This window comes from Acinetobacter marinus (genome assembly GCF_900096915.1).
GTDB classification, from domain to species: Bacteria; Pseudomonadota; Gammaproteobacteria; order Pseudomonadales; family Moraxellaceae; genus Acinetobacter; species Acinetobacter marinus.
Window position 1 is genome coordinate 346,029 of record NZ_FMYK01000002.1, and the last position, 115,343, is coordinate 461,371.

General features: G+C 44.2%; 100 protein-coding genes, 4 tRNA genes, 3 pseudogenes and 1 riboswitch (2 of these 108 cut by a window edge). Of the genes and pseudogenes, 58 read left to right on the forward strand and 49 right to left on the reverse strand.

What is annotated here, in order from left to right:
* The 5 genes and pseudogenes from BLQ60_RS05050 to BLQ60_RS05065 all read right to left on the reverse strand — a co-directional run.
* Window positions 1-173, reverse strand: partial view of a fructose-specific PTS transporter subunit EIIC gene (locus BLQ60_RS05050; RefSeq protein ID WP_092616889.1) — the start only. 1,564 nt of this gene lie to the left of the window's left edge; only the first 173 of its 1,737 coding nucleotides appear in the window; its start codon is at window positions 171-173; its stop codon lies beyond the left edge, outside the window.
* Window positions 174-177: 4 nt separating this feature from the next.
* Window positions 178-1,110 carry a 1-phosphofructokinase gene (gene pfkB, locus BLQ60_RS05055; protein WP_092616891.1) on the reverse strand — a complete coding sequence of 311 codons (933 nt, stop codon included), beginning with the start codon at window positions 1,108-1,110 and terminating at the stop codon, window positions 178-180.
* 4 nt (window positions 1,111-1,114) lie between these two features.
* Window positions 1,115-2,767, reverse strand: a pseudogene (gene ptsP, locus BLQ60_RS14255) (phosphoenolpyruvate--protein phosphotransferase); the annotation flags it as partial.
* A gap of 78 nt (window positions 2,768-2,845) precedes the next feature.
* Window positions 2,846-3,973, reverse strand: a pseudogene (fruB, locus tag BLQ60_RS14260) (fused PTS fructose transporter subunit IIA/HPr protein); the annotation flags it as partial.
* A gap of 176 nt (window positions 3,974-4,149) precedes the next feature.
* Window positions 4,150-5,574, reverse strand: a complete 1,425-nt coding sequence (locus tag BLQ60_RS05065; protein WP_092616893.1) for a glycosyltransferase family 2 protein — start codon at window positions 5,572-5,574, stop codon at window positions 4,150-4,152.
* A gap of 261 nt (window positions 5,575-5,835) precedes the next feature.
* On the opposite strand from BLQ60_RS05065, the gene BLQ60_RS05070 reads away from it, so the two are divergent.
* Window positions 5,836-6,732, forward strand: coding sequence for a formate/nitrite transporter family protein (locus tag BLQ60_RS05070; protein WP_092616895.1), 897 nt, complete (start codon window positions 5,836-5,838; stop codon window positions 6,730-6,732).
* A gap of 79 nt (window positions 6,733-6,811) precedes the next feature.
* On the opposite strand, the gene BLQ60_RS05075 is transcribed toward BLQ60_RS05070, so the two are convergent.
* The 3 genes from BLQ60_RS05075 to BLQ60_RS05085 form a co-directional block, all read right to left on the reverse strand.
* The gene (locus BLQ60_RS05075; RefSeq protein WP_092616898.1) at window positions 6,812-8,077 is read right to left on the reverse strand and encodes a glutaminase; all 1,266 of its coding nucleotides are present in this window, start codon (window positions 8,075-8,077) and stop codon (window positions 6,812-6,814) included.
* Window positions 8,078-8,136: 59 nt separating this feature from the next.
* The gene (locus BLQ60_RS05080; RefSeq protein WP_092616901.1) at window positions 8,137-9,597 is read right to left on the reverse strand and encodes a protein adenylyltransferase SelO; all 1,461 of its coding nucleotides are present in this window, start codon (window positions 9,595-9,597) and stop codon (window positions 8,137-8,139) included.
* A gap of 179 nt (window positions 9,598-9,776) precedes the next feature.
* Window positions 9,777-10,946, reverse strand: coding sequence for an acyl-CoA desaturase (locus BLQ60_RS05085; protein ID WP_092616904.1), 1,170 nt, complete (start codon window positions 10,944-10,946; stop codon window positions 9,777-9,779).
* A 292-nt stretch (window positions 10,947-11,238) separates the two neighbouring features.
* Here BLQ60_RS05085 and BLQ60_RS05090 point away from each other — a divergent pair, with 292 nt between their 5' ends.
* Window positions 11,239-11,766 (forward strand): META domain-containing protein, encoded by a 528-nt coding sequence (locus BLQ60_RS05090; RefSeq protein ID WP_092616907.1) that lies wholly within the window; start codon window positions 11,239-11,241, stop codon window positions 11,764-11,766.
* 27 nt (window positions 11,767-11,793) lie between these two features.
* Here the strand turns inward: BLQ60_RS05090 and BLQ60_RS05095 are convergent, their stop codons facing one another.
* The 3 genes from BLQ60_RS05095 to BLQ60_RS05105 all read right to left on the reverse strand — a co-directional run bounded on the left by BLQ60_RS05095 (window position 11,794) and on the right by BLQ60_RS05105 (window position 15,456).
* Window positions 11,794-12,507 carry a glycerophosphodiester phosphodiesterase gene (locus BLQ60_RS05095; RefSeq protein WP_092616910.1) on the reverse strand — a complete coding sequence of 238 codons (714 nt, stop codon included), beginning with the start codon at window positions 12,505-12,507 and terminating at the stop codon, window positions 11,794-11,796.
* Window positions 12,508-12,865: 358 nt separating this feature from the next.
* A complete protein-coding gene (locus tag BLQ60_RS05100; protein ID WP_092616913.1) occupies window positions 12,866-13,453 on the reverse strand; it encodes a cob(I)yrinic acid a,c-diamide adenosyltransferase in 588 nt (195 codons plus the stop codon).
* A 167-nt stretch (window positions 13,454-13,620) separates the two neighbouring features.
* Entirely contained in the window at window positions 13,621-15,456 is a 1,836-nt protein-coding gene (locus BLQ60_RS05105) for a TonB-dependent receptor plug domain-containing protein (RefSeq protein WP_092616916.1), read from the reverse strand.
* Between the two features lie 35 nt (window positions 15,457-15,491).
* Window positions 15,492-15,759, reverse strand: a riboswitch (cobalamin riboswitch).
* 141 nt (window positions 15,760-15,900) lie between these two features.
* Here BLQ60_RS05105 and BLQ60_RS05110 point away from each other — a divergent pair.
* From BLQ60_RS05110 to BLQ60_RS05120, 3 genes are all read left to right on the forward strand, one after another.
* Window positions 15,901-16,566 carry a phosphoribosylanthranilate isomerase gene (locus BLQ60_RS05110; protein ID WP_092616919.1) on the forward strand — a complete coding sequence of 222 codons (666 nt, stop codon included), beginning with the start codon at window positions 15,901-15,903 and terminating at the stop codon, window positions 16,564-16,566.
* Window positions 16,538-17,779: a tryptophan synthase subunit beta gene (gene trpB / locus BLQ60_RS05115; protein ID WP_092616922.1), complete on the forward strand. Its 1,242-nt coding sequence runs from the start codon at window positions 16,538-16,540 to the stop codon at window positions 17,777-17,779. Before BLQ60_RS05110 ends, trpB begins: the two co-directional genes overlap by 29 nt.
* A 160-nt stretch (window positions 17,780-17,939) precedes the next feature.
* Entirely contained in the window at window positions 17,940-18,920 is a 981-nt protein-coding gene (locus BLQ60_RS05120) for a DUF2804 domain-containing protein (RefSeq protein ID WP_092616925.1), read from the forward strand.
* A 114-nt stretch (window positions 18,921-19,034) separates the two neighbouring features.
* On the opposite strand, the gene BLQ60_RS05125 is transcribed toward BLQ60_RS05120, so the two are convergent.
* Window positions 19,035-19,913 (reverse strand): metal-dependent hydrolase, encoded by an 879-nt coding sequence (locus BLQ60_RS05125; protein WP_092616928.1) that lies wholly within the window; start codon window positions 19,911-19,913, stop codon window positions 19,035-19,037.
* A 119-nt stretch (window positions 19,914-20,032) separates the two neighbouring features.
* Here BLQ60_RS05125 and BLQ60_RS05130 point away from each other — a divergent pair, with 119 nt between their 5' ends.
* Together BLQ60_RS05130 and BLQ60_RS05135 are read left to right on the forward strand one after the other, a co-directional pair.
* Window positions 20,033-21,058: an AraC family transcriptional regulator gene (locus BLQ60_RS05130; RefSeq protein ID WP_092616930.1), complete on the forward strand. Its 1,026-nt coding sequence runs from the start codon at window positions 20,033-20,035 to the stop codon at window positions 21,056-21,058.
* Window positions 21,059-21,193: 135 nt separating this feature from the next.
* Window positions 21,194-21,628 (forward strand): PaaI family thioesterase, encoded by a 435-nt coding sequence (locus BLQ60_RS05135; RefSeq protein ID WP_092616933.1) that lies wholly within the window; start codon window positions 21,194-21,196, stop codon window positions 21,626-21,628.
* A gap of 204 nt (window positions 21,629-21,832) precedes the next feature.
* On the opposite strand, the gene BLQ60_RS05140 is transcribed toward BLQ60_RS05135, so the two are convergent.
* On the reverse strand, window positions 21,833-23,182 hold the full coding sequence (locus BLQ60_RS05140) for a Na+/H+ antiporter NhaC family protein (protein ID WP_092616936.1): 1,350 nt from the start codon (window positions 23,180-23,182) through the stop codon (window positions 21,833-21,835).
* 355 nt (window positions 23,183-23,537) lie between these two features.
* Here BLQ60_RS05140 and trpA point away from each other — a divergent pair, with 355 nt between their 5' ends.
* The 4 genes from trpA (at window position 23,538) to BLQ60_RS05160 (ending at window position 27,716) form a co-directional block, all read left to right on the forward strand.
* Entirely contained in the window at window positions 23,538-24,338 is an 801-nt protein-coding gene (gene trpA / locus BLQ60_RS05145) for a tryptophan synthase subunit alpha (protein WP_092616938.1), read from the forward strand.
* 102 nt (window positions 24,339-24,440) lie between these two features.
* Window positions 24,441-25,361: an acetyl-CoA carboxylase, carboxyltransferase subunit beta gene (gene accD / locus BLQ60_RS05150; RefSeq protein WP_092616941.1), complete on the forward strand. Its 921-nt coding sequence runs from the start codon at window positions 24,441-24,443 to the stop codon at window positions 25,359-25,361.
* Window positions 25,358-26,692: a bifunctional tetrahydrofolate synthase/dihydrofolate synthase gene (folC, locus tag BLQ60_RS05155; protein ID WP_092616944.1), complete on the forward strand. Its 1,335-nt coding sequence runs from the start codon at window positions 25,358-25,360 to the stop codon at window positions 26,690-26,692. Before accD ends, folC begins: the two co-directional genes overlap by 4 nt.
* A complete protein-coding gene (locus BLQ60_RS05160; protein ID WP_092616946.1) occupies window positions 26,679-27,716 on the forward strand; it encodes an SPOR domain-containing protein in 1,038 nt (345 codons plus the stop codon). The genes folC and BLQ60_RS05160 overlap by 14 nt, the downstream gene beginning before the upstream one ends.
* Window positions 27,717-27,790: 74 nt before the next feature.
* Here the strand turns inward: BLQ60_RS05160 and BLQ60_RS05165 are convergent, their stop codons facing one another.
* Window positions 27,791-28,681: a DUF6882 domain-containing protein gene (locus tag BLQ60_RS05165; RefSeq protein WP_092616949.1), complete on the reverse strand. Its 891-nt coding sequence runs from the start codon at window positions 28,679-28,681 to the stop codon at window positions 27,791-27,793.
* A 172-nt stretch (window positions 28,682-28,853) separates the two neighbouring features.
* Here BLQ60_RS05165 and metG point away from each other — a divergent pair, with 172 nt between their 5' ends.
* Both metG and BLQ60_RS05175 read left to right on the forward strand, forming a co-directional pair.
* Window positions 28,854-30,926 (forward strand): methionine--tRNA ligase, encoded by a 2,073-nt coding sequence (gene metG, locus BLQ60_RS05170; RefSeq protein ID WP_092616952.1) that lies wholly within the window; start codon window positions 28,854-28,856, stop codon window positions 30,924-30,926.
* A gap of 84 nt (window positions 30,927-31,010) precedes the next feature.
* Window positions 31,011-31,466 carry a hypothetical protein gene (locus tag BLQ60_RS05175; RefSeq protein ID WP_092616955.1) on the forward strand — a complete coding sequence of 152 codons (456 nt, stop codon included), beginning with the start codon at window positions 31,011-31,013 and terminating at the stop codon, window positions 31,464-31,466.
* A gap of 87 nt (window positions 31,467-31,553) precedes the next feature.
* On the opposite strand, the gene BLQ60_RS05180 is transcribed toward BLQ60_RS05175, so the two are convergent.
* Window positions 31,554-32,318, reverse strand: coding sequence for a DUF4850 domain-containing protein (locus tag BLQ60_RS05180; protein ID WP_092616958.1), 765 nt, complete (start codon window positions 32,316-32,318; stop codon window positions 31,554-31,556).
* Between the two features lie 304 nt (window positions 32,319-32,622).
* On the opposite strand from BLQ60_RS05180, the gene BLQ60_RS05185 reads away from it, so the two are divergent.
* On the forward strand, window positions 32,623-33,084 hold the full coding sequence (locus BLQ60_RS05185) for a hypothetical protein (RefSeq protein WP_092617429.1): 462 nt from the start codon (window positions 32,623-32,625) through the stop codon (window positions 33,082-33,084).
* 515 nt (window positions 33,085-33,599) lie between these two features.
* Here the strand turns inward: BLQ60_RS05185 and BLQ60_RS05195 are convergent.
* From BLQ60_RS05195 to gatC, 6 genes are all read right to left on the reverse strand, one after another.
* On the reverse strand, window positions 33,600-34,226 hold the full coding sequence (locus BLQ60_RS05195) for a hypothetical protein (protein WP_143005185.1): 627 nt from the start codon (window positions 34,224-34,226) through the stop codon (window positions 33,600-33,602).
* Between the two features lie 3 nt (window positions 34,227-34,229).
* Window positions 34,230-34,694: a hypothetical protein gene (locus BLQ60_RS05200; RefSeq protein WP_092616967.1), complete on the reverse strand. Its 465-nt coding sequence runs from the start codon at window positions 34,692-34,694 to the stop codon at window positions 34,230-34,232.
* Window positions 34,695-34,823: 129 nt separating this feature from the next.
* Window positions 34,824-35,000, reverse strand: a complete 177-nt coding sequence (locus BLQ60_RS14030; RefSeq protein ID WP_171259052.1) for a hypothetical protein — start codon at window positions 34,998-35,000, stop codon at window positions 34,824-34,826.
* 335 nt (window positions 35,001-35,335) lie between these two features.
* Complete coding sequence (gene gatB / locus BLQ60_RS05205) at window positions 35,336-36,811, reverse strand: Asp-tRNA(Asn)/Glu-tRNA(Gln) amidotransferase subunit GatB (protein ID WP_092616969.1); 1,476 nt, start codon at window positions 36,809-36,811, stop codon at window positions 35,336-35,338.
* A complete protein-coding gene (gene gatA, locus BLQ60_RS05210; protein ID WP_092616972.1) occupies window positions 36,811-38,289 on the reverse strand; it encodes an Asp-tRNA(Asn)/Glu-tRNA(Gln) amidotransferase subunit GatA in 1,479 nt (492 codons plus the stop codon). Before gatA ends, gatB begins: the two co-directional genes overlap by 1 nt.
* Window positions 38,290-38,369: 80 nt before the next feature.
* Window positions 38,370-38,684 (reverse strand): Asp-tRNA(Asn)/Glu-tRNA(Gln) amidotransferase subunit GatC, encoded by a 315-nt coding sequence (gene gatC / locus BLQ60_RS05215; RefSeq protein ID WP_092616975.1) that lies wholly within the window; start codon window positions 38,682-38,684, stop codon window positions 38,370-38,372.
* 140 nt (window positions 38,685-38,824) lie between these two features.
* Here gatC and BLQ60_RS05220 point away from each other — a divergent pair, with 140 nt between their 5' ends.
* From BLQ60_RS05220 to BLQ60_RS05245, 6 genes are all read left to right on the forward strand, one after another.
* Window positions 38,825-39,859, forward strand: a complete 1,035-nt coding sequence (locus tag BLQ60_RS05220) for a rod shape-determining protein (RefSeq protein WP_244515963.1) — start codon at window positions 38,825-38,827, stop codon at window positions 39,857-39,859.
* A gap of 159 nt (window positions 39,860-40,018) precedes the next feature.
* Entirely contained in the window at window positions 40,019-40,816 is a 798-nt protein-coding gene (mreC, locus tag BLQ60_RS05225) for a rod shape-determining protein MreC (protein WP_244515973.1), read from the forward strand.
* The gene (gene mreD / locus BLQ60_RS05230; RefSeq protein ID WP_092616982.1) at window positions 40,803-41,297 is read left to right on the forward strand and encodes a rod shape-determining protein MreD; all 495 of its coding nucleotides are present in this window, start codon (window positions 40,803-40,805) and stop codon (window positions 41,295-41,297) included. Before mreC ends, mreD begins: the two co-directional genes overlap by 14 nt.
* On the forward strand, window positions 41,282-41,845 hold the full coding sequence (locus BLQ60_RS05235; protein ID WP_092616985.1) for a Maf family protein: 564 nt from the start codon (window positions 41,282-41,284) through the stop codon (window positions 41,843-41,845). Before mreD ends, BLQ60_RS05235 begins: the two co-directional genes overlap by 16 nt.
* 48 nt (window positions 41,846-41,893) lie before the next feature.
* Entirely contained in the window at window positions 41,894-43,348 is a 1,455-nt protein-coding gene (gene rng / locus BLQ60_RS05240; protein ID WP_092616988.1) for a ribonuclease G, read from the forward strand.
* A gap of 122 nt (window positions 43,349-43,470) precedes the next feature.
* The gene (locus BLQ60_RS05245) at window positions 43,471-43,692 is read left to right on the forward strand and encodes a PA1571 family protein (RefSeq protein ID WP_092616991.1); all 222 of its coding nucleotides are present in this window, start codon (window positions 43,471-43,473) and stop codon (window positions 43,690-43,692) included.
* 202 nt (window positions 43,693-43,894) lie between these two features.
* Here BLQ60_RS05245 and BLQ60_RS05250 read toward each other — a convergent pair whose 3' ends face one another.
* A complete protein-coding gene (locus BLQ60_RS05250; protein WP_092616994.1) occupies window positions 43,895-45,274 on the reverse strand; it encodes a WS/DGAT/MGAT family O-acyltransferase in 1,380 nt (459 codons plus the stop codon).
* A 192-nt stretch (window positions 45,275-45,466) separates the two neighbouring features.
* A complete protein-coding gene (phrB, locus tag BLQ60_RS05255; protein WP_092616997.1) occupies window positions 45,467-46,879 on the reverse strand; it encodes a deoxyribodipyrimidine photo-lyase in 1,413 nt (470 codons plus the stop codon).
* A gap of 120 nt (window positions 46,880-46,999) precedes the next feature.
* On the opposite strand from phrB, the gene trxC reads away from it, so the two are divergent.
* Window positions 47,000-47,422: a thioredoxin TrxC gene (gene trxC / locus BLQ60_RS05260; RefSeq protein WP_092616999.1), complete on the forward strand. Its 423-nt coding sequence runs from the start codon at window positions 47,000-47,002 to the stop codon at window positions 47,420-47,422.
* Window positions 47,423-47,532: 110 nt separating this feature from the next.
* The gene (locus BLQ60_RS05265) at window positions 47,533-47,952 is read left to right on the forward strand and encodes an acyl-CoA thioesterase (protein ID WP_092617435.1); all 420 of its coding nucleotides are present in this window, start codon (window positions 47,533-47,535) and stop codon (window positions 47,950-47,952) included.
* A gap of 144 nt (window positions 47,953-48,096) precedes the next feature.
* Here the strand turns inward: BLQ60_RS05265 and BLQ60_RS05270 are convergent, their stop codons facing one another.
* A complete protein-coding gene (locus tag BLQ60_RS05270) occupies window positions 48,097-48,597 on the reverse strand; it encodes a DUF4442 domain-containing protein (protein ID WP_092617002.1) in 501 nt (166 codons plus the stop codon).
* Between the two features lie 61 nt (window positions 48,598-48,658).
* Window positions 48,659-49,147, reverse strand: a complete 489-nt coding sequence (locus tag BLQ60_RS05275; RefSeq protein WP_092617005.1) for a YajQ family cyclic di-GMP-binding protein — start codon at window positions 49,145-49,147, stop codon at window positions 48,659-48,661.
* 88 nt (window positions 49,148-49,235) lie between these two features.
* On the opposite strand from BLQ60_RS05275, the gene BLQ60_RS05280 reads away from it, so the two are divergent.
* On the forward strand, window positions 49,236-49,547 hold the full coding sequence (locus BLQ60_RS05280) for a rhodanese-like domain-containing protein (protein WP_092617008.1): 312 nt from the start codon (window positions 49,236-49,238) through the stop codon (window positions 49,545-49,547).
* Between the two features lie 121 nt (window positions 49,548-49,668).
* On the opposite strand, the gene BLQ60_RS05285 is transcribed toward BLQ60_RS05280, so the two are convergent.
* Window positions 49,669-50,262, reverse strand: coding sequence for a dual specificity protein phosphatase family protein (locus BLQ60_RS05285; RefSeq protein ID WP_092617011.1), 594 nt, complete (start codon window positions 50,260-50,262; stop codon window positions 49,669-49,671).
* Between the two features lie 113 nt (window positions 50,263-50,375).
* Window positions 50,376-51,017, reverse strand: a complete 642-nt coding sequence (locus tag BLQ60_RS05290; RefSeq protein ID WP_092617014.1) for a peroxiredoxin — start codon at window positions 51,015-51,017, stop codon at window positions 50,376-50,378.
* Window positions 51,018-51,479: 462 nt separating this feature from the next.
* On the opposite strand from BLQ60_RS05290, the gene secA reads away from it, so the two are divergent.
* From secA to BLQ60_RS05335, 9 genes are all read left to right on the forward strand, one after another.
* Window positions 51,480-54,212, forward strand: coding sequence for a preprotein translocase subunit SecA (gene secA / locus BLQ60_RS05295; RefSeq protein ID WP_092617017.1), 2,733 nt, complete (start codon window positions 51,480-51,482; stop codon window positions 54,210-54,212).
* A 230-nt stretch (window positions 54,213-54,442) separates the two neighbouring features.
* On the forward strand, window positions 54,443-54,952 hold the full coding sequence (locus BLQ60_RS05300) for a hypothetical protein (RefSeq protein ID WP_092617020.1): 510 nt from the start codon (window positions 54,443-54,445) through the stop codon (window positions 54,950-54,952).
* Window positions 54,953-55,011: 59 nt separating this feature from the next.
* A complete protein-coding gene (locus tag BLQ60_RS05305) occupies window positions 55,012-55,380 on the forward strand; it encodes a hypothetical protein (protein ID WP_092617023.1) in 369 nt (122 codons plus the stop codon).
* 52 nt (window positions 55,381-55,432) lie between these two features.
* Window positions 55,433-56,653 carry a bifunctional glutamate N-acetyltransferase/amino-acid acetyltransferase ArgJ gene (gene argJ, locus BLQ60_RS05310; RefSeq protein WP_092617026.1) on the forward strand — a complete coding sequence of 407 codons (1,221 nt, stop codon included), beginning with the start codon at window positions 55,433-55,435 and terminating at the stop codon, window positions 56,651-56,653.
* Window positions 56,654-56,930: 277 nt separating this feature from the next.
* Entirely contained in the window at window positions 56,931-57,992 is a 1,062-nt protein-coding gene (gene nadA, locus BLQ60_RS05315; protein WP_092617029.1) for a quinolinate synthase NadA, read from the forward strand.
* Between the two features lie 126 nt (window positions 57,993-58,118).
* Window positions 58,119-58,195 (forward strand) — tRNA-Pro (locus BLQ60_RS05320).
* Between the two features lie 93 nt (window positions 58,196-58,288).
* Window positions 58,289-58,365, forward strand: a tRNA-Arg gene (locus tag BLQ60_RS05325).
* Window positions 58,366-58,396: 31 nt separating this feature from the next.
* Window positions 58,397-58,472: transfer RNA gene (locus BLQ60_RS05330), tRNA-His, on the forward strand.
* Between the two features lie 45 nt (window positions 58,473-58,517).
* Window positions 58,518-58,594, forward strand: a tRNA-Pro gene (locus BLQ60_RS05335).
* Between the two features lie 172 nt (window positions 58,595-58,766).
* Here the strand turns inward: BLQ60_RS05335 and yfiB are convergent.
* From yfiB to ompR, 5 genes are all read right to left on the reverse strand, one after another.
* Window positions 58,767-59,243, reverse strand: a complete 477-nt coding sequence (yfiB, locus tag BLQ60_RS05340) for an outer membrane lipoprotein YfiB (RefSeq protein WP_092617032.1) — start codon at window positions 59,241-59,243, stop codon at window positions 58,767-58,769.
* A complete protein-coding gene (dgcN, locus tag BLQ60_RS05345; RefSeq protein ID WP_092617035.1) occupies window positions 59,227-60,489 on the reverse strand; it encodes a diguanylate cyclase DgcN/YfiN in 1,263 nt (420 codons plus the stop codon). Before dgcN ends, yfiB begins: the two co-directional genes overlap by 17 nt.
* Complete coding sequence (gene yfiR / locus BLQ60_RS05350) at window positions 60,489-60,992, reverse strand: regulatory sequestration protein YfiR (RefSeq protein WP_092617038.1); 504 nt, start codon at window positions 60,990-60,992, stop codon at window positions 60,489-60,491. The genes dgcN and yfiR overlap by 1 nt, the downstream gene beginning before the upstream one ends.
* 211 nt (window positions 60,993-61,203) lie before the next feature.
* Window positions 61,204-62,628 carry an ATP-binding protein gene (locus BLQ60_RS05355; protein ID WP_092617041.1) on the reverse strand — a complete coding sequence of 475 codons (1,425 nt, stop codon included), beginning with the start codon at window positions 62,626-62,628 and terminating at the stop codon, window positions 61,204-61,206.
* Between the two features lie 26 nt (window positions 62,629-62,654).
* Window positions 62,655-63,416 (reverse strand): osmolarity response regulator transcription factor OmpR, encoded by a 762-nt coding sequence (gene ompR, locus BLQ60_RS05360; protein WP_092617044.1) that lies wholly within the window; start codon window positions 63,414-63,416, stop codon window positions 62,655-62,657.
* Between the two features lie 449 nt (window positions 63,417-63,865).
* Here ompR and BLQ60_RS05370 point away from each other — a divergent pair, with 449 nt between their 5' ends.
* From BLQ60_RS05370 to BLQ60_RS05380, 3 genes are all read left to right on the forward strand, one after another.
* Window positions 63,866-64,285 (forward strand): BLUF domain-containing protein, encoded by a 420-nt coding sequence (locus BLQ60_RS05370; RefSeq protein WP_171259053.1) that lies wholly within the window; start codon window positions 63,866-63,868, stop codon window positions 64,283-64,285.
* A gap of 69 nt (window positions 64,286-64,354) precedes the next feature.
* Entirely contained in the window at window positions 64,355-64,783 is a 429-nt protein-coding gene (locus tag BLQ60_RS05375; RefSeq protein ID WP_092617053.1) for a hypothetical protein, read from the forward strand.
* 93 nt (window positions 64,784-64,876) lie between these two features.
* The gene (locus tag BLQ60_RS05380) at window positions 64,877-67,216 is read left to right on the forward strand and encodes a Tex family protein (RefSeq protein WP_092617056.1); all 2,340 of its coding nucleotides are present in this window, start codon (window positions 64,877-64,879) and stop codon (window positions 67,214-67,216) included.
* A gap of 97 nt (window positions 67,217-67,313) precedes the next feature.
* Here the strand turns inward: BLQ60_RS05380 and BLQ60_RS05385 are convergent, their stop codons facing one another.
* From BLQ60_RS05385 to miaB, 4 genes are all read right to left on the reverse strand, one after another.
* Window positions 67,314-67,604 carry an antibiotic biosynthesis monooxygenase family protein gene (locus BLQ60_RS05385; protein ID WP_092617059.1) on the reverse strand — a complete coding sequence of 97 codons (291 nt, stop codon included), beginning with the start codon at window positions 67,602-67,604 and terminating at the stop codon, window positions 67,314-67,316.
* Between the two features lie 29 nt (window positions 67,605-67,633).
* Complete coding sequence (ybeY, locus tag BLQ60_RS05390; RefSeq protein ID WP_092617062.1) at window positions 67,634-68,110, reverse strand: rRNA maturation RNase YbeY; 477 nt, start codon at window positions 68,108-68,110, stop codon at window positions 67,634-67,636.
* On the reverse strand, window positions 68,100-69,236 hold the full coding sequence (locus BLQ60_RS05395) for a PhoH family protein (protein ID WP_092617065.1): 1,137 nt from the start codon (window positions 69,234-69,236) through the stop codon (window positions 68,100-68,102). Before BLQ60_RS05395 ends, ybeY begins: the two co-directional genes overlap by 11 nt.
* 76 nt (window positions 69,237-69,312) lie before the next feature.
* Window positions 69,313-70,800: a tRNA (N6-isopentenyl adenosine(37)-C2)-methylthiotransferase MiaB gene (gene miaB / locus BLQ60_RS05400; RefSeq protein WP_092617068.1), complete on the reverse strand. Its 1,488-nt coding sequence runs from the start codon at window positions 70,798-70,800 to the stop codon at window positions 69,313-69,315.
* A 428-nt stretch (window positions 70,801-71,228) separates the two neighbouring features.
* On the opposite strand from miaB, the gene BLQ60_RS05405 reads away from it, so the two are divergent.
* From BLQ60_RS05405 to adeC, 7 genes are all read left to right on the forward strand, one after another.
* Complete coding sequence (locus tag BLQ60_RS05405; protein ID WP_092617070.1) at window positions 71,229-73,217, forward strand: lytic transglycosylase domain-containing protein; 1,989 nt, start codon at window positions 71,229-71,231, stop codon at window positions 73,215-73,217.
* A gap of 16 nt (window positions 73,218-73,233) precedes the next feature.
* Window positions 73,234-73,908, forward strand: coding sequence for a ribonuclease T2 family protein (locus BLQ60_RS05410; protein WP_213030462.1), 675 nt, complete (start codon window positions 73,234-73,236; stop codon window positions 73,906-73,908).
* 271 nt (window positions 73,909-74,179) lie between these two features.
* Window positions 74,180-75,166, forward strand: a complete 987-nt coding sequence (locus BLQ60_RS05415; protein ID WP_092617073.1) for a malate dehydrogenase — start codon at window positions 74,180-74,182, stop codon at window positions 75,164-75,166.
* A 314-nt stretch (window positions 75,167-75,480) separates the two neighbouring features.
* Window positions 75,481-76,056: a phosphatase PAP2 family protein gene (locus tag BLQ60_RS05420; protein ID WP_171259056.1), complete on the forward strand. Its 576-nt coding sequence runs from the start codon at window positions 75,481-75,483 to the stop codon at window positions 76,054-76,056.
* A 20-nt stretch (window positions 76,057-76,076) separates the two neighbouring features.
* Complete coding sequence (locus BLQ60_RS05425) at window positions 76,077-77,417, forward strand: efflux RND transporter periplasmic adaptor subunit (RefSeq protein ID WP_092617079.1); 1,341 nt, start codon at window positions 76,077-76,079, stop codon at window positions 77,415-77,417.
* Window positions 77,418-77,430: 13 nt separating this feature from the next.
* Window positions 77,431-80,607: an efflux RND transporter permease subunit gene (locus BLQ60_RS05430; protein ID WP_092617082.1), complete on the forward strand. Its 3,177-nt coding sequence runs from the start codon at window positions 77,431-77,433 to the stop codon at window positions 80,605-80,607.
* Between the two features lie 4 nt (window positions 80,608-80,611).
* On the forward strand, window positions 80,612-82,084 hold the full coding sequence (gene adeC, locus BLQ60_RS05435; protein WP_092617085.1) for an AdeC/AdeK/OprM family multidrug efflux complex outer membrane factor: 1,473 nt from the start codon (window positions 80,612-80,614) through the stop codon (window positions 82,082-82,084).
* A gap of 98 nt (window positions 82,085-82,182) precedes the next feature.
* On the opposite strand, the gene BLQ60_RS05440 is transcribed toward adeC, so the two are convergent.
* From BLQ60_RS05440 to glnL, 3 genes are all read right to left on the reverse strand, one after another.
* Entirely contained in the window at window positions 82,183-82,848 is a 666-nt protein-coding gene (locus tag BLQ60_RS05440; RefSeq protein ID WP_244515964.1) for an aminotransferase, read from the reverse strand.
* Between the two features lie 111 nt (window positions 82,849-82,959).
* Window positions 82,960-84,462: a nitrogen regulation protein NR(I) gene (glnG, locus tag BLQ60_RS05445; RefSeq protein ID WP_092617089.1), complete on the reverse strand. Its 1,503-nt coding sequence runs from the start codon at window positions 84,460-84,462 to the stop codon at window positions 82,960-82,962.
* Window positions 84,459-85,559 (reverse strand): nitrogen regulation protein NR(II), encoded by a 1,101-nt coding sequence (gene glnL, locus BLQ60_RS05450; protein ID WP_092617092.1) that lies wholly within the window; start codon window positions 85,557-85,559, stop codon window positions 84,459-84,461. Before glnL ends, glnG begins: the two co-directional genes overlap by 4 nt.
* 422 nt (window positions 85,560-85,981) lie before the next feature.
* On the opposite strand from glnL, the gene rimO reads away from it, so the two are divergent.
* From rimO to lpxA, 12 genes are all read left to right on the forward strand, one after another.
* A complete protein-coding gene (gene rimO / locus BLQ60_RS05455; RefSeq protein WP_092617095.1) occupies window positions 85,982-87,322 on the forward strand; it encodes a 30S ribosomal protein S12 methylthiotransferase RimO in 1,341 nt (446 codons plus the stop codon).
* Window positions 87,323-87,410: 88 nt separating this feature from the next.
* A complete protein-coding gene (gene pyrH / locus BLQ60_RS05460; protein ID WP_092617098.1) occupies window positions 87,411-88,136 on the forward strand; it encodes a UMP kinase in 726 nt (241 codons plus the stop codon).
* 134 nt (window positions 88,137-88,270) lie between these two features.
* Window positions 88,271-88,825 carry a ribosome recycling factor gene (gene frr, locus BLQ60_RS05465; protein WP_092617100.1) on the forward strand — a complete coding sequence of 185 codons (555 nt, stop codon included), beginning with the start codon at window positions 88,271-88,273 and terminating at the stop codon, window positions 88,823-88,825.
* A 30-nt stretch (window positions 88,826-88,855) separates the two neighbouring features.
* Window positions 88,856-89,605 (forward strand): polyprenyl diphosphate synthase, encoded by a 750-nt coding sequence (gene uppS, locus BLQ60_RS05470; RefSeq protein WP_092617444.1) that lies wholly within the window; start codon window positions 88,856-88,858, stop codon window positions 89,603-89,605.
* 4 nt (window positions 89,606-89,609) lie between these two features.
* The gene (locus BLQ60_RS05475; protein ID WP_092617103.1) at window positions 89,610-90,443 is read left to right on the forward strand and encodes a phosphatidate cytidylyltransferase; all 834 of its coding nucleotides are present in this window, start codon (window positions 89,610-89,612) and stop codon (window positions 90,441-90,443) included.
* Window positions 90,443-91,651: a 1-deoxy-D-xylulose-5-phosphate reductoisomerase gene (ispC, locus tag BLQ60_RS05480; RefSeq protein WP_092617107.1), complete on the forward strand. Its 1,209-nt coding sequence runs from the start codon at window positions 90,443-90,445 to the stop codon at window positions 91,649-91,651. Before BLQ60_RS05475 ends, ispC begins: the two co-directional genes overlap by 1 nt.
* A complete protein-coding gene (gene rseP, locus BLQ60_RS05485) occupies window positions 91,648-93,018 on the forward strand; it encodes an RIP metalloprotease RseP (RefSeq protein WP_092617110.1) in 1,371 nt (456 codons plus the stop codon). Before ispC ends, rseP begins: the two co-directional genes overlap by 4 nt.
* Before the next feature lie 188 nt (window positions 93,019-93,206).
* Entirely contained in the window at window positions 93,207-95,681 is a 2,475-nt protein-coding gene (bamA, locus tag BLQ60_RS05490) for an outer membrane protein assembly factor BamA (protein WP_092617113.1), read from the forward strand.
* 35 nt (window positions 95,682-95,716) lie between these two features.
* Window positions 95,717-96,223, forward strand: a complete 507-nt coding sequence (locus BLQ60_RS05495) for an OmpH/Skp family outer membrane protein (RefSeq protein ID WP_092617116.1) — start codon at window positions 95,717-95,719, stop codon at window positions 96,221-96,223.
* Window positions 96,224-96,233: 10 nt separating this feature from the next.
* Entirely contained in the window at window positions 96,234-97,328 is a 1,095-nt protein-coding gene (gene lpxD / locus BLQ60_RS05500) for a UDP-3-O-(3-hydroxymyristoyl)glucosamine N-acyltransferase (RefSeq protein WP_092617119.1), read from the forward strand.
* Window positions 97,300-97,794, forward strand: a complete 495-nt coding sequence (fabZ, locus tag BLQ60_RS05505) for a 3-hydroxyacyl-ACP dehydratase FabZ (RefSeq protein ID WP_092617122.1) — start codon at window positions 97,300-97,302, stop codon at window positions 97,792-97,794. The genes lpxD and fabZ overlap by 29 nt, the downstream gene beginning before the upstream one ends.
* Window positions 97,794-98,582 (forward strand): acyl-ACP--UDP-N-acetylglucosamine O-acyltransferase, encoded by a 789-nt coding sequence (lpxA, locus tag BLQ60_RS05510; protein WP_092617125.1) that lies wholly within the window; start codon window positions 97,794-97,796, stop codon window positions 98,580-98,582. The genes fabZ and lpxA overlap by 1 nt, the downstream gene beginning before the upstream one ends.
* A gap of 99 nt (window positions 98,583-98,681) precedes the next feature.
* On the opposite strand, the gene mnmC is transcribed toward lpxA, so the two are convergent.
* From mnmC to BLQ60_RS05530, 4 genes are read right to left on the reverse strand one after another with little or no spacing between them, the layout of a single operon-like run.
* Window positions 98,682-100,616 carry a bifunctional tRNA (5-methylaminomethyl-2-thiouridine)(34)-methyltransferase MnmC2/FAD-dependent 5-carboxymethylaminomethyl-2-thiouridine(34) oxidoreductase MnmC1 gene (gene mnmC, locus BLQ60_RS05515; protein WP_092617128.1) on the reverse strand — a complete coding sequence of 645 codons (1,935 nt, stop codon included), beginning with the start codon at window positions 100,614-100,616 and terminating at the stop codon, window positions 98,682-98,684.
* Between the two features lie 24 nt (window positions 100,617-100,640).
* Window positions 100,641-101,135 (reverse strand): SH3 domain-containing protein, encoded by a 495-nt coding sequence (locus BLQ60_RS14235; protein ID WP_342028140.1) that lies wholly within the window; start codon window positions 101,133-101,135, stop codon window positions 100,641-100,643.
* Between the two features lies 1 nt (window position 101,136).
* A complete protein-coding gene (locus tag BLQ60_RS05525) occupies window positions 101,137-101,448 on the reverse strand; it encodes a YciI family protein (RefSeq protein ID WP_092617131.1) in 312 nt (103 codons plus the stop codon).
* 10 nt (window positions 101,449-101,458) lie between these two features.
* Complete coding sequence (locus BLQ60_RS05530; protein ID WP_092617134.1) at window positions 101,459-102,073, reverse strand: inner membrane-spanning protein YciB; 615 nt, start codon at window positions 102,071-102,073, stop codon at window positions 101,459-101,461.
* Between the two features lie 45 nt (window positions 102,074-102,118).
* Between BLQ60_RS05530 and BLQ60_RS05535 the strand changes: the two genes are divergently transcribed.
* The gene (locus tag BLQ60_RS05535) at window positions 102,119-103,039 is read left to right on the forward strand and encodes a PHP domain-containing protein (protein WP_092617137.1); all 921 of its coding nucleotides are present in this window, start codon (window positions 102,119-102,121) and stop codon (window positions 103,037-103,039) included.
* Here BLQ60_RS05535 and BLQ60_RS05540 read toward each other — a convergent pair.
* Both BLQ60_RS05540 and BLQ60_RS05545 read right to left on the reverse strand, forming a co-directional pair.
* Complete coding sequence (locus BLQ60_RS05540; RefSeq protein WP_143005188.1) at window positions 103,036-104,595, reverse strand: DKNYY domain-containing protein; 1,560 nt, start codon at window positions 104,593-104,595, stop codon at window positions 103,036-103,038. The two genes, BLQ60_RS05535 and BLQ60_RS05540, sit on opposite strands and share 4 nt — an antisense overlap.
* A 153-nt stretch (window positions 104,596-104,748) precedes the next feature.
* Window positions 104,749-105,642 (reverse strand): DMT family transporter, encoded by an 894-nt coding sequence (locus tag BLQ60_RS05545; protein ID WP_092617143.1) that lies wholly within the window; start codon window positions 105,640-105,642, stop codon window positions 104,749-104,751.
* A 140-nt stretch (window positions 105,643-105,782) separates the two neighbouring features.
* Here BLQ60_RS05545 and BLQ60_RS05550 point away from each other — a divergent pair, with 140 nt between their 5' ends.
* Both BLQ60_RS05550 and BLQ60_RS05555 read left to right on the forward strand, forming a co-directional pair.
* Entirely contained in the window at window positions 105,783-107,180 is a 1,398-nt protein-coding gene (locus BLQ60_RS05550; RefSeq protein WP_092617146.1) for an aminotransferase-like domain-containing protein, read from the forward strand.
* Window positions 107,181-107,305: 125 nt separating this feature from the next.
* Window positions 107,306-108,451, forward strand: a pseudogene (locus BLQ60_RS05555) (acetyltransferase domain-containing protein).
* 70 nt (window positions 108,452-108,521) lie between these two features.
* Here the strand turns inward: BLQ60_RS05555 and BLQ60_RS05560 are convergent.
* Entirely contained in the window at window positions 108,522-110,345 is a 1,824-nt protein-coding gene (locus tag BLQ60_RS05560) for an acyl-CoA dehydrogenase C-terminal domain-containing protein (RefSeq protein ID WP_092617150.1), read from the reverse strand.
* Between the two features lie 270 nt (window positions 110,346-110,615).
* On the opposite strand from BLQ60_RS05560, the gene BLQ60_RS05565 reads away from it, so the two are divergent.
* The gene (locus BLQ60_RS05565) at window positions 110,616-113,012 is read left to right on the forward strand and encodes a hypothetical protein (protein ID WP_092617153.1); all 2,397 of its coding nucleotides are present in this window, start codon (window positions 110,616-110,618) and stop codon (window positions 113,010-113,012) included.
* A gap of 67 nt (window positions 113,013-113,079) precedes the next feature.
* Here the strand turns inward: BLQ60_RS05565 and aroE are convergent, their stop codons facing one another.
* The 3 genes from aroE to BLQ60_RS05580 all read right to left on the reverse strand — a co-directional run.
* Entirely contained in the window at window positions 113,080-113,886 is an 807-nt protein-coding gene (aroE, locus tag BLQ60_RS05570) for a shikimate dehydrogenase (RefSeq protein WP_092617156.1), read from the reverse strand.
* Window positions 113,887-113,944: 58 nt separating this feature from the next.
* On the reverse strand, window positions 113,945-114,895 hold the full coding sequence (hemF, locus tag BLQ60_RS05575) for an oxygen-dependent coproporphyrinogen oxidase (protein WP_092617159.1): 951 nt from the start codon (window positions 114,893-114,895) through the stop codon (window positions 113,945-113,947).
* A gap of 134 nt (window positions 114,896-115,029) precedes the next feature.
* A protein-coding gene (locus BLQ60_RS05580) for an Lrp/AsnC family transcriptional regulator (RefSeq protein ID WP_092617162.1) crosses the window boundary here: on the reverse strand, window positions 115,030-115,343 show its 3' portion. Its footprint extends 157 nt past the window's final position; only the last 314 of its 471 coding nucleotides appear in the window; its start codon lies beyond the right edge, outside the window — the gene reads right to left on this strand; its stop codon occupies window positions 115,030-115,032.

A 115,343-nucleotide genomic window follows, 5' to 3' on the forward strand; every position in this document is an offset into this window, starting at 1 on the left:
TCGATGTTCAGCAGATCAGCATCGGAAAGACCAAGATCGTCCGCAGAGGTTGCTACACGACTGTTCATCCCTTGCGCTGTCGCCACTTTTGCCAATTTCTTTGCCAAGATCACTGCATTAATCGGCTGCTCAGGACTATGTGGCACAAATAAAATATGTTTCATCTCTTGCATCGTATTAACTCAATGATTGGACGGCGATTTGTGATTTCAAATCTTCGATAACTGCAAAATCAGGTAAAGCAAAACCGATTTGTGTGACGGCATGACTGGCAATGGCGCTGGCGGTTTTTAGGGTTTCTTCTGGCGTAAATTGGCTTAACAAACCATGAATCATCCCTGCAACCAGCGAATCTCCAGCACCGACGGTACTTTTGACGGTCACCTTGGGAGCACTTGCGTGTAATGGTTGTGTCGGATGTAACCAATTCACGCCATGTTCACCCATCGACACCACGATGTGCTCAATTTGACTGTTTAAATTGCTAAATAATTGCTTTTGCTCAGCAAAAGTCTGTGCAGGCAAGCGATAAGTTTCTGTCAATTCATCGGTATTGGGTTTAATTAGCCACGGATTGGCGGCAATCGCAGCCTTGAGTGCTACACCACTAGTATCGACGGCGACTTTTTTGCCTTGGGATTGTAGCCATGTGATCAGTGCGGTGAGTTCATCCACACTAAACCCTTTTGGCAGACTCCCCGCAATCACAATCACTTCAACTTGTGCGATGATTTCGACTAAACGTTCACGTAATTGTTGTTTGGCGCTGTCATCAACAAAAAAGCCCTTGCCATTAATGTCGGTCATGCGCCCTGAGGCTTCGGCAACTTTGATGTTCTGCCGAGTTTCGCCTGCAATGTAGATAAATTGATTATCGAATTGCTCTTTGGCAATGTGGCTGTCGAAAATTTGACGATTGTCTTGCCCCAAAAAGCCCGTCACGATGAGCTCATGTCCAAGATCTTTGAGCACTTGTGCCACATTCAAGCCTTTGCCCGCAGCATGACTTTGTGCAGTTAATTGACGGTTTACTTCGCCAAGTTGCAGTTGATCGAGCTGAACCGTGAGGTCGATGGCTGGATTTAAGGTAATGGTTAAAATTTTCGCCATGAGATTAACACTCCACCAATGCACGTACAGCGCTGGCACTTTCACATTTTAGGGCATGCTGGGCGATACGCTGGCACTCGGTATAATTCAGACCTCGAATTTGTGCCTTGACCAAAGGAATGCTGGTGCTTGACATACTCAGCTCATCCACACCCAAGCCCATCAAGACAGGCACCGCTTTGGGATCGGCTGCCAACTCGCCGCAGATCCCCACCCATTTTCCGTGCTCATGTGCTGCACGGACGGTTTGATCAATCAGCAATAACACACTTGGATGCAAACCATCGGCTTCGGCAGATAGCAGTGGGTGACCACGGTCGATTGCCATGGTGTATTGGGTCAAATCATTGGTACCAATACTAAAGAAATCAACTTCTTGGGCGAGAATCGGTGCCAATAATGCTGCCGATGGCACTTCAATCATGATGCCGACTTGCAGATTATTGCAAGGGTATTCTGTGCGGAATTCATCCAAAATCGCTTTGGCGGCTCGCCATTCTTCGACTCGACCAATCATCGGGAACATGATGCGTAGCGGGCGATCATCGGCGGCTTTGAGCAATGCCAGCAATTGTTGGCGTAATAATGTCGGTTTGCGCAAGGTCAATCGAATGCCACGTAAGCCCAAGAATGGATTTTCTTCCTCAGCAATCGGTAAATATGGCAATGGCTTGTCACCACCAACATCTAAAGTACGCACCACCAGTGGACGACCTGCGAGCGCATCGAGTACCACCCGATAATCTGCTTCTTGCGCCTGTTCATCAGGGGCGCTGTTATGCGACATAAATACCAACTCGGTACGCAATAAACCAATCGCCTCTGCGCCATCGGTCACCGCCTGCGCTGTAGCGCTGACCTTACCGATATTGGCAGCGATTTCCAGCTGATGTTGATCCTGCGTGATTGCAGGTTCTAAGCAATGTTGTTGGGCTTGAGCACGTAATTCACGTTGACGTTCACGTGTCGCAATCGCATCTTCAATTTGCGCTTGTTCGGGCGCAACCACAAACTCACCTGTGTCGCCATTAATCAATACGGTTGCATGCGGATCAATATTCAAGACCGCATCACCTGCACCGACCACAGCAGGAATCGCCAAAGCACGTGCCACAATCGCACTGTGCGCACTGGCACCACCGACCGCAGTTAAGATGCCTGCAACACGGTCTTTATTGAGTCGTGCCACATCACTTGGACCAACATCATGCATAATGAGAATGTACGGTTGTTCAGGCTCTGTGATTTCTGGCGCATCGCACAACACCGCAAGCACACGTTCGCCAATATCACGCAAATCCGCCGCACGTTCCGCCAACAAACGGTCACTTAACGCCGCCTGTGCTGTAGCCGCAGCATCAATATGGTCATGCCACGCAGCAGGTGCAGACAGCCCTTGTTTTAGACCACGTTGCACACTTTGCATCAGGTCTGGATCATCCAGCATCTCCAAATGTGCCATGAAAATTTGTTTGATTTCATCGGCGCTGGTATGGGCGATAAATTGATGTAAGTGGTTTTTGACCTGATGTAATGCGATTTCTAGTCGCTCATTTTCAGCTTTAAAGCTCTGACCTTCTCGCACATAGTCAAATTCACGGGGTTTGACCACATGTGCAGGACCAAATGCTAAACCTGTTGAGGCGGCAATCCCTGTGTTTTCCAGTTGCGCATCCGATTCAAAACTAATTAGTGGCGTGTTATCAGTAGTTTGCGCTGTTGATAGAGATTGCTCATCAAACTGCTCAACCTCTTCACCAAGACCTTGTCGGACTGCATCAATGATCTGTACAAGTGCATCAACTGCATCAGTTTCAGGCTGTGCGATAAATGTCAGCCGTTGTCCACGACGACAGCCTAAGGCGAGTAATTTGGTTAAACTTTTTGCAGAAACATATGCCCCATCATCCACTGCAACCTGAATATCACCACTAAACTGCTTGGTGAGATTAACCAATTGTGTGGCAGGGCGTGCGTGTAAGCCATGTGCATTGGCGAGAATGATCTGCTGTGAAGGCCAGTCTGGAATCACTTCTGCACCAAGCAATTGGGCTAACTGATGCTCATCTTGTTCGCTCTGGATGCTTTGGCTTTGCGTAGTATCAAACAAAATATCCATCAACTGATGCAAACGAGAAAGATCAAGCTGATCATTGCTGGCAATACAGACCAATGTGCTTAATGTCTGCTGTTCAAAGTCCAGTGGCGTTTCAGTTTTCACAATACTGACGGCGGGATTTAACACATGCTGATTACTGCTAATTGACCAAATTCCATCGCCCAAATGGATCATTTGCTTGAGATTTAAACCTGATAAAAAGCCACATTGCACCATGTGTTGTTGTTTCAGCAGTTGACTGGCTTGCCAAATCAAATCGTCAATATCTTGGGCAGGGACTTGAGTGGCAATTAAGTTTTCATGCAAAGCCAAAGACGCAGGTTGCGCTTGTAATAAGGCAATAATTTGTTCAGGCGATTGTGCATTTTTGACTTGATCTTCTAGATCGCTAATCAATGCACGAGTCAAAATTTGCAAGACCTGTAAATGTTCATCGGACTTGGCAGCAATCACCACCGCCAAATAAATCTTATTTTCCCCATCCCAAAGCACGCCCTCAGGGAAATGTGCCAAACGCACACCAGTCTGTTGAATGAATTGACGTGACTCAGGTGTACCATGAGGAATGGCAATACCTTGTCCAAGATAGGTTGCACCTTGTTGTTCACGGTTGTTTAAACCATCAATATATTCGGGTGTGACCAGTTGATCTTCGACCAAAATATTGACCAGACATTGTAAGGCTTGTGCTTTATCAATGGCATGTTGATTCATCCGAACATGTTGAGTCTCAAGTACAAGCATAAAACGTCCTTGTGCGGGTCGATCATGTGGTTGCTGATTGCAAATCCAGTGATTCATTAAAGGAAAAATAAAAGGTAAATTTTACTTGGGTTTAATTTAAAAAACTGTTTTTTTTAGTCAATATTTTAGAGAGTGTTAATAATTTGTACAATTATTCGCTGAAATATCAACAGACCTTAGTGCATGTCACGCTGGGCACGCCAATCACGTTGATTGCTCAGAAAGACTTTCCAGCCCAGTACAGCGGCAATTAATTTGATGATTTGAAAACTAAATGGCGCAAGTAATGTTGCAAATAAAATCTTCGGCAGATCATGCCAAGTCCATTTCAATCCCGTCCAACGACAATAAATCAACATCCCCCAACAATGATAAAAAAAGTCCAAAATCATTTTGCCAAGGATAAAGAGTAAAATGGTGTGAAGCGTTGGATTAGGCTGAGTAAAATCCGCCTGAACAAGCAGTGTTGCCAAAATAATAAAAGCGCTCAGCCCTAAGAACGGCTGTATCGCATCCAGCATTTTCAGTGGAAGCATCAGTCGTCCGACTATGCCATATTTCTGATTTGCCATCATGTCCAGATAATGAAACTGGGTCTGCAAAAAACCACCGAACCAGCGTTTGCGTTGATGAAAAAAGGCTTGAAATCCATTCGGTGCATCGGTCACGCCATAGGCTTGTCCTGTGATTCCCACGGTCCAGTCCAAATCGTGTTCTGAAGCATAGCGATAGATGCGATGATTTAATTCATAATCTTCCACCATGCTGTCAGGATCGAAACCACCAACTTGCTTAAGTACTTCGGTGCGATAGATCGCAAATGCGCCTGAAACCAAAAGTAGGGCATTCACCTTATACCACGACGCTCGTGATAGAAAGGAAAAAATATATTCAAATTGCTGAAAAAATTTAAAAAAAGCACTTAATAGCCGAGATAGGCGATGTGGACGACAGGTCGGTTTGAGCACACCACCCGAAGCCACAAGATTTGGATGCTTTTGAAAATCTTGTAGAAAGGCGTGTAGCGCATTAGGGGCGATCACGGTATCGGCATCGAGTGTTACCACCAGATCTGTTTCAATATAGGGCAACGCACGATTCAATGCTTTGGCTTTACCTTGTGAAGCATGCCTGAGCACATAAAGATTTTGATGTGTTTTGGATTGAATCAAACCTTGTGTGGTTTCCAGTCCATATTTTTGTTCGAGTAAAGTTGCGGATTGATCAGTCGAGCCATCATCAATGATATAAATTTTTGCCGTCACATCTCGCTGTGCAAACAGTGCATCCAGACATTTGGGTAAAATTAATTGTTCATTTCGTGCGGGAATGAGCACGCTCACGGTTGGTGTGTTGACGGCTATAGTTTGGGCTGGTTGCTTTGACGCTGGAAAAATCTGAGCTTGCGTCGCTAAGTATCGTGTTTGAAACACCACAAAGCACATTAACCAAAGATCATAGCCAAGATAAAACAATCCCGCCGACCACGCCCAAATCCCATCAAGAAACCACCACGCACCCGCACTCAATATAAACAGCGCAAAGCAAAGTAGCATGATGAGTGTGGATGCAAAACCGAAGGGTGAACGTTGCGTTGGCATTGATGACCTAAAATAACTGATGAAAAAAATGTATTGTGATTTGGGTGTTATTCATTTTCGATCGTCATTAAAAAGATGAATTTTATCACAAGTGACGATTGAGCTACATTGTTCACATCCGATCATCACGGGGTGAGTACACAAGATGCGAACAAAGTTTACAGCTAAGGTGCTGTTTTTACATTCTATACTTCAGAAGGATAAGCACGCTGTGTGCAACAAAGTCGTTTGATGATCAATAGCATTTAGAGGTATTCAGCGATGACTGCATCGGATTCTAAAGAACAACATGCCATCGAACAGATGACAGAAGAACAAAATGAAAGTGAGCCAAAGAGCCATGCCAGTATTTTGGTCGAGCAGTTTTTGCACGCCAAAGAAACCTTTGGGCGCTCAGTCGGCTCTCAGTTTACCAGTGCTTTTACCGCAGGGATTGAAATCGGTATCAGCTATGTGATGCTGTTGTTTGTGTTTGCGAAATTATCGCCAATGATTGAAACGCAATACGCCATCCTCTTTGCATCATTGCTTTATCCATTGGGCTTTATTGCGGTGGTGATCGGGCAATCCTTGTTATTTACCGAGCAGACTTCGTTGTTGAGCTTGCCTGTGGTGCGAGGCATGGAGCCTGTCAGCCATTTATTAAAATTGTGGGCGATTGTGATCTTGGGCAACTTGATTGGCGGCTGTTTTTTTGTACTCAGCATCGTTTGGCTCGGCTTGGAAATGCAGTGGTTTACGGCACAGCATATGACTGAATTTGCGCATCATGTACTCGATCATTCATGGTGGGTGATCTTGGGTAGTGCGATCGTTGCAGGGTGGTTGATGGGCGTCGCCGCATGGTTGGTGACGTCTGCTCGTGACACGTTGAGTCGCATTTTATTGGTGACTTTGATTACTGCTTGTATCGGTGTACTGGGACTGCATCATAGTATCGTCGGCAATATTGAAGTGTTTGCTGCATTGGTATTTGATGATGGTGTACAGTGGTTAGACTATCTGCGGTTTTTACTGCTCGCCTTAGTCGGAAATATCATCGGCGGTGTAGTCTTTGTCACGGTATTGAAAAATCAAACCTTTGAATTTGATTTAGATAAGGTCAAAAATGACCCGCATACACGCTCAGACATTGACACCCATCGTCGCTCATCCTAGTGCATTGTCCAGTGCAGATTGATGCGTGAATGTCTAATTTGAGTCTCTGGTTTAACTATTGGGTTTGAAGGTGCTGAGTTTAATGAGGAATGGCTTGGATATTTGCGTAGTGCTTGACCTCATGTCCAAGATCTGTGGTTTCCGCCTTGAATAATCCATCAGGATCAACGACCAGTACCTCATGCGCATCATCAATCAAGCGATCAATGCCTTCAAGTAACATGCGTCGCCCAACATCATGAATCAAAGTAATATGGCTTAAATCCAACACAATGCTGTGGGGGGCATCGGGCTCTTGTTGAATGGTGCGCAGTAGCATCTCAGTTTCAGTGAATTGCAACACACCACGAAGTTCATAGACTCGAATTTGCTTTTGCTCATCCAGATAATAAATGCCCTGTACGATGGTTTGCGCAGATGGTGTGCCTTCCATCAAGTGCAAGCCCATGTCTTGTGAAAGCCGTTCCATGATCTCGATACCACGCACACTGTTACCATGTTCATCCAACTTTGGCGAAAACACCGCAACGCCAACTTGCCCAGGCAATACGCCTAAAATGCCACCTGCAACGCCACTTTTTGCAGGAATTCCGACCGTCGTCAGCCAATCACCAGCCGCATCATACATGCCACAGCTGATCATGACGCTTAATACTTGGCGCACGACCATGCGATCGAGCATGCATTTTCCTGTATGCGGATCAATCCCGCCATTGGCAAATACCGATGCAATGCGTGCTAAATCCTTAACGGTGACCTTAATCGCACATTGGCGAATATAGCCTTCGACAATATCTACAGGATCACTTTCCAGTACACCGACGGTGCGAAGCATATATCCGATGGAAAGATTACGATAAGCGGTTTTCAGTTCAGATTGGTAAACTTCCTCATCAAAACTTAACTCACGACCTGCCATTTCACTCAAAAACGCACGCAATTTCTCAGCACGTAACTCACCCGTTTCCGCAGGAATTAGGGAGTGCGTAGTGATTGCACCTGAATTGATCATGGGGTTTTTCGGCGTATTGGAATGTGAGTCGAGCGAAATTTGATTAAAGGCTTCACCCGATGGTTCTACGCCAACTTTTTCCAACACCTTCTCAATGCCATGATGTTGTAGTGCCAGTGCATAAGCAAAAGGCTTGGACATCGACTGAATGCTGAATTCATATTGGTCATCACCTGCAGAATAAATCTCTCCATCAATGGTCGATAGCGCCAGTGCCAATTTATTCGGGTCGGCGTGTGCAAGTTCGGGAATATAGTCGGCTAATGCACCGCCATCATTCGCATCACAACGAGCCAAGACACTAGCAAGATAATCTGGAACTGGGGTTTTCATTGGGCGTATCCTTTATGCTCAAATTATGTGGATGATTTCAATCATCAATTGCTGAATGCTTATGATGAACAGCTCACCATTACTTCAGGTTGATCACTTGGTAATGGCGCAAGGTCTTCAGCTCGTTCAATCTCAGCTTGCTTTTCAAAAGGCTTGCTCAGCAAAGTAAATAAACGCTCAACTTCAGACAAATCATCTTTTTCCGCCAGTTCAATCGCACGTTGCGCCATATGATTGCGCAAAATATAAATCGGATTATGTTGTTGCATGTCGATGTCTAAACTATCTTGATCGGCGTCTTTGCGAATCTCGTGATACATGCTCAGAAAGTCATCGAAGGCACGGGTATCAATACAGTCATCTCGAAGTGCGGTGTAGGCGTGATCCGTTAGACGGCGGAAACTGCTGGTGTAGTCCAACTGCTCAGCCTGTAATATCCGTAAAAATGCCATGCCACAATCAAAACAGCGTTCGTCATCTTGCGGTAAGCCCATTTTCTTCGCCAAACCTGAACGGTAATAAGTCAAAAATGCAGGTTCAAAATCTTCAAGACAAGTTGCCAAATCTGCTTTGAATTGCTCCTTATCGTGTGCGTTTGCAAGTTTTGTGTTTGCAAGCGGAATCAGATTGTTTAGCCATACCCAAAGATTCCAATGGGCGATACTCGGTTGATTTTGATAGGTATAACGCCCTTGATTGTCGGAGTGATTGTTAATCCAATTTGGACGGAATCGCTCCATAAAACCATAGGGTCCAAAATCTAAAGTGGAGCCTGTAATATTGAGATTATCGGTATTCATCACCCCATGCGCAAAGCCGACCAACTGCCAGCCTGCGATCATATAAGCATTGCGATCAATCACTTGTTTTGCCATAGCGAGTATAGGCGATTCAGCGTTTAAGCAATCTGGGTAATAATTTTCCAAGCAGTGTTGCGCAAATTCTTGCAATAAATCAGGTTGATATTGATTAATCCATTCAAAATGCCCAAGACGGATATGACTATCTGCTGTGCGTAGCAAAATCGCCGAAGGCTCAAGTCGCTCACGACGAATTTGTAATTCATGGGAATAAATAAACCCAACAGCATTGCTACTTGGCACATGCAGATGATGTAGCGCATGACCTGCAAGATATTCTCGAATCACCGAACGCAGTACAGCTCGACCATCACCCATACGAGAGTAGGGCGTAAGCCCAATACCTTTGAGATGTAAATCCGTTAATTTTTGCTGTTGATCGAAGACTTGTCCGATCAACAGTCCACGACCATCGCCAAGCTGTCCTGCCCATTGTCCAAATTGATGTCCTGCATAGACCATTGCCAGCGGATCGGCTTCTTGAGGTAAATTGCTGCCATTAATGATATTGATCCAATCGGCTTGTTCCGCATCGCTCCACTGCAATTGCTTCGCCAACTCGGTATTAAAATGCCCTGCCATCGGTGTCGGTAAACTTTTTACCGCTTGTTTATGAAATAGTTTTGGGCTGAGCGTGGCATAACGATTGTCAAAATGCATGGAGATTTCCTTGAATGAACAGAATCACTATAACAATTTTTCAGCGGGTGAGTGGTTTGAAAGTTTTACATCATGTCATTTCACAGTCTGCAGTACATAAAAGCAGCATATAAAAGCAGTGCATAAAAAAAGCCTTCCGAAGAAAGCAATTTTTTAAAATTTATGGATGACGTCACAGCTTAGATGCGTTTCGCCTCTTTGCGCAGCGAACGAAGCATTTGCTCAACACGTTCACTTTGCTCAATCAAGTTCTTTTCAACAGCGTGGAATTCGTGCTTGAGTTTGACATCCATTTGATGAATGCGCTCCGCTACCGCTGCTTTTTTGGCGTGCAACTCTTGCTCTTTGAGTTTTGCCCATTCATTCAGCGTGTGGGTAAAGGTCTCGTATTCATCAGCAATTTTGAGTTTCATTTGTGCAATATCTTCATTGACATCATGTCCGAAGATTGCCAAGTTTTTCTCTGCATATTTAAACTTCATCGAGAGTTCAGCACGCTTGATATTAAAGCTCGGAATACGACGCAGATTCTTGGTCAGTCCGACTGTCGAAAGTGACCAAATCAACCATTTTGTTGGGTCGTATTGCCACCATTTCACCCCGTTACGATAGTCGTATTGGAAGATGTGGTGGTAGTTGTGATAGCCTTCGCCCCACGTGAAAATCGCCAACCAGAAGTTATCACGGGCGGTATTTTCATCGGTATATGGACGTTTGCCCCACATATGGCACAGTGAGTTAATGAAGAAAGTCACGTGATGGCTTGCGATCAAACGCAATAGTCCGCCAAGCAACATCACACCCCAGAAGTCACCGACAGCCCAGCCCACCAAAGCAGGAATACCTAGGTTGGTCGCCAGTACGAGCGGAATATAGTAGTTGTGCTGGAACATCACCAACTTGTCGTTCAGTAAGTCGGGGACGTTTTTATAATCGGTTTGGCTACTTGGATAATCACGCAGCATCCAGCCGATATGCGAATACCAGAAGCCTTTCTTGGCTGAATATGGATCAAGTTCAACATCATCAACATGACGATGATGGACACGATGTCCTGATGCCCAGTACAAAATGCTGTTTTGAATCGCAAACGTCCCTGCGATCATCAATGCAATGCGCACAGGCAATGACGCTTCATAGGTACGATGCGCCCAAAGACGATGATAGCCTGCGGTAATGCCGAGACTACTCATGGCTAAGAGCAACACAAAACTCACCCAAGCCGCAATCGAAAAATCATGGCTGTAGGCATACCATGGAATCAAAATCAGTGCAGCGATCGGCGTGCCGAGTAATACAATTGCACCAGGCCAATTAATCGGTGCTTTGCTTTGTACATCAGATGACATAAATTTGGTTTCTCCATTTCAACCAAACAAGTAAGCGTATCTCAAAGCGCGAGTTAAACTCCAAATTGATCACAAAACGCACAGATCATCTGCTTTGAGCAAGGCTCATCTTAACATAGCAATACAACTGTACACGAATTAATTCTCGGCTTTTCTGTCAAAAAATCTACATGAAATCTACATGATTTCGGTATATGCTGTATTTCATTGTGTTTTTTAGAATTGTGAACTGGTTTGCAGATCGTGACTGTGCAGTTTCATGGGTTGATATAGCGAAAAAGGGGAGCGAAAGATGTCTGTGGTATTCATTAAATTATCTCATTCAACGTGTGTATTTCTTGCCATAACGATCCTTTCCTCCACATTGTTGGCATGTCAGTCCAGTCCACCAACGACGTCATCTCAGCAAAGCAATGTAAAAACAGGATATACCAAGATCGAAGTGACTCGACGTAGCGCACCCGTAATCAAGAGTAAAGATGGCGTACAAGATATTCCGTGGACGATCACCCAAGTCAAATACAAAAAAGCCTTGTTCTTTAATCAAATGCCGAGCTTGACCTTGCAATCGGCAAGTCAGCGCATCACGGGAAGCACAGGGTGTAACAGTATTTATGGGCAATACAACATCAATGTCAGCGCCAAGACCTTGACCTTAGATGGCAATGCAGGACATCAAACCTGTAACAATGCCTTAGCGCAAGAAGCGGATTTGATGGATGCGCTGAAACGTGTATCGAGTTTTGAGCTACAAGGCAAATCGACCATCAAATTTTATGATGCCAATCGTCAACTGCTGATCCAAGCAGAACAGCGCTAAATCTGAACCAAACACTTTTTAGCAAGCTCAAAGTTGTTCTAACATCGACTTTGGCAGATCAGTGATCAAGCCATCAATGCCAAAATCACGCAAGGTTTTGGCACGCTCCACATCATTAACCGTCCAGACACTGGTTTTGAGCCCTGCTTGATGACTGAGATCAATCAATTCTTGCGTGGCAAGGATATCTTTCCAACCGATGCGATCACAGCCAAAATTCACCGCAGTTTCAATTGCATGTGCACCAAAGGGAAACTCCACCAAAAAGCCACGCTGAAATTCTGATTGGCGTTGTTGTAATGCCGTCAGGATTTTTACATCAAAGCTGGTAATCGTCACGTGATGTGCATCATTTGCCAAAGCCGTTTCTAAATATTCAACCAATTCATCGGCTTGATCTTGGGTATCGACTGCTTTGGCTTCGACTTCGATATGATCAAAGTCATGACAAATTTGCATCACTTGAGAGAGTAATGGTAAGGCTTCAGGCTGATGCCAATCAGGCATCGTATGGGCAAGGTTTAATGATTGAATATCCGCATTTGAGGCATTGGCAAGGGTTAAATCGACCCCAGTCGTTCTGAGAAAGTGATCATCATGGATAATCACCAATTCCTGTTGCTTGGATAGGCGCACATCAAACTCCACAGCACGCACACCTAAATCTCGTAAATATTGAAAACCACCCAAGGTATTTTCTGGGGCTTCACCACGTGCGCCACGATGACCGATGATTTGCATAGCACCTCAAGTTTTTAATCGCCGACAATATGCAGTTGATCTTAACATTTGCAAGATCGAATCATAGTGTAAAAAAACTAGATTTACATGATATTGCTTTTATCTTAATGAAAAATATAAAAATAATTCGGAGTCGTACCGTTTTTAGTCATATGGGAAGATCAACCTTCGGTTCGACCTACTTTTCTTTCGGGAAAAGTAGGCAAAACCATTTGTCAGCCACAAACTCGGTCAAATACCAAAATTGATTTCAATACCTTGAAAAACGTAATTTTACCAAAGTTGTCCTGACCTCGAACAATGTGACTGACGTTTCTACGAGTCAGATGTTTTTTACTCATCATATGTTGAACTCAGGTTAGATTAGATCGTTGATATTTTTTTGCCACAGTACCTCCGCACCACCTGACTGGTGCTGTAAAGTGCGTGATGCAACAAAAAACCAATCGGATAAACGATTGAGTAATTGTAGCGCAGTGGGCTGAATATTCTGATCACGTTGAGACAAGCTAATCAGTTGACGCTCGGCACGGCGACATACTGCACGGGCTTGATGGGCATAGCTACATGCCAATGTGCCACTCGGCAGGATAAAATCTTTGAGCATTGGCAAGTTCTCATTCATCTGATCAATGTCATTTTCCAAAAATTCAATGCATTTCTGCTGTAGCAATTGATAGTTGGGAATACAGACTTCACCACCCAGATCAAATAACCAATGCTGAATTAAGCTCAGCTTTTTGTCCCAATCTTGGATCGTATCTGTATCATCGAATGTACTATTTTGAATCTGTGCACGCAGTACGCCGACGACTGCATTTAATTCGTCAATGTCGCCTAAAGTCTGAATGCGTAGATCATCTTTGGCAGTGCGTGAGCCATCACCAAGTCCTGTGGTGCCTGCGTCACCAGTGCGGGTATAGATTTTACTGAGTCTGTGTCCCATGGTTGTTTTCCTCGATAGTATCTTTTGCAATAGATGATAATGGACGGCATAAAGAAAGGAGAAATAAAAAAATGGATAATGCTGGAGTATCATTATCCATGTCAGTGATCTCCTGTTTAGGCTATAGTGATTATTATGTGCCTAAATCGAGCAAAGCCAGCGAATGCTTAGTAACGCACAGTTACACCCACATTGGCTTGACGTCCGCCATCAATATACCAAGTATCGGTGCTTGAATAGACAGCTTTGTATTTCACATCACCAATGTTTTGGATATTGGTAAATAGTTTTAGATTTGGGTTCACATTCCAAAATGCATTCAGGTCAACGGTGGCATAACCTGGCACTTTGATCGAGTTTTCAGTGGCTTGGGCTTTGGCATCTGAATGTGCGACAAGTGATGTGTTTACACCATAAGTACCGTCATCATAACCCGCCGTGAGAGTGAGAGTTTGACGAGGGCGACGAATCAATTCCAATCCTGTTGACTCATCTTCTGTTTTGACATAGGCATATTCAGCAGATGCAAAAAGTTGATCATTTTTCCACTTTAGACCAAGTTCGCCGCCTGTCATATTGGCATCATCGATATTGACGTATTGCCAAGCATCATTGGTTCCAATTAGGTTTTCAACTTCGGTATAGTAAACCGACGCAAACACACTTAAGCCATAGTTGAATTGTTGGTCTAAACCGATTTCATAAGACACACTTTCTTCTGGGTCAAGATCTTGATTACCATAATAAGCAGCATAGAGTTGATATGCTGTCGGTGCTTTAAAAGCAGTGCCGATATTGGCATAGATGCTGGTTAAAGGGGCAATTTGAAAGCGTCCAGCGACTTGACCAACTGTATGCTGACCAAATTGATCGTCATCTTCGAGTCGAATCCCAGCTTGGGTGTGGACACGTTCGCCATTGTATTGATGTTGAAGATAATAGCCCGTTGAACCAAGACTTTGTTCACCATCGAGATAGTCATAAGTCACATCAGTATCTTGCGTTGATACGCCCAATAAGACATTTTGTGTTGGGCTAAATGTCCAATTTAGATTGATATCACCTTCGTTGCGTTCACTATCATAGGCATAAGAGTAGGTTTCGATATAGGTCGCTTGATCCTGATAATTTGAATAACGTGCGTTAATTTTTAATGCATCATTGATTTGATACTGACCAAGCCAGTTGACCAATTGATTTTTAAAGTCACGCTTTGCAGTATTTGTGCCTGCTGTAGAGTCCCAATATTGATTCACACCCTGATTTTCGCTAATCGACACACTGGTGTTGAAGTTGTCTTGCGTATAACCAACTTTTGCACTATGTCCTTTTTGGTCATAGGCTGCTTTTTCGTTCTCATCTTGCGTATTTAAAACCTGCGAACCATCACTTTCTAGGCGTTGTCCACGGATTTGCGCATAAAAGCCATTTTGAAATAAGTCAGCACCAAGAATGGCTTTGTAAGTATTGTTTTCACCATATAAACCCGTGAGGAAGGCACTGTTTCGGTCTGGCGTATCTGTTAACAGTTGGATCACACCACCAATCGCATCCGAACCATACTGTACTGAAGCGGGTCCTTTTAAGATTTCAATTTGGCTGACATCAGACAAATCAAGCAATTCGGTATTATTTTTACCATTAATGCCTTCAGTTAAAGCTGCGCCGTCTTTTAGTACTAAGGTGTGATTCGAGTTGGTTCCGCGGGTGAAAATAGATGTTGTTTGTCCAAGACCGCCAGATTGTACTGCGTTTAACGCTGCTTCTTGTTTCACAAGATCATTTAAATTCAGTGCAGGATTTTTTTGAATTTCATCTTGAGAAATCACGGTAATACGTGCAGGTACATCGCTTGCTTTAGTCGCAATTTTAGAAGCAGTCACCACGATTGGATCAAGCACAAGCACATCTTGACTATCGGTTTGGTCTGCAAAAGTCGCAGTACTGGCACAGGCAATGGCGATTGCACCGGCAAGCGGCGCAACAGGGAAGTTTTTAAACATATCAAGCTCCAGACATTCACCCCACGTGAATGATGGGTTATAGGCGGTAACAAGCAGGTTTCCGGACTTCGATATATCAAAATGGCAATGCTTCATCACCTTGATTGCTATACACCTTCCCACAATATTGGCGTTTCGGCTGGATTGCAGTGGTGTCAGTCGCTCACTGTTGAGCTCAACTGAAAAATAGCAGTTTCATCGTTACCGTTGCGGGGGCAGTATTGGGCTTTCACCAATTTCCCTAGAACAAATGCCTTTAACTGAGTTAAAGAAAACATCGCAACTTGTTACAAATTGGTAACATTATAAAAGTTCAAGCCTGCTTTCTCAACAAATTTACCAAGAGAATTCATATTCAGAAAAACTCTTTGCGGATTTTGCATTACAATAGACCGTCAAAAATCAAGCCATCACTTTCAAATTATTCAAGATTACAGGTCAGCAATGCGTATCAAACAACGTGTCCGAGCCAAGATTTGCGGACTGACAAGAGTCGAAGATGTACACAGCGCAGTTGATGCAGGCGTAGATGCCGTGGGTTTTGTATTCTATCCACCGAGCCCTCGTGCAGTGACGGCGAGCCAAGCGCAAAGTCTAGCGCAATATGTCCCTGCTTATGTACAAATCGTGGGATTGTTTGTGAATGCCACGCTTGAAGAAGTGCAAACCGTGCTACAAAGTGTTGCGCTAGATGTTATTCAATTTCATGGTGATGAATCGCCTACGGAATGTCAGCGGATCGCCAATAGGGTTGGACGGCGCTGGTACAAAGCCATCCAAGTCAAAGCTGATCTCGATGTGGTGGCAGAGATTGAAAAATATCATCAGGTCGGTGCCAGTGCAGTCTTGCTCGACGCATGGCATCCAGAGCTCAAAGGTGGTACAGGACAGGCATTTGACTGGACAAAATTTCCAAAGCTCGACATTCCTGTGATTTTGGCGGGCGGATTGAGCCCTGAGAATGTTGCCGATGCAATAAAAATGACCAAACCTTATGCCGTAGATGTCAGCGGTGGTGTAGAATCAGCCAAAGGCATCAAAGATCAACAACGCATTTTACAATTTATGCAAGGAGTCCAACGTGGATCAACACAATGTGAAGCAAAATAGCCAGATCGATTTCACCCAGTTTCCAGATCAAAAAGGGCATTTTGGTATTCATGGTGGGCGATTTGTGTCTGAAACACTGATGGCGGCATTAGAAGATTTGGAAAAATTGTATTTGCGCATGAAAGATGACGAGCAGTTCCGTGCCGAATTTGACCGTGATTTGGCGCATTATGTTGGTCGTCCAAGCCCGCTGTACTATGCCGAGCGTTGGTCTAAAGAATTGGGCGGTGCGCAGATTTATCTAAAGCGTGAAGACTTAAATCACACAGGTTCGCATAAGGTCAACAACACCATTGGACAAGCCTTATTGGCGAAATTGTCGGGGAAAAAACGCATCATCGCTGAAACTGGTGCAGGACAACATGGCGTAGCAACCGCAACCATTGCTGCACGTCTTGGACTGGAATGCGTGGTGTTTATGGGATCAGAAGATGTGAAACGCCAAGCGATGAATGTCTATCGTATGCGTTTGCTTGGAGCAACCGTTGTCCCTGTAGAAAGTGGCTCAAAAACCCTCAAAGATGCCATGAATGAAGCGATGCGTGACTGGGTCACCAATGTTGATTCGACTTATTATGTGATTGGTACAGTGGCAGGCCCACACCCATATCCACAGCTAGTGCGTGATTTTCAAGCAATCATTGGGCGTGAAGCAAAACAGCAAATCTTGGCGCAAGCGGGTCGCTTACCTAATGCGTTGGTAGCCTGTGTTGGCGGTGGCTCGAATGCGATGGGTCTATTTTATCCATTCCTCAATGATACCGATGTGTCGATCTATGGCGTCGAAGCAGCGGGTCATGGCGTGGAAACAGGCAAACATTCTGCACCACTCAATGCAGGTCATGTTGGCGTGTTACATGGCAACCGTACCTATCTGATGTCCGATGCACAAGGTCAGATTATCGAAACGCATTCGATCTCGGCAGGCTTGGACTATCCAGGTGTAGGCCCTGAGCACAGCTTCTTAAAAGATATGAACCGTGTGAATTATGTGCCGATCAATGATACCGAAGCATTGCAAGGCTTCCGTGATTTGACCAAGATCGAGGGCATTATCCCTGCGCTGGAAAGTGCGCATGCCATGGCATATGTGACCAAACTGGCGCCAACCATGTCCAAAGATCAAATCATCATTGCCACGGTATCAGGTCGTGGAGATAAAGACTTGATGACGGTTGCCAAGATTGATGGTATTCCAATGGTCGATCTGTAATTGATCATGTCGGTGTTGAACAGGCAATCATGATGCAAGTCATCATGATTGCCAAACCTTAAAGAAAGCATTGCCACGGATTTGGCGATGATTAATACAACAATGATTGAAAGTTTAGACGATCAGCACCCTTGATTAATTTGCGACAACAGGATGTTTTATGCAACTTATCCAAGACAATGGACAGCCACATTTCGGACGCTTCGAGCAAGCACCGACGTCGTTTAATATCCAAGATTATGACAATCCTTTTTTAAATCAAGCATGGCGTCGCAAATTGCGCTTTAAAAAGTTTAGCTTTGTGGGGATTCAACATCAGCATTACACCATTGGTTTGGCGATTGTCGATTTGGCGTGGGCAGGGCATGGCTTTTATTATTGCTATGATCGAAACAATGATCGTTTTATTGACCTACATGGTTTACAGCCCTTCGCACGGAAAACGAAACTGCAAACCCTTGATCGTATGAAAAATGTGAGCTTTTTTAAGCATCACGATCTACAGATTGAGCTGAAAGAACAGGGCGATCAACGGCAGATTCAAGTCACTCGAAAAGGCGCAACATTGTGTCAGGCAAATATCAAAAGAGTGCAGACAGAACCGTTATACATGTGTAGTCCGACAGGGATTCGAGGTTGGACATTTACCCATAAATCGATGGCACTCAAGGTATCTGGGCACTTCTATGATGCAGAGGGTTCGCAGATTTATTTTGATGATAAAAGTTTGGCGAGCCTTGATGATAGTTGTGGTTTTTTACGTCCTGAAACGGAATGGTTTTGGCTCTCGAGTCAGGCGCTGATTAATGGTCAAAAAATTGGCATCAACCTCGCCAGTGGCGTCAATGAAAGCTGTGGTAATGAAAACTGCCTATGGGTGGATGGCAAAATTTATCCTTTAAATGATGCGATTTTTCAGCAACAAGGCGACAATCTTTGGAAAATCTACAGCTTAGATGGTGCGATTGATTTGCGTGTCACGACAGCGTGGCGACGTTATGAAAATACCAATCTGATCGTTGCAGCGAGTCAATTTAGCCAGTGGATTGCCACTATTGATGGGCGACTTAAAACTGCCGATCAGTCGGTGACCTTTCATCATGTCAATGCAGTGTTAGAGCAGCACTATGCCAAATGGTAATTTGCTTAATTCATTAATCTGAGAAAATGACCATAAAAAAAGCGCTTGATGATCAAGCGCTATACTCTAAGAAAAGCCATGCTATAAATAAGCAATTTAAAGTTCAAATATGGATCAATAGCCTGCTTGCCAAAACGCATGTCCAGCTTTGATCGGATCGCCAGTTTCTTCATAGACTTTTAGCCATACATCATATTGATGAATCACAGGATGTTGGCTTGGATGGAAGTCTTTGTTAAACCAATCTAAATATTCGCTTTTCATCCGTGTCATGATGCCCTGTTTTCCGAAAAACCACGGTAAGCCTTTGCGGAACATGTTAAATCGTTCACGACGACTAAAGCCATCGTGATCCAGCATGACATTGGCACGGTACATGGTGAAGCCAAACATCAGCACCGTGGTAAAAGCTAGCGCAAATTTACGTGTCGCTTCAGGCACTTCACCAACTTGTTTCATCACATCGAATGCCACATCACGATGTTCCATTTCTTCAATGGCATGCCAAGCAAATAGCGCACGGGCATAAGGATGCGCTTCAGCAAGTACGTTTTTATTGTGATAAAAGGTTTCCGCCATGAGTGCAGTAAGATGTTCGGCGGCTGCGGTCATGGCGATATTGTATTGCGGAGAGCGCTTGGTCAGCTCAAAGCGAAATATTTTCTTGAGCCGTGCGGTGAAAGCATCAAGTGGCATGCCTTGCGCTTTCATCAGCGCATTCATTTTGTCATGGGCGATGCCGTGCTGTGCCTCTTGACGGATAAAGTCTTTGACCTTTTGTTGTAGCTCAGGATCTTCAATCTTGTCTCGGAATAGTCGAACAGATTCAATGAAGTAACGCTCACCCTCAGGGAAGGTTAGGCTCAGTGCATCAAAAATACGGGTACGAAAAGGATCGTCACCAAACCAAAAGCGTGGAATGTCATCGAGCTTAAAATCGAGATTGCTACGCACCACGACATCAAGCGGGGTATGCTGAACAAGGGCATTCATTGTTGTTTTCCTTATGGTCTTGATGTGCTCATTATGAATGATGATGTTCAAAAAAGTTTTGACAGATCTAGCCAAATTTTATACAAATAACGACATTGTACAATCTTGAGTGTCAAGTGATGACGGTAAAATTGATTGTCGGTTATCTGCGTCTGATGCAACGGGTCATGCATCATTATGCGTTGACTTGGGACAAGCTGTCCCTTGCAGACGATGTGGTGTATGCCTTTCAACAAAGTTTGCAAGATGAACAGCAGTATGAGCTTGATGTCGAGCAATATGTGCTGATTATGCAAGCGATGCAGATGCATGTTGAGCGTCCGATTGGCTTGTTGATGGCGGAGCAGGTCGCCTTGCCTGATGTGGGATTGATGGGCTATTTGGCGTCGACCAGCATTGATCTGGAGCAGGCATTTCAACTGTTTCAGAAATATTATCCACTGCTGTATAAGATGACCAATATTGAAGACATGACCGTGATCGAAGATCAAACCTGTTTTTCGATTCAATGGCATGGCGGTTTTCAAGCGTGGCAGATGTTTTATGAGTTAAATTTGGCGATTTTATTTCGCTATATTCAGTTGATTGTGCAGGCGGATGAGCTACATCCACCCACCAAAATCGTGTTGGGATTTTCACCGCAATTTTCACTGCAACATTATGCTCAGTTTTTCCAGAGCAACATCGACATCGTCGCCAATTGTTATGCGATTACTTTTCTGAAAAGTACCTTAAAAATTAAAAGTACCAGCTCAGATCGTGCGATGAACCAGATGTTGTCTATACAGGCACAGCAATCGATCGAGCAAAATAGCCAAAACTTAAATGCCAAGCAGTTTCGTCACAAAGTGCTGAGCTTGATTGAGCAGGGCTTAACGCAAGATCATCAGTCGATTCAGGATTTTGTGGCATCGAAAATGTATTGTTCCGAGCGTACTTTGCAACGCCAGCTTGCACAGCATGATTTGCATTTTCAGACCTTGCTGGATGGGTATCGTTTTGAACGTGCAAAATCGGCATTAATTACTGGCATTGCACTGAGCGACATTGCCCAGCAACTCGGCTACTCCGATCAAAGTGCCTTTGGTCGAGCGTTTAAGCGCTGGTCAGGGCTGAGCCCCAAGCAGTTTTTAAAGGAAAAATAGACCAGAGCAAGCCTATTCGTCGATTGATGATCAAGTAACTATCAAAAGAAAACCTACTGGTCACATTGAGTATTATGCCGTGGCATTGTTCTGTGCTATACCTGAGACATTCTCATCACTATCACGGAATAAAGCATGAATATAGAAAATATGACGGGACTCGAATTGATGCAGGCGTATATGCAGGGCACATTCCCGCCAGCGAGTATTTCGGAAACGATCCCAATGCAGTTGATCGAAGTGGAGCATGGGCGTGCCGTGTTTACTGCCAAAGCGGATAAACGCCACACCAATCCACTGGGTGGGGTGCATGGTGGCTTTGCGGCGACAGTGCTTGATTCGGCGACGGGTTGTGCATCACATACCGTCATCGGTGCAGGCGAGGGCTATGGCACCACCGATTTGAATATTAAAATGTGTCGTCCAGTGCCTTATGACACCAAGCTGATCGCAGAGGGTAAAGTGATTAATGTGGGACGTAATTTGATTATTTCTGAAGCCTATTTAAAAGATGAAGCGGGTAAGATTTATGCGCATGCTACAGCGACCAATATGATAATTCGCCGTTAACTGAGCGCCATTCCAAAAGAAAATCACCTATTCAGTATAATGTCAGTCAGTTAAGCATTTTTAATCCTCCGCAACCCTCCTTTTTCAAAGGAGGGCGTATTTCGACATTCAATACAGTGTTGAATTCAATGGTGTTCCCCTCTTTTTCAAAGATGAGAAACATTGTTTCGCAAGGGGGGATTTATCAATCAGTAATAATGAAATTTAGACCGTAGCTTGAGCTGTATTTTTCGGCTTTCCTAACCCCGTGAAAATCGCAATGATGGCAAATACAGCAAGTAGCCAGCAATAGTAGACATTACCGATCAGAGCCAGTGGCGACACGCTAGCAATTGAGCTCGCCAGTAAGATTTGCGCACCGTAAGGAATTACCCCTTGTACTACACAAGAGAAAATATCCAGTAGGCTGGCACTGCGTCTCGGATCAACGCCATACTCATGCGCCACTTCACGTGCGACATCACCCGAAAGCAAAATCGCAATGGTATTGTTTGCCACGAATAAGTTGGAGAACACGACCAAGAAAGCAATACTGATTTCTCCTGCACGCTGACGAGCCAAATGCAATTTTCCAGAAAAGGCGTAGATGCGTTGCAATAGCCAGTCCAAGCCACCTTGCTTTTGTAGCATGGCAGACAAGCCACCTAAGAATACCGATAGCAAGGTCACTTCAAACAGGTTCACAAAGCCGTCATAGATCGAGTTGCTAAATTTCACCAAGCTATATTCAGGCGTGAACATCGTACCAAAAATACCCGAGACCACGATGCCGACCATCAACACGGCAAGCACGTGCAAGCGGGTAAATGCCAAGAAAAATACCACCAAATATGGGATGATCAACCATGCGTTAAAGTCTTTCACTTCGATGGCATTGTGGTGTGAAAAGCCAATCACGGTATAGACCACGATCGCCAAGATACTGGCAGGAAGGGCAATCCAAATATTACTTTTGAATTTATCTCGAAGTGTAACATTTTGACTGCGTGTGGCAGCAATGGTGGTGTCTGAGATCATTGATAAATTGTCCCCGAACATCGCCCCGCCGATCACTGCGCCGATGGTCAGTGGTACAGCCAAGTCAGTTGCTTGGGTAAAACCAAAGGCGATCGGTGCACAGGCAGCGATGGTGCCCATCGAAGTGCCCATCGCCGTAGCAATAAATGCCGAGATGATAAACAACATCGGCAAAACAAACTGCACAGGAATCAGCGATAAACCAAACTGTACCGTCGCATCGACACTGCCGATCACACTACTGACATTGGCAAATGCCCCAGCCAACATAAACACCATCAACATTAAGATCAGATTGGGGTGGCTGGCACCTTCCAAGAAATCATCAATGGCTTGGTTGATCGGCTTACGCGCCAAAAACACCGCCAAGATCAAAGCGGGCAATACTGCCACAGGCGCTTTGAGTTGGTAGAAGGCAAAGTCTGTACCAAGATAGGTGTGATAAATCCCACTGCCTAAAAATAAAGCGAGGAATAATAAAAGTGGCAGTAATGCCAACGCACTCGGGCGAATTTTAGCGGTTTCAGTGGCGCTCATTGTTGATCATTTTCAGGAAATAGCCGTCTAGTATAAAAAAATAAATGCCATCTACAAATAACAAAAAGCAAAATCGATATAAAAGATCAGATAAAAGGTGACTTTTACGCAGATTTGTCATGTGGATTTGAAGAAAAGCACTGTAAATTTTGGAACAAAGTATCATTGAGCCGATCTCATAAGCTCCATAAAATAAAAAATAATTCGATTCTGCTGAAGGTTTGTAATTCAGTCTGGCATGGTTGCTTGATGATTGACCTGAACGCTGTGGAAAAACATCCGCTAAAAACTGCACATTTTGCAGATTTTTCTTTATGATGACAGCACACGATGTAATGGTAGGAAATACAATCTCATGTCACGTTTGGCACAGCGGTTTGCACATTTAAAAGCAGAACAGAAAAAAGCATTGGTGAGTTATGTGATGGCAGGTGATCCTACACCAGCCGTGACAGTGCCGTTATTGCATGACATGGTGGCTGCGGGTGTGGATATTTTGGAAGTGGGTTTGCCCTTTTCAGATCCGATGGCAGATGGTCCAGTGATTGCCTTGGCGGCGGAGCGTGCGCTGGCGGGTGGCACCAATACCTTAGATGCGATTGAGATGGTGAAAACCTTTCGCCAAAAAGACCAAGATACGCCAGTGGTGTTGATGGGTTATCTCAATCCTGTGGAAGTGATTGGTTATGAACAGTTCGTTCAGATCGCCAGTCAAGCAGGTGTGGATGGCTTGATTTTGGTGGATTTACCGCCAGAAGAAGCTGAAGAATTTGATGCGATCTTGGCAAAGCATGACATGGATCAAGTGTTTTTGTTGGCGCCGACCTCGACTGATGAGCGCATTGCACATGTGGTCAAGCAGGCACGTGGATTTATCTATTACGTGTCGTTAAAAGGGGTGACGGGTGCGGCGACATTGGATACCCAAGCAGCAGCCGAGCGCATTGCTAAGATTAAGCAAGCAACCGATTTACCTGTAGGTGTTGGCTTTGGCATTAGCGATGCCACATCAGCGCAGGCAATGGGACAAGTGGCTGATGCGGTGATTGTCGGTAGTGCATTTGTCAAACCCTTTGCCGAACTTTCGACCAGCGAGGCGAGTGCCAAAGCGGTAGAAAAGGTCAAAGAATTAAGAGCAGCGCTCGATCAGTTGTAAATTGCACGTGCAATGGCATGGATCGGCTGCATTTCGAAGCGAGATTGTCGGGCACTCGTGTCAGGCACAAGTTGACTGAAACAGTCATGTGGATGAGTTGAAATGAGTGAAGTGAAGCAAGACCCAAACGCAACACAAAACCAAGACGAAAAAAGCAATTTGCTTAAAAATAGTTCTTGGTTTGAACGTGAAGTGCCAAGCGTATTTGTCCCAGAAGAAAACAAAACCAAACCAACATTTACTGAGCCGACCATTGAATGTCCAGAATGTCATGCCTTGGTCACCGTCACAGCGATGTCATTTAATGCCTATGTCTGTCCGCAATGCGATGAACATCTGCGCATGAGTGCACGAGATCGTTTGAACTGGTTCTTTGATCAAGTCAATCAAGAGCTTGGACAAGAATTCTCTGCCAAAGATCCGCTCAAATTTGTCGATAGCAAGCCTTATCCGAAGCGTATGGAAGAAGCGCAGAAGAAAACAGGTGAAACCGAAGCACTACTCAGTATGCAAGGCATGTTGGATGATTTGCCAATGGTGGCTGTGGCATTCGAGTTTGACTTCATGGGTGGCTCGATGGGTACGGTCGTTGGCGACCGATTTGTTCAAGCTGCTGAATATGCGCTGAAACATAAGCAACCAATGATCTGCTTTGCGGCATCTGGTGGTGCTCGGATGCAAGAGGGCATGTTGTCCTTGATGCAAATGGCACGCACTTCCGCTGCGATTGAGCGTTTGCATAATGCCAGCATTCCATACATCGTAGTGATGACCAATCCTGTCTACGGTGGTGTGACGGCATCCTTGGCAATGCTCGGTGATGTGCATCTGTCTGAGCCGAAAGCCATGATCGGCTTTGCAGGAAAACGTGTGATCGAACAAACTGTCGGTGAGCGTTTGGAAGAACCATTCCAACGTGCAGAATACTTACTTGAGCATGGTGCCGTCGATCAAATTGTGCATCGTCATGCATTACGAGATACAATCTACCGTATCGTAAGTAAACTGATGAATCTTCCTTGAGCCAGCCCAATTCTGATCAAACCTTAAATATTCCAACAGCACACGATTCATTACAGACATGGCTTGACTACTGGACTTCGGTTCATGTCACCGCCATTGATCTGGGCTTAGAGCGTGTGCTTCCCGTGGCGCAGGCGCTAGGCGTGCTCAAGCCAAATCTTCAAGACCATGTCAAAGTGATCACGGTGGCAGGCACAAACGGCAAGGGTTCAACCACCACCACCATTGCCAGTATTCTCAAAGCCAGTGGTTACAACGTCGGCTTATATCAATCGCCACATATTTTCCAGTTCAACGAACGTGTCCGCATCAATAGCCAGCCTGTTGATGATGCTTTGCTGATTTATGCGTTTGTCGCTGTGGAAAATGCACGTCAACAATGTAACCTCACCTTATCTTTCTTTGAAGCGACCACGCTTGCGGCATTTTATATCTTTAAGCAACAAGTCTGTGATGTCTGGGTGCTTGAAGTTGGGCTAGGTGGTCGGCTCGATGTGGTGAATATTATTGATACTGATGTGGCGGTGATCACCAATATCGGCTTGGATCATGTCGATTGGCTCGGTGATACGATTGAAAAAATCGCTTTTGAAAAAGCAGGAATTATTCGCCCGAATATTCCAGTCATTTTTGCAAGTAGCCAAGATTTACCGCAAGCGGTTGCCGATAAAGTTACAGATTGCGATGCCAAGCTGATTCAATACAATCAAGATTATTTCATTCATGAAGATCAAAGTGATAATGTGGACAGTTGGATTTTGGCAACTTCTGCGACAACGATGCGCTTGCCACATGGACATTTGGCGCAGATCAATCAAGCGTCTGCCATCATGGCGGTATTGCAATCGGGTTTAAATATTCCCCTTGATGCAATCGAACAAGGTTTAGCGCAGGCACGACTTGCAGGGCGCTTTGAACAGCGCACATTCCAAGGGCAACAACTCATTTTGGATGTAGCGCACAATCCTCATGGGGCAGAATTTTTAACACAACAATTAACACGATATTTACAATTACATCCAGAAATCACCCAAGTAAATGCGGTATTTTCTATGCTCGATGACAAAGACATCATCGGCGTGATCAAATTATTAACAAATCTTGTGCATCGGTGGTATATTGCGCCACTAGATGTGCCACGTGCGGCACCGCTGTCACGATTGCAAAGTGATTTGGCGCAGTTTGATCAAAGCGTGGTGGTGTCGGACACTGTGCGGGAGAGCTTTTTAAATGCGCTGGCACAATCCACATCGCAACAATTGATCTTGGTATTTGGCTCTTTTCACACCTTAGAAGCCGTTTGGGAGTGTTTGGTGAATGACAATGAATAATAAGCAACGTCTATTTGGTGGCGTTGTGCTGCTTGGTGGTGGCGTGTTATTGGCAGCAATTTTATTAAAAGGTCAGCACCAAGAAGATACTCGCCCGCCACTTGCTCAGCAACAGGTGGAACAACCTGCACCAACGCAGACCGATAATGGAACGTCTGGCGAAATCGACCTGCAACCGATGGCTGTCGATGTGGAAACCGAACGCCGTCTACTCGAAGAACAGCGTAAAGCCCGTGAAAAAGCCGTTGCCGAACAAGAGCAACTGGCTGCGCAATATCTCGCCATGCAACAGCAAGCCGAAGCCGATGCAGCACGTAAAGCTGCCGAAGAACATGCAGCACTTCTTGCGAGACGCCAAGGGCAAATGCAAAGCTCGGACAATATTCCACCTGAATTAATCGAAAGCGAACAAGCCAAACTGGCGGCTGCCAAAAAAGCGGCGGATGAAAAGGCAAAAATCGCCGCACAAAAAGCCAAAGATGCTGAAAAGCTGAAAAACGATGCCGAAGCCAAACGCAAAGCAGATGATGCGGAAAAAGTGAAAAAAGCCGAAGCGGACAAACGTCAAGCTGAAGCGGATGCTAAGGCAAAAGCGAAAAAGGACGCTGAGGAAAAAGCTAAAAAAGAAGCCGATGCCAAACGTAAAGCTGAGGCTGAGAAAAAAGCCAAGCAAGAAGCAGACGCCAAAGCGAAAAAGGAAGCTGACGCCAAGCGCAAAGCCGAAGAAGACAAAAAGAAAAAAGATGCTGAGAAAGCTCGCCAGCTCCTCGAAGGTGATAAAAATTGGATGGTACAAGTGGCATTGGCTGCCAACCAAGCCAATGCGGATGATGTCACCGCCAAACTGCAAGCCAAAGGCTATAAGGTCACGCAAAGTAAAACCAGCAAAGGCGTGCGTATCATGGTCGGTCCATCAAAAAGCCGTGAAGCTGCCGATACCACACGTAAAAAGATCGCATCAGATAGTAGTCTTGGGATGAAGTCTGCATGGGTGATCGACTGGGTGCCGTTAGATCAGCGTTAAGTTGATGGTTTAAAGAAATGATGTACAAGAACAGTCTGAGCGGGCTGTTTTTTTGTGGTTTAAATGACCATAATTTACTCGTCATCATTTCTAAAAACGACAAAAGTCAGTGTTCCATTGGACTCGGCACGATAAGCGCCATCTGCTTCTGCGAGATGTGTTGCAAGCGCAGTGAAATTCCAAGCATCATCTTCTGAACAAGACACAATGTGCTCTTGAAGTTCAACGATGTCATGTTCTTCACCGTAGTCTTTAACCATTGAAGCGACTTCTTGTAGATCTTCTGGAATGGATGGATGATCCCAAGCCCACATAAATGTTTGCTCTACAACATGATATGTTCCCACGACATTAATTTCAAAAACTTCGATGCGTTCACCAATGGTAAAGCTAATCAAACCCATCACAAGATCAATGTCCCATTGATCAATTTGATCCATGCCCCATGCCTGTGATGCTAGCGCTGTTTTTAAAATGAGTTCTTCACGGCAAGATTGATAGACAGATTCTATATCGACAATTTCACGATGTTGTTCAAAATCTTGACTGGAATCAGGAGCCTCTAAAGAGTTCTCTTTTTTCATTGCTTCCTCAAAGTCACGCAGGACATTCCCTTCATACCAATCAGGTTGTTGATAATCATATTCAAGCTGAAAAGATTCATCTTTGAAAAGCGTAAAAGTTAGTCCCCAGATAGCTTCTCCAGTTTTAGTATATATTTCTTTTTGAATTTCTTTAGATCTGTCATGTAGTGCATGACAAGTTGATTCAAAAGGATTTTCATCATCTGCATAGAGCTCTCCAGTTTCATCTATAATATTTTCATATGAAATATATTGTTCAAACTCAGTAGAGCTAATATAAATACCTATTTTTGTAACGATCTTATCCCAAGGTCTATCTTTAGCAAAAAATAGAGATTGTTTTTTAAAAAGCTCAATATCTGGATTTGATAAAAATTCCATGATTTCATTACTCAAAAATTATGATTGATATTTCAGTTAACATCTTACGAACTAGCGGCAAAGTTGGATAGCTACAAAGTGAAAAATAATTCTTAAATCCCCCGAACAATTGCTTTGCACCCCATAGCTCAGTAGAATGGACGACTCCAAAATTCTGCCAACAGAGTGGTCTATGTCAGCACGTAAAATCCTCGTCACCAATGCCTTACCCTATGCCAACGGTCCGATTCACATGGGACATTTGCTAGGTTATATCCAAGCGGATATTTGGGTGCGTGCGATGCGTGCGATGGGACACGATGTGACTTACGTCTGCGCTGATGATGCACATGGCACAGCGATCATGCTCCGTGCCGAAGCCAACGGCATCACACCTGAAGCGCAAATCGCCAATGTACAGCGAGAACACATCCGTGACTTTGACGGCTTTGGCGTGCACTTTGATCATTACGACTCGACCCATAGCAACACCAACCGTGCTCGCTCACAAGAGATTTATCTGAAAAATCGTGACGCAGGCAATATCGCCGTGCGTCCAGTCAGCCAGTTATTCGATCCTGAAAAAGGCATGTTCCTCTCAGATCGTTTTATCAAAGGCACTTGCCCAAAATGTAAGTCCGAAGATCAATACGGCGATGCTTGCGAAGTCTGCGGAACGACCTATAACGCTACAGAACTGCTCAATCCACATTCGACTTTAAGCGGTGCTACCCCAGTTGAGAAATCTTCAGATCATTACTTCTTTAAACTACCAAACTTTGCAAATTACTTGCAGAAATGGACACGTGACGAAGGGCGTTTACCGCTGTCGATCGCCAATAAACTGGATGAATGGTTTGAAAATGGCTTGAATGATTGGGATATTTCTCGTGATGCGCCGTATTTTGGTTTTGAGATTCCTGATGCGCCAAACAAATATTTTTACGTGTGGGTGGATGCGCCGATCGGCTATATGTCGAGCTTCGAGAACTATGTAAAGACAAAACGCCCTGAGCTGAATTTTGACGATTACTGGAAAAAAGATTCAAAAAACGAAGTCTATCATTTCATCGGTAAAGACATTGTCTATTTCCATGCGCTGTTTTGGCCTGCAATGCTCGATGGCGCAGGCTATCGTACACCAACAGGCTTGTTTGTGAATGGCTTCCTTACGGTCAATGGTCAGAAGATGTCAAAATCTCGTGGCACATTTATCAAAGCTGAAACTTATTTACAACATTTAAATCCTGAATATTTGCGCTATTACTTTGCCTCAAAACTATCTGATAAAGTTGAAGATTCTGACTTAAACTTGGATGATTTTGTGCAAAAAGTGAACTCGGATTTGGTCGGTAAAGTGGTCAATATCGCTAGTCGCTGTGCCAAATTTATCAATACTAAATTTGACAACACCTTATCTGAAAACTGTGCCGAGCCTGAATTAGTCCAGAGCTTTATTGATGCAGGTGACTCGATTGCCAAGTGTTATGAAGATCGTGAATTTTCTGCGGCAATCCGTGAGATCATGGCGCTTGCTGACCGTGCCAATCAATATATTGATGAGAAAAAGCCGTGGGCTTTGGCGAAGATCGACGGCGAAGAACAGCAAGTGCATGAAGTTTGCTCTGTCGGCATTAACTTGTTCCGTCAACTTGCAGTCTATCTTGCGCCAGTGTTGCCGACTTTGGCACAGCAAGTACAAGATTTCTTAAAATTGGACAGTTTTGATTTTGCGTCACGCACCACGATTTTGACCAATCACGAAATTGCCCAGTTCCAACCGTTGATGCAACGTGTCGACGCCAAGGCTGTGACGGCAATGGTTGATGATTCTAAAGACTCGTTGGCTGTGGCAGAACCTGCGAAGGCAGATAAGAAAAAAGCCAAGGCTGCGGAAAAGACAGAAGCTCAAAAAGCTGAGCCTGTTGTTGGTGAAGCACAAGAGATCAAAATTGATGATTTCCTCAAAGTCGATCTACGTGTTGCAGAAGTTATTGACGCAAATATCGTCGAAGGTTCGGACAAGCTACTACAGCTGACCTTGAATGTCGGCGAAGCAGAGCCTCGCAATGTCTTTAGTGGCATTCGCAGTCAATACGCACCTGAAGACTTAAAAGGCAAACTGGTGGTGATGGTCGCCAATCTTGCGCCGCGTAAGATGCGTTTTGGTGTATCGAATGGCATGGTGCTCGCTGCGGGCAATGGTGAAGGCATCTTTATCGTGTCACCAGATAACGGTGCAAAGGCAGGGGATAAGGTGTCCTAAATCATCGTATTTTGCATTAGCTTTAAAAATCGCTTATACAGGAAAGACTTCTTCGGAGGTCTTTTTTTGATGTAAGGGAAAAATATGACCAAAACATGGGATAGTTTCACCAAGTTCGGTTCTGCGATTGCAACATTTATGATTGTAATTAGCTTTCATGTTTTGTTTTTCTTAAACGATCCAATGCAGTTTTTGCTTGGTTTAATCACGCCTTCAATTATTTTGCCAATGTTGGCATTGATGTGTGTTGCTTTGGTGGTGGGATATCTGATTGGTACAATTCCTGCGTATTTGACTTCGCAGCTTTTTTATCAATTCTTAGGCGATCCACGGGAAAATATGCGCCGAAGCCATTATCTTAAGTGCGGTGTTTTAGTGGCTTTGGCGTGGTCATTACTGCTGATTCTTTGGGCGTTGCTCACTGGTGCATGGATCGCCTTGGGCTTATTCCTGTTCATTGTGGTATTTCCAACGATATTGATTTGTGCAGATTTAGAGTGGCGAGAAAGACGAAAATTTGCACAGCAATATAAAAACTAAAACGACGATGATGATCAAAAAACTGTTATTAATTGATCGTTAAATGATTAAAGTCAGTGGTTTTAACGTCTCTATCAATAACGTATGTTAATGCGAAAAACGATAAAAGTTTAAAATCGGTGTAGTGAGTGGTGATAACGATTTGCCTAAAGTCACGTGGCTCACCCGATAATTAAATGTATCCTCTTTGTCGGTATATTTGGCAACTCCGTGAGTTTTAAGTCCAAGTTTAGGGTTGTCATAGCTGAAAAATGCCACGTCTTTGCTTGGATGAACCAATTGAATCAATTTTTTCGGATCATGTTCACCGCCGAATTCATTCTCAAGACTCTGCTCCAGTAATTCAGGGAAAAATAGCGTCGCAGGTCGTAAGCCACAACCCACACAAAAAGACGAGTCGTAGAGTGTGATTGATTGTTTTTGATCTTTGCTGGTGATGAGCGCCGAACCTGTGCCATTGGCGCCGACAGCGGCTTCGACATCCGTCCATTGCCGTGGAACCAGAGTTAAACCTGTGCTTGGAAAGGCAAGTAATTTCAGTTGCTTGGCGTGTTCTGCTGTGAGTGTGAAGTTGAATGTGCAACTGTTTTGATCACATTTTTTAAAGTCTTTCAGCAGGCGCTCGCCATCACCATCAGCAGGATTCTCTGCGGTCACGCCATAAAATGGTACGGTCACGCCGTGATTAAAACGGGCTTCACCGAGATAATACAGTTGGTTATTGGCACTACGTTCAGCCGCTGTGCCATAAAATGCTGGTGTGCTTGGCTCGAACACGGCTAATTCTGCATGGGCTACGGGCGAAAGCAAGGCGAGCATCGATGCAAAAAGTGGGTTGAGTGTTTGTTCCATAATTTACTCGCTGTGAGTTTTGTTATTGGGTTTGTTTTGCAATGTATGATCACTATCGTGTCGAACATAGCATATTTCTAGCTTAGATGTATAAAAGAGAAGTTTGGATATTTACAGTTGTATAACAGGTGTTACGCCTTGCTTCATGATAAAAGTGAACATATTGGAAATATTTAACAATAAGCACAACATTGATCGGAGAATAGCGATGTTCCACATTTTATCTGTACTGTTTCAACGCAAAATTTCGCACGTTGTATCTCAGAAAGAGTCTACAGCGTTTTTGCGCTTGCCCCGTGCGCTCATGTTCGGTGCATTGCTCGGTGTGGCGCAGTTTAGCGTGGCAAGTCCGAGTGTCGATCAACTCAGTGATTGTTTGGTGAAATCGACCACAGCATCGGACAAAACCACGGTATTGCAATGGACTTTCGCAGCGCTATCGGCACATCCTGACCTCAAGGCATATGGTCAAGTCACCGATGCACAGCGCACTCAGCTCGACCAAAATGTGGCGCAAGTCTTACAGCGTATCTTGGTGGAGCAATGTTCGGCGCAGACCAAAGCGGTGATTCAAGCGGAGGGAATACAGGCTGTGGGGCAGAGTTTCCAAGAGCTTGGGCAGATCACTGGTGAGGAGATACTCAAAAATCCTGAGGTCAATGGGCAGTTGCAAGGTGTGCTGCGTTATGTGGATTTGAATAAGTTGGTGGCGACGTTTTTGACACCTGAAATGTGGGATCAGTTGGGTATTTTAAATGGGGATTAATGGGATGATACTTGTTATTTTACCTCACCCTAACCCTCTCCTCAAGGAGAGGGGATATTCATTGTCAAATTGATTGCGATATTTGATCTGAGATGAAAGCTCCTTCTCCCATTGGGATAAGGCGGGGATGAGGGATATTAGCAGTCACCATAAAAAGGACTTTGATAGCTGAATGTGTACTAAGTTTTGGAGATTGGTGATAATGGAGCAGTTTTTAATGGTTGTCTTGAATATTAATAAGTATTTTTAGGAAATATTTTTCGAGCATTAGTTCGGTTAATAAAGTTAAAGAAAATTTCTTCTTCCTTTGTCATGAAAATTAGATCTAGAGGTGTATTTAAAAAGGATTTTGAAAAGACATTTTTTATTATAGAAACGTCCTCATAATCCTTATAAATTATGAGGGCATCAAGATCAGCCCAAGTTTCACTATATAAGTAGGAGCCGAATAAATAGATACTACAATCAATTTTTAATATTTGAACTTGGTTGAGTAAATTGGTAATTTCGAACATTTATGAACTTGGATTTTCTAAAAAAGAAAAAAGTGCAGCCCATAATCCAATTTTTACTCCATGACCACGATAAGTGTAGTCTCTCCAATGTGCATTTGGATTCGCAGCAAGAACAAAATCAAATGGTGCATAAAGCTCATGAATTTCATTTATTCTTTCTTGTGTAATGGCATATTCATTAATAAATACAAAGGTAATATCTCGACCATTATGACGTTTAACAGAAACTTTTCTGTTAGATGTGAGTTGATAGCTTTTAACGTTAAAATTATTTCCTAAATTCTTCATGATGTATTCAGAATCTTTGTTAATGAAATTTGAATAGGCGGTTTTTGTATCATTTAACAACCTAAATAAATCACTACTTGTACCATAACTAATATTATTTTCTTTTAATAATCGAATAGCGTCCTCATCTAGGAAGAAATTTTTCTTATTACACAGTAAAAAATCAAAAGTATAAGTATTTAAGAGGGTTTGAAGCATTTTTCCTGTTAATTTTTCATTAAAGTTAGAAAGAGATAATAGTTCAGGTCGATTATCTTTCGTACTTATTTTAATAAGATTACCTTCTTTATTAACAGTTTCAACATTTTCATGAGCCCTTAAGCTTTTCAACCAAGCCATCATTTAATCCTTAAAAATTTGAACTATATTTTGGGGGAATGTTCGATTAGGTAAGAAGTTTAATTCATGACAGGATTTGAAGTCCGTAACATGGTCTTCATATTCATGAAATAAGTTACGTTCTTCTTCAGTCATAAGTAAGATGTTATCAGAACATATATCTCTAATTTTTTGATGATTAGGCAGCATTATTTCTTTAACTTTTTTGCGCCATTCATCAGTTGAGTTACCTTCTAAATCGTAAAATGCATCATTACTTTCGTGTGGGCCATATTCAATAAAAATTTGATAGTTACGTTCCCACAAAGGTTGAAGTTGCTTGTAAATTTGCTTCCTTAGCACGCTTTTTCTATTTTTAAATTTTCGAAAAATCGAAATAAATAATGGAATAACTAGTGCAATTAAACCAATGACCCATCCACTAAGTCCGACATCTTGTATATGATCTAAAGAGAATAGCTTATGCATAAAAATCTCACATTAAGTGAGTTTTTTATAACATAATGTCAACTAATTAGCGACTAATTCTACCGAGTAAATTCTTAGAAACCTAAGACCTTTCCCCAACAACTATGCTGGGGAAAGGTTGTTTCAAACTTAGCGCGGACCGCCACCTTCACCATGGTCGCCGCCACCGCCGTGATCACCACCACGACCTCCGCCATCACTATGACCGCCACCGCCCCACCAAAATGGATCAAGTAGCATACAGCCTGAAGTTGCGAGCGTAGTGATCACCATCACCCCTGCAACGAATAATTTGATTTTGCCCATGTCGATTCCTCTTAAAACAATCGTCCCCATCATGACGCCTTTAAAAATCAGTTAAAGCAGAGTTTGGGCGTGATTATGTAAGGTAAGATTCATGCTTTGTTCATGGTTAGAGAGGCAAAGATCAATAAATCGGTGGCTGACAGCGAATTCACGGTGAAAATTTGATTTGTAATTTATCTAATATATTGATCTATCTGTGCTTAATTTTTTTATAAAATTTTTGAAACGATTCTGTCTAGCCCAAAATGAAACCCAATGAAAAACCCCATAAATTGCATTCAACTTATGGGGTTTTATTCTCAAAACCTGATCGTTTTATCAGGTCATGATTATTTTCAACCAATCAATTTTTTCATCAACTCATTGACCTGTGCAGGATTGGCTTTGCCTTTAGAGGCTTTCATCACCTGACCGACCAAACCGTTAAAGGCTTTGTCTTTACCAGATTTATATTCCTCAACCATCTTTTCATTGGCAGCCAACACGTCTTTGATGATCGCTTCGATCGCCCCTGTATCGGTTTCTTGTTTCAAGCCTTTTTCTGCAATGATCACATCGGCAGTCTTGCCTTCGTCCCACATATAGCCAAACACTTGCTTGGCGATCTTACCGCTGATGGTATTGTCGACGATGCGTGCGATCATGCCACCGAGTTGCTCGGCAGATACAGGTGATTCGCTCAGCTCTAAGCCTGCTTTGTTGAGCGCACCTGAGAATTCGCCCATGACCCAGTTGGCAGCGACTTTACCTTGCTTCGCACCGCCTGATGAGGCAACCACAGCTTCGTAGAAATCTGCCATTTCACGAGATAGTGTCAACACATGCGCATCGTACTCAGTCACAGCAAATTCACTGACAAAGCGTTCACGACGTGCCGCAGGCAATTCAGGCATTTCCGATTTGATCGCTTCGATTTGCGCATCTGCGATCACCACAGGCAACAAGTCTGGATCAGGGAAGTAACGGTAGTCGTTGGCTTCCTCTTTGGAGCGCATTGAGCGAGTTTCCATCTTGTTTGGATCGAATAGGCGAGTTTCTTGGTCGATGCTACCGCCGTATTCCAATATTTCCATTTGACGTTCGATTTCCACATTGATGGCTTGTTCAATGAAGCGGAACGAGTTGATATTTTTCAGTTCACAACGTGTGCCAAACGGCTCATTTGGACGGCGAAGCGACACGTTACAGTCGGCACGGAACGAGCCTTCTGCCATGTTGCCGTCCGAGATACCAAGCCAGCGCACAAGGGTGTGAATTGCTTTAACATAGGCAACAGCTTCTTCGACCGAACGCATATCAGGCTCAGAAACGATTTCAAGTAACGGCGTGCCTGCACGATTGAGGTCAATGCCTGACATGCCGTCAATCGCATCGTGAATCGATTTGCCTGCATCTTCTTCCAAATGTGCACGAGTGACGCCAATGCGCTTCACTGTGCCATCTTCAAGCTGAATGTCGATGTGACCTTTGCCAACGATCGGATTGTCCATTTGGCTGATTTGATAGCCTTTCGGTGAATCAGGGTAGAAATAGTTTTTACGGGCAAACACAGAGGCTTGGTCGATATAGGCATCAATCCCTAAACCAAAACGAATGGCGAGATTGACCACTTCTTTATTCAGTACAGGAAGCACACCCGGCATGGCTAAATCAACAAGGCTGGCTTGGGTGTTTGGGTCTTGACCAAACTCGGTGGATGAGCCAGAGAAAATTTTTGAATTGGTCGCCAGTTGCGTGTGAATCTCAATCCCGATCACCACTTCCCAGCCGTCAATGAGATTTGATTTAGGCTTGTTCTGAACTTGAGCCATTATGCATTCTCCTCAGCAATCGCCGCACGTTGGGTGTGGAAGTCGGTGTGTTGTTGATATTGATGGACGATGGAAAGGAGCTGCGACTCTGACCAATAGTTCCCAATCAATTGCAAACCGACTGGAAGTTGATTTTGATCAAAACCAACTGGTGCATTGATCGCAGGAAGACCTGCCAAATTCACCGCAATGGTATAAATATCACCGAGATACATTTCAACAGGAGTCAAATCCGCACCGATTTTATAGGCGGTGGTTGGCGCAGATGGTGCTGCGATCACATCGACATTTTCAAAGGCTTTTAAGAAATCTTGTTGAATTAAGCGACGGACTTTTTGCGCTTTGACATAGTAAGCATCGTAGTAGCCTGCTGATAGGGCATAAGTACCAATCAAAATACGGCGTTGTACTTCTGCACCAAAGCCTTCCGAACGAGAGCGTTTATATAGATCGAGAATGTCTTTCGGTTCGTCACAGCGATAGCCGTAGCGCACACCGTCATAGCGTGACAAGTTTGAAGACGCTTCAGCAGGAGCAATCAAATAATAAGTCGGCACGTAGGCTTCGGTCATGTTGAGGTCGATCTCAGCCAAGATGGCGCCAAGTTCTTCTAGCTTTTTCAAGGACTCTTCAACACGCGCTTTGACATCACTCGCCAAGCCATCGACATTGAAATATTGCTTTGGAATACCAATGCGTAAACCTTTTAAAGCGGTGCTATTCAGGTTTGCCACATAGTCATCAACCGATTTTTCCATTGATGTAGAGTCTTTGGCATCGTGTCCAGCCATCACATTCATCAAATAGGCGCAGTCTTCGGCTGAACGTGCCATTGGCCCGCCTTGATCAAGCGATGAGGCATAAGCGATCATACCAAAACGAGAAACACGACCATAGGTTGGTTTGAGACCTGTCAGTCCGCAAAATGATGCAGGCTGACGAATTGAACCGCCTGTATCTGTACCCGTAGCAAACGGTGCCAGATCGGCCGCAATCACCGCAGCCGAACCACCTGATGAGCCACCCGGCACATGATCAAGCGCCCACGGGTTTTTGGTTGCACCAAAGTATGACGACTCACTGGTCGAGCCCATGGCGAACTCATCCATATTGACTTTACCTAGCGTGACTAAGCCAGCATCTTTGCCTTTGGCAACTACGGTGGCGTCATAGGGCGAGATGAAGTTATCCAGTATTTTAGAGCCCGCAGTGGTTTTGATGCCTTGGGTGCAGAAAATGTCTTTATGCGCAATCGGGATACCAGTTAGCGCAGTGGCATTGCCAGTTTGACGCAGCGTATCGGCGGCATCGGCTTGGGCAAGTGCTTGTTCAGCAGTCACGGTGACATAGGCTTTGACTTGGCTGTCAATTTTGGCAATACGGTCAAGATAATGTTGGGTTAGCTCACGAGAGGAAAACTTGGCTTGGGCAAGTCCTTCGGAGAGCGCTCGGATAGAGAAACGATGTAAATCGGTCATAACAAATTAATCTGTGCAGTTATTCTTGGAAAATGGCGCATGCCACATCTGGCAGTCGTGAAAGATTGAATGTTGAAAAATTATTCAATCACTCGAGGCACCACATACAACCCATCTTGTGTTTCAGGTGCGACAGCCTGATATTGCGCACGCTGGTTGCTTTCGCTGACGATATCGTCACGCAGTGGTTGTGGATGATCAAATGGGCTTTTCAGTGGCTCGATACCGTCGGTATCAATGCCTTTCATAGTGTCCATCATTTCCAGAATTTTATTTAAACTTTGTGCATAATCAACACATTGCGAGTCGTCTAGCGAAAGGCGTGCAAGGTTTGCAATCGCAGAAACTGTTTCGGCATTGAGATCATGATCATGTTTTGCATTGTCAGCAGACATGTGTTCACCTTATCCGTTATCAAAAAAAATCAAATTATCGTGCGTTATAATAAGCGATTGACTTGTTCAAAGCATCACATTTCGTTAAAGTTGCCATCTTGAATCTTCACCTGATTACACAGAGAACACTCGTGATTTTTATGAAACGCATTTTTGGCTGGTTCTCACCGAATTTAGCCATTGATCTTGGGACTGCCAATACACTGATCTATGCACCTGAACGTGGCATTATTTTAAATGAACCAACCGTTGTGGCGATCCGTCAAAGTGGCTCACAAAAGATCGTGGCGGCTGTGGGTGAAGATGCCAAACAAATGCTTGGTCGTACTCCTGCCAATATTTCGGCGATTCGTCCGATGAAAGACGGGGTGATTGCCGACATCGAAGTTACCGAAACCATGTTGCATCAGTTTATTACCAAGGTCAATGAACGTGGCTTGTTGCCAAACCACCCGAAAGTGGTGGTCTGTGTGCCGTGTAAATCAACTTTGGTTGAACGTCGTGTGATCCGTGAAGCAGTCTATAACGCAGGTGCGCAAGAAGTGCGTTTGATCGAAGAGCCAATGGCTGCGGCGATCGGTGCGGGTATGCCTGTTGAGCAAGCCTGTGGTTCGATGGTGGTGGATATCGGTGGTGGTACCACTGAAATCGCCATTATTTCACTGCAAGGCTGCGTCTATGCGGATTCACTGCGTGTCGGTGGTGATATGTTTGATGAACACATTATCAACTATGCCCGTAAGGCGCATGGCTGTGTGATCGGTGAAACCACGGCGGAGCGCATCAAAAAAGAAGTCGGTATGGCATATAACGATGGCAAAGCTGAAGAAATTGAGATTCGTGGACGTAACTTGGCAGAAGGTGTGCCACGTTCATTTGTGATGAATTCTGATGAAGTGTTATCAGCGATTTCTGATCCACTGCAAAGCATCGTCAGTGCGGTGAAAACTGCGCTTGAGCAAACCCCGCCAGAGCTATCTTCGGACATTGCAGAGCGTGGTATCGTGTTGACGGGTGGCGGTGCATTACTGCGTAATTTGGATAAATTGCTTGCGCAAGAAACAGGTTTGCCTGTTGTCGTGGCTGAAGATCCACTGACCTGTGTTGCTCGTGGTGGCGGTAAGGTGTTGGATTACTTTGATAATCCAAACCATGAAATGCTATTTATTGAATGATTGATTAGTAAAATCAACTATCAATAGAATCAGTCATTCATCGAATGATTCATTGAGCCAATCATTCATTGTTTTTCTTCACATAAGGATAAGGACTAGACGGTGCAAACGATTATTACCAGACAGCCACCGTCTGTTCGTTCTTTTGTGCTTGCGGTGATGTTGTGCTTTGTCACCATGTTTATCAATTGGCGCTTTCCACAGGTGATTCAACCTGTTCGAGATGTGCTCAAAGCGGCCTACTTTCCGATCTATGCTGTAGCCAATTATCCTGTGCTTTCAGGCGATTGGATGAAGTTGCAACTCAAATCTGAACAAAGTCTACGCCGTGAAAATATTGCACTACGAGCCGAGCTGTCCCAAGCCAAAGTTCGATTGCAAAAACTCTCTGAATTGTCCGCTGAAAATACCCGCTTACGTGGTCTGGTCGATACGCCATTGATTATCGATGGGCGCATGTTGATCACAGAAATCATTGGCGTGGATCCCAACCCGTTAAATCACATCATCATCATCAATAAAGGTAGCAGTGACCAACTGCAAGAAGGGCAAACTGTACTTGATGATCAAGGCATCATGGGCCAGATCATCGCCGTCTATCCGCACAGTTCACGGGTGATGTTGCTCTCTGATAAAGAAAGTGCGCTCTCGGTGCGGATTGATCGGACAGGTATGCGCTCGATCATCTCGGGCAAAGGTGACTATGGCGAGCTAGAGATGCAATATGTGCCGACCAGTGCTGATGTCAAAGTCGGTGATTTGGTGTATAGCTCAGGGCTTGGTGAACGTTATCCTGCGGGCTATCTGGTGGGTACCGTGAAAAAAGTACAACGTCAGCATTCGGGAGAATTTGCGCAGATTTTGGTGAAACCTGCGGCACAGCTTTCCAGCGGACATAATGTGGTGGTGCTATTTTCTCAAGCACTGACGCAGGAGCAGCCCAATGCAGCTCGCTAAAAAAGAAAATTTCCAAAGTCGTGATCCTTTAGTCGCCATTATCATTTCGGTGGTGATTGCTTCGGTATTTACGGTCTATCCTGTGTCTTATTTTCTCAGTGGTTGGCGCCCGAGTGTCATGCTGTTGGTGATGTTATTTTGGGTGATGTGCCAACCAGCGTGGTGTGGGGTGTGGTTTGCATTTATTGTCGGCATTTTTACTGATTTGTTGATGGAAAATCCGCTGGGTGTTAATGCGCTGAGTTTCGTCATGATCGCTTTTTTTGCCCGTTATTTCACTCGAGATAAACGCATCATGACGCAAGCCAATCTATGGGTGATTGCCGTGATTGCCATCGTCTTTCATTTGCTGATGTTGTGGTTATTATTGGTGATGGCGGGTAATGAAATCGGCTTGATACGGCATTGGCAGGCGCTACTCAGCAGTGCAATCCTCTGGCCTGTGGTGTATTGGGGATTGAAAAAATGGCGAGCCGTATAATCCTTGCTTCGGCATCACCTCGACGCAAAGAATTATTAGAACAAGTGGGTGTTACATTTGATGTTGCACCTGCTGATGTCGATGAGACGCAATTTGCTGGCGAGCATATTGAACACTATGTCAAACGTGTGGCAATAGCCAAAGCCCAAGCGATTTTAAGCCAATTCCCCGATGCGACGGTGATTGCAGCCGATACGACGGTGGGTGTAGATCAGCAGATATTCACCAAGCCGATGGATGAACATGATGCGCTACGCATGTGGCGACAGCTTTCTGGTCGTGATCATGTGGTGAAAACCACAGTGGTTATTGCCAAAGAAAACAAAATTTGGCATGACACCGTCAGCACCTTAGTTTATTTTAAAGTATTAGATGATGCTGAAATGCGCCAATACTGGCAAACGGGCGAACCTTGTGATAAAGCGGCAGGCTATGCCATCCAAGGACGAGCCGCGGCTTGGGTGACTCGGATTGAGGGAAGCTATAGTAATGTGGTGGGATTGCCACTTTTCGAGACTTTGCAGTTGCTTGAGCACTCCTTGGCGTAAGCGCAACAACAGATTGAACAGATTTTATTTTTAAGTTTTAGGTTGGGTATGGCGGAAGAGTTACTGATTAATATTACCCCGATGGAATGCCGTGTGGCGCTCATCGAAAATGGCACAGTGAATGAATTGTTCGTAGAGCGAACGGTCAAGCGTGGTCTAGTTGGCAACATTTACAATGGTAAAATTGTGCGTGTATTGCCAGGGATGCAAGCAGCATTTGTTGAAATTGGGCAGTCTCGGACTGCTTTTTTGCACTTAAATGATATGGTTTGGCCTCGCACCCAAGCTGCACCAAATATCTTTGAAATGCTACATCCGGGGCAAGTGGTGTTGGTACAAGTGATGAAAGATATGCTCGGCAGTAAAGGTGCACGCCTCACCACCGACTTATCGATTCCTTCACGTTATCTGGTGTTTATGCCCTTTGGTAATCACACGGGTGTTTCGCAAAAGATTGAAATTGAAGAAGAACGTGAGCGTTTACGTGACATGATTGATCGCTTGCAAGCCGAACATCAGCTCCCTGGGAGTGTGATCGTGCGTACTGCAGCAGAAGGCGTGACCGAACAAGCGCTCAGCCAAGACATGGCGTATTTGGCAAAGCTGTGGAAATTTATTCAAAAGAAACAAAAAGAAGTTGATGCCACGGCGCTGATTTTTGAGGAATTGCCACTGCCTGAGCGGGTGATCCGTGACCTTGCCAATACTGAAACCCATAAAATCTATGTCGATTCACGTGAGATCCACACGAAGCTACAAGATTTTATTGAAAAATTTGTGCCCACCATGCAAGGGCGGCTCAACCATTATCCCGGTGAAAAACCGCTTTTTGAACTCTATAACGTCGAAGACGATCTGCAAAAAGCCTTAAAAACCCGTGTTGATTTGAAGTCAGGTGGTTATCTGATGATTGATCAGACCGAAGCCATGACCACGATTGACGTCAATACAGGTTCTTATGTTGGCGGGCGTACCCTTGAGGACACGGTCTTTAAAACCAACCTCGAAGCCACACAAGTCATCGTACGTCAGTTGCGCTTGCGTAATCTCGGCGGGATCATCATCATTGATTTTATCGACATGCAGGAACAAGCACATCGTGATGAAGTGATGCGTCTGCTTGAAAAAATGCTCGAAAGAGATCATGCCAAGACGAAAATTACCCAAGTCTCTGAACTGGGATTGGTCGAAATGACCCGCAAACGCACACGAGAATCATTAGAGCACTTGCTTTGTGAGTCGTGTCCGACCTGTCAGGGGCGAGGTTACGTCAAAACCGCAGAGACAGTGTGTTACGAAATCTTTCGAGAGATCATGCGATTTGCAAGAGCTTACCAGTCGCAACATGCCTATACCATTGTGGCGCATCCGCTGGTGATTGATCGCTTGCTCACGACAGAAGCCTCTGCTGTAGCGGATTTGGAGCACTTTATCGATCGTGTGATCAAATTCCAAGTCGAAAATTTATACACCCAAGAGCAGTACGATATTATCTTGAGTTAGCAAAAACTACCAAGCTGTAACAAATTGCGATAATCGTTTGTTACAACTGGAGTTTTACTTTTTTGCACCGCTCGATAATACTTGAATCATCGTCAATATAGCCAACAATTGAACTTTTGCAGATGCCAAAGATTGATCATTTTGATCCAGAAGTTCAACTGAAAGCCAAAGAGGTGAATACTATGGGTGCAACTAAAACGCTTTTAAAAACTGGTGCAACGGCGATTGAAATGACACGTGTAAACCGTTGCTATATGGTCTCTGATTCGGGTGAAGAAGTCCGTGTGACTAGAGAGATGATTCAGATGGCATGTCATCAATTGTTATCTCGTTGCCGTAAATAATACTTTTGACTGGTTGTATATTTTTAATTTTTCTCCTGCAATACGTTTCTCAATAATACAATTTCAAAAGTTTTATCAGGATGATGATTGATCGTCTGTGGCAATGATTTGGGTTAAATTCTTCTCCATAAAATCTCCACAAAATGAAGTTAAAAAAGTAACGCCAGTCTAAGACTGGCGTTACTTTTTGCGTTCACTATCATCAGGCGGTGGTTTTCAGCTCAGTTTGATAACTAATCTGACACAGTTGCTCAAAGGTCTGAATTTCATCTTCAAGCAGTGCCAATAAGTTTTGCATACTTGGCAAAGTTTGACGACAGGCGGTCAAACCTACTTCCAATTTATCCAGATAGCTGGTCATGGTGATATTTAGCGCCTGTCCATCTAAGACGATAGAGACGGGATACAGCGCATCAAGTACTGCACCATTCCAATATAAAGGATCTTTTGGCCCAGGTACGTTCGAAATCACGAGGTTGAATGCTTGATTCTTCGGCATAAGGCCTGACAACATGTTGGCACCCGCAGGACCGTAAACCAATGCACTATAATTAAAGATCTGCTGTGTGGTCATGCGTTTAAAGCGGTCTTTGGCATTTTGCATACTACGTTGAATGATGGCAATACGATCAAGTGGACTGGCTTTGTGAGTCGCAAGATTCGCCAGAATCATAGTGATGTTATTGCCCGTGCTCGAATCATCTGAGCGCAATGATGCGGGAACCATCGCAATCAATGGACGTTTTGGCAGTTGATTGATCGACAGCAGGTAAGAGCGAATCGCTCCAGCACACACGGCAAGCACCACATCATTAATTGTAGTGTGCAAGCAGGTTGCTATATCACGAAAGCGTTGCAAATCAAAAGACTGTGCCGCAAAACGGCGTGATGCGCTAACCCGTTGATTCAAAATCGATGCAGGGGCCTGTGAAGTTGACACATAGTCTGGATTTTTACCACGCTCTTTGGTAAATGCGTTGAAGAGTTCTTTTGATACAATCGGCGCTGCTTGCATTTGCGATTTTGCAAATTTGGCAATGGTTTTGATGGTATTGACTGGTTTTGGCTCAGGACGTTTGAGTTGATTATTGCGGACGCTCCACGGCGGGACAATGGTCTCATGAGGCGATTTTGATAAAGATTTTTCGATCAGACGCATGCCTGCCACGCCATCAATCATCGCATGATGGATTTTAAAATACATGGCAAAGCGATTGCCTTCAATCCCTTCGATAATATGACAAGTCCACAGCGGTTTAGCACGATCAATCAGCGAGCTATGCTCTTGAGAAATATAGGTTAATAATTCACGGATACGACCGGGTGCAGGCAGTGAAATATGGCGAAAATGATGGTCTAAGTCAAACTCTTGGTCGACATCCCAAAATAGCCCACTTAAGACTTGGTTAAATGGTGCAACAGGTGGTGCTTTTGAGCGTCGAATATCTTGAACCAAATCATGAATAAAACTGGCTGGTGAATTTTCAGGTAATTTAAATAAAAATAATCCGCCGACATGCATCGGTTGCTGTCTTTTTTCTAAAGACAAAAAAATAAAATCAATAGGATTGAGTGGTCTCATATTGTCTGCCTTATATCCTGAAAGTGTTGTCCTTAAAACTTCTGAATAAATTCCGTTTTATTTATTCATAGTAGCATAGGGCGATTGAGATTGAATAGCAACTACACAATATGGACTGAGCATTCATCGAAAATAAAGTGAATTTTTAGGTGCGTACCCTTTGAAAAAATTACAAACTGAATGTTACTTGCTTTACAGGTTTTGAAACGCTTCCAATGCCCTTAGTCGACTCTGTTTTAAGTCGACAATCGGTTTTGGATAATCCACGACCGTTTTATTTTGTTTATACGGCTCGTGAATGGCTTTGTCATCCAAATGGGCAAGCTCAGGCAACCATGCTCGGATAAATTCGCCGTGCGGATCAAACTTCTTCGACTGGGTGATGGGATTGAAAATCCGAAAATAAGGCACGCTGTCTGTACCCGTTGATGCGCTCCATTGCCATCCGCCATTGTTGGCAGCGAGATCACCATCAATCAGATGTTGCATAAACCATTGTTCGCCCGCCCGCCAATCGATTAGTAAATTCTTCGTTAAAAACATCGCCACGATCATGCGTAATCGATTGTGCATCCAACCTGTCTGTTTGAGTTGTCGCATCGCTGCATCAATGATGGGAAAGCCTGTTTCACCATTTTGCCATGCACGTAAATCTGCATCGCAATCTCGCCAAGGCAAGTTTTTGGTTTCGTCTTTAAAAGGTTGATGCTTGCTGAGTTTTGGGAATCCGTAGAGGAGATGCGTATAAAATTCACGCCACAACAACTCATCAAGCCAAATACGCACACCTTCATTACCTGAGAGCAGGTCGCCATCGGTGTTGATTTGCGCCGCTTTAATGCATTGCCGAATGGATAATAACCCTGCATTCAAATCACTGGAAAGTTGGCTGGTAGAGTGCAATGCTGGAAAATCACGTTCGATGTGATATTGGTTAATGTGTTGATCGATAAAATTGTCCAATCTCTGCCATGCTTCAGCCTCACCGACTTGCCACTGTTGTTGTCGACTTTGTGGCACTGGGGCGAAGCCGTCGATACGACTTGGGATCATGTCAGAAGAAATATTTAATTTGTTTTGCTTTTTTGGTTTTGGATAAAGCGTAAGCTGATGCTGTAAATGCTCTAGGCGCTCATAGCAAATTTTCTTAAATGCGCCAAAGACTTTGTAATATTCATTGGATTGGTTTTTGATTGAACCAACAGGAAATAACAAACGGTCGTGATGCGCTTCAAAGTCTATGTCATGCTTCGAGAGTTGTTTGGCAACGGCTTGATCACGACGAATTTCATTAAGTCCATATTCTTGATTGCAAAATACTTTTTGGATATTGTACTTTTGACACAGTGCTAAAATCTTATCGCCACAATCTTCCCACAACTCACAGGTTTGAATCAGCAACGGTATATTCAGATCGGCTAAATCCTGAGAAAGTTGTTGTAATTGGCGCAACCAAAAATCCACTTTGCAATCGGCATCATCGTGCAAATTCCATTGTTTAGGACTAATGATAAACAGCGCAACACAATCGTTCTCGTTTTGTGCAAAATGGAGGGCGGTATTATCATGAAGCCGCAAATCGGTGCGAAACCACATTAAGTTCATGTTAGGATAAAGAGCATCAAATCAGTTTGCAGATAATGTAACATGCAGAAAAATATGAAATTGTATGAAATATTTTTCGCATCGTCGATTGGCTAATTTGCTGAACTCAGGAGAATATCAATGATCGTGGTCTGTCCAAGTTGTTTTAAGAAAAATAATCTGCCTGAAGACATTGCCGTGAGTGAGGCGCAGTGCGGGCAATGTGATCATGATCTGTGGTCGAGTCAGCCGATTGCGCTCAATGACGACAACTTTATGTTGTATGTGCCCAATACCGAATTGCCTGTTTTGGTGGATTTTTGGGCAGAGTGGTGCGGGCCATGCAAGGCGATGGCACCAACTTTCGAGCGACTGGCGGGTGAGTATCAAAATGTCCAGTTTGCCAAAGTCGATACAGAAGCTGCGCCAAAACTCAGCCAATTTTTTCAGATTCGCAGTATTCCCAGTCTGATTTTATTTAAGCAGACCACACAGCTTGCTCGTTCCGCAGGGGCGATGAATGCAGGACAGATGCAAGCGTGGCTAAACGCCCAGTTAAATTAGTTTTCTGGGATTTCCTACTGCGAGCAGATCAGGGAATTTAGCCTAAAATCAGTGGTTTTGGTGTATAATCTGCGCTTCATTTCTATGCTCATAGGCAAATTATGCAAACCATGCTCGACCCAACACAGCCCCAAGGCACGCTCTCTCTACAGACCATTGCGATGCCAGCGGATACCAATTGGAGTGGTGATGTATTTGGTGGGTGGTTAGTCTCGCAAATGGATTTGGCTGGTGCAATTCACTCGGAGCGCATCAGCAAAGGGCGCTGTGCAACGATCTCGATTCATGAAATGACCTTTTTGGTGCCTGTGAAAGTCGGTGATGTGATTACCTGTTATACCGACACCATTCGTATCGGCAATACCTCAATGCAAGTGCATATCGAAGTATGGAGCAAAAGCCCGCATCGTGAAGGCACGGCGAAAGTAACAGAAGGCACATTTACCTTTGTTGCGCTGGATGAAAATGGTCAGAAGCGACCGATCTCAGAAGACATTAAAAAAATCTATGCTGCCAATGGTAAAGCATAATTTAGATTCAGACTTTACTGCATTATTCGCATAAGGTATTGTTGTTTAGAAGAAACCCATTCAGTATTGCACCGAATGGGTTTTTCTTTGCAAGAAACCGTCTTAAATCATACGCTGATTTAGATCAAGTTGAAGCGAGTACCATTAAGCCGATTTTTTCTTTTTTGGTAACCACGCCCAAACCATTTTGCATTGAATCGGCGCTTGCCCCGCATCATCGACGACATGGATTGGAATGTCCAAATCGCCTTTTTCATGATCCAAAATAAATTGCTGTTGCTCCGCACTCAACGTAGCCGTAGCGGTTAAGCCGCCTGAAGCAACCTTGAGATAATCCACCTGCAATGTTTTGATCAATAAAATTCGATCGTCAGGCACATTCAAACCTGTGACAAAGCCTGTTGCGGTTTCCGCCAAAAGCGCCATCGCTGCCGCATGCACGCCTTTGATATGGTTTTGCATATTGCGGTGGTTTTCGATGCGCACCACCACTTTTTCTTTACTTACTTCGAGATAGCGAATATTGGCAGTACCGACCATCGGCACAATCCGACCAAAAGTTTTGCTCCAGATCGTGGTGCGTAGTGCACGCGGGAGTTTGCTGGTCGCTTGCACGACTTTGTAGAGGCGATTGTGTTTGGCCATAGGACACCTGTAAATCAGAAAAATGGAGAATGGTTTCGGAGCTTACGACAAGGATCTCGGATTAATCTTTGAAGTTGTTAAATTGTAACGGCACGCCAAATTGCTGTTCACGTAAGAACGCCATCAAGCCTTGCAAGGTATCACGTTTCTTATCGGTGACACGAATCTTGTCGCCTTGAATCGAAGATTGCACTTTAATGCCACTTTCTTTAATGGCTTTATTAATTTTTTTTGCGGTATCTGAGTCAAGTCCATCTTTGAGTTTGATCACTTGTACGAAGTTTTTGCCTGATGCAGCAGCCTTTTGCGGGTCGAGGGCTTGGATGTCGACTTTGCGTTTGAAGAAATGATTTTCCAGCATGCTATAGACTTGCTCACACTGAAAGTCGCTTTCTGTGGAGATTTTGATCTCTTTGGATTTTTCATTGAGCTCAATCGAAACGTCTTGTCCACGGAAGTCAAAACGGGTGGCAATTTCTTTTTGGGTGTTTTGCACCGCATGGTTCACTTCAAAAATTTCTAATTCAGAAACAATATCAAAAGATGGCATAACAATAGACCTTTACAACATGAAATAATACTGAGATGCTAAGGGGGTTTTCTGTTTTTGCCAAGTGTTTTGATCAAAGGAGCGCAGAATGATCCGCAAGCAAGAAATTACCACCTTCGACCGTCCAGAAGGTGCGATCATTTGGGATGTACGTGATTCTAAATCTTTTGCCGAAGGTCATTTGCCTGGGGCGGTTAATCAACCTATCGATCATATCGATGCCCAGCAACTGCAAGACGTACCAACGGGTACGCCACTGTATATCTTGTGTGGTGGAGGCAGTAAAGCGCCACGTGCTGCAGAGCTACTCGAAGGCTTTGATGATTCCCGTGAATATGTGGTATTGATGGGTGGGACACGTGCCGCAAAAGCAGCAGGAATTGACTTAGAACAGGGTTAATTGCTCAGGTCAAAATTGTAAATAAATTTAATTTTCATCGCATAAGATGGTGGTGAAATCAAAATGGCGCACATATGGCGCCATTTTTTTGGGGTTAAAAATTTTACGTTAGTTTACTGAATTACTTGGATGGGTTGTCTGTATTCAGTTGCACTTTTAACCAATCAATATTGTCTTGGGTAAAGAGCTTGTCAATATTGATCCAAATCGGATGAAAGCCATAACCACCAAATTTCATTTCTTTCACTGCATCGTCGATCTGCCAATGTTCAAACAAGATGCGATACATCGCCACCATTGTTCCTGTACGGTCTGAGCCGTGATAACAGTGCACTAATACTTGCTGACCTTGCGATTTCGCATCCTGAATCTGACGCATCACCGCAAGTACATCATTCCGATCAATCGCCCAAGTGTGAATCGGCTGATGAATCAAGAGAAAGTCTTGATCGTGAAATTCTTCGGCAGTTTGGTTGCGAGAACGCAAGCTGATAATACGGTCAATACCGAGCGCTTTCAGTTGTGCGGATTGCTCCGCAAGTGGCTGTTCACTGCGATAGAGCGTTTCGCTAATTTTAAATAAATTTTGGTCGTTATCTACGCTTTGCCCCCAATGTGTTGGGCGTTCACTCGGCGCAATACTTGGATGTTGTGCGCAAGCGTTTAAGAGTAAGACTGTCGAAAGCAATGTGATTTTTAAGATGTGCATATACATATTGTAAAAACATATTAAGAGAAATAAGAAAAGACTACCTAAGTATAGATGGATGATTCAGACAAAGAAAAACAGCCCACAAACATGCAGGCTGTATCTTGTAGAGCGTTACATTAGTCCTTATTTGGCTGTGGGGTGAGGCGCAGATATGGCGTTACGGCTTTATAGCCTTTCGGGAAGCGTTCATTCAATTCTGCCTCATCTTTGATTGAAGGCACGATCACCACATCATCACCTTCTTGCCAGTTGGCAGGGGTGGCGACTTTATAGTTATCGGTCAACTGCAACGAATCAATCACACGCAGCACTTCATTAAAGTTACGACCTGTTGATGCAGGATAGGTAATGATCAAACGCACTTTTTTATTTGGATCAATAATGACCAATGAGCGCACAGTCGCTGTTTCGCTGGCGTTTGGATGGATGAAGCCATATAACTCAGACACTTTACGGTCTGCATCCGCCAAGATTGGGAAGTTTACCGTGGTATTTTGCGTTTCATTAATGTCATTGATCCAACCTTTGTGCGACTCAACATCATCCACAGACAGCGCAATCGCTTTGACCCCACGCTTGGCAAACTCATCTTTCAGTTTTGCGGTAAAGCCCAGCTCAGTGGTACATACAGGTGTGTAGTCTGCTGGATGTGAGAACAACACCCCCCAACTGTCGCCGAGATAGTCATAAAAACTGATTTGCCCTTCGCTCGAATCTTGTTGGAAATCAGGTGCGGTGTCGCCAAGACGTAAACTCATTTTTCTATCCTCTATGCTTTGCTTTATCTATTTCAAATATATCGCATTCCAATATAACGCATCAGCAGGGTCATCAAATGCCTGCATAAAACATAATATGCACCCAATCTAAATCATTGCAAAGTGATGTTTTTGTATTTCTTTATCAGAAAATTTCATAATACTTTTTAAATGATTGATCGCACTAGGCTTGTCAGCGATTTGCGACGATGGTGCGTTGATGTAGCGTTTTGTAAAGTTTTGAAGTGCTGCGATTCACAAAACTCGATGAAAAAATTGCGAAAACCCCTTGTACTTGAAATTTCTGTCCTCATAATATCCGATGCGTAGGTTTTTCTTGAAAATACATAGATTTTCTAGACAGGTTGTCTGGGTTTGATTCGGTGATCATCGCATTGGTTTTAACACGAACTGAATCACCATTAAATATGACAACTTGAACAGATACAGAGAGTTATATACATGTTGGCAAGTCTGGTCGGAGGTATCTTCGGTACAAAAAATGAGCGAGAGCTCAAAAGAATGCGTAAAATCGTAGAACAAATTAACGCACTAGAACCGTCGATATCCAGTCTAAGCGATGCAGGCTTAACTGCAAAAACCCAAGAATTTAAAGAACGTTTCCAAAAAGGTGAGAGTTTAAACAAACTCATGCCTGAGGCGTTTGCGGTGTGTCGTGAAGCGTCAAAACGTGTCATGGGCATGCGCCATTATGATGTGCAGTTGATCGGTGGTGTGACCTTGCATGAAGGTAAAATTGCCGAGATGCGTACAGGTGAGGGTAAAACCTTGATGGCAACGCTGGCGTGTTATCTCAATGCCTTGAGTGGCAATGGGGTGCATGTGATCACGGTCAATGATTACTTGGCACAGCGTGATGCCGAGTTAAACCGTCCGCTGTTTGAGTTTTTGGGATTGAGTGTTGGTACGATTTATTCGATGCAAGCGCCAACGGAGAAATTCCACGCATATCAATCCGACATTACTTACGGTACCAATAACGAGTTCGGTTTCGATTATTTGCGTGACAACATGGTGTTTTCACTGGAAGAGAAGAAGCAACGTGGCTTGCACTATGCCATCATCGATGAGGTCGATTCGATCTTGATTGATGAAGCACGTACACCGCTGATTATTTCGGGTCAAAGTGAAGATTCATCGCATCTATATCAGATGATCAACAATATTCCACCGAAGTTGCATGCTCAAAAAGAAGAAAAAGTAGCCGATGGCGGACATTTCTGGATTGATGAAAAGCAACGTCAAATCGAAATCACTGAAGTTGGTTTTGAAACCATTGAAGATGAATTGATTCAGCTCGGCTTGCTCGAAGCGGGCGATAGTTTATATTCTGCAAGTAATTTGAATTTGTTGCACCATGCAACCGCTGCGATTCGTGCACATTATCTTTATCAACGTAACGTGCACTATATCATTGGCTTGAATCCGACTTCACAAAAGCAAGAAGTGATTATTGTCGATGAGAATACTGGGCGTACCATGCCTGGGCGTCGTTGGTCAGAGGGTTTGCACCAAGCGGTCGAAGCCAAAGAAGGTATGGAAGTCCAGCCTGAAAACCAAACTATGGCGACCACCACGTTCCAAAACTATTTCCGTCTGTATCGCAAACTGTCGGGGATGACAGGGACAGCAGATACCGAAGCTGCGGAAATGAAAGAGATTTATGGTCTAGATGTAGTGATTATTCCAACCCATCGTCCGATGGTGCGTAATGATCAAAACGATCTGATCTATTTGACCAAAGATGGTAAATATAATGCCATTATTCAAGAGATTACACGGATTCGTGAAGCGGGTGTTGCGCCGATTTTGATTGGTACAGCGACCATCGAAGCCAGTGAGATTTTATCGGATAAGCTCACACTCGCAGGCATTCGCCATGAAGTGTTGAATGCCAAACAGCATGAGCGGGAAGCAGATATTATTGCCCAAGCGGGTAGTCCAAACTCCGTCACCATCGCGACTAACATGGCGGGTCGTGGTACAGATATTTTGCTCGGTGGTAACTGGCGTGCCAAGTTGGCGCAGATCGAAGAGCATACCGAAGCCGATGAACAACGTCTACTTGCAGAGTGGCGTGACAATAACCAAGCGGTACTTGATTCAGGTGGTTTGCATATTATTGGTTCTGAGCGCCATGAATCACGCCGTATTGACAATCAGCTCCGTGGTCGTGCAGGTCGTCAAGGTGATCCTGGTGTATCCCGTTTCTACTTGTCGCTTGAAGATGACTTGATGCGTATCTTTGCGGGTGATCGTGTGGTGGCGATGATGCGCAGCATGGGGCTGAAAGAAGATGAAGCGATTGAGCACAAAATGGTGTCACGCTCCATCGAAAATGCACAGCGCAAAGTCGAATCTCGTAACTTCGATATTCGTAAAAACTTGCTCAAATATGATGATGTCAACAATGAGCAACGTAAGATTATTTACTCGCAACGTGATGAAGTGTTGTCTGAGCCGAGCTTGCAAGCTGGCATTGAAGATATGCATCGTGATGTGATGAAAGGTATGATCGGTAACTTCATTCCACCAGAATCGATCCATGATCAATGGGATATTGATGGTTTAGAAGATGCACTGCGTAAAGATATGGGTGTAGATTTGCCAGTTTCACAGTGGTTACGTGACAATCGCCGTCTAGATGAAGAAGGCTTGATCGAACGTATCACGGATGAAGTGCTATCACGCTATCAACAACGTCGCCAAAATATGGGTGATGACTCGGCAGCGATGCTTGAGCGTCATTTCATGTTGCAATCTTTGGATAAACACTGGAAAGATCATTTGGCGGCGATGGACTATCTGCGTCAAGGGATTCATTTGCGTGGTTATGCACAGAAAAACCCTGAGCAAGAATACAAAAAAGAAGCCTTTAATCTTTTTGTCAACATGCTTGGCGTGATCAAGTCCGATGTGGTTGCAGATCTGTCTCGTGTACATATTCCGAGCCCAGAGGAAATCGCCGAGCTCGAAGCGCAACAACAGCAACAGGCTGCGGGAATGGAGCTGAGCTTTGAGCATGATGATGTGGATGGCATTACCGGTGAAGTCACTGAAGATGCCAATCCTGACCATCAACCGCTACAAGAGATACCAGCGCCAGCCAGTCGTAATGCGCCATGTCCGTGTGGTTCAGGCTTAAAATATAAGCAGTGTCACGGCAAGATTTAAAGAGTTACAAAAAGGTAGCCCATTGCGCTACCTTTTTTATGTTTTAATAATGGCGAGTTTTCATTCGGTATTGGTCGTAACGCCTCGGGTTGTTTTAGACGGATTGCGTTGATGATGCCGACGGCATGGAAGGCAAATTCAAATTTAGCGTTGTTATCGCACTGTTCATGATAATCAAGTGTGATAAGAATGGATAAGTTGTAGGGTTAAAAGTGAGAAAGGTTAGTCTGATGAAATTAAAAACATTATTGATCGCCATGGCGACGATTTTACCATTTGGTATGAGCTATGCGAATGATGCAGTGAACACTAATGAGATTGCTGATCCTAATAACGCAGCGCCACTGACTGTCAAAGCGGCAACAGTTCAGGCAGCCACAGCTGCGCCAAGTGTGCAAGCAGTACAAGATCGACAAAATACCGTGATGGTTAGCCCAAGAACTGGCATGCGCTACACCGTCACCAACCCTGCAAATCGAAAAATTATCTTTCAAACTGAAGGCTTAAAACCAATCAGTGTACAAAATGTCGGGCGAATCAAAGCGACTAACCCAATGATTTCGGCTGAAAGTCAGCAACAGGCAGAGCAAAAGCTCTTGGATTTAGCAGGATTGTCTGCACCAGCCACAGCGCCGACGATGCCTGAATCGAACGGAGCAGAGCAAAACATGCCAAGCAATCAAGTGGCGTCAGGTACTGCACTAAGCACTACGCCTGCAACACAGCCTGTTGCACAATAAAGCTGTTTTTGAATCACTTCAACGTGTAATAGGTCGTTCAGCTCTTGGCTTTTTTTAAAATGACGATGATCATCGCCAGTAGTGCAATGCTACTGGCGTGTCAGCAGATGGATAGTCGCTTGCAAAAAGCCAAACCACAGCCTGACAGTGTCATTTATCAATGCGATGAGCAAGTGCGTATTGAAAAACAACAGCTCGATGAGCAGACCGTCCGTCTCAAAATCAGTGATCAGCTTTTTGATTTAACCACTTTTGATGCGCCTGATAAAAGCCAAAAATATTATAGTAGTGAACAAGGGCTACAGCCCGAGCAAGGTCTGCTGTGGATCGAAAATGAGCAAAGCGCTACATTGAAAAGTTTGATGCTGGATCATACTATCCAAATCGAGGATTACCCTGTAATCTATCAGTGTCAGCCAAGCTCTTAAAGCGATTCGCTGAACATTTTCTCTCATATCATATTTTTAAGGTCGATTTCTCATGGCAGTTGGTGACGTGTCTTTTCCAAAAATGCATTCTATTGCGGGTTTCACGATTGGAACCAGTGAAGCATATGTGCGTTATGCCAATCGACGAGATATGGTCATCTTTGAAATTGCCGAAGGTTCAAATGTAGCTGGTGTATTTACCCAAAGTGCATTTGCTGCAGCGCCTGTGATTTTGTCGAAGCAGCATTTAGCGGAAAATAGCACACGCTTCTTGATTGTTAATACGGGCAATGCCAATGCTGCAACGGGGACAGTGGGTCTAACGAATGCGCAGAAAACTTGTGAAAAACTTGCTGAACTGGCAGGTGTTGAACCGAACCAAATTTTGCCATTTTCTACAGGGGTAATTGGTGAGCAACTCCCGATTGAGCGCATGCTACAAGGTGTTCAGCCTGCATTGGATAATTTAAATGCAGACAGTTGGGAAGATGCAGCCTATGGCATCATGACCACAGATACCACCCCAAAAGGCGCATCTGAACAGTTTGAACTTGATGGTGTGATGTATTCCATGACTGGGATTAGCAAAGGTGCAGGCATGATTCGTCCAAATATGGCGACCATGCTGAGCTTTGTGGCGACCGATGCGCCGATTAGCCAAGCCTTGGTACAAAAATTACTTTCTACAACCGTCGAGCAATCCTTTAACCGTATCACGGTAGATGGTGATACCTCGACCAATGACTCCTGTATTTTTATTGCCACAGGTCAGGCGGGCGGTACGCCAATCGAATCGGAAACCGATCCACGTTATCAAGTCGTACTTGATGTGCTTTCACGGATTATGCTTCGTTTGGCGCAGTTGATCATTCGTGATGGCGAGGGTGCAACCAAATTTATCACGGTCAAAGTTGAAGGTGGGGCGGAAACCCAAGAGTGCTGTGATGTGGCATATAGCGTTGCGGATTCACCGCTGATTAAAACTGCATTGTTCGCTGCTGATCCAAACTGGGGGCGAATCGTGATGGCAATTGGTAAGGCGGGTGTGCCAAATCTAGATAGCTCAAAAGTCCAAGTTTGGCTCGATGATGTGCAAATCTGTTTGGATGGTGGTGCAAATCCTGACTATCGAGAAGAGATGGGTGCGGCGGTGATGCAACAAAAAGAGCTCACCATTCGCATTGATTTAGGTCGTGGTACAGCACAAGATACGGTCTACACCTGTGATTTTTCATACGATTATGTCAAGATTAATGCGGATTATCGCTCTTAATGGCGTGCAGATTTGCGCTGATGTACTGTCATGATTTTAGTATATTGACTTGAAATTGTGCCAAAACACATCATATTTATATCGTATACAGCAAAAGCATCGTGACAAATCAACGTGATTTTTATGATTTATGCTATGCTCCTTGCTGAATTTAATGCAGTTTTTGACTGCGACCCTCTATTTGAAATAGCCTAAGCCAAGTGTGCTTTGATATTTACAGCTTCTGTGTGAATGTCAGTTCAGTGATCACTCGCCATTTTATAGGATTGATACCTCGATGACCGAAAGTTTGATTGCCAATGATGCGAAAAAAATCGTAGAGCAACATTTGGATCAACTGGGACAACCCAAAGCACATATTCTCTCGTCAGAAGAAAAACAGCATAAATTTGCACTGATTGCAGATGAGTTAAAGCGCCAAGATGCTGTGCTTGTAGCGCATTATTATTGTGATCCTGAGATTCAAGAGCTGGCAGAGCTCACAGGTGGTTGTGTTTCTGATTCCTTGGAAATGGCACGTTTTGGGCGTGATCATCCTGCTACAACCTTGGTGGTGGCAGGGGTGAAATTTATGGGGGAAACCTCAAAAATTCTTTCACCAAATAAAACTGTGTTGATGCCAACACTTGAGGCAACCTGTTCGCTGGATTTGGGGTGTCCAATTGATGAGTTCTCTACTTTTTGTGATGCGCATCCTGATCATACCGTCGTAGTCTATGCCAATACTTCTGCTGCGGTAAAAGCACGAGCAGATTGGGTGGTGACATCGAGCTGTGCAGTAGAAATCATTGAGCATTTGGACAGTCAGGGTGAGAAAATCATTTGGGCGCCTGATCAACATCTCGGTCGCTATATTCAAAAGAAAACAGGTGCGGAAATGTTGCTGTGGGATGGTTCATGTATCGTGCATGAAGAATTCCGTTCACGTGGCATTGCCAAAATGAAAGCGCTTTATCCTGATGCAGCGGTGCTGGTGCATCCTGAGTCGCCTGAGTCGGTGATTGATATTGCAGATGCGGTCGGTAGTACTAGTCAATTGATCAAAGCAGCGCAAACATTACCGCACAAACAAATGATCGTAGCGACGGATCGGGGCATTTTCTACAAGATGCAACAAGCTGCACCAGATAAAGAGTTAATTGAAGCACCAACCGCAGGAGAGGGGGCGACATGTCGCTCCTGCGCACACTGTCCTTGGATGGCAATGAATGAGCTGGATGCGATTTTGCATGTGCTACAGCATAAAGATCAGCAAATCTTCGTTGATGAAGCGTTACGAGTGCGTGCTAAATTGCCACTCGATCGCATGCTCGATTTTACAGCGAATATGAAGCGATAGTTTTGTATTTTTAATAAACATTCGACTGTAAATACAGTGCTTTTTTGAACTTTGCTATTGACGAGAGGCGGTACGAAGCCTAGAATGCACTCCGTACCGCACTGAGTGCGATAGCAAAGCTGAGATCGGAGCATAGCACAGCCTGGTAGTGCACCTGGTTTGGGACCAGGGGGTCGTAGGTTCGAATCCTACTGCTCCGACCATTTATTTTTATCGATGCAATCCTGTTGCTAAATTAAAATTATTGGTCAGTCAATTCGGCGAACATATCGCATGATCGACGTATCATCCGTGAAGCGCCTGTAGCTCAGTTGGATAGAGCATCCGCCTTCTAAGCGGATGGTCACAGGTTCGAATCCTGTCAGGCGCGCCATTTGGTGGCTTGTATGATTTAAGAAGTGATGGTGGATGTAGCTCAGTTGGTAGAGCCCCGGATTGTGATTCCGGTTGTCGCGGGTTCGAATCCCGTCATTCACCCCAAGTTCTTAAGTGTTAAAATGCTTTAGTGATGAAGCATACCAGTTTCGGAGCATAGCACAGCCTGGTAGTGCACCTGGTTTGGGACCAGGGGGTCGTAGGTTCGAATCCTACTGCTCCGACCATTTATACTAAAATCCATTAATTATCCGCTTTAAGCGGTTTTTTTTATGCCTAAAATTCGTCAAAATTCAGTGCAAATGTGTAGTGCGAATAAAAAAACGAAGCAGATCTGCTTCGTTTTTTCTTTTGGGTTGAGGTTTTGGTGATGATCTTGTTGAGAGAGTCAAAGTTCGTTTATGGTGCAATGATGACGGATACTCGACGATTTTCACTGCGTCCTTCTTCGGTATCGTTGCTTGCTGTTGGTTTGGTTGAGCCGTAGCCAACCACTTGGACATTCTCAGGTTGGAAGCCATTCGCAAAGGTCACATCAGCAACACTTTTAGCACGTTGTTCTGATAATAGTTGATTGGCGGCTTCAGTACCGACATTATCGGTATGTCCTTGAATAATGAGCTTATCCAGTTTGATTTTTTCGAGCTTTTTACTCAATGTCGCAATAGTTTGTTCTTGCGCAGGCTGTAATAAGTATTCACCTGTAGCGAACAATAGGCGTGAAGGGAGGTCAAGCAGCCAGCCTTCATCAGAGTAGACAAAGCCTTCTTTTTGCAACACTTTGATCTGAGATTTCTTGAGTCCGCCCAATCCGACGCATGCAGTTAATAGGCTGATACAAACTAAAATGCCGATCAGTTTAATGCTGAGTTTCATGGCTTGGCTCCGTAGGCTGAGGTTTGTGTTTGATGATTGCCCACTGGGTGAGGCTCTCTTTGGCACGGTACATGGCTTGGTCAGCAAGATGTACCAGTTCGGTTGAGGTGTCGATATATTTGCTCAGCGCAATCCCAATACTAAAGCTATAGGGGATAATTTCATCGCTGAATTTAATTTTATGGTCTGTGGTTTGAATGAGATTTTGTGCCACAACGATGGCTTGTGAGGCGTGTTCAATATTGCTCAAGATCACTGCAAATTCGTCACCACCAAGACGAGCAATAAAATCATCTTCTCGTAAGCTGTATTTTAACCGTCGAGCCATTTCTTGCAAGACATGATCGCCAGCTTGATGCCCAAACTGATCATTGATCTGTTTGAAATTATTATTGTCTATGAATAATAGTGCGGACTTTTTGCTGAGTTCAGGATGTGCATAAATTTGCTCTAGACGCTGGTAGAAAAAAGCACGATTAGGCAAATGGGTGAGCGAGTCATGCAGTGCTTGATATTCCAGTGAAGTATTTTCGGCTTGTAACTGATGTTCCCACTTCTGAATTTCATCGAGAAGTTCGTTAAAGCGCTGTGATACTTTATTGAATTCACTGATTTTTCCAGCCGATACCCTTAAATGGAAGGCACGCTGGTCTGAAATGAGCGCAGTGGTTTCAGTGAGTGAGTTGAGTGCACGATTTATGCGTAAATAGTTGATTCGACTACTGATAATAATGATCACAAAGGTAATCAAAATACAGATCATGAAGACCACGATCAACAGATTAATGAAGTTAGTCAGTGGGCGTAAGCTGACTTTGACCAAGACATAAGCGACAATTTGATCGTTATGATGAATATCTGCCAAGCCTAGATTTTGTGTAATTAACACTTTATGGATTTGATCAAGTAGCTCAGAGTCATTAATTTCAGTCGGTTTGGTCGCTTTAAAGATGGAGTGATGTTCTGGAGTAAACACTTCAATCGACTGTAATGGATACTGCTCAATAAATTCGTTGATGATTTCATTGGTGCTGACTTGATCATCAAATACGATCGAGGCTTGTAGTTGCTCAGCCAGAGATTCGGCAATGATTTTGACGTTGGCTTCCGAATAGCGTTTGAATGTATAGCTGGCAATGCCTGTGAAACCGATGATGCAGGTCAATAAAATGATAAAAGAAAGAATCAGTTGTGAGCGAATAAAATAAGATTTGAGCGAGGTTGAAGATGAACCAAACCAATTCATTATTCAGCTCCCTGATATTTTTTTGATAAGAGCAACACTTTGGAATCAATCTGAATGTGTGATTGTTTTAGGCTGTCCATGTTGATTTTAAAGCGATATTGCTGATTACTGCGATAGAGACAAAAAGCGCTACCAGTCGCACATTGCTGATTTTGTTCAGAAATACTCAATGCTTGCTTATTTGAGGCGTTAATGATGCGTTGTTGAGTCTGATCGGCGCTATTGACGAAATATAAAATGTGGCAACGATTCAGTGCATTGGCATTATTTAACAGTGCACTTGCGCTGTAATGTGAGACGTTGACATTGTTGGGACGGATGAGGCTCGATGGCGGATTAAAAATATCATTGCTCAAATATTTGGCTTGACCATCGACCATGCAAAAATTCAATTGTTGCACAGAGGGATTCCAGCGCACATAGCTGATCATCCCATTGACGAGGGCATCCGCATGCTCTTCCGCCGCCTGTGCTGCTATGGGGATAGCGCATAGGCACAGCATAAACGTGAAAGCGTGAAAGCGCCTTCTCATTGTGCTTAATATCATGCTACCCATCACAGATTGTAGAAAAAGAGATGAATTTTACCAAAATAATCTATGGACGTACAGTATCTAGTCAGTCAGCGTACCATGACGAAGTTTAATCGGTGCAAATTGATCGGTCGCTTAATTAAAATGCTCAATTAAAGCCGAATCACGAAAAATTATGAATTTATTTGGATTGTTCGGAAGGCTGTGTCGGTAGATAAATACACACTTCCAAACCGCCTTGTTCATGATTTTTAATGTCGATGTGACCTTCATGAATATCGACAATACGTTTCACAATCGCCAAACCAAGCCCGCTACCTTGTATGGTGCGTGCGGCTTCGCCACGCACAAAAGGTTGCATCAGGGCTTGCACCTGTGACTCAGGAATACCTTCGCCATGATCAGCAACACGAATCATCAGCTCTTGCTCAACCATCTGTGCAGAAAGCTCGATTGGCTCAGCACCATAGCGTTTGGCATTATTGACGAGATTGCCGATGACTCGCTTTAAGGACATGGTATGGGCTTGAATCAAAGGGAGTTCATTCGCCTCAAAGCGGACATCTAAGGGTTTGAATTGAATTACCACTTCTTGCAAAATCGCATTAACGTCAGTCTCTTGCAAAGGCTCGTCTGAACCATCCCGCATATACGAAATGAACTGATCGAGAATGGCGTCCATATCATCCACATCATAGATCAAGCCTTCTTTTAAGAACTCATCGTCAGGCATCATCTCGGCGCTGAGACGAATCCGAGTCAGTGGTGTGCGCAAGTCATGAGAAATCCCTGCCATCATGATTTTTCGATCTTGTTCGATCTGTTGTAAGTTGCTGATCATTTGGTTAAAGGATTGATTGACTTGACGAATCTCAAGTGGCCCATGATTGATTTCAAGATAAGGTGCTTTGCCTGTTTTGGTATAGTTTGTGGCTGCCACTTGCAGGCGTTTTAAAGGGCGGTTGAGTTGACGCACTAAAGTGAGCACGATCACAATGGTGAGTAGGGGAATCCCAAAAAACCAACCAATTAACAGCTCAGGGCTGTAGTTGGCATAGGTCGGCAGTGGCTCTTTTAACCAGCGGTCACCTAACTGTGGCGTCTGCACCCAAAGGCTTGGCGTGGGTTTAAATTGAAAATATACCGTCACCGCATCTGTTGGTAGGTTTAATTCATCGGCAAGTGCTTTTTCGATGCGATCAGTAAAGAGTTCGGCGACCAATTTTTCTCGAACATTGGGGAATTGCTTGGGATCGCTAACTATCTCGATGCCAAGACGCTCACCGAGCCAGTCGTTGAGCTGTACTGAATTTTCCCGATAGCTAATCGTGACATCCCGATAGCTGAGCAGTTCGATTTCCACGCCAAGATAGCGGGCATGTTGTTTAATTTCAGGATAATACAGCGTGCGCCAAAAAAACCACAATGACATCCATAAACTAAAAAACACCACAATAGAGACCAATACTGTGGTGCGCATCGCTGCCGAGCGAGGTTTGATTTTGTCTAAAAAGCGCTCCCAAGGGGTGCGCTTGCGCTCTCTATAAGGTTGCTCATGGTCTAATACAGACTCAGGAGAGATTGGATCGAGATTTTCAGCGCGCATAGTTTAACGAATACTTTGTGTGGAAATTATTCAGCGCCATCTGGAACGAAGACATAGCCCACACCCCAGACTGTTTGAATATAACGTGCTCGTGCAGGATTTTCTTCGATCAAGCGACGTAAGCGAGAAACTTGAACGTCAATTGATCGCTCCATAGCCCCCCATTCCCGACCACGTGCAAGATTCATTAACTTATCCCGAGTTAATGGTTCACGAGGATGTTGCACTAAGGCTTTTAATACCGCAAATTCGCCAGTGGTTAAAGTTACCACTTGCCCTTCACGGGTCAAGGTGCGAGTAGATAAATCCAACGACCAAGGTCCAAAGCTAACCACTTCCAAATTTTGACTAGGCGCACCTGGCACTTCACGCACTTGTCGACGAAGTACTGCACGAATACGTGCCAGCAATTCATTTGGATTAAATGGTTTTGGTAAATAATCATCCGCACCAGCTTCTAAGCCTGCGATACGATCAGAATCGCTACCACGTGCGGTGAGCATAATAATCGGAATATCAATGTGCGAAGTGCGTAGGCGGCGACAAATACTCAAGCCATCTTCAACAGGAAGCATGAAGTCTAAAACGATTAATGAAAATAATTCACGTTGTAGTAAACGATCCATCTGCGTGGCATCGTGTGCAGTTTTGACCACAAAACCTTTATCTTCTAAGAATCGTTGTAATAGTGTGCGTAGGCGAACATCATCATCCACCACCAAAATTCGATCCACTCGATCTGAATCTGGGCGTGGTGCTTCGGTTTCTGCTGGTACAACTAAGCTCATGATGTACTCCTTTTGTTATTGCTTATCATTTCAAGATATACAAGCATCATTTCAATCTGATTAGCCGAATCATTGGCTAGACTTAATATGTTGAGTATAAAGCTAAATTCATTTTCTACACTATGCTCGAATCTTCCAAAAAACTCAAATAAAAGCGCAGTATAGATACTAAAAACAAACATCATCCGCACCAGAGTAACACGGCAATGTGAAAGTGGGGTGAAGGCAGTAGTTACTGACATATTTGACATGGGTTTTGGTTAAAAATGTGTCTCTAATACTTAAATATGATTTTTTGTTTTCTACATTATGCTGTTTACATTGCTGTAAAAGCATAGTATTGCTAATGAATCAGGGTGGAGGATGTTCAGTAACTTAGAACAACCAATGCATTGATGGGTTGTTGTTATTTAAAGAAATTTTTATATATTTTATTTGGAGTAATGAGGATGGGGAATACATTGACACGCTTGTGCTATGCAAGCCAAACCGTCAAGGAAGAAAATGCAATACGTCAGGATTTAATGGATATTTTGACTGAAGCGGTAAATTTTAATCAAAGACATCAGGTCTATGGGGTGTTGTACTATGGCGGTGGGAAATTTTTTCAATGTTTGGAAGGGGATTCGGAGATTGTGAATCCACTGTTTTATGAAAAAATCACTAAAGATCCACGACATACAGGGGTGGAACTACTTGATTTGACGGAAATTAGCGATGTTAAGTTTGGACAGTGGCATATGAAATATGCACCTTATGATAAGGCAATGCTGGGCTTTTTTAATGATCGGGGCATTTCTGAATTTGATCCGTTTATATTGCAAGAACAAGGGCTTGAGGATTTTATTTCGTATTTGCTGAAAGTTTAGGTTGTGTTTGCGGGATGATCGTCGGAATGATGCTTTGTCCGATTTTGATTGTATAGGGAGCGGTGAGTGATGCGATTAAATCAATGGCTGAAAGTGCTTGTATTACTGTGTTGTTGTGCAAGTTTGTCGGCATGTATTAGTCGCTTATCTCGCCCAGAGTTGACTGGGCAGATTGTGGATCGTGCGCAGCAGCCCATCGCACAGGTCAAGGTTGGAGAGGGTTATAGTGATGAGAATGGGTACTTTACTTTGCCTGAACGTCGTTACTATGCTTTTTTACTCAAAGAGATCATGATGATGGAGGCGCCAGCGATGGGCTTTTCAGAGTTGGTTGAAAAAGCGGGTTATCAATCTTGTCAGATTAGTTATCACTCGAACTATGGTGGGGGTGCACCCAAAGGTGCGTCCATGGCACTTGGAAAAATTGTGTTATTAAAAGGCAAAACTACAGAAAGCCCCGTACCAATTTGTGAGACCAAATATACAACAGCAAAATGAATTCAGGGCGAATATGTAAAAAAGCGTGGATTTTTTAATCTTGGACTTTATAATCAGGGCACTTTAAAAACTATCGTGTTGGAATCCCGCTGAATGACTGAAATAGCACAGCAAATCGCTCAAGAACTCACCGTTCGCCCAGAACAAGTAGAGGCGACCATTCGTTTGCTTGATGAAGGGCTTACCGTTCCTTTTGTGGCACGCTATCGTAAAGAAGCAACGCAAGGGCTAGATGATACGCAACTGCGTCAGTTGGATACCCGTTTACATTATTTGCGTGATTTGTATGAGCGCCGTGACAAAGTGATCGAATCGCTAAAAGAACAAGAAAAACTCAGTGATGATTTGTTGACTCGAATCAATGCGGCAGAGACTAAAAATGCTTTAGAAGAAATCTACGCACCGTATCGCCCAAAACGTACCAGTAAGTCATTCAAAGCCAAAGAAGCTGGTTTGGGTGAGTTTGCAGAAAAAATCTTAACGACAGAAGTTGAACCCAAAGACGCATTGGCTGGCTTTAGTCATGAAGACTATGCTGATCTTGATAGTCAACTGGATGCGGTGCAACACATTATCATTGATGAATGGGCGCAAAATATTGCGTTGACTGCTGAGCTTAAACAACTTTTTGCCAAAACTGCAGTTCTAAAAAGCGCAGTCGCTTCTGATGAGAAAAAAGAAGTGGGCAAAAAATTCCGTGATTATTTCGAATTTTCAGAAAACTTAAACAAAGTCCCATCGCATCGCTTGCTCGCCATGCTTCGTGGTCGCCAAGAAAATGTCTTGGGTTTAAAAGTTGATGGTGAAGATGAGCCTGCTTTGGCACGTATCGACGCAGAATATGATTTAGCAACTGTTGCGCCATCTGCACGTCAAGACTTTTTAAAGCATACGGCAAAACTGTTTTGGCTCGCCAAAGTCCGTCCGAGTATTGAGCACTCATTACTGACAGAAAAACGCCTTGCTGCCGAAGCTGAAGCGATGGATGTCTTTGCAGAAAATTTACGTCATTTATTACTATCAGCACCTGCTGGCTCACGTACGACTTTGGGTGTCGATCCAGGGATTCGTACAGGGGTGAAGTTAGCAGTGGTCAATGCGTCTGGTGATGTATTGGCGCATAGCACAATTTATCCATTTGCGCCGAAAGAAGATAAAGTGGGTTCAATTGCAGAACTCGCTCGTCTTTGCCGTGAATTCGAAGTAGATTTGGTTGCTGTGGGTAATGGTACAGCAAGCCGTGAAACTGAAGCAGTCATCGCAGAGATGATGGCCCAAAATGAAGACTTAAAACTGACGCGTGTTAGCGTGAGTGAAGCAGGGGCATCGGTCTACTCTGCAAGTGAATTGGCTGCGCAAGAATTGCCTGAACTCGATGTGTCGATTCGTGGTGCAGTGTCGATTGCACGTCGATTGCAAGATCCATTGGCAGAATTAGTCAAAATTGATCCAAAATCCATTGGTGTGGGTCAATATCAGCACGATGTCAATCAAACAGGTTTGGCGAAGACGCTTGATGCTGTGGTTGAAGACTGTGTCAATGCGGTCGGTGTGGATGTGAATACGGCATCGCCTGCAATTTTGGGTTATATCGCAGGACTGAATAAGTCGATTGCACAGCAAATCGTAGAATATCGTAAAACCAATGGTCGTTTTGAAAACCGTGAGTTGTTGAAAAAAGTGCCACGTCTGGGCGAGCGTACTTTTGAACAGGCTGCAGGTTTCTTGCGTATTCTCGATGGTGATCAACCGCTTGATGCGTCTGCGGTGCACCCTGAAAGCTATGCTTTGGTTGCCAATATTGCAGAAAGCAAAAGTACCACGGTGCAAGACATTATCGCCAATAGTGAAATCATCAGTACCATTGATGCGTCAAATTTCGTGAATGATCAATACGGTTTGCCAACGGTACAAGATGTACTTTCTGAGCTTGAGAAACCAGGTCGTGATCCACGTCCAGAGTTCCGCACTGCGAAGTTCCGTGAAGACATCACCGAAGTGGCGCAACTCACTGAAGGCATGAAGCTCGAAGGTGTGGTCACCAATGTCACCAACTTCGGTGCATTCGTCGATGTCGGTGTACATCAAGATGGTTTAGTGCATATCTCAGAGCTTTCAAATAGCTTTGTCAGTGATCCGCATAAAGTGGTGAAACCAGGTCAAATCGTACAAGTGCGTGTTTTACAGGTCGATGTTGAACGTAATCGTGTCAACTTGAGTATGAAAGCAGAAGGGGCGAGTAGCAATCCGAAAGCTGCACGTGCCAATCAAGAGCATAGAGGTGAGCAAAAGCGTTCACCACGCAATGATCGTCCTGAACAGAAGTCACGTCCGCAAAACAAGCAGGCAAAACCGCAGAATAAACCTCAACCAGCAAAAATTGGTGGCTTAGGTGAGCTTTTGCTACAAGCGGGTGTAAAGAAGTCTAAATAAATGGGAAGACATTTCCACTTATAAAAAGTCCCCTACCTATTACTTGGTTGGGGATTTTTTTCTTTTAGGTGGTGATTGAATGTCCGCTATTTATCTCTTATAGAGAGTGATATTGTTGTGCGATTTGACAAACTTCTACTGAATAATTTGCATACCATTTCTCTTGCCCAATACTTTGAGCGGTAAGATGTTCAGTATCTTTTTTCCAAGCGTGAATATCTTCTAAGTTTCGCCAATAAGATAAGGCAATTTCTTGATCGCCTTCTGTGTAACTTTCAAATTTTTGGCAATGATATTGTTGTATTGCTTTTTGCCTTAATCGTTCGGCATATTGTGAATATTCTGCATCCAATTGTTTGATGGTTGCTTTAAAGATCACAACATACATATCGCTCTCCATCAGTTTTAGTGAAGAAATTATTCAAAATAAGGGTTGGCAATATCGAGTTTGGCTAAAACCGCAATTTCCAAATTTTCCATTTCTTCTGCTTCAATATCTCCAAGCTCATGGTCATAGCCGAGTAGATGTAGCACGCCATGCACCAACATATGCGTGAAATGATTGATCGACGTTTTTTGCTGTTCCTGCGCTTCGTGTAAAACAACAGGAATGCAAATCACCAAATCACCCAGTGGACGAGCATCGAGCATTTCTAAAATTTCTTCAGGAATATCACTTGGAAAAGACAGCACATTGGTCGGTTTGTCTTTGCCTCGATATTGCAGATTTAACTCGTGACTTTCTGTAAGATCGACACAGGCAATACCGATTTCCGTCGGCTCATCCATATCTAAATGCACAAGCGTCGTATCAATAATCTTTGCAAGCACATCTTCATTTAAAACAAGCTCGGGACTTTTAAAATCTTGTTGTAGAGCGAGATTAACTTTCACTAGACTCTCGCTCGGTACGTTCGACTTCTTCTGCGCTTTCGCTGGTTTTTAATCGATGCTGTGCATCGGCGGCAGAATCATTGGCTTCGATCAATGCCATTTGTAAGGCTTTGCGTTCGGCACGTTTTTCTGCACTAATGCGTTGTTGCTGATCATCGAAAATATCATAGGCTTCGACGATTTTTTGCACCAATTGATGGCGTACCACATCACGAGAGTGGAAGCGGGTAATATGAATTTCTTCAATTTTTTCTAAGATTTTTAAGGCTTGCGCCAAACCTGATTGCTGACCACGGGGTAGATCGACTTGGGTAATATCGCCTGTAATCACGGCACGAGAGCCGAAGCCAAGACGGGTCAGGAACATTTTCATCTGTTCGGGGGTGGTGTTTTGCGCCTCATCCAAAATCACAAAAGAATGATTCAGTGTACGACCACGCATATAGGCAAGTGGTGCCACTTCAATGACTTGTTTTTCAATCAGTTTGGCGACTTTTTCAAAGCCGAGCATTTCATATAAAGCATCGTAAAGTGGACGCAAATATGGGTCGATTTTTTGGGTGAGATCACCCGGTAAGAAACCGAGTTTTTCACCTGCTTCTACCGCAGGTCGCACCAGTAGAATACGTTGAATTTCGTTGCGTTCAAGCATGTCTACCGCAGCAGCGACGGCAAGATAGGTTTTCCCTGTACCTGCAGGACCAACACCGAAAGAAATATCACTTTGCAAAATACGCTGTACATAACGACTTTGGTTGGCGCCACGTGGATTGATGCGCCCTTTGCGGGTTTGTAAATAGACATCCATCGGTGCTTCATCAAGTTCTTCGCCAACCAGTTCAAAGTCACGTTCGGTTTGGCTACCTTGGATGATCAAGTGAAGCTGGTCTGCACTGATGGTTTGCGTGCTTTCGGATTCTTCAAAAAGACGTTGCAAAATGGCTTCAGTGCGTTCTACCTGAGGCATATCACCTTCGATAAAAAAGCTGTCGCCACGATGCGAGATGTTGGTTTGGAGTCTTTGTTCGATCTGTCGCAAGTGGGCGTTATATGCGCCCAACATGCTTTTTAATTGTTCTAATGGAATGCCTGCGAATTGTACTGTACGACGAATGGTGGCAGTCAAATGAGAATCCTTTTGAGATGAATGACGACTGGGATGCTGGAGGGCACATCTGTGCCGACTCAACATACCCTATACATTACGCCACGTCCGACTCAAGATTCAAGAGTTTTCCATAAACAAAATTTAAAGTTTTGATTTCAGTGATCTCGATGTTTGCAAACTGACCAATCCAGTCCGCTGAACCCTCAAAACTGACCAAACGTGTATTGTCTGCTGTTCCCACCAACATATTTGGCTGGTGATCAGAAACTTTTTCGATCAGAACACGTTCAATACGACCGAGCATGGCATCGGTTTTATCAATGCTGGATTGCTTAATCACTTTTTGAATTTCAGCCAGACGGGCTTTTTTCACCAGTTCAGGCGTACTATCAGGCAATTCAGACGCAGGCGTACCAGGGCGTTTTGAATAGATAAAGCTATAAGAATGATCAAAATCTAGGTCTTTGATGAATTGCAGTGTTTCTTGATAGTTCTGATCGGTTTCCCCTGGGAAGCCAATGATAAAGTCACTGGAGAGGTGCATATCAGGACGAATGGCACGCAATTTGGCAATTTTATCAATATAGACATCAATGCTGTGATTGCGCTTCATGGCTTTGAGCACATCATTCGAGCCACTTTGCACAGGAAGATGTAAATGCGAAACCATCTGCGGTAAATCACGATAGCATTCGATCAACTCTTCAGAAAACTCAAGCGGATGTGATGTGGTATAACGAATGCGCCCGATCCCTGGAATGGCTGCGACTAGACGAATTAACTCGGCAAAAGTGCAAATTTCACCTTCAAAGGTTTCACCACGATAGCCGTTGACGTTCTGACCAAGCAGATTGACTTCACGCACACCTTTTTCAGCTAAAGTGGCAATTTCTGCCAAAACATCATCCAGCGGACGAGAAACCTCTTCACCACGAGTATATGGCACCACGCAGAATGAGCAATATTTTGAACAGCCTTCCATGATCGAGACAAAGGCTTTAAAGCCTTCAACACGTGGTTCAGGTAAAAAGTCAAATTTCTCAATATCTGGAAATGAAATATCCACCAGTTTGATTTTTTCAGATTTCGGCTTTTCGATCTGCTCATGATGTTGATCGAGCATCTGTGGTAGACGGTGCAAGGTCTGCGGTCCAAACACCATATCGACATATGGTGCACGCTTTTGAATAGTGTCGCCTTCTTGTGATGCCACACAACCACCAACCCCGATGATCAAATCAGGATTTTGCTCTTTGAGTTTGCGCCAACGACCAAGTTCGCTAAAGACTTTTTCTTGGGCTTTTTCACGGATTGAGCAAGTATTCATCAGTAGAATATCTGCTTCGCTCGGGTCAGTAGTGAGCACATAGCCATGCGAATCACCGAGAAGATCTGCCATACGATGACTGTCATACTCATTCATCTGACATCCTTGGGTTTCGATGTAGAGCTTTTTCACCAAGGTATCTTGGAGATCAGCTTGATCGAAACTAGCTTGATCGAAATCAACAGGATGCGATGGCTGGGATACAGTTTTTTCTGCGGCAGCACGTGCAGTTGGAATGAAGGTTTGAACCGTCATGAGTGGTTGAGTCCTCTAAAATAATGCGCAAAATGTGAACGCCGAATCGTTGCGAAAATCCACACTGAAAACGAAAGGCGCATATTTTAGCAGTTTATTGCGATTCGTGCTTTAGCTGCGCTGGATTTTTGTGAACTGGTTTTTTGAGTTGGGCTCGAAGCAATGGCAAGAACCAGTATCAAGAATCAGTGGCAAGAAGTTACAGAACACTTAAATAAAAAATGGGTGTGCTGATTTAAACTATCGAAACTTTGCAATGACTTCACTCAAAAAAAATAAGGCAGTGAAGTAAATTATTGGGCGACAGCAAAGTACACAAGCGTATAGATCAGTTGTGAAGATGACGTTCTTTCATCAGAATTTCTCTTTTTAATCATGGTTTTTCTTGTTGTTTTTATATTTTTTTTCAATGTTTTAGGACCTCATGCATGCGAAATACTGGCTTAGATTTTTTGACAAGTAAAAAACCGAATGGTTCGACTTGGAAATTATCTTTACACAGTTTAGCGGTTGCGGCTGTTGCAACCTGCGGTGCGACAGTGGCGGAAGCCTCAGATGAGGTCTTTAATGAAGCCTATCGGGTCAGCAGTAGTGGCAATGCGGCATTACTCGATCAATATCAATATGCCATGCAAGACAGTGTACTGTCCTATTATCCAGAATACTGGAAGCTCAATCAAAATTTAGCATTACAACCATCTTCTTCTATTGTTTCTTTTGCAAAACGTTACCCACAATCTGCCATGGCAGAAAAGTTATCCGCCGATTATGTCGAAGAAAAAGTCCGTGCGGGAGATTTTGCTTCGGCATCGCCTGTGGTTGGCTATGTGAGCAATGCTGATGAAGCCGAAGCCTGTGCGGTGGCACAAGTGCGAGCACGCACTGGCGATCCGTTGGTTTTAGCAGAATTTAAAAATAAAGTCTGGCTGACTACAGATTCACAGCCTGAATCTTGTGTTGGACTGGCGAGAATCATGCTTGATAGTCCGCTGATGACACAAAAGGATCAGCAACAGCGTTTATTTGCCATGCTTCGTGCGGGTAATTCTGGGCATGCATTTGCTTTGGCGAACAAGATGGGCATGCCACTGTCTTTAGCTCAGATGAATCAAATTTCAGCCAATCCAATCAATTATCTCTGGTCTGCACCCAAAGCCACCGCTCAAGATCATGCCTATTTGATTTTTGCATTGGGGCGTTTGGCGGACAGTGATTTGAATAATGCGATTTCTATGGTCGATCGTCTGGCGCAAGGTGTGCCTGAAGATGTGCAAAAATATCTGTATCGCACCGTGGCGTATATCGGCGGAACAACGGTGCTGAAAAATAATTTTAATGCGATTTTGCCAAGTTATTTTGATAAAAGTTATGGCTATCCATTTAGCCCTGAAGAAGCGGAAATTTACGCACGGCAAAGTATTCGTTTTGGCAAATGGGAAGGGGTGATTCGAGCGGTTGATGCCATGACCGATCAGCAAAAGCAAGAGTCACGCTGGCAGTATTGGTTGGCACGTGCCACAGAACAGCGTGGCGATAGCAAGAGTAAATCGTATGCACAGCAGGTTTATCAGCGGATTGCCACCCAAGATGATTATCATGGCTTGCTTGCCAAGGCTCGGTTAAATCAAGCCTATACCAGCTTTCCGCAACCTTATCAGCCAAGCAGTAGTGATTATTCTCGGCTTGCCAAAGATGTGCATTTCCAACGTGCGTTTGCACTGCGTAACATTGATGCGCCAGACAATTATGTCAATCGTGAGTGGAATTGGGCGGTGCGTCAGGCGTATTTGCAACATGATGATGGTTTGATTTTGGCGGCGGCAAAACGTGCCAATGATATGGGCTGGTATGATCGAGCGATTTATGCCGCCGATCGTACCGAGAAAAAGCATAATTATAATCTGCGCTATCCAACCCCGTATCAGTCGACTGTAGTCAATTATAGTAATTCAGTCAGTATCAATCCTGCGTGGGCTTATGGCTTGATGCGTCAAGAGAGTCGCTTTAATGTTGGCGCACGTTCGCATGTTGGTGCGGGTGGATTGATGCAGATTATGCCTGATACGGCACGTTTGGTCGCAAAACAAATGGGCGAGCCCTACAATAGTGGCGCACTGTCGAATATGAATACTAATATCCGTTATGGCACCTATTATCTCAGCATGATTCAAGGTCAACTCAGCGGTCATCCTGTGGTGGCAACAGCAGGCTATAATGCGGGGCCGAATCGAGCACGTCGTTGGCAACCTGATGTGCAAAAGATCGATGCTGATCAATATGCCGAATCTGTACCGATCTTAGAAACTCGAGATTATGTCAAGCACGTCATGGAAAATGCCATGCATTATGGTGTGGTGCTTGGACAAGGCAATCAGTCGATCAATCGATTGATGTACCCAGTCCCCCAGCAGTACTGAGTTATAGAATAGTTGTATGAATGTGATCAGTGTGAATCAGTTCAGTCTTGATAAAAATGCACTTCTACGGCTTGGGTGTGCGGGTATTTTGCTGTTTTTGTTCGGTTGGACACAGCAACTCTATGCAGCACCGCCAAAAGGCTATATCTTGCATATCGAGCTATCACCAGCAGTTTGTAAAATTGATCCATTGCAAAAGCGTACTCGGCAATGCTTGGAAGGGTATTCATTAACGGTGCTTGGTTTGTTCCCTGAAGGCGTGGAAATCAATAACTGTGAAACTTCCAGTTCGGCGACCTTATCTCCTGTACAGCGCCGTGTGGTGATGCGCTTGATTCCTGATGAAGCGGCGCAAGCCCGTTTGTGGCGTTCGGTCGGTGGCTGTGTTTCGATGAATGCTAGTCAGTATTTCCGAAAGCTGGTGACCTATGCAGAACAGCTCAAAGTGCCTCCTGAGGTGACTTCGCCGACCACCATTAAAGTCAATCGCTCAAAATTAGAAAATCGCTTTTATCAAATGAATTCAGGCTTGAATCAAAACAGTTTGCGACTCACCTGTGCGGGGAGTGGGCGTGCCGCTGTGCTGACCGATGTTAAGGTTTGCTACCGCACCAATGGACAATATCAAGCCTGTCATATTCAGCACACGACCAATTGTCCATCGAATATGCTGATTCAGGGGTCTTATTAAGCACGTATTTGGATTGCTTCTTGTCTTTGTCGGCGTTGCTTGAATCTTTAATCGGCGCTGTGACACATTTTGCGTCAAAAAAGTGACTGGGCGTTTATGCTTTTTATTACGACTTTTGTTGAAAATGAGAGTCTTTTAGATGCAAGCCTAGTCTGATTGGAGTACAATCTTGGCGGTTTATAAAATTTAAGATTAACAAGAAACGACCAATATTCAATTTTTGGTCAATTCTTAATCCGTGTGAACGAACCTCTCAATTGGAGATAATTACATGAAGCAACCTGTTCGTGTTGCCGTTACAGGCGCAGCTGGTCAAATTGGTTATAGCTTATTATTCCGTATCGCAAGCGGTGAAATGCTAGGTAAAGATCAACCTGTTATTTTACAATTGCTTGAAATCCCAGTTGAGAAAGCTCAACAAGCGCTTAAAGGCGTAATGATGGAATTAGACGACTGTGCATTCCCATTGTTGGCAGGCATGGTTGGTACTGATGATCCTAAAGTTGCATTCAAAGATGCAGACTATGCATTGTTAGTTGGTTCTCGTCCGCGTGGTCCTGGTATGGAACGTGCTGATTTGCTTAAAGTCAACGGTGAAATCTTCATCGGTCAAGGTCAAGCACTCAACGAAGTTGCGAGCCGTGACGTGAAAGTATTGGTTGTAGGTAACCCAGCAAATACCAATGCCTATATCGCAATGAAATCTGCGCCAGATCTTCCAGCGAAAAACTTCACTGCAATGCTTCGTCTTGATCACAACCGTGCTTTGACGCAAGTTGCGCAAAAAGCAGGTGTTGCAGTTGCTGACATCGAAAACATGACCGTTTGGGGTAACCACTCTCCAACCATGTATGCAGATTACCGTTTTGCAAACGTAAATGGCGAGAGCTTAAAAGACAAAATCAACGATGCAGCTTGGAATAAAGACGTGTTCCTTCCTACCGTTGGTAAGCGTGGTGCGGCGATCATCGAAGCACGTGGATTGTCTTCTGCTGCATCTGCTGCAAATGCTGCGATTGATCACATGCGTGATTGGGCGCTTGGCACCAACGGCAAATGGGTAACAATGGGTATTCCTTCTGACGGTTCTTACGGTATCCCTGAAGGCGTGATGTTCGGTTTCCCTGTGACCACTGAAAATGGCGAATACAAAATCGTTCAAGGTTTAGAAATCGACGAATTCAGCCGTGAACGTATTAACTTCACATTGAATGAACTTGAAGAAGAGCGTGCAGCAGTTGCTGATATGGTGAAATAATCCGTATGAATGGATGATTGATGTTGCGCTGAAAATCATCAGTTCAACGTCAGATAAAGATAGGGTGCTGAAAAAGCGCTCTATTTTTTTTGTCTACTACACAGAAAAAATATTTCGCAAAAAATATAAAATATACAAAATTAGTCAGATTTATTTGTTATTTTGGAGGGGAATTGCTTGAAAATAAGTGTACTCATCAGTACACTTTGCATCTGGTAAATTTTGACTCGGCATAGTTGTCTTTAAAATTTGTACATCAAGATCGTTTTTTAGTTCATATGTTATTGATTTTTATATTGCTTATTGTGATTTTGATGGTGCTGACAGTTTTTGTCATGGTTACACCACATTCGGCTATTGATCAATATCTTCTTGTGTCGGTCCAGCATTATGATGTAGACATTTTGAAGAATACTGCGGTCGTCCTTGCCCATGTGGGTAGTTTATATGGGACATCGCTCATCGCTGGCTTACTTTGTGCTGTGCTGATTTATCAGCGACGTCGGGCACAGGTATTGCAGTTGCTTGTGGGTTTTTTTCTGACAGTAGGGATGACGTGGTTACTCAAGTGGTTGATTGCTCGACCACGACCAGAGGCGGTTGATCCGTCTGCGGTAGCGACCTATGGCAGTTCTTTTCCAAGTGCACACAGTGCCTATGCGGCAATGCTTGCAATCATGTTGGTATTGGTATTTCGCTCAAATCAAACGGTGAAATATTGGGTTTGGGGTGTTGCGCTGATTTGGGCTGTGCTGATGGGATGGTCTAGAATCTATATTAATGCACACTATGCAACAGATGTTTTGGCGGGGTGGATCATTGCGATTTTGATGATGTCTTTCTCCATTGGGTTAATCAATAAATTTTATTTGAATCAGCGGTATCAATAATCTTTCTTAGAGGTGAATAAATGAAAACGGCAAAACGTTGGGCGCCAGTGCTCAGTGCATGTACCTTAGCCGTAACAATGGCCTTGGTCGGTTGTAGTAAAGATGCTGAGCAGGCACAAGGTGCCAATGCTCAACAAGCACAGCCAACACCAGTAGGAGTGATTGTTGCGCAGCCGCAAAGTGTTGAAAATGTGGTGGCAATGACAGGTCGTACTTCAGCGTATGAAATTTCTGAAGTGCGTCCACAGGCGAGTGGTGTGATTTTAAAACGCTTGTTTACAGAAGGTAGCTATGTGCGCCGTGGACAAGCATTGTATGAGATTGATGATCGTACCAATCGTGCCAGTGTAGATAACTACAAAGCGGCAGAACGTCGTGCACAAGCCAATCTGAATGCGCTACGTGTCACCGAAGGACGTTATCGTCAGTTGGTGGGCACCAATGCGGTATCCAAGCAAGAGTATGATGATGCGGTTGCGCAAGTACGTTTGGCAGAAGCTGATCTGGCTGCTGCACGTGCTTCATTAAAAGATGCGCAAATCAACCTAGGTTATTCGACTGTACGTGCGCCGATCTCTGGTCAAACAGGTCGTTCATCGGTAACGGCAGGTGCCTTGGTTTCTGCAAGTCAAGCTGATCCATTGGTGACGATTCGTCAACTCGATCCAATCTATGTGGATATTACTCAGTCTAGTGCTGAGCTGTTGCGCTTACGCCAAGGCTTAAAAGATGGCAATCTAGATCGTAGCAACAATACCAAAGTCAAACTTAAACTTGAAGATGGTAGCACTTATCCGATCGAGGGTAATTTGGCGTTTTCTGATGCCAGTGTCGATCCTGAAACAGGTTCTGTGACACTGCGTGCTGTATTCTCGAATCCAAATCAATTGTTGTTGCCAGGTATGTTTGCTACAGCAGAGGTTGTGCAAGGTATCGTACCAAATGCATTTTTGGTTCCTCAAGTTGCTCTAGCACGTACACCGACAGGTCAAGCACAAGTGATGGTGGTGAATGCGCAAAATAAAGTGGAAACACGTATCGTTGAAACCTCTGGGCTAAAAGATCAACAGTGGATCGTCACCAAAGGCTTAAAAACTGGTGACAAAATCATTGTCGAAGGCGTGGCCAAAGTGAAAGAAGGGCAAGATGTGAAACCATCGCCGTATCAGCCAAAAGCAGATAATGCGAATCCAGCGCAAGCAGGCGCAGGTCAAACGTCTGGTGCAGCAACAGGTGCAGCTCAAAAGCCTGATGCTCAGCCTAATTCACAGACACAGCCTAAACCACAGTCACAAGGTGAAGCAGCGACACCAGCCAAGCAAAATGCACAAACTGAACAACCAGCTACTTCAAATACATAAGGGGTGGTCATAAATGGCTAAGTTTTTTATTCATCGCCCCATCTTTGCATGGGTGATTGCGCTGATCATTATGCTGGCAGGGATCATGACCTTAACAGGCATGCCGATTGCTCAGTATCCAACGATTGCGCCACCACAAATTACCATTACAGCAACTTATCCAGGTGCTTCGGCATCTACCGTTGAAAACACCGTCACCCAGATCATTGAACAAGAAATGAATGGTTTGGATGGCTTGCGTTACATCTCATCCAATAGTGCTAACAATGGTCAAGCAACCATCGAAGTTAACTTCAATCAAGGGGTTGATCCAGATATTGCCCAAGTCCAAGTGCAAAACAAATTGCAAGTGGCAACATCATTACTACCTGATGATGTACAGCGCCAAGGCGTAACCGTCAGTAAAGGTGGCGGTAGCTTCTTGAACGTGATTGCGTTCTATTCAGAAGATGGTTCTTTGTCTGACTCTGATATTAAAGATTTCGTTAACTCAACCTTGGCTGACCCACTGAGTCGTGTACAGGGTGTGGGGAGTATTCAGGTCTTTGGTGGCTCTTATGCGATGCGCATCTGGCTTGACCCTGCCAAAATGGCAAGTTTCCAGCTCAATCCATCAGATGTTTCGGCAGCACTGACCGCACAGAATGCGCAAGTGGCAGTCGGTCAACTTGGTGGCGCGCCATCAACCAAAGAACAAGCAATCAATGCGACTGTGACTGCACAAACGCTTTTGCAAACGCCTGAAGAGTTCGGCAATGTCTTTCTAAAAAATGCCAGTAATGGTGCGCAAGTACGCATCAAAGATGTGGCACGTGTGGAGCTGGGTTCAGACAGCTATATGTTTGACTCCAAATACAATGGTAAGCCTGCTGGTGGTATTGCGATCACATTGGCAACAGGCGCCAATGCACTGGATACTGCTGAGGCTGTCGAAGCGAAACTCGAAGAACTTCGTCCAAATTTCCCTGAAGGGCTGAAGGATGATATTGCTTACGATACGACGCCATTTGTGAAGTTGTCGATCGAGAGTGTGGTACACACCTTGGTTGAAGCCGTGGTATTGGTATTTATCGTGATGTTCTTGTTCCTACAGAACTGGCGTGCAACCATTATTCCTACACTTGCAGTACCTGTGGTGGTATTGGGTACATTTGCTGTGATTAATGTGTTTGGCTTTACCATCAACACGTTAACAATGTTTGCGATGGTCTTGGCGATTGGTCTTCTGGTCGATGATGCCATCGTTGTGGTCGAGAACGTCGAGCGGGTCATGACCGAAGATCATACGGGGCCTGTGCAAGCGACTGAAAAATCGATGGGTCAGATTACTGGCGCATTGGTGGGTATTACCACGGTATTGGCAGCGGTATTTATTCCGATGTCATTCTTTGCGGGTACGACTGGGGTGATTTATCGTCAGTTTGCGTTGACTTTGGTGACGGCGATGGGCTTGTCACTGATCGTTGCTTTGACCTTTACACCAGCGCTGTGTGCGACTTTGCTCAAACAGCATGATCCAAACAAAAAGCCAAGCAACAATATTTTTGCCCGTTTCTTCCGTGGCTTTAACAATTGGTTTGATCGCCTCTCTGAGCGCTATTCGAAAGCGGTTGGATTTTTGACCAAGCGTTTGATTTTGCCATTGATTGGTTTTGTGGTGGTGTGTGGTGCGTTGTTCTTTGCGTATAAGACTTTACCTACGGGCTTTATTCCTGATGAAGACCAAGGGATTATTATCAGTTTAGTACAGTTGCCACCGAATGCCTCATTGGATCGCACCATTGATGTGAATACCAAATTGACCGATTACTACCTCGGTCAAGAAAAAGACCATGTACAGTCGATCTTTACGGTAGCTGGTTTCTCGTTCACAGGTATTGCGCAAAATGCGGGTATTGGTTTTGTGCGCTTGAAGGATTGGGAAGAGCGAACTTCGGAAGAGTCGCAGATTGGTTCGATCATTCAACGTTCTATGGCGCTGAATGCGACGATTCCTGAAGCGTCTTATGTGATGCCGATTCAGTTGCCATCGATGCCAGAACTGGGCGTTGCCTCTGGTTTTGATATGCAGTTGGTGGCGCTTAATGGTCAGACACATGAAGAGTTGATGAATGCACGTAACGCCGTGCTTGGTATGGCTGCACAAGACAAACGCCTCACAGGTGTGCGTCCGAACGGTCAAGAAGATACGCCACAGTACAAAATCAATGTCGACCAAGCGCAAGCTGGTGCATTGGGTTTAAGTTTCTCTGACATTAATAGCACCATGGGAATTGCATGGAGTGGTTCATATGTGAATGACTTTATCGACCGTGGACGTGTGAAGAAGGTTTATGTTCAGGGTGAGTCTGAAGCTCGGATGATGCCTGAAGACTTGAACAAATGGTATGTGCGTAATGATCAAAATGAGATGATTCCATTCTCCGCATTTGCAACAGGTGAGTGGGTCTATGGTTCGCCACGTCTTGAGCGTTACAACGGCGTATCTTCTGTCAATCTTCAAGGTAGTCCAGCGCCAGGTGTCAGCTCTGGTGTTGCAATGCAAGCCATGCAAGAGATCGTAGACAAACTGCCTGAAATGGGTATGGAAGGCTATGGTGTCGAGTGGACAGGCTTGTCATTAGAAGAACAGGAAACCAGTGGGCAGGGTGGTAAGTTGTATGCCTTGTCACTCTTGATCGTCTTCTTCTGTCTTGCTGCACTCTATGAAAGCTGGTCAGTACCGTTCTCTGTACTGCTTGTGGTGCCTTTGGGTATCTTGGGTGCGGTTGGTTTGACTTTGTTGGCGATGATGATCAAAGGTGATCCGAACTTATCTAATAACATCTACTTCCAAGTGGCAATGGTTGCGGTGATTGGTTTGTCGGCGAAGAATGCGATCTTGATCGTGGAATTTGCCAAAGAGCTGCAAGAGCAAGGGCAAGACCTGATTGAAGCGACAGTACATGCTTCGAAAATGCGTTTGCGTCCGATCATCATGACCACATTGGCTTTTGGTTTTGGTGTATTGCCACTTGCTCTTTCTAGTGGTGCAGGTGCAAGCAGTCAGCATTCTGTTGGCTTTGGGGTGTTGGGTGGTGTATTGACTTCGACCTTCTTGGGCGTATTCTTTATCCCAGTATTCTATGTCATCGTGCGTAGCTTGTTTAAATACAAAGCAAAACCTGCAACAAATACAACTCAGGAATAATGTCATGAGCAATATTAAAGCAACGATTGTTACAGGTGCAGGACGTGGTTTTGCATTGACTGTACTTGCGCTGTCATTGGCAGCCTGTCAAAGCATGAAGCCTGCGGTGCCTGAAGCACAGCCAAGTATTCCGACAGAATATACGGCACTGGCACAAGATGGGTCGCCATCGATCGCATCACAAGGCTATCAGGAATATTTCTCTGATCCACGTCTGGAGCAAGTCATCGCACTTGCGCTAGACAACAACCGTGATTTACGCACGGCGGCGCTGAATATTGAAAAAACTCAATATCAGTACCAAATTGCTCGTAATGACCAACTACCTACAGTGGGTGCGACAGGCAGTGTGGTGCGTCAAGATACGCTGTCTGTGACCAAACCATATACCACCTATAGTGTTGGTTTGGGTGTGACCTCTTATGAGCTTGATTTTTGGGGGCGTGTCGCCAGTCTAAAAGATGCGGCATTAGAGACCTACTTTGCAACCCAAGCGGCACGTGATGCAACCCAAGTGTCACTAGTCGGTCAAGTGGCGCAGGCTTGGGTGGCGATTTCTTTTGCTGAGCAAAATTTGAAATTGGCACAGCAAACGCTCAAAGCACAACAAGATTCTTATAGTCTGAACAAGCGTCGTTTTGATGTTGGTTTGGACAGTGAGATTCCACTGCGTCAGTCTCAGATCTCTGTTGAAACGGCTCGTGGCGATGTGGCGAGCTATAAGACAGAAATCGAACAGCAAAAAAATGCGCTCAACCTTTTGGTCGGGCAAACTGTTCCTGCGAACTTATTGCCTGATACGGCGATTGTACGCATCACTGATAATCGTGCACTCAGTGCAGGCTTACCAAGTGAATTATTGAATAATCGTCCAGATATTCGATCTGCGGAATATCAGTTGCGTGCAGCAGGTGCCAACATTGGTGCAGCGAAAGCACGTCTATTCCCAACGATTAGTTTGACTGGTTCGGCTGGTTATGCCTCTACGGATATGAGTGATCTGTTTAAGTCTGGTTCATTCATCTGGAGTCTTGGTCCAAGTATTGATTTGCCAATCTTTGACTGGGGCACACGCCGTAACAATATCAAAATCTCTGAAGTAGATCAGAAAATTGCCTTGTCTGATTATGAAGGCACGATTCAAACTGCTTTTCGTGAGGTGAATGACGTCTTGGCAACCCGTGCCAACATCGATGATCGCATCGCTGCGCAGCGCCGTTTGGTTGAAGCGACCAACAAAACCTATCAATTGTCACAAGCACGCTATCGTGCGGGATTGGACAATTATTTGACGGTATTGGATGCACAGCGTACAGCATATTCTGCTGAGCAAGGTCTATTGGCACTACGTCAAGCGAACTTGAATAGCCAAATCGAGCTGTATAAAACGCTTGGCGGTGGTCTAACCACAACACAGGCTGAAAATGCGCAAGTCGAAAGTCAAACCACATCAAACTCTACATCAAGCAATAACTGATGTAGGATGCGTTGCTCTGAGTTGGCTCAGCCCATATAAAAACAGCGATCTTCGGATCGCTGTTTTTTTCTCAAATGAATGAGTGTTCCGATAAGCTGTTAATGTTTGCTTAAGATCACTGCATCTTCATCGGTGTACATAGTTTCATCTGGGAAGCCCAAATATTCCACGGTGACGATGATGCGGTCTTGCTTAGGAATACGAAATGCTTGTTTTACATTAAGCTCAGGCGCATAGCTGACCGCTTTTTGTGTGCTGCTGTGATAGTTACGATTTTCAACATTATATTCATAGCGATATTCTGCGACGGTTTGAGTTGCATCTGCCCACGCGGGGACTTGTACGGTGTCCTGCTTTTTGATATTGATCTTAAAAATATCAGGATTGATCGGGTAAAGCCTGTCGAGACGACGGGTAATTTGCTTTAAGGCACGTTCAAAAGCCACATCACTGCCATCTGAAAAATGATCAATTTCTCCCGTTTTGCTTTGCGGGTAAATGGATTTGACTTCTACTTCCTTTTCAGGCGTTTTAGATTGAAAGTCGAAATAATAAAGCTGGGGTAGGCGACCGCTGGCATCTTCAGTGTGGCGCAAGAAATACAGTTTTTGATCTTTGGCTTCATAGCCTAGGATTTCGATATATTGCTTACCGCCAACGGTGGCGTGACTGAGTGATTGCAGACCACAAGTGAGCAATATGCCAAGACAAAGTTTTTGCAAGGGGAGGAGCTGTTGTTGGGACGTGTTTAAAAATCGGAACATAAGAAAACCACCATGATTAAAACAGTTAAAAAGTTGAATCAGGTGGTTTTAGCTTAAACATTTCAGGCGAAAAGGGCAAATCTTAGCAGTGACTGCCCATATCGCTTTCGATTAGTCTTCTTCGTCACTGCCATCCATGCCAAGCTCTTTCATCTTGCGGGTCAGCGTATTGCGTCCCCAGCCGAGCAGTTCTGCTGCATGACGTTTACGACCACGGGTCTGATTCAGCGCAGCCAAAATCAAAGTCTTTTCAAACATTGGCGTAGCGACTTCGAGGATTTTCATTTCGCCATTTTGCAGTTTTTCCAGCGCCCATTGCTCAAGCAATTCATCCCATGCAAAGTGCTGTGAGCTGATAATCGGTTGAGTTGGTTGGCTGGTAACATTGCCACTACCGACTATGCTTGGTGTGTTTGGCGATTCTTCTGCATTGCTTTGCAGTGGAATTTGTTTCAGCTCAGTTGGTAGGTCATCAGGGTAAATTTCTCGACCTGTGATCATCACTGTGAGCCAGCGACAAGTATTTTCCAGTTGACGCACATTACCAGGCCAAGGCAATTGTTTGAGATAGTCTTTGGTTTCAGGCTTGAGGATTTTTGGACTGACCGCAAGCTCTTTGGCAGCACGGGCAAGAAAATGCTCCGCCAGTTTCGGAATGTCTTCACTGCGATGTGCCAATTTTGGAATGTGAATGCGAATCACATTGAGGCGATGGTATAAATCTTCACGGAATTTTCCCGCTTGCACCAAGCGCTCTAAGTCTTGATGTGTTGCCGCCACGATGCGGACATTGACCTTCACAGGAATGTGTCCGCCCACCCGATAAAACTCACCATCGGCAAGGACACGCAGTAAACGAGTTTGCGTGTCAAACGGCATATCGCCGATTTCATCTAAAAATAGTGTACCGCCATTGGCTTGTTCAAAGCGACCCTGACGCTGGGTGTTTGCGCCAGTGAATGCGCCTTTTTCATGACCAAATAATTCGGTTTCGATCAAATCTTTCGGAATTGCCGCCATATTCAGCGCAATAAAGGGTTTATTGCCACGTGGAGAATGGCGGTGTAGCGCATGGGCAACCAGCTCTTTTCCTGTTCCAGACTCACCATTGATGAGTACGGTAATGTGCGATTGGGAGAGGCGACCGATGGCACGAAATACTTCTTGCATCGCAGGGGATTCACCGATGATTTCGGTCGATGGCGGTGCGACAGGTGCTTTGGCGCTTTCTTGTTGTTGCAACTTGGTGATGTGCAAAATCGCCCGATTGACCAATGCCAGCGCTTCATCAATATCGAATGGCTTTGGTAGATACTCAAACGCACCCGTTTGATAACTCGATACAGCAGACTCCAAATCAGAATGTGCGGTCATGATGATCACAGGCAGATCGGGATAAGCGTGTTTGACTTTAGACAGAAAATTCAGCCCATCCATGCCCGGCATGCGAATGTCAGTGAGAATCACATCAGGCTGTGCATCGTTCAGATCATCTAATGCTGATTGTGCCTCTTCATAACTGGTGACATCAAAGCCTTCTTCCTTAAAGGTTTTTTCGAGCACCCAGCGCATGGCACGGTCGTCATCGATCACCCAAATCTTGTGCTGTGTCATGTTCTATTCTCCCAAGGTAAATATAAGCTAAAGATGGTTTGACCTGCTTCTGAGTGGCATTCGATCATGCCTTGATGTTGGCGCATAATGTTTTGTGCAATGCTGAGTCCAAGCCCTGTGCCATTGGCTCGACCTGAGACCATTGGATAAAACACGGATTCTAAAATATCAGCAGGAATACCCGGACCATTATCCTCTATGTCGATGCGTACCGCACTGCGATGGTGCACGCCTTGAATGGTAACGAGGCGTTGAATTCGAGTACGAAAAGTGAGTCGAGGCGTGTCTTCTTGATAAAACTCAGCATGCTCGGTCATGGCTTGTACCGCATTAACGCTAATATTTAAAATCACCTGAATCAACTGATCTCGATCGGCAATTACATCAGGCAAAGACAAGTCATAATCGCGCTGTACTTTGATTTTATTTTTGGTTTGACTGAGCACGAGTGAACGCACACGTTCTAATGGCTCATGGATATTGACAGGCTCATAACTTGGTAATTGTCGTGAACCGAGCATAGTATCTGCAAGGTTGCGTAGGCGATCCACTTCATCGATAATAATATCTGTATATTCAGAGATATGCGGGCCTTTGACATTACGGGCGAGAAGCTGTGTTGCACCACGAATTCCACCCAAAGGATTTTTGATTTCATGTGCGACGCCACGAATCAGTTGCCGTGCGATCTGATGTTGTTGAATGTGTAATTCTTCTTTGGAAATCCGTAATAATCGATCAATCTGTTGAAATTCAATCAATAATAATCCTGCATCCTGTGCATTCGGAATCACTGAAACAGTGTAATCAACATAACGATCTTTGAGCGAGATATTCAGCAATGCTTCCCGATGGGTGTAGGGTTGAGCAGTTTCCAGTGTCTTTTTTAATACTTCTTCAAGACGAATTTGGCTTTCTTCGCTCAGCTCAATCAGTTGGATCGCAGGTAAATTGTGTGCACGCAAAAAGCTCATCTCAAACAAACTTTCGCAAGCTGAGTTCATATAATGCACCGTCAAATCCGCATTGAGCAATAAGATGGCGGTGGTCATGTGATCGACAAACGATCGATAGTCAATATTGGTGCGCAAATCCATATTTTTAATCTTTCCAAGCATTAAAATGGCGCAAAAACCACGGCGACAAATTCAGCTGAATCTTAAGTTGCTGATGATTAAGCAAGTTTCAAGCCAAGCAAACGGGTTTTTAGAATAATGCATAAAAACATGCACTAAAAGCAATCGCTTAGCGTGTTTCCCAACCTACGGGCGAGCTCAGTTAAACATAGTGAAGATGATAGAGACCATTTAAGCTGAATTTTATGCACAAATACAGTGCAATAATATTAAATTTAAAATACAGCACCAAAAGAGTTCATTTTTTATAATTGCTAATGCATTCAGTCGGGTGGTTACTTGCGTCGCTCAATTGTGAGGAATTGCTTGTATTGTGGCGATGTTGGCTATTTTTCTTGGGCAAAACACCTTACAATATAGCGATTGTTTCGGAGTGTCTAGTCATGAAATCCCCAAAAGTTGGCTTTGTTTCTTTAGGTTGTCCTAAGGCGCTGGTAGATTCTGAGCGTATTTTGACCCAATTGAAGACCGAGGGTTATGAAGTGGCGCAGAATTACGACGGTGCAGATCTCGTCGTGGTCAATACCTGTGGCTTTATCGAATCAGCGGTACAAGAGTCCTTGGATGCGATTGGTGAAGCAATCAGTGAGAATGGTAAAGTCATCGTTACAGGTTGCTTGGGTAAAGATGAAGCGAAAATCCGTGATATGCACCCAAGTGTGCTCAAAGTTACAGGTGCAGCAGCTTACCAAGATGTCATGGATGCAGTGCATCAATATGTGCCACAACAACCGAAGCACAATCCTTTTGTCGATCTGGTGCCTGAGCAAGGCATTCGTCTGACCCCAAAACATTACGCTTATTTAAAAATTTCTGAAGGCTGTAATCATCGCTGTACCTTTTGCATTATTCCAAGTATGCGGGGTGATTTGGTGTCACGTCCGATCAGTAGTGTGATGCAAGAAGCACAAGCCTTGAAACGTGCTGGCGTCAAAGAACTTTTAGTGATTTCCCAAGATACTTCCGCATATGGTGTGGATACCAAATACAAACTCGACTTTTGGGATGGTCAGCCACTCAAAACTAAATTTTATGATCTGTGTGAAGCGTTGGGTCAGCTCGGAATTTGGGTGCGTTTGCATTATGTTTATCCGTATCCACACGTCGATGCGGCGATTGACCTGATGGCACAAGGCAAAATCTTGCCGTATTTAGATATTCCATTCCAACATGCCAGTCCAAGCGTGTTAAAGGCGATGAAACGTCCTGCGCACAGTGAAAATACACTTGAGCGCATCAAGACTTGGCGTGAGAAATGCCCTGAATTGGTGATTCGTTCGACCTTTGTGGTCGGTTTCCCAGGTGAAACTGAAGAAGATTTCCAGTATTTACTCGATTGGCTGAAAGAAGCGCAACTTGATCGTGTTGGCTGTTTTAAATATTCACCTGTAGAGGGTGCAACCGCCAATGATTTGCCAGATCATGTGCCTGAGGAAATTCAGCAAGAACGTTTTGAACGCTTTATGCAACTACAACAAGAGATTTCATCACAGAAATTACAGCAACGTATCGGGCAAACCATGACAGTATTGGTTGATGAGCTGGAGGCAGAGTATCCAGTGGCGGTAGCTCGCTCATATGCCGATGCGCCTGAGATTGATGGTAATGTCTTTGTTGAAGATATTGACCGTAATGCGATCAAAGCGGGGAATCTGCTTCGTGTGAAAATTACCGATGCAGATGAATACGACTTGTTTGCCGAGCTGATTGAAGTCGTGAGTTGATTGAAGTCATTGCTTGATCGAATAGCACATGAATTAAAGTTTGAATTGATTTTTAGAAAAGTATGCACATAAATTTTGGAGCCGAAACATGAGTGAAAAAAGTCCACGCTACACCCGTATTTTGTTGAAACTTTCTGGCGAAGCATTGTCAGGTAATAAAGAAATGGGCATCGATGCCACTGTACTTGATCAAATGTCGTTGTCGATTGCGCATTTGGTTGGACTTGGTGTACAAGTCGGTATCGTCGTTGGTGGTGGGAATCTCTACCGTGGTAGCCAATTACAAAAAGATGGCTTGGTTGGTCGTGTTACAGGCGATCAAATGGGTATGCTGGCGACCGTCATGAATGGTTTGGCGATGCGTGATGCTTTGGTACGTCGTAATATCAAAACTCGTCTAATGTCAGCACTTGAGATCGGTACAGTGGTTGAGCCGTATTCGAGTCGTGATGCAATTCGTCATCTCAATAACGGTGAGGTTTGTGTCTTTGTTGCAGGGACAGGTAATCCATTCTTTACTACAGATACCGCAGCGTGTTTGCGTGGTATTGAAATCGAATCAAAATTGATCTTAAAAGCCACCAAAGTCGACGGCGTCTATAACAAAGACCCAAGCAAATACGATGATGCAGTGAAATATGACAGCTTGACATTTGACCAAGTGCTTGATGAAAAGCTCGGTGTGATGGATTTGACAGCGATTTGTCTATGTCGCGACCATGATGTGCCGTTACAAGTATTTGATATGAACAAATCAGGTGCATTGCTGTCAGTGGTGATGGGTGAAAACGAAGGTACCCGCGTTAGCAATTAAACTGAGCTTCAATCATTAAAATGATCACGCAGTATTTGCGGGTTTAAATAGATTGCCGAAAAGTGTGGCTACACTTTTCGGCAAAAATTCATTTATAATGATGCAATTTTTGAAAATTTGATACGGAATACAGCATGATTAATGACCTTAAAAAAGATGGCGAAACACGTATGCAAAAAAGCCTTGAATCCTTAGAGCAAGGTTTTGCCAAAGTGCGTACTGGGCGTGCGCATCCATCTATGCTCAATAGTGTTATGGTGCCGTATTATGGTTCAGACGTGCCGTTAAATCAGGTGGCAAGTGTTGGCTTGGATGACTCACGTACTTTATTGGTACAGCCGTTTGAGAAAAATATGGTGTCTGCGGTCGATAAGGCGATTCGTGAAAGTGACTTGGGTTTAAATCCAATCTCTGCGGATGTGATCCGTGTGCCACTACCAGCGCTGACCGAAGAAACACGCCGTGATATGCAAAAACTGGCACGTTCTGAAGCAGAAAATGCCAAAGTGGCGATTCGTAATATCCGCCGTGACGTGTTGGGCGATATCAAAGACTTATTGAAAGAAAAAGAAATCTCTGAAGATGACGAGCGCCGTGCAGGTGATGATATTCAGAAACTCACCGATAAATACGTTGCTGAGGTGGATAAGCGCCTTGCAGATAAAGAAGCGGAATTGATGCAGGTATAAGTCTTGACTGCCACGATTTCGAATCAAGCAATGATTTCTGTATCTACTTTGCCCAAGCATGTTGCCATCATCATGGATGGCAATAATCGCTACGGTAAGCGTCAACGACTCGCAACGGGCGAGGGGCATCGTGCGGGTAAAGATCAGCTTGATCCCTTGGTGGAGCATTGCCGTGCAGTGGGTATCCGTGCGCTGACGGTATTTGCTTTTTCCAGTGAAAATTGGAATCGTCCAGCGCAAGAAGTTGCGCTATTGATGCAATTGCTCGAAGACACGATCTTAGAGCAAAAGCCACGCATGCAAAAATATCAAATTGCCCTGCGTTTTATCGGTGATCGTGCAAAATTATCGCCTCGATTACAGCAGTTAATGGCGGATGCAGAGCAAGAGTCAGCGCACTTTACGGCGATGACCTTGACCATTGCCATTAGCTATGGTGGCATGTGGGACATGGCGCAGGCTGCCAAAGCCTTGGCGCAACAAGTCCAACAGCAACAGCTTGATCCCGAGCGGATTGATGAGCAGTTGTTTCATCAACAGACCTGTCTCAGTGATTTGCCTCCTGTGGATGTGTTAATCCGTACAGGTGGTGATTTTCGTCTATCTAATTTTTTATTGTGGCAGACGGCGTATGCTGAGCTGTTTTTTACCGAAACTTTATGGCCTGACTTTTCAATTGAGGAGTTCGATCGCATTCTACAAGATTTTGCACAGCGTGAACGTCGCTTTGGCAAGACATCGGAGCAAGTGCAAGCCATCCAATATCCATCTGAGAATTAAAATTATGTTAGAGCGGATTATCACCGCATTGGTCTTATTGGTGGTTGTGTTGGCGTGTATGTTCGCCAGTACCTCCGCGTATCCAATGATTGGACTAATGACTTTGGCTGCCTTGGGGGCGGGTTATGAGTGGTTGAAATTGGTGCCACTCAAAGTCGATACGCAAAATCATAAAACAGTGTCTGCATGGTATTACGGTGTCGTGCTTGCGGCAGTGTCTTGTTTATCTGTACTTTTCCTCCAAGAGATTTGGATTCTATTTTGGTTCGCTTCGATTTTGGTGTGGATGGTGAGCATCTACTGGGTGCGCCGTTATCCTGAGTATGATGGCTGGTATAACCCGTCGTTACTCATCATTGGTGGGGTGTTTATTGTTGCTGCTGTGACAGCGATTATTTCTTTGTGGCAATTCTCGCCATGGTGGTTGATGTATGTGTTCCTCTTGGTATGGGGTGCAGACTCGGGCGCTTATTTTGTTGGACGCAAACTCGGTATGCGTAAGCTGGCACCGAATGTCAGCCCAAATAAATCTGTAGAAGGTTTGCTCGGTGGTTTGGCAACGTCTGCCTTGATCATGGTGGTGGTGTCGTTGTTGTATTTACAGCTAAGTAGCATGGCTTTTGTGCTGTTTTTAATCTTGTCTGTGATTACCGTCGCAGCTTCGGTGCAGGGTGATTTGGTGGAATCGATGCTAAAGCGTCGGGCAGGGGTAAAAGACTCTGGACGCATTTTCCCTGGTCATGGTGGCGTGCTGGATCGTATTGACTCATTACTTTCTGCAACGCCAATTTTCGCTGCGGGATTGTATTTGTTTAAGCTTATGGGAATAGATATTTGATGAAGCAATCGGTTGCGATCCTCGGTGCGACAGGCTCCATTGGACAGAGCACTTTAAAAATCCTAACCGAACATGCTGATGATTATCAGGTCTATGCGCTGACGGGACAACATCGTATGGCTGAATTGGTTGATCTATGTGTTCAGTTTCAGCCCAAAGTAGTTGGCATTCCTACCGGGCAGTTCAATCAATTTAAAACCATTGCCTCAGAAAAAAAATTAAGCCCTTTACCTGAAATCGTATTTGATGAAAGTGGATTAGTCGCAATTGCATCGCATCCTGATGTTGACATTGTTATGGCGGCGATTGTGGGTGCTGCGGGACTCTTGCCGACCTTATCAGCGGTCAAATCGGGCAAGCGAGTTTTACTCGCCAATAAAGAAGCCTTGGTCATGTCAGGCGATTTGATGCTCAGTGAAGCAAAAAAAACAGGCGCATTATTATTGCCAGTAGACTCGGAGCACAATGCGATTTTTCAGTGTCTGCCTGAGTCGTATTTTTCCCATCGCCATGAAAATAAACAGCCACAACTTGGTGTCTCTCAGATTTTACTCACCGCATCTGGTGGTCCATTTTTAAACCTTGATCAAACGCAATTAGAACACGTTACCCCAGCACAGGCGTGTAAACATCCCAATTGGTCAATGGGACAGAAGATTTCAGTCGATTCGGCGACTTTGATGAATAAGGGGCTGGAGCTGATCGAAGCCTGTCATTTATTTTCAATTTCTGAACATTTTGTTACAGTGGTAATTCATCCACAAAGTATTATTCATTCAATGGTACAGTATATTGATGGTTCGACCCTCGCGCAGATGGGTAACCCCGATATGTGTACGCCGATTGCGCATGCTTTGGCTTGGCCCGAGCGTATTTCTACTTCAGTGCAGGCTCTAAATTTGTTTGATGTGCAAAAACTGGATTTTTATCCGCCCGACCATGAAAAATTTCCTGCCTTAAATTTGGCACGGGAAGCGATGCGTGTGGGCGGGACTGCACCGACGATTTTAAATGCGTCTAATGAAATAGCGGTACAAGCCTTTTTAGACGGTCGCATCAAGTTTACGCAAATTACCGATCTTGTTGAGCAAATGCTTCTGCAAGTTGCTTCACACATTGCCGATAGTATCGAGACGGTATTGCAGGTTGATCGCCAAGTGCGTGAATGTGCAATGCAATGGGTCGAAAAACATGGAGTCGCAGTATGAGTATTTTATTCATCATTTTTGCGGCGGTGATGTTGCTTGGACCATTGATTGCGATTCATGAATTCGGTCATTATTGGGTGGCACGTCGACTAGGTGTCAAGGTCTTGGTCTATTCCATTGGTTTTGGACCAAGCCTGTTGCAGTGGACTTCAAAGAAATCAGGCATTCAATATCGTTTTGCAGCCATTCCACTCGGTGGTTATGTGCGGATGTTGGATGAGCGTGAAGGGGATGTGCCTAAAGATCAAGTGCATCTGGCTTTTAATCGGCAGTCGCCGTGGAAACGAATTGCGATTGTTGCTGCAGGACCATTGATCAATTTGTTGCTGGCTGTGCTGTTGTTTTGGGCGCTATATTTGCCAGCCAGTGAGCAGCTGAACACACGCATTGGACGGATTTTGGAACAAACCCCTGCTGCGCAAGTCGATTTGCGTGTCGGTGATAAAATTACCGCTGTTGATGGTCAAGCGACGCCAACGTGGGAAAAGCTCAATTATGCTTTGCTGGAACGTATGGGTGAGAGTGGTACGCTCGCTGTACAAGTCGAACGTCAAGAGCAATCGGGCACAGCGCAAACCTTAGAAAAACAATTGCCAATCGATAATTTTATTAAAGATCAAACACAGTCCCCATTACAAAGTCTTGGCTTTATGCCGTATCAGCCAAAGATCAAACCTGTACTTGGTGAGATCAGTGCTGGGGGTGCTGCAGAACGTCAAGGCATGAAAGCAGGTGATCAAATCACCGCAATAAACGGCAATGCGGTTGATGACTGGTATCAGGTGGTGGAATATATCCGCAAGTCACCTGAGAAACTGTTGACCTTTACGGTGCTGCGCAATGGTCAAAGTTTAGATTTAAAAGTCATGCCACAAGCACGTAAAGATGCGATGGGTACCGAAACGGGCTTTATCGGCGCAGGGATCAAAGCAGAAAACTTTGTCATTCCAGATGCTTATAAGCAAACCATTCAATATGGTCCTGTGGAAGCCTTGTACCGTGCAGCAGATAAGACTTGGCAGCTTTCAGTGATGACGGTCAATGGTATTGTCAAGATGGTCAGAGGCTTGATCGGGCTGGATAATATTTCAGGACCGATTACCATTGCCAAGGTCGCTGGGCAAAGTGCTGAGATGGGCTGGCAGACATTCTTTTCGTTCATGGCGTTAATGAGCGTCAGTCTGGGTGTGTTAAATTTGTTACCGATTCCTATGCTAGATGGCGGACATTTAGTATATTACTTCATCGAGTTGATTCGTGGGCGTCCTGTGTCAGAGCAGGTGCAGATGTTTGGTTTGAAAATCGGCATGGCACTGCTTGGGATGATGATGCTGTTGGCGTTATTTAATGACATTATGCGGTTTTAGGGTGTACTGATTGAAGTGCATTGCGTTAGAGCGCTGAAATCGCAGTAAAATTCGGAATTTGATGAACAACAAAGCAAGATTCATCAAAGACCAAAAGATGAATACAGCGTATGTATTTATACGCAATTGAAATAGCGGTGGCGTTCTCGAACAAAGCCAATGACTGAAAAAGACTGGAAATGAACATTATGCGTCACACTCCTTACTTCATGCCTCTAGCGCTCGTCAGTGCAATGGCGATCGTTCAAACTGCACATGCAGAGACTTTTCAAGTCAGTGATATTCGTATCGATGGTTTGGTTCGATTAACACCTGCATCAGTATATGGCATGATTCCCGTAAGTAGTGGCGATCAGGTTGATGATACCGCTGTCGCTAATGCGGTACGTGCGCTCTATGATTCTGGCAACTTTGATGATGTACAAGCCAGTCGTGAAGGCGGTGTGCTAACGTTTAAAGTGGTCGAACGCCCAATCATTGCCAAAGTCGAACTCGATGGCAACAAACTCATTCCCGATGAAGCCTTACAAGAAGGGCTGAAAAAAATGGGCTTAGCCGAAGGCGAAGTGCTAAAACGTGCCACGCTACAGTCTGTTGAAAATGAACTGGAACAACAATACACGCAACAAGGTCGCTACAACGCCGATGTGCAAGTGCAGACCGTTGCTCGCCCAAATAACCGTGTTGATTTAAAACTGTTATTTAACGAAGGCGATGCGGCAAAAGTCGTCAACATCAACGTCATTGGTAATACAGTATTTAAAGACAGTGATATTGAACGTGCCTTTGCGGTGAAAGAAAGCTCATGGTCGTCGATCGTGACCCGTAATGACCGCTATGCCAAAGAAAAAATGACGGCGAGTCTTGAAGCGCTACGTGCTTTATATCTGAACGAAGGTTATATTAATTTCCAAGTACTGAATTCACAGCTCAACATCAGTGAAGATAAGAAACGTATCTTTATCGAAGTGAGTGTTGATGAGGGTGAACAGTACAAATTTGGCGAGTCAAAATTCCTAGGTGATGCGCTGTATGATGATGCTGAGCTAAAAGCATTGCAATTGTATAAGCCTGATGAAACCTATTCTCAAGCCAAAGTAAATGGTTTAAAGCAACTCTTACTTCGCAAGTATGGTAATGCAGGTTATTACTATGCCGAAGTCAACGTCGTTCCTGAAATTAACAATGAAACCAAAACGGTTGATTTGAATTATTACATTAATCCTGGTAAGCAAATTACCGTACGTCGCATCAACTTCACAGGCAACAACAAGACCGCCGATGAAGTGCTACGCCGTGAAATGCGTCAGATGGAAGGCGCACTGGCTAGCAATGAAAAAATTGATCTGTCAAAAGTCCGTTTGGAACGTACTGGCTTCTTTGAGACCGTTGAGATTACCCCTGCACGAGTACCGAACTCACCTGACCAAGTTGATCTCAATGTGGCAGTGAAAGAACAACACTCGGGTACCAGTACTGTTGCCGTCGGTTACTCAGAAAGTGGCGGTGTGACCTATCAGCTTGGTTTAAGTCAAACCAACTTTATGGGTACAGGGAATCGTGTCTCGATTGATTTGTCTCGTTCGGAAACGCTTGATTATTATAACTTAAGTATCGTCGATCCCTACTTCACCATGGATGGCGTCAGCCGTGGTTATAACATCTACTATCGTAAAACCAAGCTCGATGATGATTATAACGTCAGCAACTACGTGACTGACTCGGTCGGTGGCTCGGTGACTTTCGGTTATCCGATCGATGAAAATCAAAATGTGAGTGCATCGTTAGGTGTTGATAAAACCAAAGTCACTACAGGACCATATGTGTCGACTTATGTACGTGATTATTTGTTGGCGCATGGTGGTCGTTCAACGGCTTCAGAAGATTATTGTAGTGGTAGTTTGGTTGTAGACAGCAGTGACTTAGATGGTGATGGTTCAGATTCTGATTATGTCTGTACTGATTCATCAGGTGCATTAATGGATCTGTCGACTTATGATAGTGCGTTCACAGGTGAGTTTTTAACCTATAACTTAAACTTGTCGTGGTCATATAATACGCTGAACCGTCCTGTATTCCCAACTAAAGGGATGTATCACCGTGCCAGTGTGGACTTTGGTTTGCCAGGTAGTGATGTTGAATATCAAAAAGTGACTTATGATACCCAAGCCTATTTGCCACTTTGGGACAGTGGTTTTGTACTACGTGGTTATGGCAAATTGGGTTATGGTCATGACTTACCGTTCTATAAAAACTTCTTCGCAGGTGGTTATGGCTCAGTACGTGGTTATGAGTCGAATACTTTAGGTCCAACGTACGAGTCGATCTATTATGAAGCGACGGGTGGTACAGACTCTGATCCAGAAGAAGTCGGCGGTAATGCTTTAGTTCAAGGTGGTATGGAATTAGTATTGCCAATGCCAACCAAGAGCGATTGGGCGCGTCAGATCCGTCCTGTGATGTTTATCGAAGGTGGTCAAGTATTTGATACCGAATCTGATGAGTATGATTTTGACGTCAATGATATCCGTTATAGTGCGGGTGTGGGCTTTACATGGATTACCATGATTGGTCCATTATCACTCAGCTATGCGTATCCATTGAATGATAAAGATGGTGATGAGACCGAATCGATTCAATTCGAAATTGGTCGTACCTTCTAATACAACAAGGAAGCCATAATAAATAGGAGAAAATTATGCGTAACTTTTTGGTTTGTTCTGCAGTGATGCTGGGTTTGATGAGCTCTGGCGCTGCCTTTGCAGAAAAGTATGCAGTGGTTGATATTCAAAAGGCAGCCACAGATACCAGTTATATGAAGTCGCAAATGGCGACTTTGGAAAGTGCACTCAAGCCACAACAACAAAAGCATGAGCGCCTCACCAAAGAGCTCACTGCACTGCGCCAAAAAGCGCAAAATGATGCCAAAGTCATGAAACAAGCGGACTTGCAGAAACTTGAGCAAGACTATGCCACCAAGATGAATGAGTTCAATGCCAATGCCACAGGCATGCAAAAACGAGCACAGGATACTTTGGCGAATATCAACAAAACCCTTGCCCCAAAGATCGAGCAAGCGACCGAAGCCCTGCGCAAGCAAGGTGGCTATAGCATGATTATCGATCGTAAGTCTGTGGTGAGCTTTGATCCTGCGATTGATCTCACCTCACAAGTCACACAACAGGTCAATGCTACGTTGAAATAAGGACTGCGAAGTGAGCTACAGTCTTGAACAACTTAGTCGTCATGTGCAGGGAACTGTGCATGGCGATTCTCAATTTCAGATTCAGCAGTTAAAAAGCCTGACACAAGCCAGTAGTGATGATATTGCCTTTGTCAATGGTGAGAAATATCTGACACAAGCCCGTCAATCTCAAGCAGGCGCATTGATCGTCTCTGCGGATTTGGTCACCACTTTAGCTGATCAGTTTCAATTGATCGTGGTGGATTCGCCGTATTTGGCATTTGCGCAAATGACCCATCTTTTTGCGGATCAGGCGGAGTTTGAGGGAGTTGCATCCACTGCAAAGATTCATCCAAGTGCGATTATTGGTGCTAATGTGCGCATTGGTGATTTTGCGGTGATTGGTGCCAATGTGCGCATTGGGGATAACAGTCAGATTTTTCCACAGGTACATATCGCTGAAAATGTCACAATTGGTCATTCTGCATGGATTGAGTCACATGTCAGTATTTTTGCCAAAGCGACCATTGGCGATCATGTGCGTATCCATGCCAATACCGTGATTGGCTCGGAAGGCTTTGGTTTTGCACCCTATCAAGGGCAATGGCACCGCATTGCACAGCTTGGCAGTGTGCGGATCGGCAACCAAGTGCGGGTGGGTTCCAACTGTAGTATTGATCGTGGTGCTTTGGATGATACGGTCATTGACGATGGTGTAATCCTTGATAACCTAGTACAAGTTGCGCATAACGTCCAGATTGGAAAGCATAGCGCTGTGGCTGCCAAGACAGCGATTGCAGGGAGCACCGAGATTGGCGCGAACTGCATCATTGGTGGTGCGAGTGCGATTGCAGGACATTTAACCATCGTTGATGGTGTGCAACTGACAGGGATGTCGATGGTGACCAAATCCATTCTTCAAGCGGGTGTCTATTCTTCGGGCACGGGTTCGCTTGATAATACTGCATGGAAAAAAGCGGTTGTTGGGTTTCGGCAGCTATCAGCGACGCCAATCAATGCGCTGTTAAAACAGATCAAACTGTTAACAGCCCGTGTTGATCAGCTTGAATCTCATCCAAATAATGTTGATACCACCCATGAACGAGCAAACACCAAACCAGAATAATTTACAACTGCCGACTGTACCGATGCATTCGCAGTCGATTCAAGAATTTTTGCCACACGAATATCCATTTTTGCTGGTAGATCGTGTCACAGAAATCGCAGCAGATGCCAGCTTTATTCAAGGGTTTAAAAACCTGACCATGAATGAAGAATTTTTCCAAGGACATTTTCCCAACTATCCGATCATGCCTGGCGTGATGATGATGGAAGCCTTGGCGCAGATTTCTGGCATTTTGGGTATGATCCTGATTCAAAAGCGTCCAAAAGATGGTGAAAACTTCCTTTTTGCGGGAATGGAAAACGTCCGATTTAAAAGACCAGTCGTACCTGGCGACCAATTAGTGTTACAATCAGAGTTTGTATTTCAAAGACGTGGTGTCTTTAAATTCAAGGTCACGGCTCGTGTTGATGACAAGGTCGCAGCACAGGCAGAAATTTTATTATCTCAACAAAAAATTGATATATGATGGCAAACGCTGAGTTGATCCACCCGACAGCAATTATTCATGAAAAAGCACAATTGGCGGATGATGTGAAGGTTGGGGCTTATTCCATTATTGGACCAAACGTCAGCATTGATCAAGGTACCGAAATTTTTTCGCATGTGGTGATCGCTGAAAATACCCGTATCGGGAAACATAACCAGATTTTCCAGTTCGCCAGTGTCGGCGAGCGTTGCCAAGATTTGAAATATAATGGCGAAGAAACGTGGCTGGAAATTGGTGATCACAATGTGATTCGTGAGCATTGCACCTTGCATCGTGGCACGGCACAGGATGAATCGATTACCCGAGTCGGTAGTCACAACTTGATGATGGTCAATACCCATGTTGCGCATGATTGTGTCATCGGTAACCACAACGTCATCGCCAATAATGTCGGTATCGCTGGGCATGTGCATGTTGGCGATTATGTGGTGCTTGGCGGTAACTCTGGTGTACACCAATTCTGCCGTATTGATTCTTATAGTTTGGTTGGTGGTGCATCATTGATTCTCAAGGATGTGCCTGCTTATGTGATGGTGTCGGGCAATCCTGCCAGCGCACACGGCATGAACTATGAAGGCATGCGTCGTAAAGGCTGGAGCAAAGAGACGATTAATGGTTTAAAGCATTGTTTTAAGCTGTTGTATAAGTCGAATCTCACCGTGAAAGAAGCGATCGCAAGCATTGAAAGTGAGATTCTGCCAACAGTCCCTGAAGCACAATTGTTGGTAGATTCATTGCAGGCATCGAAGCGTGGTATTGTGCGTTAAATGCTGAAATCATTGTTATTTATTTAAAAAGCAGTCGTTTTATCGACTGCTTTTTTGTTTGGATTTTTCATCGCTCAGTAAGGATGTTTAGATTCCGTTTTAGCTTTGGTTTTTCGGTTTTATTTTAAAGCGATCTGGTCTTAGTAAATACGCCAAATTGCTTGGCACAGGTAAAGTGTCATTGAGCATTTGACTGACAATCAATTCCGCACAAAGTGGTGCAAATAAAAATCCTTTTGAACCGAGTCCTGCGAATAAATAAATGTTCGGAGAAATGCGTTCAGACCGTCCAATTAACGGTAAATAATCTGCTGTCTGAGCTCTTAAAGCCGCACGACCTTGCCAATCTTTTGGATTATCACTGATGCGCTCGGCAAGTTCAGGCTGATATTGTTGTAAAAGCTGGAAATTATGCTGATGATCTTCGATGCGTAAATTAGTTTGATCGTCAGTCGGTAAAAAGGATGCGCCAAAAATAAGTTGCGGTGTTTGATTGTCTTGCATTGGACTGGCATAGCCACCAAAGCTATAGGCGGTATTTTTTTTAGAATTTTCCAAAGGTGTTTTTAAATCTGCCCTATTTATATCTGTCGCGTTAAAATCTGTCTCATCAAAATTCGTCCAGGTCACTTGCCCACGAATCGGCTTAAGTTTTGGCGTATTCGGAAAGAGTCGATTTAAATCCATCGCATTACAGACAATCACATCGCTAAATTCTTCTGCTTTATTATCATCTTGATTATACAAGCGAATTTGTTGATCATCACAAACTTCAAGTTGCGTGATTTTTTTCTGAATTAACGAAATTAGAGGATGCACTAAAACCTGTTTAGCAAATTGATGTGGTGAAAGTACCCCTGCTTGCTTGAGTAAAATCGTACTTTGTTCAGCGTCATGCTGTGTTAACGCTAATATATCTTTTGGATAATCTTGCAGTGAAAGCACTTCATTGATTTTTTTCTCATGATTTTTGGTGTCATGAATCTGCTCAATCTGCATGGCTTGGAAGGCATCAAACTGCGGATAAAAGCGCAACGCATATTGCCATGAAGTGGTCATTAGATGTGTGGCAACTTTGTCCATCGAGCAGAGTTTAGGATTGAGCATTGCCAAAGGATTGCCTGAGCCGCCTGCTAAGGGCTGATCTTGCTCAAATAGCGTGACGGCAATATCACGCTGTGCCAATGTCCACGCTGTAGTGAGTCCAGCAATCCCCGCACCAATTATTGCAACTTTTCTTTGAGTACTATGATTATTATATTGTGAATCATTTTGAATTTGATCGTCTGTCTTCTTCCAAACCGCTTTGAGCATTTCCCGTTTGTGTCCAAAACCTTTTGGACGAGTAATCTCGACACCATAGGATTGCAAGGCACGTTTGAGCACACCTGCGACACTAAATGAGGCAAATGTCGTCCCTTGCGCAGAGAGTCGCATGATGTGCTGAAAAATCTGCTCTTGCCATAGCTCAGGATTGCAGGAGGGTGCAAAACCATCTAAAAACCATGCATTGACGGGACGGTGACTTTGCATCAGCGGAAAACATTCACTGGCATCGCCAAACCACACATCTAGCGAAATCCGCTCATCATCGAATCGTATACGATGACAGCCTGCAAGCGCAAAAGGATAGGACTCGATCAGCCGTTTTGAAAGTGGTGCAAGTTCATCCCAAGTCGACAAAGCACGTGCCAAGTCGGCTTGCGATAAGGGATATTTTTCTACAGAAATAAAGTGTAGTCGGCTGTTATTATTCGGTCGGACATTTTGCCAAAGTTGCCAAAGTGCAAGGAAATTGAGTCCAGTCCCCAAGCCAGTTTCTCCGACGACGAATTGTTCGCCATCAGCAAGCTGGGCGAGGCGTTCGCTGAGATCGTTGCCATTTAAAAACACATGACGTGTTTCAAGCAAACCATTGGCTTTGGAAAAATACACATCGCCAAACTGTTTGGAAACAGGAATATCTACGCCGTCAACTTGTTGCCAGTCAAGTTCAGCACAGCTGATCGGTGAAATATTTGGTGAATGATTCATTTTAAGAATTAGATGAAATCTTGCTTAAAAACGACGACGACGGTTGCTCATTAGGTTGTATAAAACCACCCCAATGATCACCCCAATCCCCAAAGTCACTGCACCGTACAGAAACATCTGGGCACTACGTTCACTTTGTAGCACTTGCACTTGTACAGTGAGGTTGTCATTTTTCAGTTGCAGTTCTTGATTTTCTGCCAAAGCGCTTTGATTGGCTGCTTCGAGTTGAGTCAGACGTTTTTGCATATCTGCACTACGCTTGACCACCGCTTGCTCAATGGCCTTGTTCATGTTGGCACGAATCGTTGCTTCAGAGGGTGGAGTGCGACTGCTATTGGTCGTTGTAGTTTGCGTATTGGCTTGGCGCAGTGGCGCAGGCGCATTTTGAGCGGTTGCAGGGTTTGTCGCCTGGCTTGTTGGCTGATTCGTCGCCTGATTTGTCGCAAAAACGGGTGTGCTCAAAAACAAGCATAATATTGCCAAACCGTTCAACGCCAAAGCACGTGATGGGTGCATCATGTTACGCATCCTGATCTTGCGGCAGTGCTTTGATAAATGGTTTGACATCGACACTTTTGTAAACACCCGCTTTGGTATAAGGCTCATCAGCAAGCCATGCATCCAGCGCTTCACGACTGTCAAAATCGACAATAATGGTACTGCCCAGAAAGCCTTTACTGATATCATTTGGGTCAATTGGCATTGGTCCAGCAACGATCAATCGTCCAGCTGCATCGAGTGCTTTTAATCGTGCCAAATGCTCAGGGCGAGCAGACATGCGCTTGTCCAATACATTGTCATGGTCAAGGCTTTGAATCACATATAATGGCATGGCGAGCTCCCTAGGCTTCTGGATTTTTAAAATGTTTGCGTAGCACGATGAACTGAATAATGATAAAGGAAAACATCACGATCATGTCGCCAAATGCGGTAAATTCACCCCAATATTTTCCGCCCATAAATAAAAATGCGAAAAAGGTATGCAATCCCGCCATTAAAGCAAATAGTCCAGCCCATGCCCAATTCAGTTTTTTCCAACCTGAAGCGGTCAGCTTCATAAATTGTGAAAACATGCGTTGAATCAGTGGTTTCTTCTCTTTACCAAAAAATGGGCTGAGTAAGAACACGATAGAAAACACAGCATTGATTAATATCGCTTTGATTTTAATAAAATTGGCATCGCTAAAGGCAAGGGTCAAACCGCCAAAAAAGATGGTCATTGCCACGATAAACCATTGCTGTTTTTCCAGACGGAATTTTTGAAAAAAGAATAAACAGCCGTATACGATCAACGTGGCGAGCAGCAGCGCAAACGTTGCCACCAAAATGTGGTTTTGATCCGCATTGCCAGGACTGCCAATAAACTCCAGCATCGGATGATGATTATCTTTCGGGTCGGTGGTTTTATAAAAATAAAAGAAGATAATCAGCGGGAGGTAGTCGAGCAACGCTTTCATGGTACAGTACGGTGATTCAAATTAGGCGATAGCATAATACAAAGTATGAATAGTGTCGATTTAGATCGTGATGTTTTACTCGGCGATGACGTGAGCAGCACAGATTCAGCGCAAAATTCGCAAAAAGTCGATTTACATAGCCATAGTCTATATTCCGATGGTGAGCTATCACCTCAAGACTTGCTTGATCTTGCCAAAACAAAACAGATCGATACCTTTGCATTGACCGATCACGACACGATGGAAGGTAGCCTGCTGATTGAGGATTATGCCAAAGAAATTGGAATAAACTTAATCCGTGGTGTGGAAATATCGAGTTATTGGCAACGAACAAGCACAAAAAAAAGTTATGCAGTGCATATCGTTGCACTAAATATGCAAAACCTTGCGCCGATGCAGGCTTTATTAGAGAAACAAAAACAACAACGTGCCGAGCGTGCGCTGTTAATTTGTGAAAAATTACAACAGGTATTAAAAACTGACTTTTTACCTGAAGTACGAGCATTGGTTGACGGTCATGACGATCGAATTACCCGTGCGCACATTGCTAAAATATTGGTAAAACGAAATGTCGTGACTCGATTGCAGCAAGCCTTTGATCGCTTTCTCAAAGAAGGTAAACGGGCTTATGTGCCATTTATTGGTGTGGAAATGGCAGATGCGATACAGATTATCCATGACAGTCAAGGCGTTGCGGTGCTTGCGCATCCCACCAAGTACGATCTGTCTGCGACCAATATGCGTTATATGATTGAGCGCTTTAGCGAAGCAGGTGGCGATGCGATCGAGCTACCGCCAAGCAATGAAAGCCCTGCGACTCGGCAGATGATTGATCGCTTAATTGCGCAATATGAACTCAACATCTCTGTGGGCAGTGACTTTCATGGCTCGCATATGCCGTGGCTACATTTGGGTAATGTGCCACAGCTCAAAGATGGGCAAGTTGGGGTGTGGCAGTTTTTTTAATTTTTCGAACAGACTTTTGCTCGAACGACTTCCTTTGACCAAGGGATTTTAAGGTCTAGGCTTTCCATAATATCCACAGCCTGATCATGGCTGAGGTAGGTGTTGGTTAATAGGCTGAAATTTTGTGGATTCATCGCTATATACATTGCACTTTTACCATGGTTATATCGCTCTTCATCGAAGAAATAATAGTCACCATCATTCTCCCACAAGCTCCCCTCAATCGTGTCATAGCTTTGTTTTCTATCTTTGAAATAGATGGATTTGATCTTATGCCACTTGGTATTGGACTTATTCCGCACTTGATAAAGTAGTGTAATCGAGGAAGAACAGAGTTTGGATGCGAGGGATGGGGCGTACTGTTCGAGATATTTTTTTACGTGTTTATTTCGAAAAAGAAATGGTACTTTTTCATGGTTTCTTGCCAAAAAGTAAATATGTTGATCATCCATCAGAATATCAGATTGTAGGTAATTTAACTTGCCTTGAAAGGGATGTGGAGCGATACGCTCTAATTGATTGTTATGACCTTTATAAACATAAATGCTGTGATGATTCATCAGTAATGGGGAAATAGCATGATGATCAGATTCACTGATGAGATGAGGTAATGGTTTTGCATCAGTCTGAATCGGATATTTATGTGAGTAAAGTAATTGATTATTTCTGTTGATTAAAAAAGTATAATACTGAAAGTTCAATATCTTAAATGTGGGGTCGTATTGAATGTCTAGCCAAGTACCATCTAAATACATGGTCTGCCCATCTGTAATATAAAGTGTTGGATAGATCTCGTTGTAATAACCTGTAAAATTCAGATAGTGCGCTTTGTGCGCATTCAGTTTTGCTAGATATTTACCATTCTGATAGACATGAGTTCCATTGCTGATCAAACCGCTATCTAGCAATTGATACACTTGATTTGAATTTTTTAATTTGACAAAGGGTTTGAAGTTATCCAAGGTAGCTAACCTTTCTGCCGTCATATCAATTGGTAGTTTGCTACAGAAATAGCTATGCGTCCCATCACTCACATAACCATCCCCGATTAAATACGCCAGTTTTGGATTCAGATCAGGTAATGGGTGGGTCAAGCAATAGACATGATTCTTATCACGAGCAAGTTGTAGCGTTTTTTTATTGTCGAAAGTACGCATGCTTGATAGATCTGCACCAACTATTTTTTGAATTTTGCAATGATTCGCTCGGTCGCCTTGGAAATAGACTGCGTTTTGATAGATATAATATCCTGCCCCTTGAAAGTAAGGAGAGGGGTTATTAATTCTTTGATCGGGATCGATATTTTTACGGTGTTGTATAAAGTGCATGCAAAATTCATTCGCTTGAGACAATGTTTTATATTGTTGTGCTTTAAGTTTAATTTTTTCTTGTTCTAATCGTTGCTGCTGATGCTTATCTTTGATCGCTAAATGTAAAAAGTAATAGGCGAGACAGAGCGCAATGAGCCAAAGATAAGGTGCAGCTCGATTTAGGAAAGAGCGGTTATTTTTCATATTGATATCGATTTTATGCATTGATTGTGGATACCAAGCCACAGCCTAACACTATTTATAGAAATATTGTATTTTTAGAGATCTTTAGAAAACCTGTGCAGTCGCAGTTTCATGCGAAAAGTATTTTACCTTTCGCATGTATAGAGCGAAGTAAACTAGAGAGGCAAGTCAAAGAAGCAAGCTAGAGTAGCAAGTCTAGGCATATTTTTTCGCACATGCCACCGTCACCAGTAACAAGACCGAAGTCAGCAACATGCTTGGACTCACTGATTCATGTAGTAGCATCGCTGCCAATACCAAGCCGATCAAGGGCTGAAACAGTTGCAACTGTCCAACTGCTGCCACGCCACCCATTGCCAAGCCTTTGTACCAAAAGAAACAACCAATAAGCATGCTAAACAACGCCACATAACCGAGTCCGAAATAACTCGCCACAGGATTAGACAGATAGGACGCATCCCAGTAATACACGCTCAGGCAGAGCATCACAGGCAAGGTTAGCATCAATGCCCAACAGGTCACTTGCCAACCACCGACTTGCGGTGCGACTTTTGCGCCACCTGCATAGCCCAAACCACAGAGCAAAATCGCAATTAGCATATAAATACTGCCGAAATTCAGCATGCTTGCAGGATTATTCTGATACATATACAACAAAATCAAGCCACTACCACAGCAGGCAAATAACCAAAACAAAGGCTTTGGACGTTCTTGCACATATGCCACAGCAAACAGCGCCGTCATCAATGGCAAAATACCGATATAGACGATCGACGCCGCAGAGCTCATATATTGCAAGGCAAGTGCGGTAAATAATGGAAAACCAATCACCACACCAAGACTGACAAAGGCGATGGAGAGCCACTGCGATTTTGTGGGCAATTTTTGTCGGGTGATGAGCAGTAAGCAAAGCGCAATCAACCCCGCAATACTGGCACGTGCCACCGTAATAAATTCCGCTGAAAATCCTGTTAGCGCGACTTTGGTTGCAGGTAGTGAGCCTGCAAAGATCACCACGCCGATAAAACCATGAATCCAGCCAATGGTTTTTTCATTGAAGGTGTGTGATTTTAAAGGAATAGCTTTCATGAGCAGACTCTGTACAAAGGGAATACAGCTATTACAGCGCTGATCCGTCCTGAAAAAAAGCGACAATACAGTACAATTCCAAGCAACTGTTATGCTTTAATTGGCAGTACGGTTGAGTGGATATTTGAGGTGAGGTCGGCATGGCGGTAGCAAAAAATAAAATCGAACAGGTCATGGACTATGTGCAAACTCAGATCGACAGTCGTATCTGGACAGCGCAAACTCGACTGCCATCGGTACGTCAGCTTGCCAAACAGCTAGGATATTCGGTATCAACCGTGGTAGAAGCCTACGAGCGTTTGGTGGCGCAGGGCGTGATTCAGGCGAAAGCGGGTTCAGGTTTTTTTGTCACCGCACCGAATGCACTGCTTTCTATGACCAGTCTTGCACCCAAGCGGGAGCGTGCGGTTGATCCTTTATGGATTTCTCGGCAGACCTTGGAGGCAGGAGAGGCTTTTTTAAAACCCGGTTGTGGTTGGTTGCCTGAGGATTGGTTGCCACAGCAAAGTATGCGTAAAGCGATTCGCAGTAGCCTGAGTTTGCCGTCCAAAGTGCTGAGTGATTATGCCACACCGCAAGGTGCGTATGCATTTCGGCAGTTGCTTGCCATGCGGATGCAGAGTAAGCAGATTGATGCTATTCCTGAGCAAATCATGTTGATGGACAGTGCCACCCAAGCCATTGATTTATTGTGTCGTTTTTTACTCAAGCCGAATGATACCGTACTGGTCGATGATCCGTGCTATTTCAATTTTCAAGCATTACTCAAAGTCCATCAGGTCAATGTGGTGGGCGTGCCATATACAGCGCAAGGCGTTGATATACAGGCATTTGAGCAAGCGATTCACACGCATCAGCCACGGCTCTATATTACTAACGCAGGTCTGCACAATCCGACAGGTGCGGTGCAAACCTTATCGAATGCTTATCAAGTGGTAAAGCTGATTCAGCAGGCGAATATGTTGGTGATCGAAGATGATATCTATGCGGACTTTGAGGATGAGCCTGCACCACGTTTAGCAGCATTGGATGGACTAAAAAATGTGATCTACATTGGCAGTTTTTCCAAAACCTTATCCGCATCATTACGCTGTGGTTTTATTGCGTCGAGCATGGAGTGGATAGATGATTTGGTGGATTTAAAAATTGCCACACAGTTTAGCCATCATTATTTATCCGCAGAAATTATTTATGCCATTCTCACCGATGGTAGCTATCGCAAGCACATTGATAGCATGAAATTACGCTTGAAACGGCATATGAAAAGTAGCATTGCACAGCTTGCCACGCTGGGCATTACGCCGTGGATGGTGCCAAAAGCAGGGATGTTTCTATGGTGTCAGCTCGATGAGCGCTACGATGTCAATCAACTGAGTAAAGATTGTCTTGCACAAGATATGGTACTTGCTCCAGGCAATAGCTTTAGCCAAAGTCAGCAGTTTAAAAATTATCTACGATTCAATGTTGCGCAATGCCAAAACCCGAAAGTTTTTCAGATATTGGCTGAGGCGTTGGCATTGCAAAATCTGAACGGATAACACCACGATTTAAAAAGATATTTTATCTTTTGCCGAAACTTTAATCAGTCACAGTGCTGTGCAGATTTACATCGAGATAAGTTTAAAATATAGTGTTATGTTATAACATCTATTAAATATTTCTTATGTCAAATCATCTCTCTAGCCGTTTGGTGATGATCGATGCACTTCGGGGCTTGGTCATTTTATTTATGTTACTCGATCATGTGCGTGAAACTTTTTATTTGCACCATCAAGTGCCTGATCCGATGGATGTAGCAACCACTGAGCCAAGTCTGTTTTGGAGCCGGACTTTAGCACATTTATGTGCGCCGATTTTTGTATTGCTCACTGGTTTATCCGCTTATTTATTCCAGCAGAAGAAGCAGGATCTACAGCAAACCCGTGCATTTTTATTGAAACGGGGTGCGTTTCTGATTTTCTTGGAATTGACTTTGGTGGGTTTTGCGTGGACAGCACAATTTCCACCTGAAATCGTCTATTTACAAGTCATCTGGGCGATTGGAGTCAGTATGATTGCACTGGCGCTGATGGTCGGTTGGTCTTGGCAAAAGCAGTTGTTGCTGGCTGTGGCGATCATTGCCTTGCATAACTTATTTGATCAGGTCAGTTTTAGCCAGCCGTGGTTGCAAAATATCTGGGCAGTCCTGCATCAGCGAGGTTGGATTGAGATTTCTGAGCACTTTAAACTGCGCACGTCTTATCCTGTATTGCCGTGGATTGGCATTATTTTGCTTGGCTATGTGCTTGGACAATTGTTTCAGCCACGATTTGACCGAATACAGCGCAATCGCTATTTGCTGATGATTGGCTGTGCTTGTATCACGACATTTATACTGCTGCGCCTAGTGAATGTCTACGGAGATCAACCGTGGTTAATCTATAGCGATTGGCAGATGACGTTGATGAGCTTTTTTAATTTGACCAAATACCCGCCGTCATTGCTATTTTGCTTATGGAATATCGGTATGGGTGTGTTGATCATGGTGTTGTTTGATCGCTATTCGACAGCGAAAGTGATGCAACCATTGACGATTATTGGTTCTGTGCCGATGTTCTTTTATGTGTTGCATCTCTATGTATTGAAACTACTTTATCTGATTGCTGTGGCATTTTGGGGATGAAATTATGGCGCTTATTTTGGGGTAAGCAATGTGGCGATGCTGTGGGGTATTTCCTTGATATTGATCTTAGCGTTATATCCAATCGTCAAAGTATTTTCTCGATTTAAACATCAAAATCCACAAATCACCTTACTGAAGTATTTTTAGTATTGTGCTTGGATGCAAAAAAGAACGCCGAGGCGTTCTTTTTGTGTTTTTTCGATATTTAAGTTGTTGATTAATAATCAAAACTAAAGTGTTCAGCAGCGAGACCAGTCATGCCGCGAGAAGGTTTGACCATGGCTTCTGCATGACCTTCAGAACGTGGTAATAAACGATCAAAATAGAAATCAGCGACTTTGATTTTGGCTTTGTAGAAATCGATTTCTTCTTTACCATCACCTTTTTCGATTTTCTCTGAAGCAACAGCCGCTTGTTGTGCCCAGAAGTACGCCATCATCGCATAGCCAGAGAACATCAAATAGTCGACCGATGCGCTTGAGACGATGTCACGGTCTTTACGTGCAGCTAACATGATACGCAGGGTTAATGTGTTCCATTGTGCGCAGATTTTGGTCAGATCCCAGATGAAACGGCGGAGATATTTATTGCGGGCATGACGACCACAGAATTTCATGATTTCCGCAGTGTAGTCACGGACCACTTTACCTTTAGATGACAGCAAGACTTTACGACCCAACAAATCCAATGCCTGAACGCCCGTGGTGCCTTCGTACAAGGTAGAGATACGTGCATCACGTGCGATTTGCTCCATGCCCCATTCTTTAATGTAGCCGTGTCCACCGAACACTTGCATACCGTGGTTGGCTGCTTCCATACCAAGCTCAGTCAAGAAACCTTTGAGAATCGGCGTGTAGAATCCTAAACGATCGTCATATTCTTCAAATTTTTGATTGTCACCTGTGGTCAATGCATCCGCCATTTGATCGGCAAGTTGTGACGCATAATAGATCATCGAGCGACCACCTTCAGCGATGGCTTTTTGCGTAAGTAGCATACGACGCACATCGGCATGGTGAATGATGGCATCTGCAACACGATCAGGATCTTTTTTACCAGACAGGGCACGCATTGACATACGATCTTTGGCATACGGCAATGCACCTTGGAATGCTAGCTCTGCGTGGCAAATGCCCTGAATCGCCGTACCGATACGTGCTGTGTTCATAAAGGTAAACATGGCGTGCAAGCCTTTGTTTGGCTCGCCGATCAAGTAACCGACCGCATTGTCAAAGTTGAGCACTGCTGTTGCAGAGGCTTTGATGCCCATTTTGTGTTCGATCGAACCGCAGGTCACAGGATTGCGTTCGCCGACACCACCGTCCGCAGTCGGCATGAATTTCGGTACGATAAATAGCGAAATACCACGTGTGCCTTCAGGCGCATCGGGTAGACGAGCGAGGACAATGTGAATAATGTTTTCAGTTAAGTCATGCTCACCCGCAGAGATGAAAATTTTTGTACCTGAGATTGCATAAGTACCGTCTGCTTGAGGCTCTGCTTTGGTTTTCACTTGACCCAAGTCCGTACCACATTGTGGCTCAGTCAAACACATGGTGCCAGACCAAGTACCTGCAACGAGGTGAGGCATATAGGTTTGTTTTTGTTCTTCTGTACCAAACTGCAAAATGGTATTCATACAGCCGATGCTCAAACCTGGATACATCTGGAATGACCAGTTGGCAGTGCCCATCATTTCAGCTTTGATCAAGTTTAGTGATTGTGGCAAATTTTGACCGCCGAATTCTTCTGGGTAAGACAAACCTTGCCAGCCACCTTGGATGAACTGATCATAAGCTGCTTTAAAGCCTTTCGGGGTTTTGACTTCGCCATTGTCAAAGGTACAGCCTTCGTCATCACCAGATTGGTTGAGCGGTGCAAGTACATTTTCACAAAAGTCAGCGGCACCTTCGAGGATCATGTCGACGGTATCTGGATCGGCAAGCTCGCCATTAGAGAGCGTTTTGTAGTGGGAGGAGAAGTCAAAAACTTCATTCATCAAGAAACGGACGTCACGTAAAGGGGCTTTATATATTGGCATGGGCTGTTCCTGAGTTTGGGGCGAAAAGTGCCCTGATCATCAAAAGGTCATCAAAAAAGATTTATCGATTTATTATTCATATTTAGTAATAAATGGCATTGATTAAACTGTAAGTAAAAATTGTCAGAAATGCGAATCAAGGCTAAACTAAAATCTTACAGTGCTATATTTTGCCTATATTTATCAGGATTTCTGAAAGTGCAAAAAAGATAATGCTGATTTGAAGGACAGATCAACGAAAAGTAACAAATTATAACTTAGGAGCGCCATATGCAACCTGTCACATTATTTAAAACGAAATCCTCTTGGTTAAGTTTAGCGATCTTATCGATCACGCTTGCAGGCTGTGCCACCACGCCACCGCAAAGTGCGAAAAGTTTGAATGATAAGGTCTATCGTAGCTATGAAAACTTAATGTCTAAAGAAAGCTATTCATTCTCAGGCAATATGCGCTTTTCTGCAGAAGCTGGCGAATATAAAAACCGCTATGATTCTCAAGAATATAATGATCCTGAGTCAAGCACACTCGAAGCACAGAAGCTCAAACTTCTCAATGACTTACTTGCCAGTTCGAGCGTCTATCCACAAGAACAGCAACGCTGGATGAAAGAGGGCTTGGAAAATCCGTATGGTGCTTCGAGTGCATATCGAAGTAAAAAAGACAAAGCCTTACCCGTGCTGATGGCGAGCTTTATGAATCGCTATTATTATGAATTTGACGGGGTGGTGGACTTACGCCGTGGGCAGTTAAGTTTTAATCCAACTGTGGGCTATCGTGCCAGTAATGTGCATGGTTGGATTAAGTTTCCACTTGCGCTAGACCTTGCCAATCACAAAGCCTATGCTGATATTTCAGCGCTGTCGCCAATCGTGACTGATCCACAATATGATGGGCAGTACGTGGTCTATGATTATAAAAAATTATTAGACAAAGCCAATATCGATCTGAAACCTGCGATGACAGCGATGCGTGAATTGGTATTGGTCAATCCTGCATTGGCAAAAGAGAGCGACTATCAACGTCTGCCATTGACCGATGTAGATAAAGAAAATCAAGCTGTCGAGCGCATCCAATACAAGGGTGATTATGCCGAATTACTGGCGCAGTACTTGCTGTATTTTTATGTCAATCAAGACTATCTGAAAACATTGGTCGATAAAAACTTAAAATCAGATCAACCAATCACACCGAAAACTTTGTTAGATCTTGAAAAAGCAACCACCAAAACGGACACCACACCAACCGAAAGCGGTTATGAAGCAATGTATCGTGTCAGTGATGCCATCAATGACATTTATGCCGAAAACGATGCCAAGCATAATGCTGCAACTGAAACATTGAGTGCAGCGGAGTTAGCAGCCTGTGTTGCTCTATCAAAAGAGGGCGGTCGAACTGAGTCAGAAGCGATTTCGGATTGCCAAGCTGAAGAGGCTGTGTCGGATGATTATATAGACGATCATACAGATGTTGCTTCAGATGCGACAATAGATGTCGTTGCGCCACCACCCGCACCAGCCAAAAAAGCGCCAGTAGCTAAAAAAGTGCCATCAGCAACAACGACCAAGTCCACGAAAGCATATGATCCTTCATCTTTTGGTCAAGGCGCAGAAGTATTGGCAAAATTTGATCAATACAAACGCTCAGATCGCTTGATCACGGCAAAAGATTTACAAGCCATTGTTGCCGAGCAACCTGAGGCCTATCAAGCGTTGATCGAGCACAGTATGGATCAGTTTAAAGATGTTGAAATGTTGAAAGACATGAATTATGTCAGTAATTTTGCCTTAGACAGTCAGGGGCGTTTAAAACGTGCTGAAATGATCGTGAATATGCCGAATTTCAAAGAAATTGGCGTGAAAAATATGAAAGCAACCACGGTGATGAATATTGGTAATTATGGTTCGGCTCGAGTGGATCAAAGCAAATTACGTCAAGCGATCAGCTTTGAAGAGGCCGCCAATGAACGTTCTTTGCTGAATCTCGGCGAAAGCGTGAAGAAACTCACCGCCGATCCGAATGCGGAATCTAGTAGTAGTAAAGCAGATGATCGCAGTAAATATTGGTCTAAAACTGCTCGCCGTGATGAACTGGCAAAAAGTTTCTGGGAACAAGGGCTGAGCTTTGTTGATGTCTATGCGGCGCTGTATCGTTATGCCTATATTTCAGAATTAAAACATGCTGAAAGCCAAGACTTTAATCTCAGCACGCTAGATACCACGGCGAAATGGACCGCCTATTATTATGCGCAAGAAGAAGGCTATCCACTGACTGCGGCGCAAAAAGCAGCCTATGATAAAACCCCAGAAGATTGGCCATATTATGATGAATATCTGGCTGAGGATGTTTGGTATTCGGTCAGCAAGTCGGAAAAAGATGCCAAAATTAAACTCGATTTACAAAAGCTACGGGCACAAGGCAAGACCAATCTGCAAATCTTTGAAACCTTGTATACTCAGCTCGACGATGAATCGCAATATAACAAGTATCTCAATGCAGAGGAGCTTGCAGAGCATAAACGCTTTATCCATACGCTGGCAGAGATTGGTGTGGAAGACTTGAACACTAAAAAAGTCGATAAAGCCAAACTGCGTCCATACGGTGAGTCGGCGCTCAATCGATTCTCCTCAACGAACTATCGCAAAGTGTATGAGGCATTTTTGAACTAATCCTGCGACAACAAAAAATCAGCCCAAGTGGCTGATTTTTTTTACGCTAAATTTATGAGCGAATTATTCACACTGATATAAAGTCTTTTAACTCAGGTCGTACACCATTCCAAATCGCAAAGGCTTCGATCGCCTGACCAACGAGCATCGAATAGCCATCGGCATAAGGCATACCTCGGGCAATGGCTTGATCAATAAAGGTCGATGCTTTGCCGTACGCCATTTCATAGGCGAAATTAAACGTTAAACTTTCAGGGAGTTGTAATGTATCACCCGACAGGCTTGCCGATGTCGCATTAATCACAATATCAAACTGCGCATTTGCTTCATTTTGCAACTGGTCAAGTGACAGTGCGGATAATTCACAGTTTGGCACATGGGCTTGAATATCATTGATCAGTTGTTCTGCACGAGCCAGTGTGCGATTGGCAATGCTGATTTTTGCCACGCCAGCCTGCGCCAAAGGATAGATCACACCACGGGTTGCACCACCTGCACCGATGATCAAAATCGTGGCTTGATTTAAATCTAAACCATTTGCTTTTAAGGCATCGACCAAACCTTGCCCATCGGTATTATCACCGATTAACTTGCCATTTTGACGATACAAGGTATTCACCGCTTTGGCGATTTTGGCACGTTCACTCAGCGCATCACACAGCGCAAAGGCTTGCTCTTTAAACGGCACGGTGACATTCATGCCCACGCCACCGTCGGCAAAAAATGCCTGAACGGCTTGTTCAAAGCCATCAAGTGGCGCAAGCAATTTCGCATACTGCAAATCTACACCAGTTTTTTCTGCAAACGCATGATGTAGTTCGGGGGAGCGAGAATGCTCGATGGGATTGCCGATAACGGCGAATTGTTTGGTCATTAGATTACTTTTTTATCGAAGTGAATTCATGGGCATTATTAAATCGTAATTGGGTGAATTATTCCACTGCACCAACTTGATCTAGCCAATCTCGTGGCTTGAGATAATATTCAGTGAGCCGCTTTTCAGGAGAGTCTGCATCCCACTCAGGGCGATATGACCAACCTGCAAGATTCGGCAAACTGACCAAGATCGACTCAATCCGACCACCAGTTTGTAGACCGAACAAGGTGCCGCGGTCATACACCAGGTTAAATTCGACATAGCGTCCACGACGATAGAGTTGGAATTCTCGCTGTGCTTCGGTGTAAGGCTTGTCTTGATTATGCTCAAAAATCGGTAAAATCGCATCCAAATAACCATTACCCACCGCTTGCATATAAGCAAAACAGGTATCGAAATCCCATTCATTCAAATCATCAAAAAATAAACCGCCAATGCCACGCTGTTCATTACGATGTTTGAGATAAAAATAATCATCACACCATGCTTTGTGCTTGGCGTAGACATCATCGCCAAAGGGTTGGCATAGGTCATAGGCTTTTTTATGCCAAGATACGCAATCATCATCATTTGGATAAAATGGTGTGAGATCAAAACCACCACCAAACCACCAAATCGGTGCTTGACCTTCTTTTTCTGCGATGAACAATCGCACATTGGCATGTGATGTTGGTACGTGCGGATTTTTTGGGTGAATGACTAAGGATAGACCGAGTGCTTGGGCTTTTGCCCCTGCAATCTCAGGATGGCGGGCAGTGGCAGAGGCGGGTAGTTGTTTGATGTTGATATGAGAAAACATCACGCCACCTTTTTCAATCACTTCACCGCCTTGTAAGACACATGAGCGACCACCACCACCTTCTGGACGTTGCCAATCATCAGCGACAAACTTCGCCGTTCCACCACCCGCACTTTCTCGTTGCTCTAGTCCTGCACAAATACGCTGTTGTAGATCGAGTAGAAAATTTCTCACTTTTTCAATGTGATCAGTATTTGGATAAGACATGGTGTTCACCGTAGTAATCGTGGAATGGATTGAATTTAGTATGCTCTACATCTTACAACATAAAACCATAAAAAAAATATGTGATTTAATGCGTGAGCTTAATTTTTGCTGGATTACGATTTGATTGATCAAGGTCAATCGTGCAAGCCTACTTGAGGCACATCTAAAGATACTTTGACACGATCGAGCACCACCGTGGTCTTAAACCATTCTACATTTTCATTGTGATGAAAAAGCACATCACAAATCTCTTGAAAGCGTTTCATGCTCGGCACCAAGAGCACCAGCATAAAGTCTGCCTCACCTGTAACATAGTAGCATTGCTGGATTTCATCTCCTGAAAAGCTCATTTTCAACTGTTCAAGATCGGTGATGTGTGTCTTGTTGACACGCACTTCAACCAAGATGGTAATCACTTGATTGAGTTTGTCTGGGTCTAAAATCGCCA

Bases quoted from the DNA above. Each gene is read 5' to 3' on its own strand.
- BLQ60_RS05495 (WP_092617116.1), top strand. From the start codon at position 95,717: ATGCGTAACTTTTTGGTTTGTTCTGCAGTGATGCTGGGTTTGATGAGC.
- mreD (WP_092616982.1), top strand. From the start codon at position 40,803: ATGCAGCTCGCTAAAAAAGAAAATTTCCAAAGTCGTGATCCTTTAGTC.
- BLQ60_RS05135 (WP_092616933.1), top strand. From the start codon at position 21,194: ATGAATATAGAAAATATGACGGGACTCGAATTGATGCAGGCGTATATG.
- BLQ60_RS05165 (WP_092616949.1), bottom strand. From the start codon at position 28,681: ATGGAATTTTTATCAAATCCAGATATTGAGCTTTTTAAAAAACAATCT.
- uppS (WP_092617444.1), top strand. From the start codon at position 88,856: ATGATTTCTGTATCTACTTTGCCCAAGCATGTTGCCATCATCATGGAT.
- BLQ60_RS14030 (WP_171259052.1), bottom strand. From the start codon at position 35,000: ATGGGCAAAATCAAATTATTCGTTGCAGGGGTGATGGTGATCACTACG.
- BLQ60_RS05280 (WP_092617008.1), top strand. From the start codon at position 49,236: ATGATCCGCAAGCAAGAAATTACCACCTTCGACCGTCCAGAAGGTGCG.
- BLQ60_RS05300 (WP_092617020.1), top strand. From the start codon at position 54,443: ATGAAATTAAAAACATTATTGATCGCCATGGCGACGATTTTACCATTT.
- BLQ60_RS05095 (WP_092616910.1), bottom strand. From the start codon at position 12,507: ATGCAAATCATCGGTCATCGTGGCGCACGTGGTGAAGCCCCAGAAAAT.
- yfiR (WP_092617038.1), bottom strand. From the start codon at position 60,992: ATGCTGTGCCTATGCGCTATCCCCATAGCAGCACAGGCGGCGGAAGAG.
- BLQ60_RS05370 (WP_171259053.1), top strand. From the start codon at position 63,866: ATGGGGAATACATTGACACGCTTGTGCTATGCAAGCCAAACCGTCAAG.
- yfiB (WP_092617032.1), bottom strand. From the start codon at position 59,243: ATGAAACTCAGCATTAAACTGATCGGCATTTTAGTTTGTATCAGCCTA.
- BLQ60_RS05160 (WP_092616946.1), top strand. From the start codon at position 26,679: ATGACAATGAATAATAAGCAACGTCTATTTGGTGGCGTTGTGCTGCTT.
- phrB (WP_092616997.1), bottom strand. From the start codon at position 46,879: ATGAACTTAATGTGGTTTCGCACCGATTTGCGGCTTCATGATAATACC.
- BLQ60_RS05125 (WP_092616928.1), bottom strand. From the start codon at position 19,913: ATGAATGCCCTTGTTCAGCATACCCCGCTTGATGTCGTGGTGCGTAGC.
- BLQ60_RS05065 (WP_092616893.1), bottom strand. From the start codon at position 5,574: ATGCCAACGCAACGTTCACCCTTCGGTTTTGCATCCACACTCATCATG.
- BLQ60_RS05090 (WP_092616907.1), top strand. From the start codon at position 11,239: ATGTCTGTGGTATTCATTAAATTATCTCATTCAACGTGTGTATTTCTT.
- BLQ60_RS05275 (WP_092617005.1), bottom strand. From the start codon at position 49,147: ATGCCATCTTTTGATATTGTTTCTGAATTAGAAATTTTTGAAGTGAAC.
- pyrH (WP_092617098.1), top strand. From the start codon at position 87,411: ATGAGTGAAAAAAGTCCACGCTACACCCGTATTTTGTTGAAACTTTCT.
- fabZ (WP_092617122.1), top strand. From the start codon at position 97,300: ATGAACGAGCAAACACCAAACCAGAATAATTTACAACTGCCGACTGTA.
- rng (WP_092616988.1), top strand. From the start codon at position 41,894: ATGGCGGAAGAGTTACTGATTAATATTACCCCGATGGAATGCCGTGTG.
- rseP (WP_092617110.1), top strand. From the start codon at position 91,648: ATGAGTATTTTATTCATCATTTTTGCGGCGGTGATGTTGCTTGGACCA.
- trpA (WP_092616938.1), top strand. From the start codon at position 23,538: ATGTCACGTTTGGCACAGCGGTTTGCACATTTAAAAGCAGAACAGAAA.
- BLQ60_RS05185 (WP_092617429.1), top strand. From the start codon at position 32,623: ATGTTCGGTGCATTGCTCGGTGTGGCGCAGTTTAGCGTGGCAAGTCCG.
- BLQ60_RS05410 (WP_213030462.1), top strand. From the start codon at position 73,234: ATGAATGTGATCAGTGTGAATCAGTTCAGTCTTGATAAAAATGCACTT.
- BLQ60_RS05385 (WP_092617059.1), bottom strand. From the start codon at position 67,604: ATGTATGTTGTGATCTTTAAAGCAACCATCAAACAATTGGATGCAGAA.
- glnL (WP_092617092.1), bottom strand. From the start codon at position 85,559: ATGGATTTGCGCACCAATATTGACTATCGATCGTTTGTCGATCACATG.
- bamA (WP_092617113.1), top strand. From the start codon at position 93,207: ATGCGTCACACTCCTTACTTCATGCCTCTAGCGCTCGTCAGTGCAATG.
- accD (WP_092616941.1), top strand. From the start codon at position 24,441: ATGAGTGAAGTGAAGCAAGACCCAAACGCAACACAAAACCAAGACGAA.
- BLQ60_RS05430 (WP_092617082.1), top strand. From the start codon at position 77,431: ATGGCTAAGTTTTTTATTCATCGCCCCATCTTTGCATGGGTGATTGCG.
- lpxA (WP_092617125.1), top strand. From the start codon at position 97,794: ATGGCAAACGCTGAGTTGATCCACCCGACAGCAATTATTCATGAAAAA.
- dgcN (WP_092617035.1), bottom strand. From the start codon at position 60,489: ATGAATTGGTTTGGTTCATCTTCAACCTCGCTCAAATCTTATTTTATT.
- BLQ60_RS05355 (WP_092617041.1), bottom strand. From the start codon at position 62,628: ATGCGCGCTGAAAATCTCGATCCAATCTCTCCTGAGTCTGTATTAGAC.
- BLQ60_RS05200 (WP_092616967.1), bottom strand. From the start codon at position 34,694: ATGCATAAGCTATTCTCTTTAGATCATATACAAGATGTCGGACTTAGT.
- argJ (WP_092617026.1), top strand. From the start codon at position 55,433: ATGGCAGTTGGTGACGTGTCTTTTCCAAAAATGCATTCTATTGCGGGT.
- BLQ60_RS05285 (WP_092617011.1), bottom strand. From the start codon at position 50,262: ATGTATATGCACATCTTAAAAATCACATTGCTTTCGACAGTCTTACTC.
- BLQ60_RS05075 (WP_092616898.1), bottom strand. From the start codon at position 8,077: ATGAAAACCCCAGTTCCAGATTATCTTGCTAGTGTCTTGGCTCGTTGT.
- BLQ60_RS05235 (WP_092616985.1), top strand. From the start codon at position 41,282: ATGGCGAGCCGTATAATCCTTGCTTCGGCATCACCTCGACGCAAAGAA.
- BLQ60_RS05175 (WP_092616955.1), top strand. From the start codon at position 31,011: ATGACCAAAACATGGGATAGTTTCACCAAGTTCGGTTCTGCGATTGCA.
- secA (WP_092617017.1), top strand. From the start codon at position 51,480: ATGTTGGCAAGTCTGGTCGGAGGTATCTTCGGTACAAAAAATGAGCGA.
- BLQ60_RS05560 (WP_092617150.1), bottom strand. From the start codon at position 110,345: ATGCCAATATATAAAGCCCCTTTACGTGACGTCCGTTTCTTGATGAAT.
- mnmC (WP_092617128.1), bottom strand. From the start codon at position 100,616: ATGAATCATTCACCAAATATTTCACCGATCAGCTGTGCTGAACTTGAC.
- BLQ60_RS05405 (WP_092617070.1), top strand. From the start codon at position 71,229: ATGCGAAATACTGGCTTAGATTTTTTGACAAGTAAAAAACCGAATGGT.
- BLQ60_RS05535 (WP_092617137.1), top strand. From the start codon at position 102,119: ATGAATAGTGTCGATTTAGATCGTGATGTTTTACTCGGCGATGACGTG.
- BLQ60_RS05270 (WP_092617002.1), bottom strand. From the start codon at position 48,597: ATGGCCAAACACAATCGCCTCTACAAAGTCGTGCAAGCGACCAGCAAA.
- hemF (WP_092617159.1), bottom strand. From the start codon at position 114,895: ATGTCTTATCCAAATACTGATCACATTGAAAAAGTGAGAAATTTTCTA.
- BLQ60_RS05100 (WP_092616913.1), bottom strand. From the start codon at position 13,453: ATGGGACACAGACTCAGTAAAATCTATACCCGCACTGGTGACGCAGGC.
- BLQ60_RS05305 (WP_092617023.1), top strand. From the start codon at position 55,012: ATGACGATGATCATCGCCAGTAGTGCAATGCTACTGGCGTGTCAGCAG.
- BLQ60_RS05195 (WP_143005185.1), bottom strand. From the start codon at position 34,226: ATGGCTTGGTTGAAAAGCTTAAGGGCTCATGAAAATGTTGAAACTGTT.
- BLQ60_RS05250 (WP_092616994.1), bottom strand. From the start codon at position 45,274: ATGAGACCACTCAATCCTATTGATTTTATTTTTTTGTCTTTAGAAAAA.
- BLQ60_RS05085 (WP_092616904.1), bottom strand. From the start codon at position 10,946: ATGTCATCTGATGTACAAAGCAAAGCACCGATTAATTGGCCTGGTGCA.
- BLQ60_RS05530 (WP_092617134.1), bottom strand. From the start codon at position 102,073: ATGAAAGCGTTGCTCGACTACCTCCCGCTGATTATCTTCTTTTATTTT.
- BLQ60_RS05525 (WP_092617131.1), bottom strand. From the start codon at position 101,448: ATGCCATTATATGTGATTCAAAGCCTTGACCATGACAATGTATTGGAC.
- ispC (WP_092617107.1), top strand. From the start codon at position 90,443: ATGAAGCAATCGGTTGCGATCCTCGGTGCGACAGGCTCCATTGGACAG.
- pfkB (WP_092616891.1), bottom strand. From the start codon at position 1,110: ATGGCGAAAATTTTAACCATTACCTTAAATCCAGCCATCGACCTCACG.
- BLQ60_RS05415 (WP_092617073.1), top strand. From the start codon at position 74,180: ATGAAGCAACCTGTTCGTGTTGCCGTTACAGGCGCAGCTGGTCAAATT.
- BLQ60_RS05140 (WP_092616936.1), bottom strand. From the start codon at position 23,182: ATGAGCGCCACTGAAACCGCTAAAATTCGCCCGAGTGCGTTGGCATTA.
- BLQ60_RS05110 (WP_092616919.1), top strand. From the start codon at position 15,901: ATGCGTATCAAACAACGTGTCCGAGCCAAGATTTGCGGACTGACAAGA.
- BLQ60_RS05440 (WP_244515964.1), bottom strand. From the start codon at position 82,848: ATGTTCCGATTTTTAAACACGTCCCAACAACAGCTCCTCCCCTTGCAA.
- ompR (WP_092617044.1), bottom strand. From the start codon at position 63,416: ATGAGCTTAGTTGTACCAGCAGAAACCGAAGCACCACGCCCAGATTCA.
- BLQ60_RS05180 (WP_092616958.1), bottom strand. From the start codon at position 32,318: ATGGAACAAACACTCAACCCACTTTTTGCATCGATGCTCGCCTTGCTT.
- metG (WP_092616952.1), top strand. From the start codon at position 28,854: ATGTCAGCACGTAAAATCCTCGTCACCAATGCCTTACCCTATGCCAAC.
- mreC (WP_244515973.1), top strand. From the start codon at position 40,019: ATGTTGTGCTTTGTCACCATGTTTATCAATTGGCGCTTTCCACAGGTG.
- BLQ60_RS05375 (WP_092617053.1), top strand. From the start codon at position 64,355: ATGCGATTAAATCAATGGCTGAAAGTGCTTGTATTACTGTGTTGTTGT.
- miaB (WP_092617068.1), bottom strand. From the start codon at position 70,800: ATGACGGTTCAAACCTTCATTCCAACTGCACGTGCTGCCGCAGAAAAA.
- frr (WP_092617100.1), top strand. From the start codon at position 88,271: ATGATTAATGACCTTAAAAAAGATGGCGAAACACGTATGCAAAAAAGC.
- aroE (WP_092617156.1), bottom strand. From the start codon at position 113,886: ATGACCAAACAATTCGCCGTTATCGGCAATCCCATCGAGCATTCTCGC.
- BLQ60_RS05290 (WP_092617014.1), bottom strand. From the start codon at position 51,017: ATGAGTTTACGTCTTGGCGACACCGCACCTGATTTCCAACAAGATTCG.
- adeC (WP_092617085.1), top strand. From the start codon at position 80,612: ATGAGCAATATTAAAGCAACGATTGTTACAGGTGCAGGACGTGGTTTT.
- rimO (WP_092617095.1), top strand. From the start codon at position 85,982: ATGAAATCCCCAAAAGTTGGCTTTGTTTCTTTAGGTTGTCCTAAGGCG.
- BLQ60_RS05380 (WP_092617056.1), top strand. From the start codon at position 64,877: ATGACTGAAATAGCACAGCAAATCGCTCAAGAACTCACCGTTCGCCCA.
- BLQ60_RS05420 (WP_171259056.1), top strand. From the start codon at position 75,481: ATGGTGCTGACAGTTTTTGTCATGGTTACACCACATTCGGCTATTGAT.
- glnG (WP_092617089.1), bottom strand. From the start codon at position 84,462: ATGACACAGCACAAGATTTGGGTGATCGATGACGACCGTGCCATGCGC.
- gatC (WP_092616975.1), bottom strand. From the start codon at position 38,684: ATGTCTGCTGACAATGCAAAACATGATCATGATCTCAATGCCGAAACA.
- nadA (WP_092617029.1), top strand. From the start codon at position 56,931: ATGACCGAAAGTTTGATTGCCAATGATGCGAAAAAAATCGTAGAGCAA.
- BLQ60_RS05545 (WP_092617143.1), bottom strand. From the start codon at position 105,642: ATGAAAGCTATTCCTTTAAAATCACACACCTTCAATGAAAAAACCATT.
- BLQ60_RS05130 (WP_092616930.1), top strand. From the start codon at position 20,033: ATGACGGTAAAATTGATTGTCGGTTATCTGCGTCTGATGCAACGGGTC.
- BLQ60_RS14235 (WP_342028140.1), bottom strand. From the start codon at position 101,135: ATGATGCACCCATCACGTGCTTTGGCGTTGAACGGTTTGGCAATATTA.
- BLQ60_RS05070 (WP_092616895.1), top strand. From the start codon at position 5,836: ATGACTGCATCGGATTCTAAAGAACAACATGCCATCGAACAGATGACA.
- trxC (WP_092616999.1), top strand. From the start codon at position 47,000: ATGATCGTGGTCTGTCCAAGTTGTTTTAAGAAAAATAATCTGCCTGAA.
- BLQ60_RS05265 (WP_092617435.1), top strand. From the start codon at position 47,533: ATGCTCGACCCAACACAGCCCCAAGGCACGCTCTCTCTACAGACCATT.
- BLQ60_RS05080 (WP_092616901.1), bottom strand. From the start codon at position 9,597: ATGCATTTTGACAATCGTTATGCCACGCTCAGCCCAAAACTATTTCAT.
- gatB (WP_092616969.1), bottom strand. From the start codon at position 36,811: ATGGCTCAAGTTCAGAACAAGCCTAAATCAAATCTCATTGACGGCTGG.
- BLQ60_RS05120 (WP_092616925.1), top strand. From the start codon at position 17,940: ATGCAACTTATCCAAGACAATGGACAGCCACATTTCGGACGCTTCGAG.
- BLQ60_RS05425 (WP_092617079.1), top strand. From the start codon at position 76,077: ATGAAAACGGCAAAACGTTGGGCGCCAGTGCTCAGTGCATGTACCTTA.
- BLQ60_RS05550 (WP_092617146.1), top strand. From the start codon at position 105,783: ATGGCGGTAGCAAAAAATAAAATCGAACAGGTCATGGACTATGTGCAA.
- BLQ60_RS05475 (WP_092617103.1), top strand. From the start codon at position 89,610: ATGTTAGAGCGGATTATCACCGCATTGGTCTTATTGGTGGTTGTGTTG.
- BLQ60_RS05220 (WP_244515963.1), top strand. From the start codon at position 38,825: ATGAAACGCATTTTTGGCTGGTTCTCACCGAATTTAGCCATTGATCTT.
- BLQ60_RS05565 (WP_092617153.1), top strand. From the start codon at position 110,616: ATGCAACCTGTCACATTATTTAAAACGAAATCCTCTTGGTTAAGTTTA.
- BLQ60_RS05245 (WP_092616991.1), top strand. From the start codon at position 43,471: ATGCCAAAGATTGATCATTTTGATCCAGAAGTTCAACTGAAAGCCAAA.
- BLQ60_RS05105 (WP_092616916.1), bottom strand. From the start codon at position 15,456: ATGTTTAAAAACTTCCCTGTTGCGCCGCTTGCCGGTGCAATCGCCATT.
- gatA (WP_092616972.1), bottom strand. From the start codon at position 38,289: ATGACCGATTTACATCGTTTCTCTATCCGAGCGCTCTCCGAAGGACTT.